At 61.4% G+C, this 101,051-nt stretch carries 103 protein-coding genes and 1 tRNA gene; 86 read left to right on the plus strand and 18 right to left on the minus strand.

The features are described 5' to 3' along the window. A partial coding sequence (locus AC1DUY_RS29375) for an EF-Tu C-terminal domain-related protein (RefSeq protein WP_478118894.1) occupies window positions 1-478 on the plus strand: 478 nt, incomplete at its 5' end. Between the two features lie 254 nt (window positions 479-732). Next, window positions 733-808, plus strand: a tRNA-Trp gene (locus tag AC1DUY_RS29380). Between the two features lie 69 nt (window positions 809-877). Here AC1DUY_RS29380 and AC1DUY_RS29385 read toward each other — a convergent pair. Next, complete coding sequence (locus AC1DUY_RS29385; protein ID WP_089268283.1) at window positions 878-2,029, minus strand: GGDEF domain-containing protein; 1,152 nt, start codon at window positions 2,027-2,029, stop codon at window positions 878-880. Window positions 2,030-2,352: 323 nt separating this feature from the next. Here AC1DUY_RS29385 and AC1DUY_RS29390 point away from each other — a divergent pair, with 323 nt between their 5' ends. The 6 genes from AC1DUY_RS29390 to AC1DUY_RS29415 all read left to right on the plus strand — a co-directional run bounded on the left by AC1DUY_RS29390 (window position 2,353) and on the right by AC1DUY_RS29415 (window position 7,795). Beyond that, complete coding sequence (locus AC1DUY_RS29390) at window positions 2,353-4,509, plus strand: hypothetical protein (RefSeq protein ID WP_478118895.1); 2,157 nt, start codon at window positions 2,353-2,355, stop codon at window positions 4,507-4,509. 247 nt (window positions 4,510-4,756) lie between these two features. Further along, on the plus strand, window positions 4,757-4,948 hold the full coding sequence (gene secE / locus AC1DUY_RS29395; protein ID WP_068731532.1) for a preprotein translocase subunit SecE: 192 nt from the start codon (window positions 4,757-4,759) through the stop codon (window positions 4,946-4,948). A 12-nt stretch (window positions 4,949-4,960) separates the two neighbouring features. Further along, window positions 4,961-5,491: a transcription termination/antitermination protein NusG gene (nusG, locus tag AC1DUY_RS29400; protein WP_068731530.1), complete on the plus strand. Its 531-nt coding sequence runs from the start codon at window positions 4,961-4,963 to the stop codon at window positions 5,489-5,491. A gap of 129 nt (window positions 5,492-5,620) precedes the next feature. Further along, window positions 5,621-6,049 carry a 50S ribosomal protein L11 gene (rplK, locus tag AC1DUY_RS29405; RefSeq protein ID WP_068731528.1) on the plus strand — a complete coding sequence of 143 codons (429 nt, stop codon included), beginning with the start codon at window positions 5,621-5,623 and terminating at the stop codon, window positions 6,047-6,049. 6 nt (window positions 6,050-6,055) lie between these two features. Beyond that, window positions 6,056-6,748 (plus strand): 50S ribosomal protein L1, encoded by a 693-nt coding sequence (gene rplA / locus AC1DUY_RS29410; RefSeq protein WP_089268281.1) that lies wholly within the window; start codon window positions 6,056-6,058, stop codon window positions 6,746-6,748. Between the two features lie 96 nt (window positions 6,749-6,844). Further along, on the plus strand, window positions 6,845-7,795 hold the full coding sequence (locus AC1DUY_RS29415) for a 2-hydroxyacid dehydrogenase (protein ID WP_478118899.1): 951 nt from the start codon (window positions 6,845-6,847) through the stop codon (window positions 7,793-7,795). A gap of 5 nt (window positions 7,796-7,800) precedes the next feature. Here the strand turns inward: AC1DUY_RS29415 and AC1DUY_RS29420 are convergent, their stop codons facing one another. Beyond that, window positions 7,801-8,937 carry an FAD-dependent oxidoreductase gene (locus AC1DUY_RS29420; protein WP_478118901.1) on the minus strand — a complete coding sequence of 379 codons (1,137 nt, stop codon included), beginning with the start codon at window positions 8,935-8,937 and terminating at the stop codon, window positions 7,801-7,803. Window positions 8,938-9,045: 108 nt separating this feature from the next. Here AC1DUY_RS29420 and AC1DUY_RS29425 point away from each other — a divergent pair, with 108 nt between their 5' ends. The 11 genes from AC1DUY_RS29425 to AC1DUY_RS29475 all read left to right on the plus strand — a co-directional run bounded on the left by AC1DUY_RS29425 (window position 9,046) and on the right by AC1DUY_RS29475 (window position 28,673). Beyond that, a complete protein-coding gene (locus tag AC1DUY_RS29425) occupies window positions 9,046-9,726 on the plus strand; it encodes a TetR/AcrR family transcriptional regulator (RefSeq protein WP_478118903.1) in 681 nt (226 codons plus the stop codon). Between the two features lie 161 nt (window positions 9,727-9,887). Continuing rightward, on the plus strand, window positions 9,888-10,352 hold the full coding sequence (locus tag AC1DUY_RS29430) for a (2Fe-2S)-binding protein (protein WP_184517891.1): 465 nt from the start codon (window positions 9,888-9,890) through the stop codon (window positions 10,350-10,352). Between the two features lie 3 nt (window positions 10,353-10,355). Continuing rightward, a complete protein-coding gene (locus AC1DUY_RS29435; RefSeq protein ID WP_439083233.1) occupies window positions 10,356-12,521 on the plus strand; it encodes a xanthine dehydrogenase family protein molybdopterin-binding subunit in 2,166 nt (721 codons plus the stop codon). Continuing rightward, a complete protein-coding gene (locus AC1DUY_RS29440) occupies window positions 12,518-13,159 on the plus strand; it encodes an Isoquinoline 1-oxidoreductase subunit (RefSeq protein ID WP_068731517.1) in 642 nt (213 codons plus the stop codon). Before AC1DUY_RS29435 ends, AC1DUY_RS29440 begins: the two co-directional genes overlap by 4 nt. Before the next feature lie 656 nt (window positions 13,160-13,815). Continuing rightward, on the plus strand, window positions 13,816-14,334 hold the full coding sequence (rplJ, locus tag AC1DUY_RS29445) for a 50S ribosomal protein L10 (protein ID WP_089268275.1): 519 nt from the start codon (window positions 13,816-13,818) through the stop codon (window positions 14,332-14,334). A 54-nt stretch (window positions 14,335-14,388) separates the two neighbouring features. Further along, window positions 14,389-14,766 (plus strand): 50S ribosomal protein L7/L12, encoded by a 378-nt coding sequence (gene rplL / locus AC1DUY_RS29450; protein ID WP_089268274.1) that lies wholly within the window; start codon window positions 14,389-14,391, stop codon window positions 14,764-14,766. A gap of 431 nt (window positions 14,767-15,197) precedes the next feature. Next, window positions 15,198-19,313 carry a DNA-directed RNA polymerase subunit beta gene (rpoB, locus tag AC1DUY_RS29455; protein ID WP_089268273.1) on the plus strand — a complete coding sequence of 1,372 codons (4,116 nt, stop codon included), beginning with the start codon at window positions 15,198-15,200 and terminating at the stop codon, window positions 19,311-19,313. Between the two features lie 125 nt (window positions 19,314-19,438). Continuing rightward, window positions 19,439-23,638: a DNA-directed RNA polymerase subunit beta' gene (gene rpoC, locus AC1DUY_RS29460; protein WP_089268272.1), complete on the plus strand. Its 4,200-nt coding sequence runs from the start codon at window positions 19,439-19,441 to the stop codon at window positions 23,636-23,638. Between the two features lie 95 nt (window positions 23,639-23,733). After that, window positions 23,734-24,195, plus strand: a complete 462-nt coding sequence (locus AC1DUY_RS29465) for a GNAT family N-acetyltransferase (RefSeq protein ID WP_184517882.1) — start codon at window positions 23,734-23,736, stop codon at window positions 24,193-24,195. A 267-nt stretch (window positions 24,196-24,462) separates the two neighbouring features. Continuing rightward, entirely contained in the window at window positions 24,463-26,517 is a 2,055-nt protein-coding gene (locus AC1DUY_RS29470) for an FAD-dependent oxidoreductase (protein ID WP_478118908.1), read from the plus strand. 125 nt (window positions 26,518-26,642) lie between these two features. Next, entirely contained in the window at window positions 26,643-28,673 is a 2,031-nt protein-coding gene (locus tag AC1DUY_RS29475) for an ABC transporter ATP-binding protein (protein WP_478118910.1), read from the plus strand. 25 nt (window positions 28,674-28,698) lie between these two features. On the opposite strand, the gene AC1DUY_RS29480 is transcribed toward AC1DUY_RS29475, so the two are convergent. Then, window positions 28,699-29,295 carry a TetR/AcrR family transcriptional regulator gene (locus AC1DUY_RS29480; RefSeq protein WP_478118912.1) on the minus strand — a complete coding sequence of 199 codons (597 nt, stop codon included), beginning with the start codon at window positions 29,293-29,295 and terminating at the stop codon, window positions 28,699-28,701. 111 nt (window positions 29,296-29,406) lie between these two features. On the opposite strand from AC1DUY_RS29480, the gene AC1DUY_RS29485 reads away from it, so the two are divergent. From AC1DUY_RS29485 to AC1DUY_RS29645, 33 genes are all read left to right on the plus strand, one after another. Then, a complete protein-coding gene (locus AC1DUY_RS29485; protein ID WP_478118914.1) occupies window positions 29,407-29,805 on the plus strand; it encodes a RidA family protein in 399 nt (132 codons plus the stop codon). A 735-nt stretch (window positions 29,806-30,540) separates the two neighbouring features. Further along, window positions 30,541-30,912: a 30S ribosomal protein S12 gene (rpsL, locus tag AC1DUY_RS29490; RefSeq protein WP_068731626.1), complete on the plus strand. Its 372-nt coding sequence runs from the start codon at window positions 30,541-30,543 to the stop codon at window positions 30,910-30,912. A 15-nt stretch (window positions 30,913-30,927) separates the two neighbouring features. Further along, entirely contained in the window at window positions 30,928-31,398 is a 471-nt protein-coding gene (gene rpsG, locus AC1DUY_RS29495; protein ID WP_068731502.1) for a 30S ribosomal protein S7, read from the plus strand. Between the two features lie 30 nt (window positions 31,399-31,428). Further along, entirely contained in the window at window positions 31,429-33,501 is a 2,073-nt protein-coding gene (fusA, locus tag AC1DUY_RS29500; protein WP_089268268.1) for an elongation factor G, read from the plus strand. Window positions 33,502-33,540: 39 nt separating this feature from the next. Beyond that, on the plus strand, window positions 33,541-34,731 hold the full coding sequence (gene tuf / locus AC1DUY_RS29505; protein ID WP_184517871.1) for an elongation factor Tu: 1,191 nt from the start codon (window positions 33,541-33,543) through the stop codon (window positions 34,729-34,731). Between the two features lie 83 nt (window positions 34,732-34,814). After that, complete coding sequence (rpsJ, locus tag AC1DUY_RS29510; RefSeq protein ID WP_013166261.1) at window positions 34,815-35,123, plus strand: 30S ribosomal protein S10; 309 nt, start codon at window positions 34,815-34,817, stop codon at window positions 35,121-35,123. A 51-nt stretch (window positions 35,124-35,174) separates the two neighbouring features. Further along, complete coding sequence (gene rplC / locus AC1DUY_RS29515; protein WP_478118919.1) at window positions 35,175-35,903, plus strand: 50S ribosomal protein L3; 729 nt, start codon at window positions 35,175-35,177, stop codon at window positions 35,901-35,903. 1 nt (window position 35,904) lies between these two features. Next, on the plus strand, window positions 35,905-36,525 hold the full coding sequence (gene rplD, locus AC1DUY_RS29520; protein ID WP_089268169.1) for a 50S ribosomal protein L4: 621 nt from the start codon (window positions 35,905-35,907) through the stop codon (window positions 36,523-36,525). After that, complete coding sequence (locus AC1DUY_RS29525) at window positions 36,522-36,821, plus strand: 50S ribosomal protein L23 (protein WP_068731492.1); 300 nt, start codon at window positions 36,522-36,524, stop codon at window positions 36,819-36,821. The genes rplD and AC1DUY_RS29525 overlap by 4 nt, the downstream gene beginning before the upstream one ends. 12 nt (window positions 36,822-36,833) lie before the next feature. Beyond that, a complete protein-coding gene (gene rplB, locus AC1DUY_RS29530) occupies window positions 36,834-37,667 on the plus strand; it encodes a 50S ribosomal protein L2 (RefSeq protein WP_068731490.1) in 834 nt (277 codons plus the stop codon). Window positions 37,668-37,679: 12 nt separating this feature from the next. After that, entirely contained in the window at window positions 37,680-37,958 is a 279-nt protein-coding gene (gene rpsS, locus AC1DUY_RS29535) for a 30S ribosomal protein S19 (protein WP_089268170.1), read from the plus strand. Between the two features lie 10 nt (window positions 37,959-37,968). Beyond that, a complete protein-coding gene (gene rplV, locus AC1DUY_RS29540) occupies window positions 37,969-38,355 on the plus strand; it encodes a 50S ribosomal protein L22 (protein WP_068731486.1) in 387 nt (128 codons plus the stop codon). 19 nt (window positions 38,356-38,374) lie between these two features. Then, window positions 38,375-39,073, plus strand: coding sequence for a 30S ribosomal protein S3 (gene rpsC / locus AC1DUY_RS29545; RefSeq protein ID WP_068731624.1), 699 nt, complete (start codon window positions 38,375-38,377; stop codon window positions 39,071-39,073). Window positions 39,074-39,105: 32 nt separating this feature from the next. Continuing rightward, window positions 39,106-39,519 carry a 50S ribosomal protein L16 gene (gene rplP / locus AC1DUY_RS29550; protein ID WP_089268171.1) on the plus strand — a complete coding sequence of 138 codons (414 nt, stop codon included), beginning with the start codon at window positions 39,106-39,108 and terminating at the stop codon, window positions 39,517-39,519. Window positions 39,520-39,523: 4 nt separating this feature from the next. After that, the gene (rpmC, locus tag AC1DUY_RS29555) at window positions 39,524-39,733 is read left to right on the plus strand and encodes a 50S ribosomal protein L29 (protein WP_089268172.1); all 210 of its coding nucleotides are present in this window, start codon (window positions 39,524-39,526) and stop codon (window positions 39,731-39,733) included. Window positions 39,734-39,743: 10 nt separating this feature from the next. Further along, a complete protein-coding gene (gene rpsQ / locus AC1DUY_RS29560) occupies window positions 39,744-39,992 on the plus strand; it encodes a 30S ribosomal protein S17 (protein WP_089268173.1) in 249 nt (82 codons plus the stop codon). Window positions 39,993-40,033: 41 nt separating this feature from the next. Next, window positions 40,034-40,402 (plus strand): 50S ribosomal protein L14, encoded by a 369-nt coding sequence (rplN, locus tag AC1DUY_RS29565; protein WP_068731479.1) that lies wholly within the window; start codon window positions 40,034-40,036, stop codon window positions 40,400-40,402. Continuing rightward, on the plus strand, window positions 40,402-40,716 hold the full coding sequence (rplX, locus tag AC1DUY_RS29570; protein ID WP_068731477.1) for a 50S ribosomal protein L24: 315 nt from the start codon (window positions 40,402-40,404) through the stop codon (window positions 40,714-40,716). The genes rplN and rplX overlap by 1 nt, the downstream gene beginning before the upstream one ends. Further along, window positions 40,709-41,269, plus strand: coding sequence for a 50S ribosomal protein L5 (gene rplE, locus AC1DUY_RS29575; RefSeq protein WP_120291946.1), 561 nt, complete (start codon window positions 40,709-40,711; stop codon window positions 41,267-41,269). Before rplX ends, rplE begins: the two co-directional genes overlap by 8 nt. A 43-nt stretch (window positions 41,270-41,312) precedes the next feature. Next, window positions 41,313-41,618 (plus strand): 30S ribosomal protein S14, encoded by a 306-nt coding sequence (gene rpsN, locus AC1DUY_RS29580; protein WP_089268175.1) that lies wholly within the window; start codon window positions 41,313-41,315, stop codon window positions 41,616-41,618. 12 nt (window positions 41,619-41,630) lie between these two features. Then, window positions 41,631-42,029, plus strand: coding sequence for a 30S ribosomal protein S8 (gene rpsH / locus AC1DUY_RS29585; RefSeq protein WP_089268176.1), 399 nt, complete (start codon window positions 41,631-41,633; stop codon window positions 42,027-42,029). Between the two features lie 13 nt (window positions 42,030-42,042). Beyond that, entirely contained in the window at window positions 42,043-42,576 is a 534-nt protein-coding gene (gene rplF, locus AC1DUY_RS29590) for a 50S ribosomal protein L6 (RefSeq protein WP_089268177.1), read from the plus strand. Between the two features lie 11 nt (window positions 42,577-42,587). Further along, the gene (gene rplR, locus AC1DUY_RS29595) at window positions 42,588-42,950 is read left to right on the plus strand and encodes a 50S ribosomal protein L18 (RefSeq protein WP_068731467.1); all 363 of its coding nucleotides are present in this window, start codon (window positions 42,588-42,590) and stop codon (window positions 42,948-42,950) included. 87 nt (window positions 42,951-43,037) lie between these two features. Next, on the plus strand, window positions 43,038-43,610 hold the full coding sequence (rpsE, locus tag AC1DUY_RS29600) for a 30S ribosomal protein S5 (protein WP_068731465.1): 573 nt from the start codon (window positions 43,038-43,040) through the stop codon (window positions 43,608-43,610). Between the two features lie 80 nt (window positions 43,611-43,690). Continuing rightward, window positions 43,691-43,885 (plus strand): 50S ribosomal protein L30, encoded by a 195-nt coding sequence (gene rpmD, locus AC1DUY_RS29605; protein WP_068731463.1) that lies wholly within the window; start codon window positions 43,691-43,693, stop codon window positions 43,883-43,885. Between the two features lie 115 nt (window positions 43,886-44,000). Further along, a complete protein-coding gene (gene rplO / locus AC1DUY_RS29610; RefSeq protein ID WP_068731461.1) occupies window positions 44,001-44,486 on the plus strand; it encodes a 50S ribosomal protein L15 in 486 nt (161 codons plus the stop codon). A 150-nt stretch (window positions 44,487-44,636) separates the two neighbouring features. Next, window positions 44,637-45,968 (plus strand): preprotein translocase subunit SecY, encoded by a 1,332-nt coding sequence (secY, locus tag AC1DUY_RS29615; protein ID WP_089268179.1) that lies wholly within the window; start codon window positions 44,637-44,639, stop codon window positions 45,966-45,968. Then, complete coding sequence (locus AC1DUY_RS29620) at window positions 45,965-46,894, plus strand: adenylate kinase (protein ID WP_478118928.1); 930 nt, start codon at window positions 45,965-45,967, stop codon at window positions 46,892-46,894. Before secY ends, AC1DUY_RS29620 begins: the two co-directional genes overlap by 4 nt. A gap of 179 nt (window positions 46,895-47,073) precedes the next feature. After that, on the plus strand, window positions 47,074-47,442 hold the full coding sequence (rpsM, locus tag AC1DUY_RS29625) for a 30S ribosomal protein S13 (RefSeq protein ID WP_068731455.1): 369 nt from the start codon (window positions 47,074-47,076) through the stop codon (window positions 47,440-47,442). 107 nt (window positions 47,443-47,549) lie between these two features. Continuing rightward, window positions 47,550-47,939 (plus strand): 30S ribosomal protein S11, encoded by a 390-nt coding sequence (rpsK, locus tag AC1DUY_RS29630; protein WP_068731453.1) that lies wholly within the window; start codon window positions 47,550-47,552, stop codon window positions 47,937-47,939. A gap of 99 nt (window positions 47,940-48,038) precedes the next feature. After that, complete coding sequence (locus AC1DUY_RS29635) at window positions 48,039-49,070, plus strand: DNA-directed RNA polymerase subunit alpha (protein WP_089268181.1); 1,032 nt, start codon at window positions 48,039-48,041, stop codon at window positions 49,068-49,070. A gap of 124 nt (window positions 49,071-49,194) precedes the next feature. After that, the gene (gene rplQ / locus AC1DUY_RS29640; protein ID WP_478118930.1) at window positions 49,195-49,608 is read left to right on the plus strand and encodes a 50S ribosomal protein L17; all 414 of its coding nucleotides are present in this window, start codon (window positions 49,195-49,197) and stop codon (window positions 49,606-49,608) included. 136 nt (window positions 49,609-49,744) lie between these two features. After that, a complete protein-coding gene (locus tag AC1DUY_RS29645) occupies window positions 49,745-50,539 on the plus strand; it encodes an SDR family NAD(P)-dependent oxidoreductase (RefSeq protein WP_441277678.1) in 795 nt (264 codons plus the stop codon). Window positions 50,540-50,634: 95 nt separating this feature from the next. Here the strand turns inward: AC1DUY_RS29645 and AC1DUY_RS29650 are convergent, their stop codons facing one another. Together AC1DUY_RS29650 and AC1DUY_RS29655 are read right to left on the minus strand one after the other, a co-directional pair. Then, window positions 50,635-52,080, minus strand: coding sequence for an OprO/OprP family phosphate-selective porin (locus tag AC1DUY_RS29650; RefSeq protein WP_478118932.1), 1,446 nt, complete (start codon window positions 52,078-52,080; stop codon window positions 50,635-50,637). 364 nt (window positions 52,081-52,444) lie between these two features. Continuing rightward, the gene (locus AC1DUY_RS29655; protein WP_478118934.1) at window positions 52,445-53,458 is read right to left on the minus strand and encodes a zinc-binding alcohol dehydrogenase family protein; all 1,014 of its coding nucleotides are present in this window, start codon (window positions 53,456-53,458) and stop codon (window positions 52,445-52,447) included. 120 nt (window positions 53,459-53,578) lie between these two features. On the opposite strand from AC1DUY_RS29655, the gene AC1DUY_RS29660 reads away from it, so the two are divergent. From AC1DUY_RS29660 to AC1DUY_RS29715, 12 genes are all read left to right on the plus strand, one after another. Next, entirely contained in the window at window positions 53,579-53,983 is a 405-nt protein-coding gene (locus AC1DUY_RS29660; RefSeq protein ID WP_478118936.1) for a winged helix-turn-helix transcriptional regulator, read from the plus strand. Window positions 53,984-54,048: 65 nt separating this feature from the next. Continuing rightward, on the plus strand, window positions 54,049-55,461 hold the full coding sequence (locus AC1DUY_RS29665; RefSeq protein WP_439058837.1) for a DegQ family serine endoprotease: 1,413 nt from the start codon (window positions 54,049-54,051) through the stop codon (window positions 55,459-55,461). Beyond that, the gene (locus tag AC1DUY_RS29670) at window positions 55,458-56,789 is read left to right on the plus strand and encodes a replication-associated recombination protein A (RefSeq protein WP_478118938.1); all 1,332 of its coding nucleotides are present in this window, start codon (window positions 55,458-55,460) and stop codon (window positions 56,787-56,789) included. The genes AC1DUY_RS29665 and AC1DUY_RS29670 overlap by 4 nt, the downstream gene beginning before the upstream one ends. Further along, window positions 56,786-58,243, plus strand: a complete 1,458-nt coding sequence (locus AC1DUY_RS29675; RefSeq protein ID WP_478118940.1) for an RluA family pseudouridine synthase — start codon at window positions 56,786-56,788, stop codon at window positions 58,241-58,243. Before AC1DUY_RS29670 ends, AC1DUY_RS29675 begins: the two co-directional genes overlap by 4 nt. Before the next feature lie 52 nt (window positions 58,244-58,295). Next, the gene (gene bluB / locus AC1DUY_RS29680; RefSeq protein ID WP_439079952.1) at window positions 58,296-58,928 is read left to right on the plus strand and encodes a 5,6-dimethylbenzimidazole synthase; all 633 of its coding nucleotides are present in this window, start codon (window positions 58,296-58,298) and stop codon (window positions 58,926-58,928) included. Window positions 58,929-58,957: 29 nt separating this feature from the next. Further along, the gene (locus AC1DUY_RS29685; protein WP_231080296.1) at window positions 58,958-59,281 is read left to right on the plus strand and encodes a hypothetical protein; all 324 of its coding nucleotides are present in this window, start codon (window positions 58,958-58,960) and stop codon (window positions 59,279-59,281) included. 76 nt (window positions 59,282-59,357) lie between these two features. Next, window positions 59,358-60,149 (plus strand): ATP12 family chaperone protein, encoded by a 792-nt coding sequence (locus tag AC1DUY_RS29690; protein ID WP_478118942.1) that lies wholly within the window; start codon window positions 59,358-59,360, stop codon window positions 60,147-60,149. A 57-nt stretch (window positions 60,150-60,206) separates the two neighbouring features. Beyond that, window positions 60,207-61,931 carry a flagellar hook-length control protein FliK gene (gene fliK, locus AC1DUY_RS29695; RefSeq protein WP_478118944.1) on the plus strand — a complete coding sequence of 575 codons (1,725 nt, stop codon included), beginning with the start codon at window positions 60,207-60,209 and terminating at the stop codon, window positions 61,929-61,931. Then, window positions 61,928-62,194: an EscU/YscU/HrcU family type III secretion system export apparatus switch protein gene (locus AC1DUY_RS29700; RefSeq protein WP_093761235.1), complete on the plus strand. Its 267-nt coding sequence runs from the start codon at window positions 61,928-61,930 to the stop codon at window positions 62,192-62,194. The genes fliK and AC1DUY_RS29700 overlap by 4 nt, the downstream gene beginning before the upstream one ends. Window positions 62,195-62,432: 238 nt before the next feature. After that, window positions 62,433-62,882: a hypothetical protein gene (locus tag AC1DUY_RS29705; RefSeq protein WP_478118946.1), complete on the plus strand. Its 450-nt coding sequence runs from the start codon at window positions 62,433-62,435 to the stop codon at window positions 62,880-62,882. Then, complete coding sequence (locus AC1DUY_RS29710; protein WP_478118948.1) at window positions 62,875-64,104, plus strand: HlyD family secretion protein; 1,230 nt, start codon at window positions 62,875-62,877, stop codon at window positions 64,102-64,104. Before AC1DUY_RS29705 ends, AC1DUY_RS29710 begins: the two co-directional genes overlap by 8 nt. A 112-nt stretch (window positions 64,105-64,216) precedes the next feature. After that, window positions 64,217-64,888, plus strand: a complete 672-nt coding sequence (locus AC1DUY_RS29715; RefSeq protein WP_478118950.1) for a carboxymuconolactone decarboxylase family protein — start codon at window positions 64,217-64,219, stop codon at window positions 64,886-64,888. Between the two features lie 9 nt (window positions 64,889-64,897). Here AC1DUY_RS29715 and AC1DUY_RS29720 read toward each other — a convergent pair whose 3' ends face one another. Continuing rightward, a complete protein-coding gene (locus AC1DUY_RS29720) occupies window positions 64,898-65,356 on the minus strand; it encodes a DUF4260 domain-containing protein (protein ID WP_120291964.1) in 459 nt (152 codons plus the stop codon). 179 nt (window positions 65,357-65,535) lie between these two features. Between AC1DUY_RS29720 and AC1DUY_RS29725 the strand changes: the two genes are divergently transcribed. The 4 genes from AC1DUY_RS29725 (at window position 65,536) to AC1DUY_RS29740 (ending at window position 69,390) form a co-directional block, all read left to right on the plus strand. Then, window positions 65,536-67,068 (plus strand): acyl-CoA carboxylase subunit beta, encoded by a 1,533-nt coding sequence (locus tag AC1DUY_RS29725; protein ID WP_309945196.1) that lies wholly within the window; start codon window positions 65,536-65,538, stop codon window positions 67,066-67,068. Window positions 67,069-67,162: 94 nt separating this feature from the next. Further along, window positions 67,163-68,203, plus strand: a complete 1,041-nt coding sequence (locus AC1DUY_RS29730) for an SIR2 family protein (RefSeq protein ID WP_309945197.1) — start codon at window positions 67,163-67,165, stop codon at window positions 68,201-68,203. Between the two features lie 68 nt (window positions 68,204-68,271). Further along, window positions 68,272-68,979, plus strand: a complete 708-nt coding sequence (locus AC1DUY_RS29735; protein ID WP_478118953.1) for an alpha/beta hydrolase — start codon at window positions 68,272-68,274, stop codon at window positions 68,977-68,979. Window positions 68,980-69,078: 99 nt separating this feature from the next. Further along, on the plus strand, window positions 69,079-69,390 hold the full coding sequence (locus tag AC1DUY_RS29740; RefSeq protein WP_175368434.1) for a hypothetical protein: 312 nt from the start codon (window positions 69,079-69,081) through the stop codon (window positions 69,388-69,390). Between the two features lie 23 nt (window positions 69,391-69,413). Here the strand turns inward: AC1DUY_RS29740 and AC1DUY_RS29745 are convergent, their stop codons facing one another. Next, window positions 69,414-69,683, minus strand: a complete 270-nt coding sequence (locus AC1DUY_RS29745) for a hypothetical protein (RefSeq protein WP_139212566.1) — start codon at window positions 69,681-69,683, stop codon at window positions 69,414-69,416. Between the two features lie 122 nt (window positions 69,684-69,805). On the opposite strand from AC1DUY_RS29745, the gene AC1DUY_RS29750 reads away from it, so the two are divergent. Further along, entirely contained in the window at window positions 69,806-70,438 is a 633-nt protein-coding gene (locus AC1DUY_RS29750) for a trimeric intracellular cation channel family protein (protein ID WP_093761249.1), read from the plus strand. A 9-nt stretch (window positions 70,439-70,447) separates the two neighbouring features. Here AC1DUY_RS29750 and AC1DUY_RS29755 read toward each other — a convergent pair whose 3' ends face one another. From AC1DUY_RS29755 to AC1DUY_RS29770, 4 genes are all read right to left on the minus strand, one after another. Next, a complete protein-coding gene (locus tag AC1DUY_RS29755; RefSeq protein ID WP_478118956.1) occupies window positions 70,448-71,692 on the minus strand; it encodes a glycerophosphodiester phosphodiesterase family protein in 1,245 nt (414 codons plus the stop codon). Between the two features lie 125 nt (window positions 71,693-71,817). After that, window positions 71,818-72,078, minus strand: a complete 261-nt coding sequence (locus AC1DUY_RS29760) for a GCG_CRPN prefix-to-repeats domain-containing protein (RefSeq protein WP_320444581.1) — start codon at window positions 72,076-72,078, stop codon at window positions 71,818-71,820. A 188-nt stretch (window positions 72,079-72,266) separates the two neighbouring features. Beyond that, window positions 72,267-73,274, minus strand: a complete 1,008-nt coding sequence (locus AC1DUY_RS29765) for an alpha/beta fold hydrolase (RefSeq protein ID WP_441229977.1) — start codon at window positions 73,272-73,274, stop codon at window positions 72,267-72,269. 72 nt (window positions 73,275-73,346) lie between these two features. Then, complete coding sequence (locus tag AC1DUY_RS29770; RefSeq protein WP_478118959.1) at window positions 73,347-74,060, minus strand: ArsR/SmtB family transcription factor; 714 nt, start codon at window positions 74,058-74,060, stop codon at window positions 73,347-73,349. Between the two features lie 70 nt (window positions 74,061-74,130). Here AC1DUY_RS29770 and AC1DUY_RS29775 point away from each other — a divergent pair, with 70 nt between their 5' ends. Beyond that, window positions 74,131-74,439 (plus strand): NIPSNAP family protein, encoded by a 309-nt coding sequence (locus AC1DUY_RS29775; protein WP_093761259.1) that lies wholly within the window; start codon window positions 74,131-74,133, stop codon window positions 74,437-74,439. Between the two features lie 59 nt (window positions 74,440-74,498). Here the strand turns inward: AC1DUY_RS29775 and AC1DUY_RS29780 are convergent, their stop codons facing one another. Continuing rightward, window positions 74,499-74,960, minus strand: coding sequence for a hypothetical protein (locus AC1DUY_RS29780; protein WP_478118961.1), 462 nt, complete (start codon window positions 74,958-74,960; stop codon window positions 74,499-74,501). A 179-nt stretch (window positions 74,961-75,139) separates the two neighbouring features. Here AC1DUY_RS29780 and AC1DUY_RS29785 point away from each other — a divergent pair, with 179 nt between their 5' ends. Next, complete coding sequence (locus AC1DUY_RS29785; RefSeq protein ID WP_478118963.1) at window positions 75,140-75,844, plus strand: formyltransferase family protein; 705 nt, start codon at window positions 75,140-75,142, stop codon at window positions 75,842-75,844. Here the strand turns inward: AC1DUY_RS29785 and AC1DUY_RS29790 are convergent. Next, window positions 75,841-76,092, minus strand: a complete 252-nt coding sequence (locus tag AC1DUY_RS29790) for a hypothetical protein (protein ID WP_184517809.1) — start codon at window positions 76,090-76,092, stop codon at window positions 75,841-75,843. The two genes, AC1DUY_RS29785 and AC1DUY_RS29790, sit on opposite strands and share 4 nt — an antisense overlap. A gap of 209 nt (window positions 76,093-76,301) precedes the next feature. On the opposite strand from AC1DUY_RS29790, the gene AC1DUY_RS29795 reads away from it, so the two are divergent. The 3 genes from AC1DUY_RS29795 (at window position 76,302) to AC1DUY_RS29805 (ending at window position 81,918) form a co-directional block, all read left to right on the plus strand. After that, window positions 76,302-77,789: an RAD55 family ATPase gene (locus AC1DUY_RS29795; RefSeq protein ID WP_120291987.1), complete on the plus strand. Its 1,488-nt coding sequence runs from the start codon at window positions 76,302-76,304 to the stop codon at window positions 77,787-77,789. Between the two features lie 2 nt (window positions 77,790-77,791). After that, a complete protein-coding gene (locus tag AC1DUY_RS29800; protein WP_068731403.1) occupies window positions 77,792-78,157 on the plus strand; it encodes a response regulator in 366 nt (121 codons plus the stop codon). A 272-nt stretch (window positions 78,158-78,429) separates the two neighbouring features. Further along, window positions 78,430-81,918 carry an indolepyruvate ferredoxin oxidoreductase family protein gene (locus AC1DUY_RS29805; protein ID WP_478118966.1) on the plus strand — a complete coding sequence of 1,163 codons (3,489 nt, stop codon included), beginning with the start codon at window positions 78,430-78,432 and terminating at the stop codon, window positions 81,916-81,918. A gap of 1,049 nt (window positions 81,919-82,967) precedes the next feature. Here AC1DUY_RS29805 and panC read toward each other — a convergent pair. Then, window positions 82,968-83,819: a pantoate--beta-alanine ligase gene (gene panC, locus AC1DUY_RS29810; protein ID WP_478118968.1), complete on the minus strand. Its 852-nt coding sequence runs from the start codon at window positions 83,817-83,819 to the stop codon at window positions 82,968-82,970. A 234-nt stretch (window positions 83,820-84,053) separates the two neighbouring features. On the opposite strand from panC, the gene AC1DUY_RS29815 reads away from it, so the two are divergent. The 4 genes from AC1DUY_RS29815 to AC1DUY_RS29830 all read left to right on the plus strand — a co-directional run bounded on the left by AC1DUY_RS29815 (window position 84,054) and on the right by AC1DUY_RS29830 (window position 87,819). After that, complete coding sequence (locus AC1DUY_RS29815; protein WP_184517799.1) at window positions 84,054-84,977, plus strand: division plane positioning ATPase MipZ; 924 nt, start codon at window positions 84,054-84,056, stop codon at window positions 84,975-84,977. 396 nt (window positions 84,978-85,373) lie between these two features. Continuing rightward, entirely contained in the window at window positions 85,374-86,249 is an 876-nt protein-coding gene (locus AC1DUY_RS29820) for an alpha/beta fold hydrolase (protein WP_089263722.1), read from the plus strand. Between the two features lie 70 nt (window positions 86,250-86,319). Beyond that, on the plus strand, window positions 86,320-87,042 hold the full coding sequence (locus AC1DUY_RS29825) for a vWA domain-containing protein (RefSeq protein ID WP_478118971.1): 723 nt from the start codon (window positions 86,320-86,322) through the stop codon (window positions 87,040-87,042). Window positions 87,043-87,093: 51 nt separating this feature from the next. Further along, window positions 87,094-87,819: a DnaJ domain-containing protein gene (locus AC1DUY_RS29830; RefSeq protein WP_478118973.1), complete on the plus strand. Its 726-nt coding sequence runs from the start codon at window positions 87,094-87,096 to the stop codon at window positions 87,817-87,819. Between the two features lie 217 nt (window positions 87,820-88,036). Here the strand turns inward: AC1DUY_RS29830 and AC1DUY_RS29835 are convergent, their stop codons facing one another. Continuing rightward, window positions 88,037-89,860 (minus strand): serine hydrolase, encoded by a 1,824-nt coding sequence (locus AC1DUY_RS29835; protein ID WP_478118975.1) that lies wholly within the window; start codon window positions 89,858-89,860, stop codon window positions 88,037-88,039. 398 nt (window positions 89,861-90,258) lie between these two features. Between AC1DUY_RS29835 and AC1DUY_RS29840 the strand changes: the two genes are divergently transcribed. Then, window positions 90,259-90,594: a phasin family protein gene (locus tag AC1DUY_RS29840; RefSeq protein WP_068734393.1), complete on the plus strand. Its 336-nt coding sequence runs from the start codon at window positions 90,259-90,261 to the stop codon at window positions 90,592-90,594. Window positions 90,595-90,666: 72 nt separating this feature from the next. Here AC1DUY_RS29840 and AC1DUY_RS29845 read toward each other — a convergent pair whose 3' ends face one another. After that, on the minus strand, window positions 90,667-92,034 hold the full coding sequence (locus AC1DUY_RS29845; RefSeq protein ID WP_439077529.1) for a TadE/TadG family type IV pilus assembly protein: 1,368 nt from the start codon (window positions 92,032-92,034) through the stop codon (window positions 90,667-90,669). Window positions 92,035-92,555: 521 nt separating this feature from the next. Here AC1DUY_RS29845 and clpS point away from each other — a divergent pair. Together clpS and clpA are read left to right on the plus strand one after the other, a co-directional pair. After that, window positions 92,556-92,888 (plus strand): ATP-dependent Clp protease adapter ClpS, encoded by a 333-nt coding sequence (clpS, locus tag AC1DUY_RS29850; protein WP_068734422.1) that lies wholly within the window; start codon window positions 92,556-92,558, stop codon window positions 92,886-92,888. A gap of 252 nt (window positions 92,889-93,140) precedes the next feature. Continuing rightward, the gene (clpA, locus tag AC1DUY_RS29855) at window positions 93,141-95,540 is read left to right on the plus strand and encodes an ATP-dependent Clp protease ATP-binding subunit ClpA (protein WP_089263729.1); all 2,400 of its coding nucleotides are present in this window, start codon (window positions 93,141-93,143) and stop codon (window positions 95,538-95,540) included. A 213-nt stretch (window positions 95,541-95,753) separates the two neighbouring features. Here the strand turns inward: clpA and AC1DUY_RS29860 are convergent, their stop codons facing one another. Beyond that, the gene (locus tag AC1DUY_RS29860) at window positions 95,754-96,104 is read right to left on the minus strand and encodes a PilZ domain-containing protein (protein WP_478118978.1); all 351 of its coding nucleotides are present in this window, start codon (window positions 96,102-96,104) and stop codon (window positions 95,754-95,756) included. 145 nt (window positions 96,105-96,249) lie between these two features. After that, the gene (locus AC1DUY_RS29865) at window positions 96,250-97,185 is read right to left on the minus strand and encodes a glycine/sarcosine/betaine reductase selenoprotein B family protein (RefSeq protein WP_478118980.1); all 936 of its coding nucleotides are present in this window, start codon (window positions 97,183-97,185) and stop codon (window positions 96,250-96,252) included. Window positions 97,186-97,275: 90 nt separating this feature from the next. Here AC1DUY_RS29865 and AC1DUY_RS29870 point away from each other — a divergent pair, with 90 nt between their 5' ends. From AC1DUY_RS29870 to tsaA, 5 genes are all read left to right on the plus strand, one after another. Next, complete coding sequence (locus tag AC1DUY_RS29870; RefSeq protein WP_478118982.1) at window positions 97,276-98,247, plus strand: transglycosylase SLT domain-containing protein; 972 nt, start codon at window positions 97,276-97,278, stop codon at window positions 98,245-98,247. Between the two features lie 91 nt (window positions 98,248-98,338). Beyond that, window positions 98,339-99,073, plus strand: a complete 735-nt coding sequence (locus AC1DUY_RS29875) for an AzlC family ABC transporter permease (RefSeq protein WP_478118984.1) — start codon at window positions 98,339-98,341, stop codon at window positions 99,071-99,073. Next, entirely contained in the window at window positions 99,070-99,414 is a 345-nt protein-coding gene (locus AC1DUY_RS29880; RefSeq protein ID WP_439064187.1) for an AzlD domain-containing protein, read from the plus strand. The genes AC1DUY_RS29875 and AC1DUY_RS29880 overlap by 4 nt, the downstream gene beginning before the upstream one ends. A 90-nt stretch (window positions 99,415-99,504) precedes the next feature. Next, complete coding sequence (locus AC1DUY_RS29885; RefSeq protein WP_478118987.1) at window positions 99,505-100,491, plus strand: Bug family tripartite tricarboxylate transporter substrate binding protein; 987 nt, start codon at window positions 99,505-99,507, stop codon at window positions 100,489-100,491. Between the two features lie 15 nt (window positions 100,492-100,506). Beyond that, window positions 100,507-100,998, plus strand: a complete 492-nt coding sequence (gene tsaA, locus AC1DUY_RS29890; RefSeq protein WP_478118989.1) for a tRNA (N6-threonylcarbamoyladenosine(37)-N6)-methyltransferase TrmO — start codon at window positions 100,507-100,509, stop codon at window positions 100,996-100,998. Window positions 100,999-101,051 lie beyond the last annotated feature (53 nt).

Consider the following 101,051-nt stretch of genomic DNA (forward strand, 5'->3'; position numbering starts at 1 on the left):
CGTCAAGGTCGGCGAGGAAATCGAAATCGTCGGTATCCGCGCCACGCAGAAGACGATCTGCACCGGCGTTGAAATGTTCCGCAAGCTGCTCGATCAGGGTCAGGCCGGCGACAACATCGGCGCGCTGCTGCGCGGCACCAAGCGTGAAGACGTCGAGCGCGGCCAGGTGCTGTGCAAGCCGGGTTCGGTGAAGCCGCACACCAAGTTCAAGGCCGAGGCTTACATTCTGACCAAGGAAGAGGGTGGCCGTCACACGCCGTTCTTCACCAACTACCGTCCGCAGTTCTACTTCCGCACCACCGACGTGACCGGTGTGGTGCATCTGCCGGAAGGCACCGAAATGGTGATGCCGGGCGACAACATCGCCATGGAAGTGCACCTGATCGTGCCGATCGCGATGGAAGAGAAGCTGCGCTTCGCCATCCGTGAAGGCGGCCGCACGGTTGGAGCCGGAGTGGTTGCATCGATCATTGAATGATCGACGCAACAACTCCGAAAGGTCCAACCTAAAGAAAATGAGCCCAAGTGCGGTATACCGCACTTGGCTGCGGTGCAGGCGTCGTCGCTAGCATCATCGAGTAATCGATACAGGCGGCGGGCAGGGGACAGTTCCCTTGCCCGCCGTTTTGATTCCGGCGGGATTTGATTTCGGAGGGGGCGCTTCGCCTCTTGCAAATCAGGCGTCGCATATGCTTCAAACGGCGCGGAAATGACGGTGCGCCGTTTTCCTGTAGGGGTGTAGCTCAGTTGGTAGAGTACCGGTCTCCAAAACCGGTTGTCGTAGGTTCGAGCCCTACCGCCCCTGCCATTTTAAGCCTTTGAAATATCGATATATTTTAGCCTAAGCGCGCCTTTCAGGCGGGTCTCCGACTGCCGCTTAGCTGAACTGCCGCTTTTGCGGCGCTGCCACCACGCGGTCGCGGCCGGTATCCTTGGCTCTGTAGAGCGCAAGGTCGGCGCGCGCCAAAATGTCTTCCGGCGTATCGTTGGGCCTGATGGCGCTGATCCCGGCGGATATCGTCAGAGTCAAATCCTGCGCAATCGCTGACCAGTTCAGTTCCGTGATCAGGCCGCGCAATCGATCGAGCGTCTGGATCGCAAGATCAATGTCGGTGTCCGGCAGGATCAGCAGAAACTCCTCGCCGCCCTGACGGCCGAACCTGTCGATGGTGCGGATATTGGCGAAGACAGAGATGGCGAAGGCGCGCAGCACTTCATCGCCCACCGGATGTCCGAAGTGATCATTGATCTTCTTGAAGTGATCGAGGTCGATGATCGCGATGCAGCAGGTTGTGGCGTTGCGCTGGGCCTTGGCGATCTCGTCGTTCAGGCACTTCATGATGTAGCGCCGGTTCAATGCGCCGGTGAGCTCGTCGAGTTGCGCCAGTTCCTCGATCCGCACATTGGCAGCCGCGAGGTCGTTGCTGCGACGATACAGCAGTTCGCGCATCGAGCTGCCGTAGAGGCCGGCGCTGGCACAGCGGCCGAGCGCACTGACGAAACAGGCCAGCGCCAGAGCGCGCTCGGTCGCGGTGGCCATGGGAATGCCGATCGGCTTGTCGGTCATCAGGAAAAGTAGTGCGAGGCCCAGCGTTGCGGTCGACCAGACGATGCCGGTCTGGCGCGCACTCATGCGGAGTGCGGCGAAGCCGAGCACGACGAAAATGATGGAGATGAAGTAGAAGCCGATCTGCGGCACGAGATAGATCGCGCCGATCTGGACGATGATGCTGACGATGGAGAGGGGGACCGTGAGGTAGGGGTCCTTGAAACGGTCGTTGACCTGGATTTCCGAGAGATAGGCAGCAATGCCGACCACAGCGAGCCTGATGGCCAGATACACGACCCCCGTCGCCACGGTGGTCACGCCGATCATGGCGTACAGCAGCAGGATCGCGGCATCGATCAGATAGCTCGACGCCTGCGCGATATAGGCGGTTCGCCGCCGCGCGATCCGCAATGCCGAATCCTTGCGGAGGTCCCTCGTGGAGGCGTCGGTTCCCTCGGACAGGGTGGTGATGCTGGTCATTCGCTGATGCCCGTCGCATTGCCGATCAAACAAGCAATCTGCCGATCAAAACATTTAGGTCTGCTAATACATCCACTTACTGGAGTACCTGGGTAGCTTCTCGCGTTTTAGTCTGGCCGCGGGGTTAATGGAATCTGACGATCCGCGGGGCAATTTGCTCAATAGGCTGATGGCCATGTCCGACATCGGCTTTGCCAATCATGCGCGATCGTGCTGCTCCCCGCGTTTGCGTTTCTGCGTCCCTGCGGCGTGCGGTCGCGGCGATGAACCTGGCTTGCCGCGGGCGCGACACACCCGTTGGGAATTTCAGCCGGAAGTCGAGAATGAAATTACTTGTGACGTTCGTCGTGGGGGCCACGACGTTACTGGTGTCGTCCTTTGGACATTTGTCATTGAGTCATGGCGCTCATGCCGCCGACCTGCTCTGGCAGGTGGAAAGTCCATTTCGCTTCTTCAAGAATGCAGCATCCTTCGCGATGTATGAGCGCGGCTATCCTGCTGCGCGCAACGAGATGGTGCTGCCGCCCGCCGATGTGGTGTGGCGCACCGAGCGGCGGCTGAACGATCCCGATTGCCGCGACATGAGCAGCCCGACCAGTTGCGCCGACACCGCGCGGGCGCGCTACGATCGCTCGCGTCTCGGCTGGGCGTCGCAGACCATCGACGCCGTCTGCTACGACAGCCGGCAAGGCCGCTATCTCGCGAGTTGCGACCGGCGTTATTCGTGGGGCACGGCCAAGGAAGATTACGTGCTGCCGGATGCGCATACGGTGCTGATCCGGCTGTCGCCCGAGCGCATTGCCGAAGCTGGCGCATATGATTGCGTCTGGAGCTGGACGCCGCGGCGGCCGGGCAGCAGGACCGAGTCCACAACGCAATCCTGCGCGACGCCGCTCAAGATCACGCGCCTGCCTTATGCCGTCGATCGCAACCTGTCCGGTGCATCGGTCCAGGTCAAATTGCCCGACGGTCGAATGTTGAACGACCCGCAGGTCGTCGTCGAGGATCTGTTCATCGTGGCGCTCGGCGATTCCTTTGCCTCGGGCGAAAGCAATCCGGACGTTCCGGTGACATTCAGCGCCGTCCGCGAGATGGTCTACGATCCCACCCTGATGCGCGAGGAGATGGCGACGCGCAGCACCGCCAAGTCGCTGCAGAAACTGACCCCCGCTGCACCGGTGGGAAGTTTCGACTACAAGAACCTGCCGCGGCGCAAGCTCGCCGACGAGGAGCAGGAGCTTTATTTCCCGCTCGCATCGGCGCAGTTCGACAAGGCGTTCAATGCCGCCAATCCGCGCTGGCTCAGCCCCGATTGCCACCGCTCGCAATACGGCTATCCGTTTCGCGTCGGGCTGCAACTCAGTTTGGAAAATCCGCACCGGTCGATCACGCTGGTCAGCCTGGCCTGTACCGGCTCCGAGGTGACCGAAGGTCTGTTCCTCGAGAAGAAGGCGCGTGAGGGCGCGGGCAACGCGATGGTGCGTTCGCAGCTCGATCAACTCGCCGATCTGATCTGCAAAAGCCCCGCGGGCCGCACGCAGCGTGCGACCTACAATCTGCCGACCTATGCCAGCGGCAGCGTGCAGGTCGCCAATATGCCGGTGACAAAATCCTGGTGTGCGCCGAATGAGCGCAAGCGTCCGATCGACACACTGCTGCTGTCGATCGGCGGCAACGATGTCGGCTTCTCGCCGCTGATGGTCTATGCGATGACCGAATCCGCCGGCGATCTCGCACCGATCGCGAACCTGCTCGGCAAGCAGATCCGGTTCTCGCCGCAAGTTTCGCGCGCTTACATGGAGCAGCTCGACGAGCGCATGGTGGCGCTCCGCGATGCCTTGCGCGACGGCTTTGGCGTGGCGCCCGCGAAGGTGTTGCAGACGGCTTACGAGCCGATCCAGTTCGACGAGACAGGAGCCTTGTGCGGCGCGCAGCMGACGCTCGGCCTCGACGTCCACAAGAAGCTGGTGCTGTCGCGCGAACGGCTGGCCGAGACGGTCAACTTTCTGAACGATTTCTTCGCCCGGACCGCCTGCATCACCAACGGGCGGGGCGGGGGCTGCCCGGCGCTGGCCACCGGCGCTGGAACCGGCTTCCAGCTCATCACCGATCACCAGAGCGAATTCGCCAAACGCGGGCTCTGCGCGCGCGATCCGAAGCGGCCGCAGGCAGACGGCGAGGCGATGGCGATGCCGCGGCGCTGGATCGGCAAGGAAGACTTCACGCCCTATTCGCCGGCGGCCTATCTGCCCTATGCGTCGCGCTGGCGCCTGTTCCGGACCCCGAATGACGCGTTTCTGACCGCAAACGTCCATTCGCCGGGCTTTACCCAGTTCGACATCCTGCAGCCGGTCTATGCGGCCATGTATAGCGGCGCGGTGCACCCGACCGCGGAGGGCCACGCCATCGTCGCCGATCATGTCGTCCGGCACGTCCGTGCGGCGGTCGGCAAACCGTCGCCGGGGGTGGGCGGACGCTGATCCAGGTGGTATCTGGTGGCGGGAAGGGTTCCCACCCGTCCGGCCCGGATACCTTGACCTTTGGTCCGGTCCGAAGTAGGAAGCTGCACTCGCTGTCGGCCCGGTGACCGGATATCCGACGCGGCAAATCCCCGAACGAACGAGCCCGCTTGGCGGCTCATCCTTGAATAAAGGGTTGGGCGCAAGAGGGCTGTTCGGATTCTGAAACCAATTCAATCGTCTCACGACGGATGCGGATCACATAACGATGGCGTTCAGCCCGTTCAAATTCCTGCAGGAAGTGCGCACCGAGACCAACAAGGTCACGTGGCCCTCGCGACGCGAGACGACCATCACGACCATCATGGTTTTCGTCATGGTGGCGCTGTCGTCGATCTTCTTTTTTGCGGCGGATCAGGTCATCCGCTACCTCGTCGCCTTTTTGCTCACGATGCACTGACGGAACAGAATTATGAGCATGCGCTGGTACATCGTTCACGCCTATTCGAATTTCGAAAAGAAGGTGATGGAGTCGATCAAGGAACAGGCCAAGCAGCGTGGCCTGGAAGACCTGTTCGAACAGATTCTGGTTCCGGTCGAGAAGGTCACCGAAATACGTCGCGGTCGCAAGATGGACGCCGAGCGCAAGTTCTTCCCGGGCTACGTGCTGGTGAAGATGCAGCTCACCGACGAAGCGTTTCATCTGATCAAGAATACCCCGAAGGTCACGGGCTTCCTCGGCGCGGAAAACAAGCCGATGCCGATTTCGGAAGCTGAAGCCATGCGCATTCTGCACCAGGTGCAGGAAGGCGTGGAGCGCCCGAAGGCGTCGGTGTCGTTCGAGATCGGCGAGAACGTGAAGGTGGCCGATGGTCCGTTCGCGTCGTTCTCCGGCGTCGTCGAGGAAATCGACGAGGCACGCTCGCGCGTGAAGGTCGCAGTGTCGATCTTCGGCCGCGCCACGCCGGTCGAACTGGAATTCGGTCAGGTCGAAAAGGTCTGATCGCAATAGCGCGAGGTTCGCCTCGCGTTTCTAAGGCCGTGGGAGGAAGAGGGCGGTTGCCAACCGCTTGTCGACCGAACCACGAAACCTGAAACAGCCGGTCGATGACCGGCACAACAGGAGTGACACATGGCAAAGAAAGTGACCGGATACCTGAAGCTTCAGGTGCCGGCCGGTGCGGCGAACCCTTCGCCCCCGATCGGTCCCGCGCTTGGTCAGCGCGGTTTGAACATCATGGAATTCTGCAAAGCGTTCAATGCGCAGACGCAGAAGGAAGAAAAGAACACCCCAATCCCGGTGGTGATCACGATCTACGCCGATCGTTCGTTCACCTTCGCCCTCAAGACCCCCCCGATGTCCTTCTTCATCAAGAAGGCCGCCAAGCTCACCTCCGGCTCCAAGCTGCCGGGTCGTGACAAGGCCGGCGCGGTGACCAAAGCGCAGGTGCGCGAGATCGCCGAAGCGAAGATGAAGGATCTGAATTGCGACACCATTGAATCGGCCATGAAGATGGTTGAGGGCTCTGCCCGTTCGATGGGTGTCGAGGTCGCGGGGTAAACGGTCATGGCAATTGGAAAACGTTTGAAGAAGGCCCGTGAGGGCATCGACCGCGAGAAGCTCTATCCGGTCGCCGAGGCCATCAAGATGGTCAAGGAACGCGCCAAGTCGAAGTTCGATGAGACCATCGAAATTTCGCTGAATCTCGGCGTCGATCCGCGTCACGCCGACCAGATGGTCCGTGGCGTCGTCACCCTGCCGAACGGCACCGGCCGTACGCTCCGCGTCGGCGTGTTCGCCCGTGGCCCGAAGGCTGAAGAAGCCAAGGCTGCCGGTGCAGACGTCGTCGGTGCAGAAGACCTGTTCGAGAAGGTCCAGGCCGGTCAGATCGATTTCGATCGCTGTATCGCAACCCCCGACATGATGCCGCTGGTCGGTCGCCTTGGTAAGGTGCTCGGTCCGCGCGGCATGATGCCGAACCCGAAGATCGGCACCGTGACCATGGACGTCACTGGCGCAGTCAAGGGTGCCAAAGGCGGTTCGGTCGAGTTCCGCGTCGAGAAGGCCGGCATCGTGCAGGCTGGTATCGGCAAGGCATCTTTCTCGGAAGAGAAGCTCGTCGAAAACATCAAGGCTCTGGTCGATGCCGTCTCCAAGGCGAAGCCGGCTGGCGCGAAGGGCACCTATCTGCAGCGCGTTGCCGTGTCCTCGACCATGGGCCCCGGCGTCAAGGTTGAGACGGGCACCGTGCTCGGCTAAGCCGGAACAAGGCTTGCAAGAAACCAGGGCGGAATCGGGCAACCGGTTCCGCCCTTTCTTTTGTCTTCAGCGTTTTGACCCAGCAGGAATGTCACGATGGCCGAGAAGGTTCTGATCTATTCGCGTTTCCCGAAGTCCCAGATGGTGCGCATCGGCGAGCACTTCGACCTACTAGACGCTGCAGGCAAGCCACCGCTGCAGACCTTTTCCGCTGACCAACTGAAAGACGTGCGCGCGCTGATCACCGCGGGCGGTCAGGTGCTCAAGGCAGACGTGATGGACATGATGCCGGCGCTCGGCGCCATCATCTGCTACGGCACCGGCTATGACGGCGTCGACTTCAAGGCCGCAGCCGAACGCAAGATCGTGGTCGGCAACAGCCCCGGCGCAAATGCGGCCTCGGTCGCGGATCTTGCACTGACGCTGATGCTCGCGGTGACGCGACGTCTGCTGCCCGCGGATCAGTATCTGCGCGAGGGTGGTTGGTCGTCGGCAAAGCCGTCGCCGCTGATGTCGCCGCAGCCCGGCAATCCCGGCCGCAGAGTGGGCGTCTATGGCATGGGCGAGATCGGCCGCAAGATCGCATCGCGCGTCGCGGCCTTCGAATGCGATGTCGCCTATCACAGCCGCAGCAAGCATGATGTGCCGTATCGCTATGAGCCAAGCCTCGAAGCGCTGGTCGAATGGTGCGACGTGCTGATGATCGCCGTGCGGGCAGGGGCCGATACCAACCGCATCATCGATGCCGCGATGCTGAAGAAGCTCGGCGCCAATGGCGTGGTCGTGAACATCTCGCGCGGCTCGGTGATCGATCAGGCTGCGCTGACAGCGGCGCTGACGGACAAGATCATCGCCGGCGCTGGCCTCGACGTGTTCGAGAAGGAGCCCCACGCGCCCGACGCACTCACGGCTTTGCCGAATGTTGTGCTGACGCCGCATATCGGTGGTCACACACTCGACTCGCACACGGCGATGCAGGACTGCGTCATTGCCAATCTCGACGCGTTTTACGCGGGCAAGGGGCTGCCCTACGCGGTGGCGGTCTAGGGCAGCTATTCGGTGATCTGGAAACTGGTGAACAGGTCAACCACGCTCTGAGGCGCGTTGTCGTTGAAGAACAGCTTCAGATTCCGGTCGGTCTCCGCGGCAACAGACGCGCTGCGGGGAAAGAGGTCGGTTTCATAAGCGATAAGCGCGGCTTCGACGTCTTCCGGATTGGCGGCAAGTGCCCGTCCGAGCTCGGCGCCGTCATACATTGCGAGATTGGCGCCTTCGCCGGCGAATGGTGACATCAGGTGCGCCGCATCGCCGAGCAGCGTCACGCCGGCTACGCGATCCCATCGGTGTTCGATCGGCAGCGCATAGATCGGGCGAAGCACAGGGGCGGCCTCGCTGTCGGCGATCAGGGCTGTCAGTTCCGGAGCCCAGTCGTCGAATTCTGCGGCGATGCGGGCGAGGGCATTCGTCCGGTCGGAGAAATCGATGCGGGCAACCCAGTCCTCCGGCTTGTTCAGGGCCACGTAGCCTTGCAGTGTTCCATCGGCGTGTCGGTGCGCAAAGATTCCCTGGCCCGGCGCAATCGCCATCAGTGTGCCGCCGCCAACCGCTTCCGCGCTGGCCCTGTGACGGGTGTCGGCGTCGAAAAGAAACGTCTCGATGAATGACGTGCCGACATAGGCCGGTTTCTCCCCGGAGAGGAGCGGGCGAACACGTGACCAGGCGCCGTCGGCACCGATGAGGAGATCGGTCGATACCGTTGAGCCATGGGAGAAAGTCAGTGCGTGCCGCCCGCCGCCGAGCGGAGACGCCGCTGCAAGTTTGTGTCCCCAGCGGATCGTGTCGGCAGGAAGGGAATCGAGCAGAATCTGGCGAAGCTCTCCTCGATCCACCTCAGGTCGACCGCCATTGCCCATGTCGGGCCTGTCAAACAGCAGCTTGCCGTCCTTATCGCGTATCCGCTTGGCATCTGCACCGACGATGATGATGTCGCGGAAAGCTTCGAACAATCCCGCCGCCTTGAGTGCGAGCTGCCCGTTATATTCGTGAATATCGAGCAGGCCTCCTTGTGCCCGCGAGTCGGCCGAAGCTTCAGCTTCATAGATCGTCGCAGCGATACCGTGAACATGGAGCACGCGGGCAAGCGTCAGCCCGCCGAGCCCCGCGCCGACAATCGCCACATGAGTATTCATCTCGCCACCCTCGCAGTCGCAGGCTGTCCCGGGACATTCCCCAAGACCTAGAATGGAACGTCATTCCATTCTATTGGAACGTCGTTCCATTTATGTCAAGGTGGGGACATGGCCAAGAAAACTCGCAGCAGCCCACGACGCGAAGACGCGCTCTCCCGGGATCGCATCATCGAAGCGTCGATCGCGATCCTGGACGGCAGCGGGGAAGATGGTCTGACATTCCGCGCCCTGTCAGAGCGGCTCGCCACTGGTCCCGGGGCTATTTATTGGCACGTGCCCAACAAGGGCGAGCTGCTGACCGCCGCCTGCGACGCCATCATCGCGCGCACGCTGAAAGGGCCTCCGGTAGGCGCGACGCCTCAGGCCGTCATTCGCACCCTCGCGCTGGACATGTTCGACGCGATCGACGCGCATCCATGGGTTGGGTCGGCGCTCACACGCGCTCCCGGGCAGTTGCCCATGGTGCGAATACTTGAATGCATCGGCCGGCAGGTGAGCGCCCTTGGCGTACCTGACGAGGAACAGTGGGCGACGGTGGGTGCATTGCTGAACTACATCCTTGGCGTCGGTGCGCAGAACGCGGCCAATGGGCAGCTCGGCCAAACGCGAGGAATCGACAGGTCTGACTTTCTAGACGCGGTCGCAACCACCTGGTCTCAACTCGATCCGGACGCGTATGCATTCACCCGCAGCATGGCGGCACATTTGCGGGGCCACGATGACCGCAACGACTTTCTCGCCGGAATCGATCTCATCCTGAGCGGCATCGAAGCGTCGCGGCGCCTCTGACAAGCTGGCGACTGGTCTGCAGGGCCGTTTCGCAAGAACCAATTTCGTTCCCGCGCGGTACAAAAATAATTGAATGGGTTATTCCGCAATGCGGATGTAGATGTCGGCTGTTTAGAACAACTCGAATGTAGGCGTACATTCGACGACATAGGACATCAGCGATGGCTGCGTTCACTCTCAAGATCAACGGTCAGGCCCGTCAGGTCGACGTCGATCCCAACACACCTCTGCTCTGGGCAATTCGAGATGGGGCCGGTCTCACCGGCACCAAATATGGCTGCGGGGTCGCGCAATGCGGTGCTTGCACGGTCTATGTGGACGGCCAGACCGTCCGCTCGTGTTCAATGCCCGTCTCGGCCATCGGCACCAGCGAAATCACCACCATTGAAGGGCTCGCCTCCAAGGAAGCCAAGGCGGTGCAGGCTGCCTGGGTCGCGCTGGACGTGCCGCAATGTGGCTACTGTCAATCCGGCCAGGTGATGAGCGCCACCGCGCTGCTTAGCGTCAATCCGACTCCCACCGACAACGATATCGATCTGGCGATGAACGGCAACATCTGCCGCTGCGCCACCTATGTTCGCATCCGCGCCGCCATTCATGGCGCCGCCAAATCTCTGGAGGGTTGAGCCATGACCGTTCATGACACCAAACTCTCCCGTCGTACGCTGCTCAAGGGCAGCGCTGGCCTCGTGCTCGGCGCTTACGTTGCCCGTGCCGACAAGTTGTTCGCGCAGGCGGCGGCAAAGCCGTCAGTCAATATCGCGCCGAACACCTTCCTGATCATCAAGCCCGACAGCACCGTCACGGTGCTGTGCAAGGGCATCGAATTCGGGCAAGGACCGTTCACCGGCATGGCGACTTTGGTCGCCGAAGAACTCGACGCGGACTGGGCGCAGATGCGTGCCGATCACGCGCCGTCAAATCCGCAGCTGTACAAGAATCTGGCGTTCGGCATGCAGGGCACCGGTGGCTCGACCGCCATCGCCAATTCCTACATTCAGATGCGACAGGTCGGCGCCGCCGCGCGCCAGATGCTGGTCGCGGCTGCTGCCGATGCGTGGCAGGTGCCGGCAGGCGAGATCACTGTCGATAATGGTGTGATCAAGCATGCGTCAGGCCATGAAGGTCGCTTCGGCGAGTTCGCCGACAAAGCGATGGCCATGCCGGTGCCGGCTGATCCGAAGCTGAAGGACCCGTCGCAGTTCAGGTTGATCGGCAAGGAAGGCGTCGTGAAACGCCTCGACAGCGCCGACAAGACCAATGGCAAGGCCTTCTACACGCTCGATATCAACGAACCGGACATGCTCACGGTGGTCGTGGCGCGTTCGCCAAAATTCGGCGGCAAGGTCGCATCCTTCGATGCGACGGCTGCGAAAGCCGTGGCTGGTGTCGTCGACGTCAAACAGGTGTCGAACGGCGTCGCTGTCTATGCCAAGGGTTTCTGGCCCGCGAAGATGGGCCGCGACGCGCTGAAGATCACCTGGGATGACAGCAAGGCGGAGAAGCGTGGCAGTGCCGAACTGCTGCAGCAATTCCGTGGGCTGTCGAAGACGGCCGGCAAACTCGTCAAGGCCGAGGGCAAGTTCGAAGAGTCTATGGCCAAAGGTGGCCGCGTGATCGAGGTTGAATACGTCTTCCCGTATCTGGCCCATGCCGCGATGGAACCGCTCAACGCCTATCTGAAATGGGACGGCGACACCGCCTATGCGCGCTATGGCTGCCAGTTTCCGACGCCGGACCATATGGCGATCTCCAAGGTGCTCGGGCTGCCGATCGAGAAGGTGAAGATCGACGTTCTTCTGGCCGGCGGCAGCTTCGGCCGCCGCGCACAGCAGAGCACGCATCAGGCCATCGAGCTCGCCGAAGTCGCGAAAGCGATCGGACCGGGCAAGCCGGTCAAGCTGGTGTGGACGCGCGAGGACGATATGCGCGGTGGCTATTATCGGCCGTATTGCATCCACCGCATGCGCGGTGCGGTGCGCGACGGCAAGATCGAAGCCTGGAGCGACACCATCGTCAGTCAGTCGATCATGAAGGGCTCCTTCTTCGAGTCCATGATGTTCAAGGACGGCCTCGACCCGACGTCCTATGAAGGCTCGAACGAAATCCCGTACGACGTCGAGAACTTCCGCTGCGACATGCATCAGGTCGATGTCGGCGTGCCCGTGTTGTGGTGGCGCTCGGTGGGCCACACCCACACCGGTTATGTCGTCGAAGCCTTTGTCGATGAACTGCTCGAGGCCGCCGGCAAGGATCCGATCGAAGGTCGGCTTGAACTCCTGAGCAAGAAGCCGCGCCACGCAGGGGCTCTCAAGGCCGTCGCTGAACTCGCCGACTGGAAGAACTACAAGGTGCCGGCAGGCCGCGCGCGCGGCGTTGCGGTGGTCGAGAGCTTCAACACCTTCGTCGCGCAGGTCGTCGAACTGTCCATGACCGACGACGGTCCGAAGGTGCACAAGGTGTGGTGCGCGGTGGATTGCGGCGTCGCCGTGAACCCCGACATCATCCGCGCGCAGATGGAAGGTGGCATCGGCTTCGGCCTCGGTCACATCCTCTATGCGGAACAGACGCTGGATGCCGGCGCGCCGGTGTCCGGCAATTTCGACACCTATCGTTCGCTGCGCATCAACGAGATGCCGGAGATCGAAGTGGTCATCGTGAAATCGACCGAGAAGCCATCAGGCGTCGGCGAACCCGGCGTGCCTCCGCTCGGGCCTGCCGTTGCCAACGCGCTGGCGAAACTCGGAGTGGGAAGACCGCGGCAGTTGCCGATCGTACCTGGAGCCTCAGCATGAGCTTGTTTAAGAACTCGATGTTGGCGCTGGTCGCCGGCGGCCTCGCGGCGGGTCTCCTCGCATTCGCGGAGCCGAGCTTCCAGGAGGCCGATGCAGCGGTCAGCAATCCGACCAAGCTGCAGTCGGTCTCGGCCTTCGCCAAGATCAAGAACAAGAACGAGCGTGCGGTGGCGCTGTTTACGGAGGCCGGCAAGGTCATCCAGTCGCCGCGCTGCATGAACTGCCATCCTGCGACCGAGCGTCCGACCCAGACCGACCGCATGCGGCCGCATATTCCGCTGGTCGTGCGCGGCGAGGGCGGTGTCGGCGCGGCCGGTGGTCTCGCTTGCGCCACCTGCCACCACGAGAACAACTTCGATGCCGCCAACGTCCCGGGCAATCCGAAGTGGGCGCTGGCGCCCATCGAGATGGCCTGGCAGGGCAAGACGCTTGGCCAGATCTGCACCCAGATCAAGGACAAGGAGCGCAATGGCGGCAAGGACATGGCCGCGCTTGTGAAGCACATGGCCGAAGACGAGTTGGTCGGCTGGGGCTGGCATCCCGGTGGCAACCGGACCCCGGCGCCGGGTACCCAGAAGCAGTTCGGTGAGCTGATCAAGGCCTGGGCCGATGCGGGAGCGGCCTGCCCGAAGGGGTAATGCAATCAAAAGTGGAGCCGGTTCAGCCGGTTCCACTTTTGCGCTCTGAGCGCCCTAACGGCTCCCCTGCAGAAAAGATGCCACATCGGCATTTCGCGCTTGGCAACACGAAAAAGACTCGTTAAACAACCGTTTCCGGGCGTGCTGGCTGGTAGCTGGCGCGTCTGTGTTCGCACTCCGACAACCCACATCGCAGGAGACTTTTCCTTTCAGGCTGTCCATACGGATCGCTCGACGGGGATGGGACGCGCGACGCGGATTTGAGGAAGGCGGGCAGGGGTCACCAATAGGCCGGATGATGGCTTATCGATGATCCTGAATCCTGTCCGAGACTGCTGGCGCCTTAGATAAACGCAAGTTTCATCAACGGCTTAATCGTAAAACTTGATGCAGCCAGCATAGACGGGTGAAGACTGGATTTCGCCGATGTCGTTTTGTGCGACATGACGCGTATTTGGTTCGAACCTCGACACCCCGCGCCAATACTGGTTCGCCAGGACGGTTCGGGAGGGCAGGCTATCATATCGTCTCGCCCGACGTGTCTTTAGGCCATGTGTTTTAACGAGCATGGGTCTCGAGGTCAGGTTCAGGTGGGACGGTGGGTGTAACCCGGCGGTCCTATCTCGATAGAGGCCGCCAACCGGAGAGAGCTTGCTGTGGAAAGAGCGGCTAAAAAGGACGCGGTCGACGCGCTGAACGGGGTCTTCAAGACCACCAGCGTTGCGGTCGTCGCCCATTATTCCGGCCTCACCGTTGCCCAGATGCAGAACCTGCGTTCGCAGATGAAGCTGGCTGGCGCCTCGGTGAAGGTCTCGAAGAACCGTCTCGCCAAAATTGCTCTTGAAGGCACGGATGTTGCTGCCATCGGTTCCCTGTTGAAGGGCCCGACTGTGATCGCCACTTCGGACGATCCGGTAGCTGCACCGAAGGTTGCCGTCGAATTTGCCAAGGCGAACGAGAAGTTCGTCATCCTTGGTGGCTCGATGGGTAAAACCGTCCTGAACGTCGACAGCGTTAAGGCCTTGGCCGCGCTGCCCTCGCTCGACGAACTGCGCGCGAAGATCCTCGGCCTCCTTGTGGCGCCGGCGACCAAGATCGCTCAGCTCTCGACAGCTCCCGCGGCGAAGCTCGCGCGTGTTGTTCAGGCTTATGCCTCAAAGAGCGAAGCGGCCTGACGCCCTTCGCATTCAAACCCTGGTTCGAACCAAATACGCTTAAGGAAATAGACAATGGCTGACCTACAGAAAATCGTTGACGATCTCTCGAGCCTGACCGTGCTCGAAGCTGCCGACCTCGCCAAGATGCTCGAAGAGAAGTGGGGCGTTTCGGCTGCTGCTGCTGTTGCAGTTGCTGGTCCGGCTGCTGGCGGCGGCGGTGCTGCTGCTGCTGAAGAAAAGACCGAGTTCACTGTCGTTCTGGCTTCGGCCGGCGACAAGAAGATCGAAGTCATCAAGGAAGTCCGTGCGATCACGGGTCTTGGCCTCAAGGAAGCCAAGGACCTGGTCGAAGGCGCTCCGAAGCCCGTCAAGGAAGGCGTTGCCAAGGACGAAGCCGAGAAGATCAAGGGTCAGCTCGAGAAGGCTGGCGCGAAGGTCGAACTCAAGTAAGACCCTTTATGGGTTCCATCTGGAGGGCGGCCATTTGGTCGCCCTCTGGGCCGGAACCCGATGGACTACACAGGAATGTGTGGGGATGCGCTGGGAACCACCCTCGAATCTCCATGATTGCCATCCCATATCGGGACGGCAGCACGAAAAACACGGTCTGACAGCGGAAACGGCGACGTTTCCGGTTAAGCCGTTGGGAGATGGGCAATTTTCGGGCTTTTCGGTCCGTAGCTAGACGGTTTGGACGGGCGAGATGCAGTCGGGCATCGCGCACGTCGTTTTGCGTTCTGCGATTCAAATGCTCGGGAGAGGGATTTTGTTCCTCACATTGGGCGTCGAATTCGGAACGTTCTTGGAAATTCAACCCGGAGGCGATGGCAGTCGCGCTCTGGAAGGTTCGCCCCTTTCGGGCGACGCAATGAGAGGCCACGATGGGTCAGCAGACGTTCACAGGTCGCAAGCGCGTTCGCAAGTTCTTCGGTCATATTAAAGAAGTCGCAGAGATGCCGAACCTCATCGAGGTTCAGAAGGCGTCCTACGACCAGTTCCTGATGGTCGATGAGCCGACCGGCGGTCGCCTCGACGAAGGTCTGCAGGCTGTTTTCCGTTCGGTGTTTCCAATCTCGGATTTTTCGGGCACCTCGATGCTGGAATTCGTGCGCTACGAATTCGAGCCACCGAAATATGACGTCGATGAGTGCCGCCAGCGCGGCATGACCTATGCTGCGCCGCTGAAGGTGACGCTGCGTCTGATCGTGTTCGATATCGACGAAGAAACCGGCGCCAAGTCCGTCAAGGACATCAAGGAGCAGGACGTCTACATGGGCGACATCCCGCTCATGACCATGAACGGCACCTTCGTCGTCAACGGCACCGAGCGCGTCATCGTCTCGCAGATGCATCGTTCGCCGGGCGTGTTCTTTGACCACGACAAGGGCAAGACCCATTCGTCGGGCAAGCTGCTGTTCGCTGCCCGCGTGATCCCGTATCGCGGTTCCTGGCTGGACATCGAGTTCGACGCCAAGGACATCGTGTTCGCGCGTATCGACCGTCGCCGCAAGATTCCGGTGACGTCGCTGATGTTTGCGCTGGGTCTGGACGGCGAGGAAATCCTCTCGACGTTCTACAAGAAGATCCAGTTCAAGAAGATCAAGGAAGGCTGGCGCGTTCCGTTCGACGCCACCCGTTTCCGTGGCTATTCCACCGTCAACGACCTGATCGATGCCGACACCGGCAAGGTCGTGCTCGAAGCCGGCAAGAAGCTCACCGTGCGCGCTGCCCGCCAGCTCGCCGAGAAGGGCCTCAAGGCGCTGCGTCTGACCGACGAAGAGTTGGTCGGCAACTATCTCGCCGAGGACCTCGTCAACGTGAAGACCGGTGAAATCTACGCCGAAGCCGGCGAAGAGATCACCGAGAAGTCGCTGAAGGCGCTGAACGAGGAGGGCTACAAGGAACTCCCGCTGCTCGACATCGACCACGTCAATATCGGTGCCTATATCCGCAACACGCTCTCGGCAGACAAGAACCTGACGCGTGAAGACGCGCTGTTCGACATCTATCGCGTGATGCGTCCGGGCGAGCCGCCGACGCTCGAATCCGCGCAGAACATGTTCCAGTCGCTGTTCTTCGACTCGGAGCGTTACGATCTCTCGGCCGTGGGCCGCGTGAAGATGAACATGCGCCTCGAACTCGACGCGCCGGACACTCATCGCACGCTGCGCAAGGAAGACATCCTGGCCGTCATCAAGACGCTGGTGGACCTGCGCGACGGCAAGGGCGAAATCGACGACATCGACCATCTCGGCAACCGCCGTGTGCGTTCGGTCGGCGAGCTGATGGAAAATCAGTATCGCGTCGGCCTGCTGCGCATGGAGCGCGCCATCAAGGAACGCATGTCGTCCGTCGACATCGACACCGTGATGCCGCAGGACCTGATCAACGCGAAGCCCGCGGCTGCCGCGGTGCGCGAGTTCTTCGGTTCGTCGCAGCTATCGCAGTTCATGGACCAGACCAACCCGCTCTCGGAAATCACCCACAAGCGCCGTCTCTCGGCGCTTGGACCGGGCGGTCTGACCCGCGAGCGTGCCGGCTTCGAAGTCCGCGACGTGCATCCGACCCACTACGGCCGTATCTGCCCGATTGAGACGCCGGAAGGCCCGAACATCGGTCTGATCAACTCGCTCGCCACCTTCGCGCGCGTCAACAAGTACGGCTTCGTCGAGACCCCTTACCGCAAGGTCAAGGACGGTCGCGTCACCGATGAGGTCGTGTACTTGTCGGCGATGGAAGAGGGCCGCTACTCGGTCGCGCAGGCGAACGTGTCGCTCGACGCCAAGGGCAAGTTCACCGAAGACATGATCATCTGCCGTCACGCCGGCGACGTGTTGCCGCTGCCGGCCGACAAGGTCGACTACATGGACGTGTCGCCGAAGCAGCTCGTTTCGGTCGCTGCGGCGCTGATCCCGTTCCTCGAGAACGACGACGCCAACCGCGCGCTGATGGGCTCGAACATGCAGCGTCAGGCCGTGCCTCTGGTGCGCGCCGAAGCGCCGTTCGTCGGTACCGGCATGGAAGCCGTCGTGGCCCGCGACTCCGGTGCTGCGATCGCTGCCCGCCGTTCGGGTGTCATCGACCAGATCGACGCAACCCGCGTGGTTATCCGCGCGACCGAAGATCTCGATCCGACCAAGTCGGGCGTCGATATCTATCGTCTGATGAAGTACCAGCGTTCGAACCAGTCGACCTGTATCAACCAGCGTCCGCTGGTGAAGGTTGGCGACATCATTCGCAAGGGCGACATCATTGCCGACGGTCCGTCGACCGATCTCGGTGAACTCGCACTCGGCCGTAACGTGCTCGTCGCGTTCATGCCGTGGAATGGCTACAACTTCGAAGACTCGATCCTCCTCTCGGAGCGGATCGTGAAGGAAGACGTCTTCACCTCGATCCACATCGAGGAATTCGAAGTGATGGCCCGCGACACCAAGCTCGGCCCTGAGGAAATCACCCGCGACATTCCGAACGTGTCGGAAGAAGCGCTGAAGAACCTCGACGAAGCCGGCATCGTCTATATCGGCGCTGAAGTCCGCGCCGGTGACATCCTGGTCGGCAAGATCACGCCGAAGGGCGAAAGCCCGATGACGCCGGAAGAAAAGCTTCTGCGCGCCATCTTCGGTGAGAAGGCGTCGGACGTTCGCGACACCTCGCTCCGCGTGCCTCCGGGCGTGCAGGGCACGATCGTCGAAGTCCGCGTGTTCAACCGGCACGGCGTCGACAAGGACGAACGTGCTCTGGCGATCGAGCGGGAAGAAATCGAACGTCTCGCCAAGGACCGTGACGACGAACAGGCCATCCTGGATCGTAACGTCTACGGCCGTCTGGCTGATCTTCTGGAGAACAAGGTCGGCATCGCCGGTCCGAAGGGCTTCAAGAAGGACGGCAAGATCACGCGCGCTGTGCTCGACGAAAATCCGCGGTCGCAGTGGTGGATGTTCGCCACCGCGAACGACAAGCTGATGACCGAAATCGAAGCGATGCGGAAGCAGTACGACGAATCGAAGAAGGGCCTTGAACAGCGCTTCCTCGACAAGGTCGAGAAGCTGCAGCGTGGCGACGAACTGCCGCCAGGCGTGATGAAGATGGTCAAGGTCTTCGTCGCGGTGAAGCGCAAGATCCAGCCCGGCGACAAGATGGCCGGACGTCACGGCAACAAGGGCGTGGTGTCGAAGATCGTTCCGATCGAAGACATGCCGTTCCTTGAAGACGGTACGCATGCGGACATCGTGCTGAACCCGCTCGGCGTGCCGTCGCGCATGAACGTCGGTCAGATCTTGGAGACGCATCTTGGCTGGGCCTGCGCAGGCATGGGCAAGAAGATCGGTCAGACCATCGACGCCTACTACCAGAAGCAGGATCTGAAGCCGCTGCGCGACACCCTGAAGAAGGTTTACGGCGAAGACGAAGTCATCAAGTCGCTGAACGACACCGAGCTGCTTGAACTGGCGCGTAACCTGAAGCCCGGCGTGCCGATTGCGACGCCGGTGTTCGACGGTGCGAAGGAAGCCGACATCGAAGAGATGTTGAAGATGGCTGGCTTCGACGCATCCGGTCAGTCCACCGTCTATGACGGCCGGACCGGCGACCAGTTCGATCGCAAGGTGACCGTGGGCTACATCTACATGCTCAAGCTTCACCATCTCGTGGACGACAAGATCCACGCGCGTTCGATCGGTCCGTACTCGCTCGTCACGCAGCAGCCGCTGGGTGGTAAGGCGCAGTTCGGCGGCCAGCGCTTCGGTGAAATGGAAGTGTGGGCGCTCGAGGCTTATGGCGCGGCGTACACGCTCCAGGAAATGCTGACGGTGAAGTCGGACGACGTCGCAGGCCGTACCAAGGTCTACGAGGCGATCGTGCGCGGCGACGACACGTTCGAGGCCGGTATCCCGGAATCGTTCAACGTGCTGGTCAAGGAAATGCGCTCGCTCGGCCTCAACGTCGACCTGCACAATTCCAAGCTGCCGGGGCCGACCTCCGAAGCTGCCGAGTAAGAACAAGCGTTACGCCCGGCCTGATGGCCGGGCGTCCGCACCCAGCCGGGACGTGGGGCAGGGTGTGTGGCTCTAAAGAATTTCGAATTTGCTGCTGATGGCGATCGGCACGCGAGGAGAAGACGATGAACCAAGAAATTATGAATCTCTTCAATCCGACGACTCCGGCTCAGGTCTTCGACCAGATCCGGATCTCGATTGCGTCCCCGGAGAAGATTCTGTCGTGGTCCTACGGCGAGATCAAGAAGCCGGAAACCATCAATTACCGTACCTTCAAGCCCGAGCGCGACGGCCTGTTCTGCGCCCGTATCTTCGGGCCGATCAAGGATTACGAGTGCTTATGCGGCAAGTACAAGCGCATGAAGTACAAGGGCATCATCTGCGAGAAGTGCTCGGTCGAAGTGACCTTGTCGCGCGTCAGACGCGAGCGCATGGGTCATATCGAACTGGCCGCTCCGGTTGCGCACATCTGGTTCCTGAAGTCGCTGCCGTCGCGCATCGGCCAGTTGCTGGACATGACGCTCAAGGATCTCGAGCGCATCCTGTATTTCGAATACTACGTCGTTCTCGAGCCGGGTCTCACCGCGCTCAAGGACCGTCAGCTGCTGTCTGAAGAAGAATATCTGAAGGCGCAGGACGAATACGGCCAGGACTCGTTCACCGCGATGATCGGTGCCGAGGCGATCCGTGAACTGTTGAAGGGTCTGGAGCTTGAGAAGCTCGACGAGCAGCTGCGCGTCGAGATGAAGGAGACCGAATCCGACATCAAGCACAAGAAGCTCGCCAAGCGCCTGAAGATCGTCGAGGCCTTCCGCTATTCCGGCAACAAGCCGGAATGGATGATCCTCACGGTGGTGCCGGTGATCCCGCCGGATCTGCGTCCGCTGGTGCCGCTCGATGGCGGCCGCTTCGCGACGTCGGATCTGAACGATCTGTATCGCCGCGTCATCAACCGTAACAACCGCTTGAAGCGTCTGATGGAGCTCCGCGCGCCGGACATCATCATCCGCAACGAAAAGCGCATGCTGCAGGAGGCCGTCGACGCACTGTTCGACAACGGCCGCCGTGGCCGTGTCATCACCGGCGCCAACAAGCGTCCGCTGAAGTCGCTGGCCGACATGCTGAAGGGCAAGCAGGGTCGTTTCCGTCAGAACCTGCTCGGCAAGCGCGTCGACTATTCGGGCCGTTCGGTCATCGTCGTCGGTCCGGAACTGCGTCTGCATCAGTGCGGCCTGCCGAAGAAGATGGCGCTCGAACTGTTCAAGCCGTTCATCTATTCGCGTCTCGACGCCAAGGGTCTGTCCACCACGGTGAAGCAGGCGAAGAAGCTCGTTGAAAAAGAACGTCCCGAGGTCTGGGACATTCTCGACGAGGTCATTCGCGAGCATCCCGTACTGCTGAACCGCGCGCCGACGCTGCATCGTCTGGGCATCCAGGCGTTCGAGCCGGTGTTGATCGAAGGCAAGGCGATCCAGCTGCATCCGCTGGTCTGTTCGGCCTTCAACGCCGACTTCGACGGTGACCAGATGGCCGTGCACGTTCCGCTGTCGCTCGAAGCGCAGCTGGAAGCGCGCGTCCTGATGATGTCGACCAACAACATCCTGCATCCCGCGAACGGTCAGCCAATCATCGTGCCGTCGCAGGACATCGTGCTGGGTCTGTACTACCTGTCGACCATGCGTGCGGGTCTCCCGGGCGAAAACAAGCTGTATCGTGAGATGGCGGAGATCGAGCATGCGCTGCATGCGAAGGTCATCCACCTCCACACCAAGATCAAATACAGCTGGTCCGGTCTCGACGCGGACGGCAAGCCGGTCACGCGCATGGTGGAAACCACTGCCGGTCGTGCGATGCTCGGTCAGGTTCTGCCGAAGTCGCCGAAGATGCCCTTCGACGTCATCAACAAGCTGATGACCAAGAAGGAAATCTCGGGCGTCATCGATCAGGTCTATCGTCACTGCGGTCAGAAAGAGACCGTGATCTTCTGCGATCGCATCATGGCGCTCGGCTTCTACAACGCGTTCAAGGCCGGCATCTCGTTCGGCAAGGACGACATGGTCGTGCCGGGTTCGAAGTGGAAGATCGTCGACGCCACCCGTGCGTTCGCGAAGGACTTCGAACAGCAGTACAATGACGGTCTGATCACCCACGGTGAGAAGTACAACAAGGTCGTCGACGCCTGGTCGAAGGCGGGTGAAGAAGTCGCCAAGGAGATGATGAAAGAAATCTCCTCGGTGAAGAGGAATGCGGCGGGTGAAGAAGCCCAGATCAACTCGATCTACATGATGGCGCATTCCGGTGCCCGTGGTTCGCCGGCCCAGATGCGTCAGCTCGGTGGTATGCGCGGCCTGATGGCCAAGCCGTCGGGCGAGATCATCGAAACGCCGATCATCTCGAACTTCAAGGAAGGTCTGTCGGTTCTCGAATACTTCAACTCGACCCACGGCGCTCGTAAGGGCCTCGCGGACACCGCGTTGAAGACCGCGAACTCGGGCTACCTGACCCGTCGTCTCGTCGACGTGGCGCAGGACTGCATCATCACGCAGACCGATTGCGGCACCAATCTCGGCATCAAGATGCGCGCCATCATCGACTCCGGTTCGGTGGTCGCATCGCTGGCGTCGCGTATCCTCGGTCGTTCGGCCTGCGAAGACATTCGCGATCCCGCGACCAACAAGGTGCTGATCAAGCGCAACACGCTGATGGAAGAGAAGGACGTCGATCTGCTCCAGCAGGCCGGCATCCAGGAAGTGAAGATCCGTTCGGCCCTCACTTGCGAACTGGTCAACGGCATCTGCGGCACCTGCTACGGCCGCGATCTGGCCCGCGGCACGCCCGTCAACCACGGTGAGGCCGTCGGCGTCATCGCGGCGCAGTCGATCGGCGAGCCCGGCACGCAGCTGACGATGCGTACGTTCCACATCGGCGGCGCGGCGCAGCTCAACGAGCAGTCGGTGATCGAGTCGAACTTCGACGGCAAGATCACGATCAAGAACGAGAACATCGCCAAGAACGGCGAAGGCCACATGGTTGCAATGGTGCGCAACATGGTCATCGCCATCTCTGACGCCGATGGCACCGAGCGTGCGACGTATCGTATCCAGTACGGTGCTCGCGTTCACGTGGCCAACGGCGACATGATCAAGCGTGGCCAGCGTATCGCGGAATGGGATCCGTATTCCCGTCCGCTGCTGACCGAAGTCGACGGCACGATCGGGTTTGAAGACCTGATCGACGGCCAGTCGATTACGGAAACGCTCGACGAGTCGACCGGTATCGCCAAGCGCGTCGTTACCGACTGGCGTTCGTCGCGTGGCGGTGCGGATCTGCGTCCGGCCATCGTCATCAAGGGCAAGGACGGCAAGGTCCTCAAGCTCGCACGTGGCGGCGACGCCCGTTACATGCTGTCGCCCGACGCCATTCTGTCGGTCGACGTCGATGCCAAGGTGACCTCGGGCGACATTCTTGCCCGTGTCTCGATGGAAAGCGCGAAGACGCGTGACATCACCGGCGGTCTGCCGCGGGTGGCCGAACTGTTCGAGGCGCGCAAGCCGAAGGACGCGGCGATCATCGCGGAAATCGGCGGCACCATCCGCTTTGGACGCGACTACAAGAACAAGCGTCGCATCTCGATCGAGCCGCTCGACAAGAACGAGGAGACCCGCGAGTACCTCATTCCGAAGGGCAAGCAGATCCATCTGCAGGACGGCGACATCGTCGAAAAGGGCGATTACATCGTCGAAGGCAATCCGGCGCCGCACGACATTCTGGCGATCAAGGGCATCGAGGAACTCGCTGCCTATCTGGTCAACGAAATCCAGGAAGTTTACCGGTTGCAGGGCGTGCTCATCAACGACAAGCACATCGAAGTGATTGTCCGTCAGATGCTGCAGAAGGTCGAGATCACCGATCAGGGCGAGACCGACATGATCTCGGGCGAGCAGATCGACAAGATCGAGTTCGACGCGCTGAATCTGAAGGCGAAGGAAGAAGGCAAGAAGATCGCGACCGGAAACCCTGTGCTGCTGGGCATCACCAAGGCCAGCTTGCAGACCCGTTCGTTCTTCTCGGCAGCGTCGTTCCAGGAGACCACGCGCGTGCTCACCGAAGCTGCCGTCAACGGCAAGGTGGACCCGCTCGAAGGCCTCAAGGAAAACGTCATTGTCGGCCGCCTGATCCCAGCCGGTACCGGCGCCTCGATGGCGAAGATCCGCGAAGTCGCAATGAAGCGCGACAAGATGATCCTCGACGAGCGCGAGAAGCAGGCGGCGATCGTGCCGTCGGCTCCGGAGCCCGAGCCGCTGATGCTGCCGTCGGCCGAGTAATCGGGCCGGGCAGACTTAAGAAACGAAAGGGCCGGCGCAAGCTGGCTCTTTCTCGTTTGGATCTGTTCATTCGGTTGGCAACGGAGAGCGGTCAGATGACATGCGATATTCGGCCGGCTCAAGTCGGCGATGCAGCAGGTATCAGCCGCGTCATCATCCGCGCGCTGCGCGAAACCAATGCGAAGGATTACACGCCCGATATCATCGCGCGGGTTGAACTCAGTTTTAGCCCCGCGGCTGTCGAACGATTGATCGACCAGCGCGAGGTGTTCGTTGCCGAGATGGACAATCGTGTTGTCGGCACGGCGAGCCTGGATGGGCAGGCCCTGCGGACCATGTTCGTCTTGCCGGACGTGCAAGGGCGCGGCATCGGCCGTTTGCTGGTGCAACGGATCGAGAGGGTCGCCCGCGAACGACAGCTTGCGATTTTGACGGTTCCGGCGACGGTCACCGCAGAGGCTTTTTACGCGAGACTGGGCTTCACGGCCGTTCGCGAGGCCTATCACGGTGAGGAGCGGACCATCGTCATGGAGCGTGTCTTGTCGCCGACCAACTGACCTGCCACTGCAGATCACATCAATGCCATGGAAAAGGCCGGCGAAAGCCGGCCTTTTTCGCGTGTGACGTGTATTGCAGCGCACTACATGCTTTTGTTCATCTTTCCTTCAGCTGAAAAATGTTTTCACTTGGAGGGGGTTAGCGCGAGTCGACGGGGTCGACGGGCCAGCCTTGCAGCGTCAGCGGATTCCGCTTTGGCTGGGAATACGTTACATCGACCGTTGCCGGATATTGCCGCCGGCAAACACGACGCGTGAAAGAAACCTATGCTTGATCTTGCAATTGTTGGTGGTGGTCCAGGCGGCCTGATGAGCGCCTGGTATCTCAAGAAGAAGCTCGGCGATCTCTGTCGTGTCACCATCTACGAGGCGTCCGACCGCGTCGGCGGCAAGATTCTCACGCGCAAATTCGATACAGCGCCAGCCATGTACGAAGCTGGCGTTGCGGAAATCTACGATTACTCGATGACAGGGCCGGATCCGCTGCGCGAGCTGATCCAGCATTTCGGCCTGCAAACCATTCCGATGGATGCCGAGCAGGTGCAGCTGGACGGCGAGCTGCTCAACGACGTGCCGGGCATGCGCAAGAAATACGGCGCCAAGACCGCAGCCGCCATCGAGGCTTTCCGCAAGAAGTGCGCGAGCATGGTGTCGCCGATCGAATATTACGAAGGCGTCGGTTCGCACGACAACGAACACCCTTGGGCATGGATAAATGCCGAGGAGCTGCTCGACAAGGAAGTCAGCGATCCCATTGCCAAGCGCTTCCTGAAGGTGATGGCGCGCTCCGACATCGCGACCGAGACGCACAACACCAACGGCCTCAATGCGCTGAAGAACTTCGTGATGGATGTCGATGGCTATATCGGCCTCTATTCGATCCAGAACGGCAACGAGCAGCTGATCTCCTGCCTGCAGTCGGAAGTCGATGCCGACATCCGGCTGAATCACCGTGTGCTCAAGGTCGGCAAGACCGAGCAGGGCCGCTATCAGCTCGACATGATGAATGGCAAGGGGCCGGACACCCGCGATTTCGATCTCGTGGTGATGTGCCTGCCGCATTCGTGGCTGGCGACCATGCGCTGGGACGGCGAGCAGCTGCGCAAGTCGATGGTCAAGCATGTCGCTTACTTCGACCGCCCGGCGCATTATCTGCGCATTTCGCTGCTGTTCGATACGCCGTTCTGGGGCGAGCAGATTCCCGGTGCCTGGTTCATGTCGGAAGCCTTCGGCGGCTGCTGTGTCTATAACGAGGGCGCGCGCCACGATGTCGGCAAGCATGGCGTACTGAACTGGCTGGTGCCAGGCTCCGACGCGCTGGCCTTTGCCAACCTCACAGATGATGAGTTGATCGATGCCGCGCTGAAGTCGTTGCCGGCCTCGTTTGGCGATGCGCGTGCGCATCTGCTGGAAGGCAAGATCCATCGCTGGCTGTCGTCGGTCAACGCGATCCCCGGCGGCATGCCGGTGCGCGACGTCATGACCAATCACCGGCCGGAGCCGAAGGATCATCCGGGGCTCGTCGTGGTCGGCGATTATCTGTTCGACTCCACGCTGAACGGTCTGCTCGACTCCTCCGATGCCGCCACCGACATCATCCTCACCGAGATGATGCGCCTGCGCCGTGCGCAGGGTCAGAATGGCACGACGATCTCCGACAAGATCGATCGCGACTATTTCCAGAACTATCGCGGTGTCGGTCCTTATAGCGAGGTCTGGAGCCAGTTCACCGATCCGGCGTATCTGACAAATCTCATCAAAATCGTCTGGGGCCGCGCCAAGGGCTACAAGCTGCTGGTCGCGGGCTCGGCATCAGGCGAACTGGTCGGCGCGCTGCGTGCCAGGGGGATCGACGCCTGGGGTGTCGAGAACAACAAGGCGATCCACGCCAGGACGCCAAAGGCGCTGCAGAAGTTCAACAAACTCGGATCGATCACCGATCTGCCCTTCAAGGCCGGGCAGTTCGATTTCGTATTCGAGACCAGCCTGTGTCACGTGAGCGACAAGCAGGTGGTGACGGCCGTGCAGGAGCTCAACCGCGTCGTGAAGACCGGCCTCGTGTTCGGCTCGGTCACGTCCGACATGGCGCCGGCGGTGATCGATCGCTATGACCTGCTGCGCGGCGTCAAGAAGCTCGGCACCTGGTGGGAATGGTCGGAACTGTTCTTCGGCAACGGCTTCGACCTGTCGATGCATCGCCGCGACTGCACCGAGGCGGTGTGGGAAGCGACACTGGCCGCCGGCAAGGGGCCGGGCCACTGGTATGCCGACGCGGACAGCCTGCGTTACTCGTTCTTCGACAAGGTCGATGCCGAGGATTGATCTTTGGCGTCGGCCTTCGGTTGCTTTGCCGAGGACATTCTGATCGCATAGGATCATTGCCGTGGCTGTCCGGGCCGCTTCATTGATTCTTGCGGTCGAAGGACCGTGCAGCAACGGTTCGTTCCATGGCGTCGAAGCCACCTCCCAAGCCTCCATCTGACGACAAGAACGCGGCCGAGCCGGCCACGCCGCTCGATGACAAGTTTGCGCTCCCGGTTGGCGCCGCCGCTGCTTCGGTTCCCAGCACGAAACCGCCGGCTGTCGAGAAGACGGCAAAAGCCAAGCCTGCCGTCGATGATGACGACGAGGATGAAGACGACGAGCTCGATGACGATGATGACGAGGAACTCGTCGTCTTCACCGCGCGCGAGGCCGCCGGCGCATTCGGAACGGTCTATCGTTTCACGCGGCCATTGCTCGGCAAGTACCGCAAGCTGCTTGGCTTCGTTGGCTTCGGCGTTCTGGTCGAGACGCTGTTCAACGTCATCATGCCGCTCAGCCTCAAATATCTGATCGACGACGCGCTCGGCGAGGAAGATTTCGACGCGCTGTTCAAGATCCTGTCGGTGCTGGCCGTCGCCGGCATTGTCACGTCGATCGTTGCGATCTGGTATGAGCGTTGGGACGCCAAACTGGCAGCCTCGATCATCGCGGACGTCCGCTCGCGCCTGTTCGATCACGTGCAGGATCTGCCGTCGGCCTATTTCGCCCGCACCAAGCGCGGTGAGATACTGTCCCGCTTCTCGATCGATCTGTCGTCTTTCGAGACGGCCATCAAGAGTTTCGCCAACAGCGCATTGCTGCCGTTCCTCGAACTGATCGCCGGCATCGGGCTGATGCTGTATCTGAACTGGCAGCTGGCCGCGGTCGCGCTATTGATTTTCCCGATCACACTGATCGGCCCGCGCATTCTGACGCCGAAGGCCGTGCAGGCCAATTACGACCAGAAGCTCAGCGAAGCTTCAGTGCTCGGCATGGTGCAGGAAAACATCGCGGCACAGGCGGTGATCAAGGCCTTCAGCCTGCAGCGGCGTACCATGGGCTGGTTCCGGCTGCGCAATAACGAAACGCGGGACAGGATCGCGGCGGCGACCTTCCTGTCGACCATGGTCGAGCGCTCGGTCACCGTCTCGGTATTGCTGTTGCATTTGGTGGTGCTGGCGATCGGCGCCTATCTCGCCACCAAGGGGCAGATCACGGTTGGTACGTTCGTTACGTTTGAAAGCGCGTTCTGGGAGGTGTCCTACAACATCGCCCATGTGATGCACTTTATCCCGGTGTCGATCCAGGCAGCGGCCGCCGTGCGGCACATGGAGGAGATGCTCGACGAGCCCACCCGCGGTGCCGACAAGCCCGGCTCACCGGAGCTGCCGCGCATTGTCAACGACATCACGTTCGATCGCGTCTCGTTCAAGTATGAGAACAGCCAGCAGCTGGTGCTGGACAATCTCAGCCTCAAGATCAATGTCGGTAAGACCGTCGCCATTGTCGGTCCGTCCGGTTCCGGCAAGAGCACGTTGCTGAACCTGATCCTGCGGCTCTATATGCCGGACGAGGGCAGGGTGACCATTGACGGCGTCGATATCCGCAAGATCACGCGCGAGTCCCTGCGCGGACACATGGCCGTGGTGTTCCAGGAGAACATGCTGTTCAACATGTCGATCCGCGAGAACATCCGGCTCGGCAAGGAAGGCGCCACCGACGAGGAAGTCGAGCAGGCGGCGCGCAAGGCCGAGATCCATCGCTACATCATGAGCCTGCCGGACAAATACGATACCCAGGTCGGCGAGCGCGGCGATACGCTCTCCGGCGGCCAACGCCAGCGCATTGCGATCGCGCGGGCCGTGGTCCGCAATCCGTCGGTGCTTCTGCTGGATGAGGCGACATCCGCCCTCGACCAGACAACCGAGGCGGCGCTCAACAAGACGCTGTTCAAACTCGCCAAGGGCCGCACCCTGATTTCGTCGACGCACCGGCTGGCCGCCGTGGTGGATATGGACGAAATCATCGTCATCAACGGCGGCAAGGCGATCGAGCGCGGCTCGCACAAGGAGCTGCTGGCGCTGAACGGTACCTACCGCCAGCTCTGGGACGACCAGCGGCACAGGTCGTCTGCCAACGACGATGATGATGACGAGGATGACGACGACGAGTGAGCGCATCTGAAGATGTGTGAGTCGATCATCCCGCCGTTCGCAGCAAGCCCGCAGCGAGCTGGCGGAAAGCCTCGACAGCTTTCGTAAGGACCGCGTGGGGATCGTCGGCGGCAGCGATCCAGAGGGCGGCGTTGAGCGCCGCGCCATTGATCAGACGGGCCGCCGCTTCGGCATCGACAGGCTTGACCGTTCCATCGTCGATCAGTCGCTGGATCGCTTGTGTTGTCGTGCGTAGGCACGCGGTCTGGTTGGGCCATTGCGAGGGATCGCCGAGTACGGCGGGACCGTCCAGCAACATGATGCGCTGGATCTCCGGCTCGAGGGACATTTCGATATAGGCGACGCCCTCGTTGAGAAACCCGTCCCATGCGGTGTCCGCCTGGCCGCGGGCAGCGCGCATGCGCGCCAACATCTCCGCATCGATCTGATCGATGACGGCCTGCAGCAAACCCTTCTTGTCGCCGAAGTTGTGATAGAGCGCGCCGCGCGTCAGGCCGGCTTCGGCGGTCAGATCGTCCATCGACGCGGCCGCATAGCCTTTGGCGGCGAAAGCCGTCCGGGCCGCCCGGATGAGCTTGGCCCGGGTTTCCTCCACCATTTCTGCACGCCGTTTCGCGACCACTGTCATCTCCGCAAAGTAACATACGCGCTGTATGCGTATTGACATACGAAGCGTATGTCCGATTATGCTGACATACGGGGCGTATATAATCTCTGAACAAGGACTGACACCATGACCAAACGCGACGCGATTTTCCCGGCCGGCCGGCAGGCGCTTTACGAGATCAACCGGTATTCGGCGGCGATACGATCGGGCGACCTCCTGTTTGTCTCCGGCCAGGTTGGCAGCCGGGAAGACGGGTCGCCGGAACCGGCTTTCGAAAAGCAGGTCCAGCTGGCATTCGATAACCTTGCGGCCGTGCTGAAGGCTGCAGGTTGCACATTCGACGACGTGGTCGACGTCACCACCTTCCACACCGACCCGGCCACCCAGTTCGCGGCGGTCAATGCCGTCCGATTGGCCGTGATCGGTGAACCGCCTTACCCGAACTGGACCGCGGTCGGGGTCAACTGGCTCGCGGGCTTCGATTTCGAGATCAAGGTCATCGCACGCCTCCCTGCATCCGCCTGATTGGCTGACCGTGGGCGTCGAATGAGCGGCGGCGTACCGCTCCACTCGACGCTCCGGTAACATTTGCTCCTGATCGGCGCTGCCCGGTGTGCCGATTCGGGACGCGATACGGCTTGCGTCGGATGCGAGTCGGCGGGGCAGGGCGCAAAAATTCCGCAACCCAGGCGATTCTCTTTCATCAAACTGCAACGAATCCGAGTCGCGGATTCTTTCGTGGATGACATGGCGGGCGTCGAAATCGCGTATGTTCTGTCATGATCCACATGCTAGAAGATGCAGTGCGAGAAGCGTTTCTTTCATCGCGCTTTGTTGTTGACTTGGGTATCCCCTGCGGATACAACCCGGCCATTCAACGACAGGCGGTGAGCTTCGCCAGTGTCGGAACGGATCACCCGGTCGGCTTTTCGGAGCTAATCGGGCACCAACCTCGACCAAGAAGCTCAAACGCTGTCGCTATATCAAGGCAATGCCAAAACGACGTTTGTCTCCTGAGAGACTTCTCTCTTGAGATTAAATTCGAATGCATGACCTCGGTGCAGACCTAAAGACGCAAGTCTGGCGGTCATGATCGCGGTCCTCTGTGGCGTTAAGCGCTTTCCGTTCAGCAATGAATGGTTGGCGTGATTTCGTTTTGCGTGAAGCTTTTCACGTGATGCGAACCGTGGGGCAGGTTGCTCCGATGTGATTTTGAGGAAGCCGTTACGGCTTCGAGCGAACTAAAGGGTGAAGGCTGACATGCCGACGATCAACCAGCTGATCGCTACTCCGCGCGCAATTCAGAAGTCGCGCAAGAAGGTTCCTGCGCTGCAGCAGTCGCCGCAGAAGCGCGGCGTTTGCACGCGCGTCTACACGACGACTCCGAAGAAGCCGAACTCGGCGCTTCGTAAGGTTGCCAAGGTGCGTCTGACCAATGGCTTCGAAGTCATCGGTTACATTCCGGGTGAAGGTCATAACCTTCAGGAGCACTCCGTGGTCATGATCCGCGGCGGTCGCGTCAAGGATTTGCCCGGCGTGCGTTACCACATTCTCCGCGGCGTGCTGGATACCCAGGGCGTCAAGAACCGTAAGCAGCGTCGTTCGAAGTACGGCGCGAAGCGTCCGAAGTAAGCCGGGGTCTGATCGATGTCTCGTCGCCATTCTGCTGAAAAGCGTGAAGTTAACCCGGATCCGAAGTTCGGGAACGTCATCGTCACCAAGTTCATGAATTCGATCATGTATGACGGCAAGAAGTCTGCCGCCGAAACCATCGTTTACGGTGCTTTCGAAATGATCGAAGCGAAGACCAAGCAGGGTCCGCTCGGCGTGTTCGAGCAGGCTCTGGAAAATGTGATGCCGACGATCGAAGTTCGTTCGCGTCGCGTCGGTGGCGCCACCTATCAGGTGCCGGTTGAAGTCCGCAGCATTCGGCGCCAGGCGCTGGGCATTCGCTGGCTGATCACCGCTGCGCGCGCTCGCAACGAGAAGACCATGACCGAGCGTCTCTCGGCTGAGCTGCTCGATGCGTCGAACAACCGTGGTAACGCCGTGAAGAAGCGGGAAGACGTGCACAAGATGGCGGAAGCCAATCGCGCATTCTCGCATTATCGCTGGTAACGGCGAAACTCGGAATTTAAGGAACATCCCATGCCTCGCGTACATGCCATTGAGGACTACCGTAACTTCGGTATCATGGCGCATATCGATGCCGGTAAGACGACAACGACCGAGCGCATCCTCTATTACACCGGCAAGAGCCACAAAATCGGCGAAGTGCACGAAGGTGCCGCGACGATGGATTGGATGGAGCAGGAGCAGGAGCGTGGCATCACCATCACGTCCGCCGCTACCACTGCATTCTGGAACGGCCATCGCCTGAACATCATCGATACCCCCGGCCACGTCGACTTCACGATTGAAGTCGAGCGTTCGCTGCGCGTGCTCGATGGCGCTGTATGCGTTCTCGACTCCAACCAGGGCGTCGAGCCGCAGACCGAAACCGTCTGGCGTCAGGGCGACAAGTACAAGGTTCCGCGGATCGTTTTCGCGAACAAGATGGATAAGACCGGCGCTGACTTCTACAAGTGCCTGCAGGACATCATCGACCGTCTCGGCGCAAAGCCCGTTGCGATCCAGCTGCCGATCGGCGCTGAGAACGATTTCGTCGGCATGGTCGATCTGGTGATCATGAAGGCCTATATCTGGAACAATGAGGCCCTCGGCGCGAAGTACGAGACCGTCGACATTCCGGCTGACCTGGTCGAGAAGGCCAAGGAATATCGCGAGAAGCTGCTCGAAGCCGCCGTCGAACTCGACGATGAGGCGATGACTGCTTACCTCGACGGCACCGAGCCGGACGAAGCGACCCTCAAGCGTCTGATCCGTAAGGCCGTGCTGACTGGCGCGTTCTACCCGGTTCTCTGCGGCTCGGCCTTCAAGAACAAGGGCGTGCAGCCTTTGCTCGACGCGGTTGTCGATTATCTGCCGTCGCCGGTTGACGTTCCTGCCATCAAGGGCACGGACGAAGACGGCAACGAGATCCTCCGCAAGGCGGACGACAAGGAGCCGCTGGCTCTGCTCGCATTCAAGATCATGGACGATCCGTTCGTCGGCACCATCACGTTCTGCCGCATCTATTCGGGTGTTCTGCAGAGCGGCACCGGTGTCGTGAACTCGACCCGTGAGAAGAAAGAACGTATCGGCCGCATGCTGCTGATGCATGCGAACAACCGCGAAGACATCAAGGAAGCCTTTGCCGGCGACATCGTCGCTCTGGCTGGCCTCAAGGAAGCCCGCACCGGTGACACGCTTTGCGATCCGGACAAGCAGGTCATTCTCGAGCGTATGGAATTCCCGGAGCCGGTGATCGAAATCGCGATCGAGCCGAAGTCCAAGGCCGACCAGGAAAAGCTGGGCGTCGCTCTGGCGAAGCTCGCTGCGGAAGATCCGTCATTCCGCGTGTCGACCGACCACGAGTCCGGCCAGACCATCCTGAAGGGCATGGGCGAACTCCATCTCGACATCAAGGTCGACATTCTGCGCCGTACCTACAAGGTCGACGCGAATATCGGCGCACCGCAGGTGGCGTTCCGTGAGAAGATCACGAAGCGCGCTGAAGTCGACTACACCCACAAGAAGCAGACCGGTGGTACCGGCCAGTTCGCCCGCGTCAAGTTCGTGGTCGAGCCGGGCGAGCCGGGTTCGGGCTTCGTGTTCGAATCCAAGGTCGTCGGTGGTTCGGTTCCGAAGGAATACATCCCCGGCGTCGAAAAGGGTCTCAACAGCGTCATGACCTCGGGCGTGGTCGCGGGCTTCCCCGTGGTCGACGTTCATGTCCAGCTGGTTGACGGCGCCTATCACGACGTCGACTCGTCGGCACTGGCCTTCGAAATTGCTTCGCGCGCGGCACTCCGCGACGCGCTGCAGAAGGGCAAGTCCGTTTTGCTCGAGCCGATCATGAAGGTCGAATGCGTGACCCCGGAAGACTACACCGGTTCGGTCATCGGCGACTTGAACTCGCGGCGCGGTCAGATCCAGGGTCAGGACATGCGCGGCAACGCCAACGTCATCAACGCGATGGTGCCGCTCATGAACATGTTCGGTTACGTGAACACGCTGCGCTCGATGAGCCAGGGTCGTGCAACGTTCTCGATGTCATTCGATCACTACGCGGAAGCGCCGGCCAATGTGTCGGCAGAAGTCCAGAAGAAGTTTGCCTGATTGTCGTTAGCGACAGTTGACGACTAAACGGAGAGAGTCATGGCCAAAGCAAAATTTGAACGTAACAAGCCGCACTGCAATATTGGTACGATCGGTCACGTTGACCACGGCAAGACGTCGCTGACGGCGGCGATCACGAAGGTGCTGGCAGAGACGGGCGGTGCCACGTTCACCGCTTACGACCAGATCGACAAGGCGCCCGAGGAAAAGGCCCGCGGCATCACCATTTCGACGGCTCACGTCGAATACGAGACCGCCAACCGCCACTATGCGCACGTCGATTGCCCCGGCCACGCCGACTATGTGAAGAACATGATCACCGGCGCCGCGCAGATGGACGGTGGCATCCTGGTCGTGTCGGCYGCYGACGGCCCGATGCCGCAGACCCGCGAGCACATCCTGCTCGCCCGCCAGGTCGGCGTKCCCGCGTTGGTCGTGTTCCTGAACAAGTGCGACATGGTCGACGATCCGGARCTGCTCGARCTSGTSGARATGGAAGTSCGYGAAYTGCTCTCGAAGTACGACTTCCCGGGCGAYGACATTCCGATCATCAAGGGTTCGGCGCTSGCCGCTCTCGAAAACTCGGACCAGAARCTCGGTCACGACGCGATCCTCGAATTGATGAAGAACGTCGACAGCTACATCCCGCAGCCGGAGCGTCCGGTTGACCAGCCGTTCCTGATGCCGGTGGAAGACGTGTTCTCGATCTCGGGCCGTGGTACGGTCGTGACCGGCCGCGTCGAGCGCGGCATCGTCAAGGTCGGCGAGGAAATCGAAATCGTCGGTATCCGCGCCACGCAGAAGACGATCTGCACCGGCGTTGAAATGTTCCGCAAGCTGCTCGATCAGGGTCAGGCCGGCGACAACATCGGCGCGCTGCTGCGCGGCACCAAGCGTGAAGACGTCGAGCGCGGCCAGGTGCTGTGCAAGCCGGGTTCGGTGAAGCCGCACACCAAGTTCAAGGCCGAGGCTTACATCCTCACCAAGGAAGAGGGTGGCCGTCACACGCCGTTCTTCACCAACTACCGTCCGCAGTTCTACTTCCGCACCACCGACGTGACCGGTGTTGTGCATCTGCCGGAAGGCACCGAAATGGTGATGCCGGGCGACAACATCGCGATGGAAGTGCACCTGATCGTGCCGATCGCGATGGAAGAGAAGCTGCGCTTCGCCATCCGTGAAGGCGGCCGCACCGTCGGTGCAGGCGTCGTCGCTAGCATCATCGAGTAAGGACGCGAACAGGAAGTCGTGAGTAGCGGGTCTCGCTACTCGCTACTCGCAACAACCATTCGCTTTCAAAGAAAGACACGGCAATGAACGGCCAGAATATCCGCATTCGTCTCAAGGCGTTCGATCATCGCATCCTCGATGCATCGACCCGTGAGATCGTAAGCACCGCGAAGCGCACGGGTGCACAGGTCCGTGGACCCATCCCGCTGCCGACGCGCATCGAGAAGTTCACGGTCAACCGTTCGCCGCACGTCGACAAGAAGAGCCGCGAGCAGTTCGAGATGCGCACTCATAAGCGTCTTCTCGATATCGTCGATCCGACCCCGCAGACAGTCGATGCTTTGATGAAGCTCGACCTGGCCGCCGGTGTCGACGTCGAGATCAAGCTCTAAGTATTTAGGTCCCGTCCGGTCAAACGGACAGAAAGAACAGGAAGCACGCCGATGCGCTCCGGAGTGATCGCACAAAAGGTCGGGATGACCCGGGTCTTCACAGACGCCGGTGAACATATCCCTGTGACCGTGCTCAAGCTGGGTAACTGCCAGGTGGTTGGCCACCTCACCAGCGAGAAGAACGGTTACGTCGCGCTGCAGCTCGGATCGGGCTCGCGCAAGACCGTGTATTTGCCCAAGGCTGAACGCGGCCAGTTCGCGGTCGCCAAGGTTGAACCCAAGCGGAAGGTCGCGGAATTCCGCGTGTCGGAAGACGCGCTGATCCCGGTCGGCGCCGAGATTCAGGCAGACCACTTCGTGGTTGGCCAGTTCGTCGACGTCACCGGCACCTCGGTCGGTAAGGGCTTCGCCGGTGGTATGAAGCGCTGGAATTTCGGCGGTCTTCGCGCCACGCACGGTGTGTCGGTTTCGCATCGTTCGATCGGTTCGACCGGTGGTCGTCAGGATCCCGGCAAGACCTTCAAGAACAAGAAGATGCCCGGTCATATGGGTGTCGATCGTATCACCACGCTCAACCTGCGCGTCGTGCAGCTTGATGTCGAGCGCGGCCTGATCCTCGTCGAAGGTGCCGTTCCCGGCTCCAAGGGCGGCTGGATTTCGGTTCGCGATGCGGTGAAGAAGGCTCTGCCGAAGGACGCGCCGAAGCCCGGCAAGTTCAAGCTGGCAGGAGAGGGTGCTGCAACCGTTGAAGCACCTGCGGCCGAGCAGGAAGGAGCGTGAGATGAAACTGAACGTCACCACGCTTGAGGGCAAGGACGCCGGCTCGATCGAGCTGTCGGATGCCATCTTCGGTCTCGATCCGCGCGCCGACATCATCCAGCGTTGCGTCAACTGGCAGCTCGCAAAGCGCCAGTCGGGCAACCACAAGGCTAAGGGCCGCGCCGAAATCTGGCGCACCGGCAAGAAGATGTACAAGCAGAAGGGCACCGGCGGTGCTCGTCACGGTTCGGCTCGCGTTCCGCAGTTCCGCGGCGGTGGTCGTGCCTTCGGTCCGGTCGTTCGCTCCCACGCGTTCGATCTGCCGAAGAAGGTCCGTGCACTCGCGCTGAAGCATGCTCTGTCGGCGAAGGCCAAGGACGGCGGCTTGATCGTGATCGAGAACGCCAACCTGGAAGCCGCCAAGACCAAGGCTCTGCTCGGTCACTTCACGGGTCTCGGCCTGACCAACGCGCTGATCATCGATGGCGCCGAGGTTCATGTCGGTTTCGCTCAGGCGGCCCGTAACATTCCGAACATTGACGTGCTGCCGATCCAGGGCATCAACGTCTATGACATTCTGCGTCGTCAGAAGCTGGTTCTGACCAAGGCGGCGCTTGATGCGTTGGAGGCGCGCTTCAAATGAAGAATATCGACCCGCGCCATTACGACGTGATCGTCGCCCCTGTGGTGACGGAAAAGGCCACTGTCGCTTCTGAATTCAACAAGGTTGTTTTCAAGGTCGACGGCAAGGCCACCAAGCCGCAGATCAAGGAAGCCGTCGAAAAGCTGTTCGACGTCAAGGTAAAGAGCGTGAACACGCTGGTTCGCAAGGGCAAGACGAAGATCTTCCGTGGCAACCTCGGTTCACAGTCGAACGTCAAGCGTGCGATCGTGACCCTCGAAGAGGGCCACCGCATCGACGTTACGACCGGACTGTAAGGGCGATCAACGATGGCACTTAAGACATTCAACCCAACGACACCCGGCCAGCGTCAGCTGGTCATGGTGGATCGTTCCGCGCTGTACAAGGGCAAGCCTGTCAAGGCTCTGACCGAAGGCAAGCACTCGGCTGGCGGTCGTAACAACACCGGTCGCATCACGGTGCGCTTCCGTGGCGGTGGCCACAAGAAGTCCTATCGTATCGTCGACTTCAAGCGTTCCAAGGTCGACGTTCCGGCCGTGGTCGAGCGTCTGGAATACGATCCGAACCGCACCGCGTTTATCGCGCTGATCAAGTACACCGATGGCGAGCAGGCTTATATCCTGGCGCCGCAGCGTCTGGCCGTTGGCGATACCGTCATCGCCGGCAGCTATGTCGACGTGAAGCCGGGCAATGTCATGCCGCTCGGCAACATGCCGATCGGCACGATCATCCACAACGTCGAGATGAAGATAGGGAAGGGCGGCCAGATCGCTCGTTCCGCTGGCACCTATGCCCAGCTCGTCGGTCGTGACCATGATTACGTGATCATCCGTCTGAATTCGGGCGAACAGCGCCTGGTTCATGGTCGTTGCACCGCCACCATCGGCGCTGTGTCGAACCCGGATCACATGAACATCTCGATCGGCAAGGCCGGTCGTACCCGCTGGCTCGGCTGGCGTCCGCATAACCGCGGCGTCGTCATGAACCCGATCGACCATCCGCACGGTGGTGGTGAAGGTCGTACCTCGGGTGGTCGTCACCCGGTTACGCCCTGGGGCAAGCCGACCAAGGGCAAGAAGACCCGGTCGAACAAGTCGACCAACAAGTTCATTCTCATCAGCCGCCACAAGCGGAAGAAGTAAGGATCGCCGGACATGGTTCGTTCAGTCTGGAAAGGCCCGTTCGTCGAGGGTTCGCTGCTCAAGAAGGCAGATGCCGCTCGTTCGTCTGGTCGTCATGATGTGATCAAGATCTGGAGCCGTCGCTCGACGATCTTGCCGCAGTTCGTGGGTCTCACCTTCGGCGTTTACAACGGCCAGAAGCATGTACCTGTCGCTGTGAACGAGGAAATGGTTGGTCACAAGTTCGGCGAGTTCTCGCCGACCCGTACCTTCCATGGCCACGCCGGCGACAAGAAAGCCAAGAAGGGCTGAGGACTAAGTCATGAGCAAGCCAAAGCGCGAACGGAGCCTCCCGGATAACGAGGCCAAGGCGATCGCCCGCATGTTGCGCGTGAGCCCGCAGAAGCTGAACCTGGTTGCGCAGATGATCCGCGGCCGCAAGGCTTCGGCTGCACTCGCCGACCTGCAGTTCTCGCGCAAGCGGATCGCGGTCGACGTGAAGAAGTGCCTGGAATCGGCGATCGCTAACGCCGAGAACAACCATGACCTCGACGTTGACGCACTGATCGTCTCCGAGGCGCATGTCGGCAAGGGCATCGTGATGAAGCGTTTCAGTCCGCGCGGCCGTGGCCGTTCGGGCCGTATCTTTAAACCGTTTGCGCAGCTGACGATTGTCGTTCGTCAGGTCGAAGCAGAAGCAGCAGCGTAAGCAGGCGCAGGAGAATAAGATGGGTCAGAAGATCAATCCAATCGGTCTGCGTCTTGGCATCAACCGTACGTGGGATTCACGTTGGTATGCCGGCAAGAACGAATACGGCAAGTTGTTGCACGAAGACGTCAAGATCCGCGAGATCCTGCATAAGGAGCTCAAGCAGGCTGCCGTCGCCAAGATCATCATCGAGCGCCCGCACAAGAAGTGCCGCGTGACCATTCAGTCGGCTCGTCCGGGTGTTGTCATCGGCAAGAAGGGCGCTGACATCGACAAGCTTCGCAAGAAGGTTGCCGACATCACATCGTCGGACGTGGTGATCAACATCGTCGAAATCCGCAAGCCGGAGCTCGATGCGACCCTGGTCGCCGAGTCGATCGCGCAGCAGCTCGAGCGCCGCGTTGCGTTCCGCCGTGCGATGAAGCGGGCAGTGCAGTCGGCCATGCGTCTGGGCGCCGAAGGCATTCGTATCAACTGCTCGGGTCGCCTGGGCGGTGCGGAAATCGCGCGTATGGAATGGTATCGCGAAGGTCGCGTGCCGCTTCACACGCTGCGTGCGGATATCGATTACGGCGTAGCCACCGCGTTCACGACGTTCGGCACCTGCGGCGTCAAGGTCTGGATCTTCAAGGGCGAAATCCTCGAGCACGATCCGATGGCTCAGGACAAGCGCATGGCCGAGGGTGACAATTCCCGGCCGCGTCGCGACGCTGCTTGAGCGTTTAATTAGAAGGTTTGAGGGCGTAAGCCATGATGCAACCAAAGAAGACCAAGTTCCGGAAGGCGCATAAGGGCCGGATCCACGGCGTTGCGACTTCGGGCGCCACGCTGGCTTTCGGTCAGTTCGGCCTGAAGGCAATGGCGCCGGAACGTCTGACCGCGCGTCAGATCGAAGCTGCCCGTCGCGCGCTGACCCGTCACATGAAGCGTGCCGGCCGCGTCTGGATCCGGGTGTTCCCGGATCTCCCGGTTTCTAAGAAGCCCGCTGAAGTCCGAATGGGCTCCGGCAAGGGTACCCCGGAACTGTGGGTTGCGCGCGTCAAGCCAGGCCGAGTGATCTTCGAGATCGACGGTGTCACCACGCAGATTGCCAAGGAAGCGATGACCCTCGCTGCCGCCAAGCTGCCGATCAAGACGCGTTTCGTTACGCGCATTGCGGAGTAGAGCCATGGCCGAAATGAAAACCAGCGATATCCGCGCAATGAGCCCCGATCAGATGGACGACGCCGTCCTCAATCTGAAGAAGGAGCGTTTCAACCTGCGCTTCCAGCGCGCCACCGGGCAGCTGGAAAACACCTCTCGCCTTCGTGAGGCGCGTCGTGATATTGCACGAATCAAGACCATCGCCGCGCAGAAGCGCGACGGTAAGTCGAAGTAAGGGGCCGAACATGCCGAAACGTACTCTGCAGGGCGTGGTCGTCAGCGACAAGCAAGCCAAGACGGTTGTTGTTCGCGTTGACCGTCGCTTTACGCACCCGATCTACAAGAAGACCATTCGCCGTTCGAAAAACTACCATGCCCACGACGAGAACAACGAGTTCAAGCCGGGCGACATGGTGTGGATCGAAGAGAGCAAGCCGATGTCGAAGCTGAAGCACTGGACGGTTGTCCGGGGCGAACAGAAGAAGACTGCCTAAAAATCGCGCATTAGCGCATAAACAGAGGACGAGGTGCATCAATGATTCAGATGCAGACCAACCTCGACGTGGCCGATAATTCAGGCGCACGCCGTGTCATGTGCATTAAGGTGATTGGTGGATCCAAGCGCCGTTATGCATCCGTTGGCGACGTAATTGTCGTATCGATCAAGGAAGCCATCCCACGCGGGAAGGTGAAGAAGGGCGACGTCATGAAGGCGGTCGTCGTGCGCGTCCGCAAGGACATTCGCCGCCCGGATGGCTCTGTCATCCGCTTCGATCGCAACGCTGCCGTGCTGATCAACAATCAGTCCGAGCCGATCGGTACCCGTATCTTCGGGCCCGTGCCGCGTGAGCTGCGCGCCAAGAACCACATGAAGATCATCTCGCTTGCGCCGGAGGTGCTGTAATGGCTGCCAAAATTCGCAAGGGTGACAAGGTCATCGTGCTGAACGGTCGCGACAAGGGCCGTACCGGCGAAGTGTTTGAAGTGCGCCCGACCGAGGGCAAGGCGCTGGTTCGCGGCGTCAACCTGGTCAAGCGTCACCAGAAGCAGACCCAGGCACAGGAAGGCGGCATCATCTCGAAAGAGGCGCCGATCCAACTGTCCAACATCGCGATCGTCGGCAAGGACGGCAAGCCGACTCGCGTTGGTTTCAAGATCCAGGCTGATGGCACCAAGGTGCGCATCGCCAAGCGTTCGGGAGCAGAGATCGATGTCTGAGACCGTCTACATTCCGCGCCTGCGCGTCGAATATGATAAGTCCATTCGTGCCAAGCTGACTGAACAGTTCGGCTACGAAAATGTCATGCAGGTTCCGCGCCTCGACAAGATCGTCCTGAACATGGGCGTTGGCGAAGCTGTGAACGACCGCAAGAAGGCCGAAACCGCTGCCAGCGACCTGTCGCTGATCGCCGGTCAGAAGGCCATCGTGACCTATTCGCGCGTTGCTATCGCGACCTTCAAGCTGCGTGAAAACCAGCCGATCGGCGCCAAGGTGACTCTCCGCAAGACGAAGATGTACGAGTTCATTGATCGTCTGGTGAACGTCGCTCTGCCGCGCGTGCGAGATTTCCGTGGCCTGAACGCCAAGAGCTTCGACGGCCGTGGCAACTACTCGCTCGGTCTCAAAGAGCACATCATTTTCCCGGAAATCGATTTCGACAAGGCCGGGGATACGCCGCTGGGCATGGACATCACGGTGTGCACCACTGCGCGCACCGACGACGAGGCCCGCGCTTTGTTGACCGCTTTCAATTTCCCGTTCCGGCAGTGAGTAGCTGAAAAGCTTCTCAAACGCGGTAACCCAGGAGCCAAGCATGGCAAAGAAGAGTTCGATCGAGAAGAACAACCGTCGGAAGAAGATGTCCGCGAACGCTGCGCCGAAGCGCGCGCGTCTCAAGGCCATCATCGCCGACAAGACCAAGCCGATGGAAGAGCGGTTCGCCGCAACGCTGAAGCTCGCCGAGCTTCCGCGCAATTCATCGCCCGTTCGGATCATGAACCGTTGCGAAATCACCGGTCGTCCGCATTCGGTCTATCGTATCAACAAGCTCAGCCGTATCGCGCTGCGTGAACTCGGCTCGAAGGGCCTGGTTCCCGGGCTCGTGAAGTCCAGCTGGTAAGGGGGGCGGAACATGTCGACCCACGATCCAATCAGCGATCTCATCACCCGTATCCGCAATGCGCAGATGCGTACCAAGTCCAAGGTTTCGACCCCGGGCTCCAAGATGCGCGCCAACGTGCTCGAAGTGCTGAAGAACGAAGGCTACATCCGTGGCTTCGCCAGCGTCGAGCATTCGTCGGGCCGTTCGGAACTCGAGATTGAACTCAAGTATTTCGATGGCGAACCGGTCATCCGCGAAATCGAGCGTGTTTCGAAGCCAGGACGTCGCGTTTACGTCTCGGTGAAGAACCTGCCGCGCGTGAAGAACGGCCTCGGTATCTCCGTTTTGTCGACGCCCAAGGGAATTATGGCCGACCACGACGCGCGCGACGCGAATGTGGGCGGTGAAGTTCTCTTCACGGTGTTCTGAGGAAGGATCAGTCATGTCACGAGTTGGCAAGAAGCCAGTGGCGGTGACCGCGGGAGTTACCGCGTCCGTCGAAGGCCAGACCGTCAAGATGAAGGGCCCCAAGGGCGCTCTTCAGTTCGTCGTGCACGACGACGTGGTGGTGAAGATGGAAGAGGGCGCAATCAAGGTTGCTCCTCGCGTCGAAACCAATCGCGCCCGTGCACTGTACGGTACCGCTCGCGCGCAGATCGCGAATCTGCTCGAAGGCGTTACCAAGGGTTTCGAGAAGAAGCTCGAGATCACCGGCGTCGGTTATCGTGCGGCCCTGCAGGGCAAGAACCTGCAGCTGGCGCTCGGTTACAGCCACGATGTCGTCTACGCGATCCCGGAAGGCATCACCATCACGGTGCCGAAGCCGACCGAGATCAACGTCGCCGGCAACGACTCGCAGCGCGTCGGTCAGGTAGCCGCGGAGATCCGCAGCTATCGTCCGCCGGAGCCCTATAAGGGCAAGGGCGTACGTTATTCCGACGAGTTTATCTTCCGCAAGGAAGGCAAGAAGAAGTAACGGAGCCGGTCATGTCGAAACTCAAGATTACGAATGCCCGGCGCAAGCAACGCGTGCGGCTCTCGCTCCGCCGGACTGCCAATGGCCGTCCGCGCCTGTCGATCTTCCGTTCGTCGAAGCACATCTACGCGCAGGTCATCGACGACCTGAAGGGCGAGACGCTCGCTTCCGCGTCGTCGCTGGAGAAGGCGATGCGCGAAACCGGCAAGACCGGTGCGGACGTCGATGCGGCGCAGGCTGTCGGCAAGCTGCTGGCAGAGCGCGCGGTCAAGAATGGCGTCAAGGAAGTGGTGTTCGACCGTGGTCAGTATCTGTACCACGGCCGCGTCAAGGCGCTGGCAGATGCGGCTCGCGAAGGCGGGCTCAGCTTCTAAGCGATTTCACTTTCGTTGATTTGCAAGTTGCAGATTTGAACGGACACAGGGTTAGAAGCGAAAGCTTCGCAAGGATTGGAAAACACCATGGCAGGTGAACGCGAACGCGGCGGACGCGACCGGGGCCCCCGGGAAGAGCGTGATAGTGAGTTCGTCGACAAGCTCGTCCACATCAATCGTGTGGCGAAGGTCGTCAAGGGCGGTAAGCGCTTCGGCTTTGCGGCTCTGGTCGTCATTGGCGATCAGAAAGGCAGGGTCGGGTTCGGTCACGGTAAGGCCCGTGAAGTTCCGGAAGCAATCCGCAAGGCAACCGAGTCGGCCAAGCGCAACCTGACGCGCGTCGCTCTGCGCGAAGGTCGCACGCTGCATCACGACATCGCTGGCCGTCATGGCGCGGGTCGCGTGTATCTGCGTGCTGCTCCGGCTGGTACCGGCATCATCGCCGGCGGTCCGATGCGCGCTGTGTTCGAAACGCTGGGTATCCAGGACGTGGTGGCCAAGTCGATCGGTTCGTCGAATCCCTACAACATGGTTCGCGCCACTTTCGACGCGCTGAAGCATCAGGATTCGCCGCGTTCGGTTGCTGCTCGCCGCAACATCAAGGTGTCCACCCTGCAGTCGCGCCGCGTTGGCGGTGACGCCGAGCTGGTTGCCGAATAACAGGCATGATTCGGAAAAGTGGATCTCCGCTTTTCTGATGAGGATCATGCCCTCTAAAAAGACTTTTTGGAGTTATCACGATGGCCAAGGCCGCAAAGATGATCAAGGTCGAGCAGGTCGCCAGCGCAATTCGCCGGCACCACTCGCAGCGTTCTACGCTGATCGGCCTCAAGCTCAACAAGATCGGTCGCGTCAGCGAATTGCAGGACACTCCTGAAGTTCGCGGCATGATCACCAAAGTGCAGCACCTCGTCCGCGTGGTCGAGGATAAGTAAGTTCACGTCGTCTCACTGCGGCCGCCAGGTTGCCGCAGGGATGACACTGTTGACCTTCGAGGTCCGGATCTGCCGGTAAGCCTCGGGAAGACAGGGCGAAACAGGGAAAAGAACGATGAAGCTCAGCGATATCGCCGATAACGCCGGCTCCCGTAAGAAGCGTATGCGCGTCGGCCGTGGCATCGGCTCCGGCAAGGGCAAGACCGCGGGTCGCGGCGGCAAGGGCCAGACCGCGCGTTCAGGCGTCCGCATCAAGGGCTTCGAGGGCGGCCAGATGCCGTTGCATCGTCGTCTGCCGAAGCGCGGCTTCAACAACATCTTCCGTCTCGATTACGCCGAGATCAACCTGGACCGTCTCCAGGACGCGATCGATGCGAAGACCATCGACATCAAGGCCGTGATCAACGCTGAATCGCTGGTGAAGGCTGGCGTTCTGCGCCGCTCGAAGGCCGGTGTGCGTGTTCTCGGCCGTGGCGAGATCAAGGCCAAGATCAACATCGAAGTGCACGGCGCCACCAAGACGGCGATCGAAGCCATCGAGAAGGCCGGCGGTTCGGTGAAGATCATCGCGCCGAAGAAGGCCGACGGCGAAGCTGCGTAACATCTGCGGCATCGCCTGCGTCTGTGGGCGGCCTTGCGTGATGTGGCAGTAGATTTTATCAATGCCGAGCACCAAATAATGTCCGGCCTCCGCTGCATGCCCCGCTCTTTCGGGGCATGATGGCGAAAGGGGCGCGGGAGAAAGCCAAACATGGTCTCTGCAGCAGAGCAATTAGCAGCAAACCTCAACTTTTCGGCCCTCGGCAAGGCCGATGAACTGAAGAAGCGCATCTGGTTCACACTGGGTGCGCTGCTTGTTTATCGGCTCGGCACCTATATTCCGCTACCCGGCATCGATCCGGCCGCGTGGGAACAGGTGTTCAAGCAGCAGGCCGGCGGCATCCTCGGCATGTTCAACATGTTCGCGGGCGGCGGCATCAACCGCATGGCGATTTTTGCGCTGAACATCATGCCGTATATTTCGGCATCGATTATCATTCAGCTGCTGACCACCGTGTCGCCCCAGCTCGAAGCTCTCAAGAAAGAGGGCGAGGCGGGCCGCAAGACGCTGAACCAGTATACCCGTTACCTGACTGTCATCCTCGCTGCATTCCAGTCCTATGCCATTGCGGCGGGTCTGCAGGGCGCCGGCAATGTCGTCAGCGAGCCCGGCATGTTCTTCCTGATCTCGACCTCGGTCACGCTGACCGGCGGCACGATGTTCCTGATGTGGCTGGGTGAGCAGATCACCTCGCGCGGCATTGGTAACGGCATCTCGCTGATCATTCTGGCCGGCATCGTGGCGGAGCTCCCGTCGGCGATCGCCAATATGCTCGAACTGGGTCGTCAGGGCGCACTGTCGACCGGTCTGATCCTGGTCGTCATCGTGATGGCCGTGGTCGTGATCGCCTTCATCGTGTTCATGGAGCGCGCCCAGCGCCGCCTGCTGATCCAGTATCCGAAGCGCCAGGTCGGCAACAAGATGTTCGAGGGCCAGTCCTCGCATCTGCCGCTGAAGCTCAACACTTCGGGCGTGATCCCGCCGATCTTCGCGTCATCGCTGCTGTTGCTGCCAGCGACCATCGCGAGCTTCAACGCGGGGAAGGGGCCGGAATGGTTCCAGTGGCTGACCACGCAGCTCAGCCATGGTCGTCCGCTGTTCCTGATCATGTATGTATCGTTGATCGTGTTCTTCGCGTTCTTCTACACGGCGATCGTGTTCAACCCGACCGAGACTGCCGACAATCTGAAGAAGCATGGCGGCTTCATCCCAGGCATTCGCCCGGGTGAGCGGACCGCGGAATACATCGACTATGTGCTCTCGCGCATCACTGTGCTCGGCGCTGCCTATCTCGCCGTGGTCTGCTTGATCCCCGAGATCCTGATTTCCTACGCCTCGGTGCCGTTCTACTTCGGCGGCACGTCGCTGCTGATCGTGGTCAGTGTCACCATGGATACTGTGGCGCAGGTGCAAGGCTATCTGCTGGCGCACCAGTATGAAGGTTTGATCCGCAAGTCGAAGCTGAGGGGCCGGCGCAAATGAGGTTGATTCTTCTCGGGCCGCCGGGGGCGGGCAAGGGAACTCAGGCACATCGTCTTGTCGAACGTCACAACATCGTTCAGCTGTCCACCGGTGACATGCTGCGTGCTGCCGTGGCTGCCGAGACCGAAGTTGGCCTCAAGGCCAAGGACATCATGGCCGCTGGCGGCCTGGTGCCCGATGATATTGTGATCGGGATCATCTCGGATCGCATCGAGCTGCCGGATGCCGCCAATGGCTTCATCCTCGACGGCTTCCCGCGCACCGTGCCGCAGGCTGAAGCGCTGGATGCACTGCTGAAGTCCAAGGGGCTTCATCTCGATGCTGCCGTTGAACTCCGCGTCAACGAGAGTGCGCTGTTGCAGCGTGTCGAAGCCCGTGTCGCGCAGATGATGGAGCGCGGCGAGACCGTGCGCATCGATGATACGCCGGAAGTGCTGTCGAAGCGTTTGGCGAGCTACCGCACCTCGACCGAGCCGCTGGTGCATTATTATTCGGAGAAGCGGAAGCTGGTGACCATCGATGGCATGATGACCATCGAAGAGGTGACGGCTGAGATCAACCGCGTGCTGGCAGCGATTCTCGCGGCCGATGAGTCGGCGAAGAAGCCGGCCCGCAAGCCCGCCAAGAAGGCTGCTGCCGCCAAGCGTGGATCTGCTCCGGCCAAGAAAGCGGCCAAATCGGCCAAAAAAGCTGCGAAGGCAGTCAAGAAGGCTAAGAAGGCACCGGTAAAGGCCGCCAAGAAGGCAAAGGCGGCCAAGAAAGCCGTGAAGAAGACTGTCAAGAAAACGGTCAAAAAGGCGGTAAAAGCAGCCAAAAAGGCTGTAAATTCGGCTTCGAAGGCCAAAACCAGCAAGTCGGCCAAAAAGCCAGCCAAGAAGGCCGGTAAATTGGCCAAGAAAGCCGGCAAAAAGCGCGTCAAACGCTAGAGCAGGTTGACGAAACGAAGTCGAATACTTTAATAAGGCCCTCATCCAGTCGGAAGATTCCAACGATGCCGGGCCCCACTGAAATCCAGGGGACGGGCGTCGTGTTCGCGTTTGTGAATACCCGCCCGACAAATGATGATAATGCCGGTTCGTGATGGACTGGTGACAGGAGAGAAGTTGTGGCCCGTATCGCCGGTGTAAACATCCCGACCAACAAGCGCGTGCTGATCGCGCTGCAGTACATTCATGGCATCGGCCAGAAGAACGCCGCCGATATCATCGAGAAGGTGAAGATCACTCCGGAACGCCGCGTCAATCAGCTCAGCGACGCGGAAGTTCTGCAGATCCGCGAAGTCATCGACCGCGACTATCTGGTCGAGGGCGATCTTCGTCGCGAGACGGGCATGAACATCAAGCGTCTGATGGACCTCGGCTGCTATCGCGGTCTGCGTCATCGTCGCGGTCTGCCGGTTCGTGGCCAGCGCACGCATACCAATGCGCGCACCCGCAAGGGTCCGGCCAAGTCGATCGCCGGCAAGAAGAAGTAAGCTTTCGAATACGAGTTTGCGGAAGCGGATGATCATCCGCTTCTGCAATTATTTTTGGTGTAGCCGCTGGCATTACGGCGGCGTTGAGATCCTCAGAAAGGTTAGAGATGGCAAAGGAAGCCGGACGTATTCGTCGCCGCGAGCGCAAGAACATTGCATCGGGCATCGCGCACGTGAATTCGTCGTTCAACAACACGACCATCACCATCACCGACGCGCAGGGCAACACGATTGCCTGGTCGTCGGCTGGCACGATGGGCTTCAAGGGTTCGCGCAAGTCGACCCCGTATGCAGCGCAGGTTGCTGCTGAAGACGTGTCGAAGAAGGCGCAGGAACACGGTATGCGCACGCTGGAAGTCGAAGTAGGCGGTCCGGGTTCGGGTCGTGAATCGGCTCTCCGCGCTCTGCAGGCCGCGGGCTTCACGGTTACCTCGATCCGCGACGTGACCTCGATCCCGCACAACGGTTGCCGCCCGCGCAAGCGTCGGCGCGTTTGATACTTTTTGATCGCGGGTGGCTCGGCTGCCCGCGATCGCTTTTGCGATGCGACTTACGCGGACTGATCCGCGATCTCCAACGCCAGTGAGTTTGATGGCATGGGTGACACAGTGACGATCCAGAAAAATTGGCAAGAACTTATCCGGCCGAACAAGCTGCAGGTAACCCCTGGCAGCGATCCAACCCGTTTTGCGACCCTGGTCGCCGAACCGCTCGAGCGCGGTTTCGGCCAGACCCTCGGTAACGCACTCCGCCGCATCCTGCTGTCCTCGCTGCAGGGCGCTGCCGTGCAGTCGGTGCACATTGACGGCGTGCTGCATGAATTCTCCTCGATTGCCGGCGTGCGTGAAGACGTCACCGACATCGTGCTGAACGTGAAGGACATCTCGATCAAGATGCTGGGCGAAGGCCCGAAGCGCATGGTCGTGAAGAAGCAGGGCCCGGGCGTCGTGACCGCCGGCGACATTCAGACTGTCGGCGACGTGACCGTTCTCAATCCCGACCTGCAGATCTGCACCCTCGACGAGGGCGCCGAGATCCGTATGGAATTCACCGTTGCCGGCGGCAAGGGCTACGTCGCTGCCGAACATAACCGTCCGGAAGACGCGCCAATCGGCCTGATCCCGATCGACAGCCTGTACTCGCCGGTTCGCAAGGTGTCGTACAAGGTCGAGAACACCCGTGAGGGCCAGATCCTCGATTACGACAAGCTGACGATGACCATCGAGACCAACGGCGCGCTGACGCCGGATGACGCGGTCGCTTACGCTGCGCGCATTCTGCAGGACCAGCTCAACGTGTTCGTGAACTTCGAAGAGCCCCGCAAGGAAGTTGCTCAGGAAGTCATTCCGGATCTCGCTTTCAATCCGGCTTTCCTCAAGAAGGTCGACGAACTCGAGCTCTCGGTGCGTTCGGCAAACTGCCTGAAGAACGACAACATCGTTTACATCGGCGACCTCGTTCAGAAGTCGGAAGCAGAAATGCTCCGCACTCCGAACTTCGGCCGCAAGTCGCTGAACGAAATCAAGGAAGTGCTCGCCCAGATGGGTCTGCACCTCGGCATGGAAGTGCCCGGTTGGCCGCCGGAAAATATCGACGAGTTGGCCAAGCGCTTCGAAGATCACTACTGAGCATCACGAGCGGCGTGGCCGGGGTCTAACCCGGCCATGGCGTTATGGGCGAACGCAGGCAGCCCACCTGCAACATGATGTCCGACGAACCGTCGCGGCAAACTGAGATATAAGGAATATTCCAATGCGTCACGGCAAGGTTCATCGCAAGCTCAACCGCACCGCAGAACATCGCAGGGCGATGTTCGCCAACATGTGCGCGTCGCTGATCAAGCACGAGCAGATCATCACCACGCTTCCGAAGGCCAAGGAGCTCCGCCCGATCGTGGAGAAGCTCGTCACCCTCGGCAAGAAGGGCGGCCTCCACATGCGTCGCCAGGCCATCAGCGAGATGAAGGACCAGGATCAGGTCCGCAAGCTGTTCGACGTGCTGGCCAAGCGCTACGCTGATCGTCAGGGCGGTTACACCCGCATCATCAAGGCCGGCTTCCGCTACGGCGACAACGCTCCGATGGCTCTGATCGAATTCGTCGATCGCGACGAAGACGCCAAGGGCAAGGATTCGGGTCCGGTGCAGGGCTCGGCCGAAGCGGCGTAAGCCACGTCACATCAGAATTTCGGAAAAGCGGCGCCTTGTGCGCCGCTTTTTTGTTGTGCTTTCGTCTTTTGGATGCAGTTGCATCTTTCAATCCGCGTTCCGATATCAGCTCCGTCATTCAAACGGGAGTACGCATATGAAGATCGATCTGACGGGCAAGACAGCACTCGTGACGGGCTCAACCTCGGGCATTGGTCACGCCATTGCCAAGGGCCTGGCCGCCACTGGCGCTCAGGTTGTTGTGAATGGCCGCAGTCAGGGCAAGGTGGACGCGGCAATCGCCGCGATCACCAAGGCCGTGCCCGGGGCCAGGGTGACAGGCGTTGCTGCCGACGTGTCGACAGCGGAGGGCTGCAACGCGCTTGCGTCGGCACTTCCCGAGGTCGATATCCTCATCAACAATGCCGGCATCTTCGAGCCCAAGGGTTTCTTCGACATTCCCGACGAGGACTGGACGCGCTTCTTCGAGGTCAACGTGATGTCGGGCATCCGGCTGTCGCGCGCCTACATGCAGGGCATGCTGAAGCGCAACTGGGGCCGTATCGTTTTCATCTCGTCGGAGTCCGGACTGAACATTCCGGGCGAGATGATCCACTACGGGATGACGAAGACAGCGCAGCTCGCGATCTCGCGTGGCCTCGCGGAGCTCACCAAGGGCACGGCTGTGACGGTCAATTCCGTGCTGCCCGGACCGACCATGTCGGAAGGCGTGGAGACCTTCGTCAAGGATCTCGCCAAACAGAATGGACAATCGGTCGAAGAGGCTGCTTCCAACTTCGTCAAGCAGCATCGTTCGACGTCGCTGATCCAGCGTTTTGCGACCGTCGAGGAGATCGCGAACATGGTCGTCTATGTCTCGTCGAAGGAGGCATCGGTGACCAACGGTGCAGCGTTGCGTGCCGAGGGCGGGATCGTCCAGACCATCGCATAAGCGTACGCCCCGCAAAGATAAAAAGGCGGCGCCGAAGCGCCGCCTTTATTCGTTGAGGACGTCATGCCGCGAGACCGCGGAGACGATGCGTGCGCTTAGAAGGCCACCTGAGTGCGCATCGCGAAGGCGTCATAGTCGGCACCGGTGTTCACGTTGCTGTTGACGGCGAACTTGTCGACGGTGCCGTGGATCCAGTTGAACATGAAGCGCATGTTCTGGTTCACGTACCAATTCACGCCGACCGTGGTGTTCTTCAGTTCACCGCCGCGAATGACGCCGTCATTCAGGCTGGCATAGCTGTAGCGCACCGCCAGTTCCCACGCACCCAGATCGCCGGTTGCGAAGTTGACCGGGCGAGCCGGGTTGATGCCGCCGAAGGCACCGGCCGATGTGTTGTACTTGTGCTGTTCGCCGGTGATGACGTAGCTGGCCTGGCCGTAACCGCCATTGAAGCTCAGGTCGGACAGACCGTTGCTGCGCTGGATGTTGTAGTCGAAGTATTCGCCCGATGCCATGAAGCTGCCGAACTTGACGGCGGCTTCACCGCTCAGCACACGGGCATTGTTCACGAAGTTCATGGTGCCGGTGTTAAGCAATGCGTTGGTCGCCGGATCGACGCGAACTTCGATGCGATCGGACATGCCGAGTGTGTTGTTGGTCACTCCACCGGTCTGGGCGAGATACAGCGCGTCGAAACCGACGAGGACTGTGCCGACTTCGTTGTTGATCGGCAGACCGACGGCGCGGAAGGTGGCGCCGAGCGGCTGCGGCTGGCTGTGATTGACGTTGAGGCCGGTCGTCGGACCGGTCACGTAAGCGCCGACCCAGTATTGATCGCCGAATACCTGACCACCGAACGCGGCGCGGTTGTCGCCTGCCGCGAGGCTGGTCGCGAGAACCTGCGAAGCTGCGCGTTCCATGAACATGATGTTGTTCGAGCTGGTCGCTTCGTCCAGCGTATAAGGGACGTCGATGTAACCGCCCTGGATCAACAGGCCCTTGACGCCCTTATAGGCGACATAGGCGTTGTTGAGCGTGACATCGCCATCGGTGGTACCGCCGGCATCGACAATCACGCCGTATTCCCAATCCTTGTTGAAGGTGCCGATCAGGCCGAGGCGGGCACGACGGGCGTTGATGCCGTCATTCACGCTCTGCGGGCTGGTGCCGGCGGACTTTGGCGAGAACGAATAGGCGGCAGTGTCGAGGTGCAGACGGCCGGTGATGGCGATGCAGTTCAGACCGTCGTCGGTGCAGAAGGTCGGACGGTTGCCGGGCATCGTCAGGTTCGCGTTGATGAAGGGCACAGCCTTCTTGTGCATGGCAGCGTTGGCATTCGCAAAGTTCTGCTTGACCGTTTCCGTCTGCTTTTGCGTGGTGTTGGCCTGCTTCTGAACGTTATCGAGCTTCTTTTCCAGCGCGCGGAGCTGCGCTTTCAATACGGCGATCTCGTCATTCGATGACTGCGCATGTGCCGGGCCTGCGGCCAGCGCGCCGATCACGCCGAGCGTGCCCAGGATTTTGTGTGTCGTGAAAGACATGGAGTACCCCTGTAGAAGACAAAATCCGACACGCCCCGCGAATTGCTCCGCAGGTGATGGACGCGTATGGATCTGTGTTTGTGATCTTGCGAAAGAGAACGTCCGGAGGCTCTCGCCAGGGGCGTTCTCATTTTACAAGCGAGCTACCGTTGAGCTCGCGGGCAAACTAGGCAAGCTTTGCGACAGTTCTGTAAAACCCGCATCGCATTGTGGTGAACGACACCACGGTGTCGCTTTTCGATCACAAGCGATTTAGATAATTAGCTATCTAAATTAGCTATTATGCGATAAGAGCGCATCCATGGATGCGCTCTGTTGTCGTAGGTGTCTCCAAACGGGAATTTCGCGGGTAGCAGTTTCGTGATCACCAGCCTTCAAGCACGATCTTGCCGTGCGACTTGCCGGATTCGAGCAGCGCATGCGCGCGCTTGAGATTCGCGGCGTTGATGGTGCCGAAGGTTTTGTCGAGCGTCGTGCGTAGCACGCCCTTGTCGATGAGATCCGCGACATCGTTGAGGACGTAATGCTGCGCGATCATGTCGGGCGTCTGGAATGACGATCGCGTGAACATGGATTCCCAGTGCACCGAGACGGCCTTGCCTTTGAACGCGGACATGTTGAATTCAACGGGATCGTCGATCAGTCCGAGCTTGCCCTGCGGTGCGATCAGATCGGCAAGTGCTTTGTAGTGTTGTTCCGTCCCCGTGAGGCTGGCGATGAGGGCGACGGGCGGCAGTTTCAATGCGTCGATCTGCTCCTTCAGCGGCTTGCTGTGATCGATCACCGCATGTGCGCCGAGATCCTGGCACCACTTGATCGTTTCCGGCCGCGACGCCGTTGCCACAACCGTGAGCCCGGTGAGGCGGCGTGCAAGCTGGATGAGAATGGAACCGACACCCCCGGCGCCACCCATGATGAGCAGCGTGCGTGGATCGTGGCTCTTGCCAGACGCGACGCCGAGCCGATCAAAAAGCAGTTCCCAGGCGGTGATCGCGGTGAGCGGCAACGCCGCAGACTGTGCGAAGGAAAGCGAAGAGGGCTTGCGGCCGACAATGCGCTCATCGACCAGATGGAACTCTGCATTGGTGCCCTGGCGCTGGATCGAGCCGGCATAGAACACCTCGTCGCCCGGCTTGAACATCGTCACATCGGGGCCGACAGCATCGACGACGCCGGCAGCGTCATAACCGAGGATCTTGGTTTCGCCGGTCGGCGGCGCCGCGCGCTTGCGCACCTTGAAATCGACGGGATTGGCCGAGATCGCCTTCACCGATACGCGGATGTCGCGACCGGTCGGTTCTGGCTTCGGAGCCTCGAAATCGACCAGCGCGTCAGCGGCGTCGATCGGGAGGGATTTGGTGTAGCCGACTGCCTTCATTGGGTGCGCTCCATAGCTCCTAGCGGGAATGTCCCGAAGAGGTGTCCCGAGGCGACAATAATTGCAAGTACTGTCATTTCAGGGATATAGTCACCGAATGGATACTATTGGATATTTGCGATGAAACGGCGTGATTTCGGCAACGGGCCGGGCTGTCCGGTCGAGGTGACGCTCGATCTGATCGACGGTAAATGGAAGGGCGTGATCCTGTATCATCTGCAGCAGAGGCGGCTGCGTTTCGGCGAGCTGCGCAAGCTGATGCCGCGGATCACCCAGCGCATGCTGACCAAACAGCTGCGCGCGCTCGAGGAGGATGGGCTGATCGTCCGGACGGTCTATGCCGAGGTCCCGCCGCGGGTCGAATATGCACTGTCGGAAACCGGGCTCGGATTGCGCCCGGTCATCGATGCCCTCAAGGCGTGGGGTGATGCGCACAAGATGCGTCAGAAGTCGGTCGCGGCCGTAGTGCCCCAGCCGCGCAAAAAAGCGCCGTTGGAGAAGGATGCGCCGGCGGACGCAAGCTAGTTCCCGCCCTTCTATTGCCCCGCTCAGCAGCCTATATTCGCCGCGATTTCCTCAAAGAGGCCCCGATGATCCCATTTTTCCGCAACGCTGCGACCGCTTCCGCTCTGTGCGCCATTGTCCTGTCGTCCGCACTCGCGCCGGCTGTTGCACAAGATCGCCGGGTCCCGACATCGCCGACGGAAATGAAGCTGTCCTATGCGCCGATCGTGCAGCGGGTGCAGCCGGCCGTGGTCAATGTCTATGCGGCCAAGACGGTGCAGAACCGCAATCCGCTGCTGGACGATCCGGTGTTCCGCCGCTTCTTCGGCGGCCAGGGCATGCAGCCGGAACAGATGCAGCGCTCACTCGGTTCGGGCGTGATGGTCGACGCATCGGGCCTCGTCGTTACGAACAACCACGTCATCGAAGGCGCCGACCAAGTGAAGGTGTCGCTGGCGGACAAGCGCGAGTTCGAGGCCGAGATCGTGCTCAAGGACAGCCGCACTGATCTGGCGGTGCTGCGCATCAAGGACAGCAAGGAGAAATTCCCGACGCTGGATTTCTCGAACTCGGATGACTTGCTGGTCGGTGACGTTGTCCTCGCCATCGGCAATCCGTTCGGCGTTGGCCAGACCGTGACCCACGGTATCGTGTCGGCGCTTGCGCGCACCCAGGTCGGCATCACCGACTATCAGTTCTTCATCCAGACCGATGCTGCGATCAATCCCGGCAATTCCGGTGGCGCGCTGGTGGACATGACCGGCAAGCTGGTTGGTGTGAACACCGCGATCTTCTCGCGCTCCGGCGGCTCGCAGGGTATCGGTTTTGCGATCCCGGCCAACATGGTCCGCGTCGTCGTGGCCTCCGCCAAGAGCGGCGGCAAGGCCGTGAAGCGTCCGTGGCTCGGCGCGCGGCTGCAGAACATCACGCCTGAGATCGCCGAGACGCTCGGCCTGAAGACGCCTTCGGGTGCGCTGGTCGTCAATGTCACCGCGAACAGCCCGGCTGCAAAGGCCGGTCTCAAGGTCTCCGATCTCGTGACTGCCATCGATGGCCAGGCCATCGAGGATCCGAACGCGTTCGAATATCGCTTCGCGACGCGTCCGCTCGGCGGCACTGCGCAGCTCGATGCACAACGCAGCGGCAAGCCGGTGAAGCTGACCGTTGCGCTCGAAGCTGCGCCCGACACCGGCCGCGATGAGATCACGCTGACGGCGCGTTCGCCATTCCAGGGCGCCAAGGTCGCCAATATCTCGCCGGCCGTTGCCGACGAGTTGCGGCTGGATTCCAGCACCGAAGGCGTCGTCATTACGGAGCTGACCGACTCGGCCACTGCGGCTGGCGTCGGCTTCCAGAAGGGCGATCTCATCATCGCGGTCAACGGCACCAAGATCGGCAAGACCAGCGATCTCGACAAGGTGACGCGCGACGGCGCACGGCTGTGGCGCATCGTGGTGGTGCGCGGCGGTCAGCAGATCAACGTTACACTCGGCGGATGAGCCCGAAACAACCCACGCCTTCTGCAAACCTGTTTGCCGCAGCCGGGCTGGAGCAGGACGCGCCGCGTCCGCTCCCGGAGCGGCTGCGGCCGCGCGTGCTGTCCGACGTGGTCGGGCAGGATCACATCCTCGGGCCCGATGGTGCGCTGACGCGCATGCTGGAAACCCGCACGCTGGGTTCGCTGGTGTTCTGGGGGCCGCCCGGCACCGGCAAGACCACCGTTGCGCGCCTGCTGGCCGATGCCACTGAGTTGCAGTTCGAGCAGATTTCGGCGGTGTTCTCCGGTGTTGCCGATCTGAAGAAAGTGTTCGAAGCCGCGCGTGCTCGCCGCGAGATGGGCAAGGGCACGCTGCTGTTCGTCGACGAGGTGCATCGCTTTAACAAGGCGCAGCAGGATTCATTCTTGCCGGTGATGGAAGATGGTACCGTGGTGCTCGTCGGCGCCACTACCGAGAACCCGTCCTTCGAACTCAACGCCGCTCTGTTGTCGCGCGCGCGCGTACTGGTATTTCAGTCGCTGGATGCTGCGGCGATCGGGAAACTGTTTGCACATGCGGAGAAGGTCGAAGGCCGTGCATTGCCGCTCGATGCCGAGGCGCGCGCCGTGCTGGTGCGCATGGCCGATGGCGATGGCCGCGCCGCGCTGACTTTGGTGGAAGAAGTATGGCGCGCTGCGCGGACCAATGAAGTGTTCAACGCCGCGCAACTGCAGGACATCCTGCAGCGCCGAGCGCCGATCTACGACAAGTCGGCCGATGGCCATTACAATCTGATCTCTGCATTGCATAAATCGGTGCGCGGCAGCGATCCGGATGCGGCGCTGTACTATCTGTGCCGCATGCTCGATGCCGGGGAGGACCCGCTGTTTCTGGCGCGCCGCGTGGTGCGGATGGCCGTGGAGGACATCGGTCTTGCCGATCCGCAGGCGCTGGTGATCTGCAACGCAGCCAAGGACGCCTATGATTTTCTTGGCCATCCCGAAGGCGAACTCGCCATCGCGCAGGCCGTGATCTACATCGCCACCGCGCCGAAATCGAATGCCGCCTATATGGCCTACAAGGCCGCGATGCGGACCGCGAAAGAGGGCGGCTCGCTGCTGCCTCCGAAACACATCCTGAACTCGCCGACCAAGCTGATGAAGTCCGAAGGCTATGGCGACGGGTACCAATACGACCACGACACGCCCGAAGCTTTCTCCGGCCAAGACTATTTCCCGGAAGCCTTGGGGCGGCAGACCTTCTATGATCCGCCAGAGCGCGGGTTCGAACGTGAGATTCGCAAGCGGCTGGATTACTGGACCAGACTGAGGAACGAGAGACAATCATGAGCCGTCGCGACAAGAAGCCTCTCGCCAAGCGTGGTCCCGGTGGTGAGCGCAGCAAGGCGCCGCGGAAGGGTGCGGCCCCGAAGGGCGCTACCTCCAAAGCCGCCCCGTCGAAGGGCGAGCGGCCGTCATTCGGCAAGGCTGGCCGCGTGAGCAGCGATCGCCCGATGAGTGCGCGTCCGCCACGTGCGCGTGCCAGTGAACGCTCGGAGTGGGCCGAGCGGCCGGAACGTGCCGAGCGATCCGAACGCCCTCAGCGTGCCGAACGAAGCGAGCGCTTCGATGCGCCGCAGCGGTCCGAGCGTCCGGCCGGCAAGCGTCCGCCAAGCGCGCGTCCTTCCGGTTCGCGTCCGGGCGGTAAGGCCGCGCCGCGTTATGGCAACGCGCCGCTGCGTGAGCCGCGGAAGCCCGCGCCTTATCTCGATGAAGAACCGGTGAAGCCGGAAGTTGCGCTAGCGCCGCTGCCCACCGCTGTGCAGAACGTCATCGTCACGCCTGACGAGAACGGCATGCGCGTCGATCGCTTTCTCGAAGCGCATTTCCCTGGTCTGTCGTTCTCCCATATCCAGCGCATTGTCCGTAAAGGCGAGCTACGCGTGAACGGCAAGCGCGCCGACAGCAAGGATCGGCTGGAAGAGGGACAGACCGTCCGTATTCCGCCGCTGAAGCTCGATGCGCCGAAGGTCGTCGGTGAACTCTCCGAGGCTGCCAACAAGACTCTACAGGCGCTCAAGGAGATGACGATCTACGAGGACGCCGACGTCATGGTGCTGAACAAGCCGGCTGGTCTTGCGGTGCAGGGCGGCTCGGGCATGACGCGGCACGTCGACATGATGCTGGAGGTGATGCGCGACGCCAAGGGACAGAAGCCGCGCCTGGTGCACCGTCTCGACCGTGAAACGTCGGGCTGCCTGCTGATCGCCAAAACGCGGTTTGCTGCGACCAAGCTCACCGGCGCGTTCCGCGAACGCTCTGCGCGAAAAATCTACTGGGCGCTGGTTGCCGGCGTGCCGAAGCCGAAGCAGGGCCGCATCTCGACCTACCTGGCGAAGGAAGAAAACGAAGAAGACACCATCATGCGCGTCGCCAAGCATGGCGACGAAGGCGCGAGCCACGCGGTGACATATTATGCAGTGGTGGAAACCTCGGCGCAGAAACTCGCATGGGTGTCGCTGAAGCCTGTGACCGGGCGTACGCATCAGTTGCGCGCGCATATGGCGCATATCGGCCACGCGATCGTCGGCGACCCGAAATATTTCAACATCGAGAACTGGCAATTGCCGGGCGGCATTCAGAAGCGTTTGCATCTGCTGGCGCGCCGCATTGTGATCCCGCATCCGCGTGGCGGCGTGATCGACGCGACGGCGCCGCTGCCGCCGCATATGCTGCAATCGTGGAATCTGCTCGGTCTCGAACACGACCGGTTCGATCCGATCGAGAACGCACCGGAAGAGTAGGGCGTTGTCGGGCTCCGACAACATCACAGGCGCGACGTCGGCAAGCGTCGATGTGCCCGATTTCGACGCCGCGTTTCGCGCGCGTCTGCATGATCTGTTCGTGTGGCGCCGCGATATCAGGCGCTTCAAGTCCGATCCACTGCCTGCGGGCTTTCTCGATCGCCTGCTCGATACCGCGTGCCTCGCGCCTTCGGTGGGCCTGAGCCAGCCATGGCGCTTTGTCATCGTCGACGATGCGTCACGTCGTCAGGCGGTGCTGGAGAATTTCAGCGCCTGCAATGCCGAGGCGTTGAGCGCCTATACCGGCGAACTCGCGCAGAGCTATGCGACGCTCAAGCTCGCCGGTCTGCGCGAAGCGCCATGCCACCTCGCGGTATTTGCAGACCACGCGACGGATGTCGGCCACGGCCTTGGCCGTCGCACCATGCCGGAGATGGCGGACTATTCGGTGGTGACGGCGATCGCAACCATGTGGCTCGCCGCGCGCGCCGAAGGCATCGGCATGGGCTGGGTCTCGATCCTCGATCCTGCTGCAATTGCCGCGACACTCGATATACCCCGTGACTGGCGGTTGATCGGCTATTTCTGCATCGGTTATCCGGAGATCGACGACGATCGGCCGGAACTCGAGCGCGCCGGATGGGAACGCCGTCATTCGGCAGCGGATCACATTGTCCGGCGCTGACACTTGATGTGATGCGGGATCGTGACAACATGAGACGAATGAGACATCGCTCCATCCCATTCGCTCTGTTGGTCGCCGTTGCGGCGGCGCTCTCTGCTGCGCCTGCGGTCGCGCAGGTGATCGGTGTGCCCGGCAACCCGGCGCTGATTACGCCGCTGCCACCCGCGCCACCACCGCCGCGGATCGAGGTGCCCGTCGTGCCGCAACTCGGCGATCTGCCACGACAACAGAATGTGCCGCAGGCGCGGCGCTCCTTCAGTGATCGCATCACCGACTGCCTTCAGGACGGGGCCGCTGCGGGTCTCGGCCCGAATGATCGTGCGACCTATTCGCGGGCCTGCGCCAATCGTTGATACGAGCGATTTGGTCTCGCGTGGCGCCCGTCTGTCGCGTAAATTGACGGCTGGCGAACAGGAATTGAGACCCTCGATGCGTGAATTGTTTGACGAAGTGTACGGCCAGTCGCAGCTCGATCCGCAAGAGGCGGTGCGACGGTCGACGCGAGGTCCACAGCGCAAGCGTTTCTACAAGACCGTTGGGATGAGCGAGACGCCGGATGGCTTTGCCATCATGCTCGACGACAAGACCGTACGCACGCCATCGCGCTATCCGCTGGTGGTGCCGACATCAGCCATTGCCGAGGTCATGGTTGCGGAATGGGATGCGCAGCAGGATGTCATCGACCCCACGAGCATGCCGGTGACGCGCCTGGCCAATAGCGTGATCGATGCGATCCGCGACGAGGCGCAGACCGAGGCAGTGGCTGACGATATCGCAAAATACTTCAGCACCGATCTGCTGTTCTATCGCGCCGGCTATCCCGAGGCGCTTATCGCGCGCGAGGCTGCGGCATGGGACCCTGTCTTGTTCTGGGCTGCCGATGATCTCGGCGCGCATTTCATCCTGGCTGAGGGCATCGTGCATGTCAGCCAGCCCGAACAGGCCGTTGCATCTGCCCGCGCGGCGCTGCCGAGCGATCCATGGGCGATCGCCGCGCTGCATCTGGTGACGACGATCACCGGCTCGGCATTGCTCGCGCTGGCACTGCTCCATGGCCATCTGAATGCCGATCAGGTCTGGACCGCCGCCTTTGTCGACGAGGACTGGAATATCGAGAAGTGGGGCCTCGACGAGGAGGTCGCAGCGCGACGGGCGGCGCGGCAGGTGGATTTCAAGGCTGCCGTGCTGGTACTGAAGGCGGTCGCACCGTCAGCGGGTTAATTGGAAGTTAACGACCGTTAACTAGCGTAGCTGCACCATTGTCCGGTGCCGCTCACCATGCCGACTCCCGTCAACTCGATCTTACCGGTTGTCTCCGCGCAGGGCGTGGCGAGCGAAGTCGCGTTTCAGCCCGGCAGCGTGATTGCCGGCCGCGTGCTCTCGGTCTCGCCAGACAATCAGGTCCGTATCGCCATCGGGCACAGCACGATCGACGTGCAATCGCAGGTGCCGTTGCAGGCCGGGCAGGTGCTGCAATTCGCAGTGTCGAAGACCGACAACGGCAATGTCCAGCTTGCCATCGTCACCCCGCAGAATACAGGTGCGGGGCAGGCGGGCGGTACGTCCTCCGGCGACGTGACCCTCGCGCCAGACCTGCCAATCGATCTCGCCAATGCCATCGCGACCTCCAAGATCCAGCTGACATCGCTGGAAGCGCAGGCCGTCTCCACTGCTACGCAAAGCGCCGTGACGCAGCAAGCGAGCCTGGCCACGCTGTTTGCCAATCTCGGTGCCGCCACCTCGCTGAAGGGGCTGCCGCAGCAGTTGCAGCAGGCGGTCGCGCAGGTACTGGCGCAACGTCCGCCGCTCGACGCCCAGCTCACCGGCGAGGAAGTCAAATCGGCGTTCCAGAATTCCGGCCTGTTTCTGGAATCATCGCTGGCCAAGGGATCGCTGCCGCAAGGCGGGCTGCCCGATATGAAGGCGGCATTGATCGTGTTGCGCCAGGCGTTGGCGACGACGCTCGCCACCGCGAGTCCGCCCCAGAGCACAACGCCAGCGACGGCGAATGCAGCGACGCCGGAGCAGCCAGCATCGACATTGGCAAACGCGCTCCCCAATGTCGCGGCGCAGGTTACCGCACAGCAGGCGCAAGCCGCTGCGGCGACAGCAGCCATGTTGCCCAAGGCCAGCATCAAGAACGATCCGCTGCAGCAGGCTGGACTTCTCGCTGCAGATGAGCCCGGACTCGATGTTGTGGCTCAAAGCGCGCCGGCCGTGGCAAAGGCCCTCGAAGCGGCTGCACAACTGACGGCGAACCGGGCCGCGTTCAACTTGCTTCGCGACGCGCTGCAGACGGCTCCCAAGGGCATGGGTAGTGCGGCATCGCTGGTGTTCGACGACAGCATGATGATGGATCTGCTGCCCGCTACGAAGGCGCCAGCGGGCCAGCCGGGTGTCGAAACGAACATCGCGCGCAACACCCTGCCGCCGCCGCCGTTGCGCGGCGGGTTGCCGACGGCACAGCCGATGGCTTTGCCGACACTCCCGGCAAATGCGCCGCTGGGCACCACCGTGCATCATCTGCTCGCGGATACCGATGCGGCGCTGGCGCGCCAGACCCTGCTGCAGGTGGCATCCTTGCCGGATCGTGCGGACGGTCTTGCAGCGCCGCGGCTCGATCAGGCATCGCCGCGCTGGAGTTTTGAAATTCCGTTTGCTGTACCGAACGGCACCGCCATGGCGCAGTTCGAGATTTCGCGTGATGGCGGCAATGGCAGCGAGGCTGAAGCGGCCAAGCAAGTCTGGCGTGCGCGCTTTTCACTCGATGTCGAGCCCGCCGGCCCGGTTCATGCGCTGGTCTCGCTGACCGGCGACAAGACGTCGGTGCGGATGTGGGCCGAGCGTCCGGCGACAGCGCTGCAATTGCAGGCCGGTACGGCGCAGCTCAATCAGGCGCTGATCCGCGCCAATCTGCAGCCGGGCGACATCGTGGTCCGCGAGGGTGCACCGATGCAGCCCGCGCCGGCATCGGCGGGGCATTTTCTGGATCGCGCGCTATGATCGTGCAGCCCAAAAGATCGCTCGCCGTCGCGCTGCATTACGACAAGACCGGCGCGCCTGTTGTCACCGCGAAAGGCAAGGGCGCGATCGGTGAGAAGATCATCGAGGTCGCCAAGGCCCACGATATTCCCATCGAGGAAAATGAAGTACTCGCCGGCGCACTCTCGAATGTCGAAATCGGTGATGAGATTCCAGCCGAGCTCTACAAGGCTGTCGCGGAAGTGCTGGTCTTCGTGCTCAGGCTGTCGGGCCGCGCACACTAGCCTCGTCATTCGGCCGCGATACATGTCAGATCGTTGAACTGTTCTGCGCTGACCTTTCGAGGCTGGTGATCTCGCATCCGCGAGCTATCAACCCTCAGTCCGCCCGGCATGAATGTAGATTTGTTGCAGCGCATTTCCTATCGCGCACAAGCTGATGCTTGCCAAGTTCCAGCTTTGTGCAACTATGAAACTCGGGAGAGGCTAGTGCTCGCCTGACGCTGTTGGAATGGGGGATCACGTGAGTGAGACGCTGCATCCGAACGCTCCGCATCATCTGCCTGGCTTCATTACCGCTCCCGGCGAGACTGACACGCTCATGGTTGTGGTCGGAATCGTTCTGATCGGCTCCATCATGATGGTCGGCAATCTGTATCTGCGCCTGCACAGCATGCCGGAGCGCATGGCGCACAAGTCGCAGAAGCTGCAGTTTGAAATCGTGGCCGTGTTGGGCCTGATCGCGTTGTTCACCCACAACCATCTGTTCTGGATAATCGGGCTGTTGCTGGCGATGATCGATTTGCCGGATTTCAGCACGCCATTGCGCAGTATCGCAGGATCGGTGCGGAAGATTGCCGACGGCGATGCTACCAGCGACACCGTTGAGCCGACCGGTGAAGCGCCGTCGCTCCCAATCACGGCGGAAACATCGAGTCGTCCCGGGGAAGCCGGAGGGCACGGTCATGCTTGAGCTTCTCCTCTGCTCGCTGCTGACGGTTTTTCCGGACTATCTCTATCGTCGCTATGGACAAGGCAAGCGCCTGGGGCGGGAGATCACGTTCTATTCGGTGTGGTTCGAACTCAGGTGGGGAATCACGGCCTGCGTGATGCTGACCGTCGCTCTGATCACGGTGATCTTCTATTTTCATCCATCGACGACAAGTGCGACCTTGTTCTATCGGACCGTGCCGATCCTGCCCGAGGTCAATGGACGGGTGGCGGAGGTGCACGTTCAGTTCAGCGCGCCGGTCAGGAAGGGCGATGTGATATTTCGTCTCGATAACGCCAAGCAGGAAGCGTCGATGGAGACCGCGCGGCGCAAGATTGCCGAGGTCGATGCGGCCATGCTGGCGGCGCAGGCCGATATTCTGAAGGCCGAAGGACAAGCGCAGGAGGCCAAGGGTTCCTATCAGCAGACCTCGGACGAACTCGATACCAAGCGCGAGCTGCAGAAGCGCAATCCCGGCATGGTGCCGCAACGCGACATCGAAAAACTCGAGGTGCTGCTGACCGGCCGCCAGGGGGCGCTTGATGCGGCCATGGCCGCGCGACAATCCGCGATGACGCGTATCTCCGCGCTGCTGCCGGCGGAGAAGGCCAGCGCGCAGGCTGCACTCGCGGAGGCGCAAGTCGATCTCGACAAGACGTTCATTCGCGCAGGCGTGGACGGGCGCGTCGAGCAGTTCACGCTACGTGTTGGCGATGTCGTCAATCCCGTCATGCGATCGGCAGGCATTCTCATTCCCGAGAATGCGGGCCGCGTGCTCTCGGCAGGATTCGGGCAGATTGAAGCGCAGGTGATGAAGGTGGGCATGGTTGCCGAGGCGGCCTGTATTTCGAAGCCGTGGACCGTCATCCCGATGGTGGTGACCGGCGTCCAGAATTATATCGCGGCTGGCCAGTTTCGCGGCGGCGAGCAGTTGGTGGAAGCGCAGCAAGTCCGCGCGCCGGGCACCATCCTCACATTCCTGGAGCCAATCTATCAGGGCGGTCTCGACGGCGTGACGCCCGGCAGTAGCTGTATCGTCAATGCCTATACCAGCAATCATGACGCCATCGCCGCGAAGGGGATCGGTTCTTTCAAGTGGCTGGCGCTTCATGCCGTCGATGCCGTTGGGGTCGTCCACGCGATGTTGCTGCGGATCCAGGCGTTGTTGCTTCCTGTCAAGACGCTGGTGATGAGCGGTCACTGAGCTCCGCGCGGTCTGCGGGGCGAGGCGATCGTTCTGGGACGCTCCGGAACTGGCGCTGTCATGCCCGTTGAACTAGCCTTCGTGAACAAGAAAAAAGCTCACGGAGGAAATCATGAAGTCCCCATCGCTCTGGATGTTGTCCATCGGACTGTCGTCGCTCGCGCTTGCAGCGGCCAGCGGCTGGTTCGCCGCCACGATGTTTGCCCAGCCTGCCACCAGCAAGGAGCCGCGTTTTCCGCAGCTCACCATGGATCAGCTCGACGCCAGGCAGAAGCCGCTCGGCGAGCAGGTGATGAAGGTCTCAAGCGTGGGGCTCGCCGGTCCCTATAATCCGATGATGCGCAGCCCGGTGCTCGGGCAAAAGCTGTTCGATCTGTTCGCGTATCTGCGCTGGGACACGTCCGTTCCCGTCAAGCTCAACGAATTCGCGATCATCATCATCGGGCGGCAATGGCGCTCGCAGGTCGAGTGGTTCGCGCATGCGCCGCTGGCGCAGAAGGCGGGGCTGTCGCCCGATATCATCGCCGATCTCAAGGCCAACAAGCGGCCCGCGAACATGGCCGAGGATGAGGCGACGGTCTACGACTTCGTCACCGAGCTCACGACCACGCACAAGGTCTCCGACGAGACCTTCACCCGCGCCAAGAAGATCTTTAACGATCAGCAGATCGTCGATCTCACGGCCGTGGCCGGCAATTATGTGATGGTGGCGATGTTACTGGCGATGGCCGAGGAGAGCACACCGCCCGGCAAGGAGGCGCCGTTCAAGCCCGGCGAGCCGTGAGGCCGCGCGTCAGGCAGCCTTGATCGGGTTGCCGGTTGTCGGGTTTTCCGCCGTGGCCGGTGCGGTCGCATCCTTGCCGATGCGGCCGAGATGGGTGAAGCGGAAACCGGCGTCGTATTTGAGGCCGTAGCCGAGCGCGCGGTCGAAGCCGATATGGGCGAACCAGACCAATGCGATTGAACCGGCGATAGGCTCGGCGGTGGCGATACCGGCGAGCGCGAGCAGCAGCGGCGCGATGGTCGCGTGCACCAGATTATAGACCCCTGCGCCGATCCGCGGGCCGGCCAGATAGGCCAGCATGCTGAGGTCCGGGACGAAGAAAAACAGGGCATAGATCTGCCAGGGCGCGCCCGAGATCCAGTAGAACAGCGTCATTCCGACAAACAGCGCCGCGCCTTCCCAGCGCAGCAGGTCACGCACGCCACCCGTGGCTGCGCCACTGTTTTCATTGATCACGATATTGGTCATCCGGCGCTCTCCCTTGTCTGATCCGGATATAGGCAGGATCGCCGCCGGCGCCATGCGATTTTGGGGGATTCAACCCTTCCTGATGGGCGTTTCCACCGCTCAAAACCCCATGCTAGAACCTCGCCCAAACCCCGCGGCCGCCGCGGGCGATAACACGTGACATTGACGGGCTGGAGCACATGAAAGACATCCTGGACACCCTCGAAGCGCGTCGTGCAGGCGCCAAACTGGGCGGCGGCGAGACGCGCATCGAGTCGCAGCACAGCAAGGGCAAGCTGACCGCCCGCGAGCGCATTGAGCTTTTGCTCGACAAGGGGTCGTTCGAGGAATTCGACATGTTCGTCGAACACCGCTCCGTGGAATTTGGCATGGAGAAGTCCAAGATTCCCGGCGACGGCGTCGTCACCGGCTGGGGCACCGTGAACGGCCGCAAGACCTTCGTCTTCGCCAAGGATTTCACCGTGTTCGGTGGCTCGCTCTCCGAGACCCACGCGCTCAAGATCACCAAGCTGCAGGACATGGCGATGAAGGCGCGGGCGCCGATCATCGGCCTCTATGACGCCGGTGGCGCGCGCATCCAGGAAGGCGTCGCGGCGCTCGCGGGTTACTCCTACGTGTTCCGCCGCAACGTCCAGGCCTCCGGCGTGATCCCGCAGATCTCCGTCATCATGGGACCCTGCGCCGGCGGCGACGTCTATTCGCCGGCGATGACCGACTTCATCTTCATGGTGAAGAACACCAGCTACATGTTTGTCACCGGCCCCGACGTTGTGAAGACCGTCACCAACGAGGTCGTCACCGCCGAAGAACTCGGCGGCGCCAGCGTGCATGCCACGAAATCCTCGATCGCCGACGGTGCCTTCGAGAACGACGTCGAGACGCTACTGCAGATGCGCCGGCTGATCGACTTCCTGCCGGCTAACAACACCGAAGGCGTGCCGGAATGGCCGAGCTTCGACGACATCGAGCGCACCGATCTGTCGCTCGACACGCTGATCCCCGACAATCCGAACAAGCCCTATGACATGAAGGAGCTGATCCTGAAGGTCGTGGACGAGGGCGACTTCTTCGAGATCGCGGAAACCTTCGCCAAGAACATCGTCACAGGTTTTGGCCGCATCGCCGGCAAGACGGTGGGCTTCGTCGCCAACCAGCCGATGGTGCTGGCCGGCGTGCTCGACAGTGACGCCTCGCGCAAGGCCGCGCGCTTCGTGCGCTTCTGCGACGCCTTCAACATTCCGATCGTCACTTTCGTCGACGTGCCGGGCTTCCTGCCGGGCACCGCGCAGGAATATGGCGGCCTCATCAAGCACGGCGCCAAGCTGTTGTTCGCCTACAGCCAGTGCACCGTGCCTTTGGTCACCGTGATCACCCGCAAGGCCTATGGCGGTGCCTTCGACGTGATGGCCTCGAAGGAAATCGGTGCCGACATGAACTATGCCTGGCCGACGGCACAGATCGCCGTCATGGGCGCCAAGGGCGCCGTGGAAATCATCTTCCGTCAGGATATCGGCGACGCCGACAAGATCGCCGCGCGCACCAAGGAATATGAAGACCGCTTCCTGTCACCCTTCGTCGCCGCCGAGCGCGGTTATATCGACGACGTGATCATGCCGCACTCCACCCGCAAGCGCATCGCCCGCGCGCTGGCGATGCTGAAGGACAAGCATTTGGAAGTGCCGATGAAGAAGCACGACAATATGCCGTTGTGACGTTTTTTTGATTAGCGAATCTATTTCGCTATTTTAAATTGATTCTGTTCTGTCACACTCCTCCTGCGCGTTTGGCAACGGGGGAGTGCAGAGGGTGGCAGGCAAGCAACAGCGGCGAATAGTTTTCTTTCTAGGTGCTGGCGCATCGCTTGGAGCTGGAGCTAGTGCTCCAGTTCAAGGCGGCGGTTTTGTTAGCATTCCAACCCAGGCAACGTTCTGGGAGACGTTTTTACGTTTCTGCAAAAGTTCGAGTAATCGAAAGAAGATCGAAGCGTTTTTGTTTCGATATTTTCTGGGATACCATAAGGTTCCAAGCCGTGCGGCACCTGCCCAACGTCGGAGGCTATTGCAGCCGATCGATGTGGAAGAGGTGTTTACGTTTCTATCTGAACGAAACAATGCGCCAGCGGTCTCTTCGCAATTTCAGGCCTATACACAAGAAGTATGGGAAGCCTTGCTCGAAGAAGTCGGAGCCGTTTTTGCTCGGTTCGAACCTAACTCTCGCACCCGCGCGGTCTATAGAAGTCTTCGGTCGAGTCACGTAAGGACGCGCGATACTATCGTTTCATTCAACTACGATACTATATTCGAGAGGTCTCAACCTAGTAGTAAAGATTGGTACTACGGTGGTGTCGATGACGATCATAGGCCGCTCTCGTTGAGAATATTGAAGCCGCATGGTTCGATAAACTGGGAGGAGATAGATGGACGTGTGTATGCCGAAAACAAGCAGCCCGTTAGTCGGCCAATTATTGTTGCTCCCACGCATCTTAAGTTTGTTGGCACGAGTGCGATTGGCGATGGCCTAAAACCGCTGCCCGGTTATTTGAACCAATCCAAGCAGATTGCCGCAGTCTGGACTCTGATGGAGAAGGAGATGAAAGAAGCGAAGGCGTGGGTGTTTATTGGCTATTCATTCCCGCCATCAGATTTATACTTTTCATCGGTTCTCCGCTCTACGCTGGCAACTCGAGCGGATCAGCCTCTTGTCGCAGTTGTAAACCCAGATTCGATGGCAATCAGCCAAAGGCTTCAGGCTCGTTTTTCGATCCCGCGAGCTAGAATAAAGACATACTCAGACCTACAGACATTCAATCAGATCAATAGACAACAGTTGCTTATATTGAACACGTAAAAGGACGAGCAATAACGACGCGGTCGGCGGGCGCTACTAGCTGTGCTGGGTCTAATAGATGGTGTCTCATGATTGTAACGCGCATTCGCATTGCCAGTCTCGTCGCAACGCTAGCCATCTTCGGCGGTAACTGTCGGATTGCTCTTGCCGACGAAACCGTCACCATCGGTGGCTCCCGCGCCGTGCTCATCAAGCCCGCACCGCCGCGCGCGAGCGTGATCCTGATGCCGGGCGGCAGTGGGGCGATCAGTCCGGGCGAGCACGGTGAGATCAACGGGCTGAAAGGCAACCAACTGGTGCGCACGCGCAGCGCCTATGCCGCGCGTGGGCTTGCGGTGCTGGTGATGGATGCCGGCACCGATCTCTCCAGTGCCGTGCAATACATGGCCGCGATCAAGCGTCCGGTGACGGTGGTGGCCACCAGCCGTGGGACGCAACGTGCCGCCGAGGGGATCGCGCGTGGTGCGCGACCGGATGCGCTGGTGCTGACCTCGGGCTTTCTCAGTGCGGAATCGGGTAGTGGCAGCAATGTGATGTCGATTATCGGCTCGCCCTCGGCATTGCCGCGCACGCTGGTCATCCATCATCGCAATGACGGCTGCAAGTTTACCGCGCCGGCCGGCGTCGATCCGTTCGTGAAATGGTCGGCCGGGCGCGCCCGCGTGGCGTGGCTGAGCGGCGGACGCAACGAAGGCGATCCGTGCGAGGCGCGGGGATATCATGGTTTCAACGGTCTCGATGGTCAGGTCGTCGGACTGGCCGCGGGCTTTCGATAACGGAGAGATGCCGAATGTGTGAGTTCCCGCGCACATTCAGTTTCCATTCATGCCACTGGTCCGATCCTGATGCCCTCACGGATATCAGGAGGGATCGCGATGGAACGCCGTCATTTTCTGAAGATCGCCTTCGGCTTTGCCGCGGGTGTCGGCTTGGCCGCTCAGGCCATCACGCAGGCTCAGGCCGCGCCGCTGCTGCCGGCCAATCCGCTCGATAACCACAAACCGGACACAGAACCTCAAGCCGCGGTGGCGTCGCAGGACGACGTCGATCGTCTCCAGCCTGAGCAAGTCCAGTGGCGTCGCCGCGGCTGGCGGCGTCGCCGGTTCTGGGGTTATCGCCGCCGGCATTGGGGTTGGCGTCGCCGTTATCGGGTCCGTCGTCGTTACTGGCGCCGCCGGTACTGGTAGGGCAAGCCCGTTTGTGCTGACGCTCAGTCTCTCCAGGGCGTCAGCGGTTTGGTCTGGCCGGGTTCAATGCCGCTCAGGTGGCGACGCACGTTGTCATAGCTGCGATCGCCGGGGGCAAAGGTCTGCGAGCCGTCAGCCGGCTTGCCGTCCACCGTGCGGGTGAAATGCAGCACCAGGCTGTCATCGGCATTCATGGTGGCGCTGCCGTAATAGGGCATCGACAGCCGCGCGTCCTCCGCCATGGCCGCGCCAGCCATGAGCAGAATGGGGAGGGTGAGAAACAGACGGGTCATGACACCTCCTGCTGTGAGGTTGTGATGGAGGCTCAGGAAGATGGCGGGGATTTGTCCGCCGCCGGTCACCGCATGCACGGATTTGTGTTACAGGTCGCCGTCATCCGCTACCGACGAGTCCCATGCCCCATACCGAAGCCCTGCTATTTCCGCTCGCCATGATCGCGCTCGTCGCCGAGGCGATGACGGCTGCGCTGGCGGCCGGGCGGCGCAAGATGGACTGGCTTGGCGTTGCCATGCTCGGCTGCATCACGGCGCTCGGCGGCGGCTCGGTGCGCGACATGCTGCTCGGGCACTATCCGCTGTGGTGGGTGAAAAGCCCTTATCTGCTGTTGCTGACCGGCGGCGCGGCGCTGCTGACCATCGGGCTCGCACGGGTCGTTCATCGCTTTCACGCGCTATTTCTGGTGCTCGATGCCATCGGCCTCGTGGTCTTCACCATCATGGGCTGCAACATCGCGCTCGCCATGGATCAGCCGCTGCTGATCGTGGTCGTGGCTGGAATGATCACCGGCTGCGTCGGCGGCGTGCTCCGCGACGTGCTGTGCAACGACGTGCCGCTGCTGTTTCGCGCCGAACTCTATGCGAGCGTCTCGATCGTCACGGGGCTTCTCTATATCGGCGGCATCAAATACGGCTTCAGCCCCGATCTCGTCACGCTGGTTGCCGCCGTGACCGGTTTGGTATTCCGCCTGCTCGCAATCCGGCTGAAGCTGGAAATGCCGAAATTTATCTATGACAGCGACGCCAAATAGCGTGCTGCGTCAGCGCAGCCCCATGCAACTCGCATAGAACGTCGTCGTGGCCGGCCAATCGGAAAAGACACCGCGCACGCCGACATCCTTCGCCAGCACGTCCAGCACCGTCAGCGTGTCGCCCTCGCGGTCGATGGCGGGTTTGACCGAGCGATGGAAGAAACCGCCGCCATTGGCCAGCGGTCCGTCGCGCTCGAGCGACCAGGTGATCAGGTCGAGCCCGGCGTCGCGCGCTGCCTTAGCATAAGGGGAGGGCACGATCTGACCGCTGCCATCAAGCGTCAGCAGCATGTAGATCGGAGGCGCGAGGATCTTTACGCCGGTGGCTTTCAGCTCCGGCATCGACGGTTTCCACGTGTCCGGTCGCATGTGATCGAAACCCGGTGTTTCATAGCGGCCGTCGAGATAAACTGCCTGCGCGCTGAAGTCCGGTGCGGTGCGGATCCAGAACTTGATGTCGTTGAGATCGAAGCTCTGGGCAAATACGTCGCCAGGCGGAATGCCGGCGGCGCGATATTCGTCGAGCATCTGGGTCGCGTATTTCTCCTGACTATAATCGCCGTCGAACGGCATCGGCACTTCCGGCGCCTTCAGCTCCGGCGTGAATTTGGCGCCGAGGCTCTTGATCAGCGCGATGCTCTCCGCGTGGGTCATCAGCGTGCCCGAGCTGGCATAAAGGTCGGTGCGCCAGCGCAGTGTGCCGTTCTGATAATCCGCAACGGTGGTCGCTGACGTGTTGGCGGCATCCATCTTCGCCGTCAGCGTCCTGAACTCCGCCAAGGTGATGTCGCTGGTGCAGCATTTCGCCGATGCCTTCTTGCCGGTTGCGGGATCGGCAGGGCTGAAAGATTGTGTGCATTTATTGGCCAGCGCCGGCACCGAGAGAATATTGGTTGTCGTGTGCAGGTCGCATTGCGAATGCCGGCAGACGAGCTGGCGGTCCTTGGTGAAGGTCACGTCGCATTCGATTACGCCGGCACCCATGCGTGCGGCGGCCAGATAGGACTCGCGGCTGTGCTCGGGGAATTGCAGCGGCGCGCCGCGATGGGCGATGGAAAAATCGCTCTTGCGAAATGGTCCGGCGCAGGTGCTCAGCTCTGCCTTTAGCGGGCCGTCTTTCATCTTGTCGACGAGATAGAATGGCCGCGGGCCGAGCTGCGGCTCGGGCAGTGCGATGGTGTCGGCCTGTGCGAGAGCGGGCTGTGCGAGGCCAAGCAGCGCGGCCAGAATGAGATGACGCAAAGCGCTCGGCATGACGATCTCCAGTGTAATCAGACTCCATTCTGTCATCTCTATGTGACGGCTTCTGCAACCAATCCAGTTTGCAATAAAAAACCCCGCCATTGGGCGGGGTTTTCTTCGTCAGGATTGTGCAGCGATCACCAGCGGCGGATGCAGCGGCCGTAGGGATTGCGGAAGAAGCCGGGGGGGCAGTAACCCGGGCCGCGCGGCGGCGGACCACGGAACATCGGGCGGCAACCGCCATAGGGACCGCGGGCATAGCCGGGGCCGCAGCCCTGAGCGACCTGGATTACGCCAGCCGTCTCGACTGCGCTGAGCGGCGCCAGTGGCATTGCATTGGCGGCACCAAGGCCTCCGACGCTGACGGCGAACAGAGCCGCAGCAAAGATCGTCTTCATTCGTGTTCTCCCTCGATGGTGCCGCGATGCGGCGCAGAGAATAATGATGGCATCGCATCACCCGCTGCAGGACTCTTACGGGGCAAGAAAATTGCTGGGGATCAACGCTGCACAGCACGATTAAGCCGATTCGATCTGAATACAGCATGAATGTTTCGGGATATGCGCGTAGCAGGGCGCGGCAGTTGCTACTTCGCCGCGAGGAAGCCCAGCATCAATTCGTTGAATTTGGCCGGTGCATCGAGAAACACGATATGGCCCGCGTCCGGCAGCACCTCGGCCTTCGCGTTCGGCATCTTCGCCGCCAGCGCCTTGGCCAGATCGGCGTTCTGACCCATCTTCGGCCGCAACGCCTCCGGCGCATTCGGCTTGCCCGGTGCGTTATGATCGTCGGCGCCCATGATGAACAGGGTCGGCAGCGCGATCAGCGGAATTTCGTGGACCACGGGTTCGCGATAGATCATCTGCGCCGAACTGACGAAGGCGCGCAGCCAGCGCGGATATTCCGGCGACCCCTTGATGTTGAAACGCGCGTCGATAAAGGGCGTTACCTGGTCGGGCTGCATTTTCAGTGAATAGTTCACCTCGAGCTGTTTGCGGTAACCTTCCGCCGTCAGCTTGTCTTCGTTCTCCAAGATCTTCTCGGTTGGTGTCGGTGGCACATAGAGCCGATAGTCCTCAAGCCCGATCGGTGCCGCGAGCAGCAGGTGATCGATACGATCGGGATAAGCGCGGGCAATGCGCACGCTCAACATGCCGCCCAGCGAATGCGCGACGATGTCGAATTTCGCGATCCCGAGGTGATCCATCAGCGCAACAGTGTTGCGGGCAAGGTTGTCGAAATGCAGATCGCCTGATGGCTTCGATGATTTGCCGAAGCCGATCTGGTCGGGGACCACGACGCGGTAACCTGCATCGTTCAACGTGCCGATCACCGGCGCCCAGTAGCTCGATGGAAAATTGCGGCCGTGCAGTAGCACCACGGTTCGGCCGTTCGGCTTGGTCGATGGCACGTCCATATAGGCCATGCGCAGCTGCTCGCCGTCATTGACCAGCGGCAGCATGTTGACGGGGTAGGGGTAAGGGAAGCCTTCGAGGCCTATGCCGTAAGGCTCGCGCGCCGCAGGAGGCTCGGCCGCCTGCGATGAGGTGAACGGCAGGGTTGCAATCAGCGCAGCGAGCAGCAGGCGGTTCATCGAGAAAGCTCCGGCAGAATGAAGGTCCGGCGCGGTTTCGGGCTGCATTGCGGCGAAGGTAAGCCGGCGTCTTCACGTTTTCCGGATGGCGTCGCCGGTGGTGCCGAACAATGCCTCGAAGCGCTTCTCGCCGCTCCGGGTGAAATGCACCACACGGCTGCCGGGCGACGGGTCTCTTGCCGCCCATTTCATCGTTGTGAACGACGTCATGATGGCGGCGCCAAGTGTCCCGGCCAGATGATGGCGCCGCTCGCTCCAGTCGAGGCAGGCCTTGCAGACCGGCCGGCGCGGATGCGTCAGCGTCGCCGGATCGATCCTCAATTCTTTAGCGACGAACCGGCTGCCCTGGGTCGTGAGTTCGATGACCCGCTCGGTCTGTCGGATCAATCTCTGTGCCCGCATACTGTCGAGCATCTGCACGCCAAGATCGCCGGCGAGATGATCGTAGCAAATCCGTGCGCGGCGCAATGCGGGTTCTTTCGGCCCGGTTCGAACGCGGAGATGACCCGCGCGGGCTGCCAGGCCAGCTAGACCTTCCAGCACACCGGCGACATCGGGGCCGGTGAGGCGATAATAGCGATGGCGCCCTTGTTTTTCCGGCTCGATCAGGCCACCGGCTTCGAGCTTGGAGAGGTGTGAGCTCGCGGTCGGCGCCGTAATCCCGGCTTCCTGGGCGAGCTCACTCGCGGTCAGCGCACGGCCTGTCATCAGCGCCGTCAGCATATTGGCGCGTGCAGGGTCGCCAACAAGTGCGGCGACCATGGCGATGTCCGGACCTGCTTTCATACTTCAACGCTAATCAAAGTATTGCGGTCGAGCAAGCGGCTATATCCAGGCATCTGCAGAGGGAGCCGCCATGACGATCACTGTCTTCATTCGCTATCAGATCGATCCGTTCAAACGCACATTGTTCGAGGCCTATGCCAAGCGCTGGCTGACGATTATTCCCAAATGCGGTGGCGATCTGCAGGGCTATTGGATGCCGCATGAAGGAACGAACAACATCGCATTCGGCCTGATCTCGTTTCCAAGTCTCGCGGCCTATGAGGCCTACCGCGCCAGACTGCGCACTGACGCTGACGGCGTCGCGAATTTCGCGTCGGCCGAGGAGCACCAGTTCATCCTGGCGGAAGAGCGCACATTCCTGCGCCAGGTGACCGCATAGTCCATGCGCGACAAGGCCGCGGGCATTGCTGTCCGCAGCTTTGTCTGCCCGTCGCGCCGTTACTTCGGCGCGCCGCCCTTCGAGCTGTCGATCTCGGTGCCGGTCGGAGCCGATTGAGGGGCCTGCGGTCGCGCAGATGCCGCACCGGTGGTGACACCGGGCTGATTGTTGGTCGGCGTCACGTCACGTACGCCGGGTGCCACTGGCGGCTTCGAATAGGAATCCGCGACGTTGTTGGTTGGCGCCGGCGCCTTTGGCGTGCTGTCCTGCGTCGCCGGGGCGGATTGGGATGCGGTCTTCGTCGCGTCGCCCGGATTCATCGATGTATTGTTCAGGCCGTAGAATACGGCGCCGAGCAAGACAACAATACCAAGTGCATAAATGGCCATGCGGCTACCGCTGGCTGGCCCTTCCGCGAGTTCGGGATCGGCCTGCAGCTCATTGTCGAGCCGCGCAGGATTGCGGATGTCATCGGCGGGATTTGGACGATACGGATCATTGGGATTGGGAATGTTCGCCATGTCGTGTCCTCCTGTGCGGCCAGACAACCGTCAGATGAGGTGCATGTTCCAGAGATTGTGCCATTCCAGAGCCTCATCCTATGTGGCAATGCAGCGTGATCGGGGCTGCTCATCAGATGTTAAGGCCTGGCTGCGACGCTGAGGCGATTATTGATTCGCAGAAGCGCGTGGCAGCCCGAATGTTCGATACGATTATCCTCCTGACGGGTCCTGCTGAGCACTCGGTCTTTACAACTTTGCTCCGTGGTCACAATCCGGCCCTCACGGTGCTTCCTGTTTTCACAGCTGAAGATCTGGCGGCGATCGAGCCCGACTGGCTGCGCCGGGCGCGGATGATTTCGTTCACCACTGGTGTGATCGTCCCCGGCGCGGTGCTCGATCAGCTTGGCTTTGGCGCCTACAATTTCCATCCCGGCCCGCCGCAATATCCCGGCTGGGCCCCGGCGCATTTTGCGCTCTACGATCACGCGACCGACTTCGGCTGCACGGTCCATCGCATGATTGCACGTGTCGATGCCGGACCGATCGTGGATGTCGAGGCGTTTCCAATTCCGGCGGATATCAGTGTCGCGGGTCTGGAAGAGATTGCCTATACGAAGCTGGTGCAGACTTTCTGGCGGATGGCACGCGTCCTGGCCACACAGCCGGACCCGCTGATCGAGCGGGCGCTGCGCTGGGGCACCACGCGTCACACGCGTAAGGCCTATGAGCAGATCTGCGATATCCCGGTAAGCATCGAGAAAGACGAACTGCAGCATCGGGTCAAAGTCTTCGGCACCGACCATTTCGGCATCGTGCCGACCATCGGTCTGCACGGCTTCCAGTTTCGGGTCGTCGTGCCCGAGACTGAAAGCGCTATTGCGGACGAAGCTGCCGAAGCCTAGCGGTTAGCCGCGAAGCTCTGGTGCTGCGCGGGCGGCGTCGCTGACGTGTGCGTCTTGGACACCTTGCCGTTGAATTCATAGAGCAGGAAGCTCAGCACCACGAGTAGCCCCACGCCGATGATGGCCTTGGTCGGCTTGTGATCATGCTCTTCGCCGCAATCCGGATGATAAGAACCGTCATTCGTCGACGCCATATCGCTGCCGGCGAGTTCAGGCTGCGACGTCCAGGTATTCAGCTTCTGATCCATTCCGTCCTCCATGCCTGATGTTGTCAGGGTGACCGGACAGCAATGGCCCGTAAAGGCCGATGTTCCGTTTCGGGGGCGCTATTAGCGGGATGCTGCCTTGCTGAGAGGCAGCGTTTCGAAATATTTCTGAAAAAGCTTTGGAACCCATCGCTCCCCGACACGTTTCAACATCTCACCGGTATAGGTGACACGTTAGGGGCAGTTTCGGAATGAGTGGCGATAACGGCCGGTTTGCAACCGGCGTACCGGGTCTCGATGCGATCCTGGGCGGGGGCGTTTTCGACGGCGGCATCTACATCATTCAGGGCGCCCCGGGCGCCGGAAAGACGATTCTGGGCAACCAGATCTGTTTCGCGCAGGCCGCGCAGGGGCGGAACGCGCTTTACATCACACTGCTTGCCGAGAGCCACGCCCGTATGATCGGACACATGCGGCGGATGACCTTCTTCGATGAAGCAGCGATTCCCGACCGCATGTCGTATGTTGGCGCCTTCAAGACGCTGGAAGACGACGGGCTGCGCGGACTGCTGGACGTGGTCCGCCGCGAGGTTCGCACGCGCAAGGCCAGCATCCTCGTGCTCGATGGTCTCATCACCGTGCACGAAAAGGCGCGCTCCGAGCTTGAGCTGAAGAAGTTCATCCACGAATTGCAGACCCAGGCCGCCTTCAGCAACTGCACCATGTTCCTTCTGACCAGCGCCTTCGATGCCGATGCGCATCCGCCTGAGCATACGATGGTGGACGGTCTCATCGAGCTGCAGTCGGCACTGCATGGCCGCCGCGCCGAGCGGTCACTTCAGGTCCACAAGCTGCGTGGCACCTGGTTCATGGGCGGCAAGCACTCCTATCGCATCACCGAGAATGGACACGCCATCTATCCGCGTATCGAGGCGCTGCTGGAGACACCCAGCGTCTGGGACAGCGCCGACGGTCCCATGGTGTCCGTCGGCATTGGCGGCGTGGACAAGATGCTCGGCGGCGGCGTCGATACGCATTCGGTGACAGTGGTGCTCGGGCCTTCCGGGTCGGGCAAAACCACGGCCGGTCTTCAGTTCCTGACCGGCGGTCCCGCCAATGAACCGGCGATGCTGTTCGGGTTTCACGAGAATCCGATGGCGCTGCGGATCAAGGCCGACAGCCTCAAGCTGCCGCTGAAATCGCGGGCCGACAAGGTCACGCTGATGTGGCGCCCGCAGACAGAAGCGGTGCTCGACGAGGTCGCAACCGAGCTGCTCTCGACCATCAGGCAGAACGGCGTGCGCCGTCTGGTGATCGATGGCATCGAAGGCTTCTCGAAGCTCACCGACGAAAAGGAGCGCATCGGTTCTTTTTTGTCGGCGCTGTGCAACGAGTTGCGCGCACTCGGTGTTACCACGCTGGCAACCGCAGAAACGGACCACGCTGGCATGACACCCGGGCAGCCGCTCAAGGGCGTCAACCAGACGGGTCTCTCCGCGGTTGCCGAGAACATCATCGCGCTGCATCTCGCAGCCCTGCGCTCGGAAAACCATCGTCTGATGACCATTCTGAAATCGCGTGACCGCCGGACCGATATGCGCATGCGCCGCTTTGAAATTCTCGACGGCGGCATCGTTCTCGATGCCGATTTCCAGAGCGCGGAGCGCATCCTCAGGGACATTTCTAGTCAGGGACCTGCACCAACTCCATCGACGGATCTTAAGTTGACTGGAGAATAGTGGTGCGAACTGTCCTGATTGTCGAGGACGAATGGGCGATCGCCGACTGGCTCGAAGTCCTGTTGAGCGAATATGCCTTCAATGTCCTCGTAGCTGGCAACGGCCGTGAGGCGCTCGACATTCTGCATCGGGACACGCCCGATCTCGTGCTAACCGATTTCATGATGCCGTTCCTCGACGGCGCCGGCCTGATCGCAGCGATGGGGCAGGACGAGCGGCTGAGCGGAATTCCGGTGGTCGTCATGACCTCGTTGCTGGAGCATGTCGTGCGCGACCGGGCAGGGCGTTTTCGCGCCTATCTGCGCAAGCCGTTTCGCGAGGCCGATCTGATGAAGATCATCAGTGAGATATTCCCGGGCGAGGCCTGAGCCTCCTTGGGCAGTTTGTGCTGCATCGCACTGCAGCGTGAAGCCGTTACGTCCTTGCGCCAAAGGCCTTTGCGGCGACACAACGTGACAAGCCTACCGGCCGCATTCATCACGAAATTGCGTTCTTTGGACGCGGGGCTCCATTGCCCAGAATTGTGGTGCGTCCCGTTCAAAATCCAACATAGACTGTTTCTAAGGGAGTCGAACGACCCCAGATAATAGGCGCGAGCAGGCCGGGCGACAGCTCAGAGGCCGCAGTGACGAGGGTGGGAATGGGAATTAATCAAGGCGCGATCAGTCTCGATCAGAAATACACCCAGGGCTCCGGCCACATCTTCCTGACCGGCATTCAGGCGCTGGTGCGACTGCCGATGGCGCAGGTCCGCAGGGACCGCGCGGCGGGTCTGAACACCGCAGCCTTTGTGACCGGCTATCGCGGCTCGCCGCTCGGCGGCTACGACCAGCAGCTCGTGGCCGCGCGGAAACATCTCGATCAATACGGCGTCAAATTCCAGCCCGGCGTCAATGAGGACCTCGCAGCCACCGCGATCTGGGGCACCCAGCAGCTCAATCTCTCGCCCGGCGCCGAATATGATGGCGTGGTCGGCATCTGGTACGGCAAGGGCCCTGGCGTCGATCGCTGCGGCGACGTCTTCCGCCACGGCAATGCCGCCGGCTCCGCGAAATTCGGTGGCGTCCTCTGTCTCGCCGGCGACGACCACGGCGCCAAGTCCTCGACCGTTCCGCATCAGTCCGACCATGCCTTCATCTCGGCGCTGATGCCCTATCTCTACCCGTCGTCGATCCACGAGATGATCGAGATGGGTCTGCTCGGTATCGCGATGTCGCGCTATTCCGGCTGCTGGGTTGGCATGAAGGTGATCACCGAAACCGTGGAGACCACGGCGGAGATCAACCTCAATGACGAGATGACGCCGTTCAATATTCCCACCGATTTCGAACTACCGCCGGATGGTCTGAACCTGCGCTGGCCGGACGACCGCTATGTGCAGGATCGCCGCTTGCAGGACTACAAGGGCTTCGCGGCGATTGCCTTTGCCCGCGCCAACAACATCAACCGTGTCACCATGGACTCGCCAAATGCGCGCTTCGGCATCATGGCCTCCGGCAAGAGCTATGAGGACGTGCGCCAGGCACTGCGCGAGCTCGGCATTACCGAAGAGGTGGCCGCGAAGATTGGTCTGCGGCTGTACAAGATCGGCATGCCGTGGCCGCTGGAGCCGGAAGGCGTGCGCAAGTTCGCGGTGGGTCTCGATGAGATCTTTATCGTCGAAGAGCGCCGCGAGATCGTCGAGAACCAGGTCAAGCAGGAGCTGTTCAACTGGCGCGACGATGTGCGGCCACGCATCGTCGGCAAGATGGATTCCCACGATCATCGCTTCCTGCCATTCGCCGAAGAACTGAGCGTCGCCAAGGTTGCGACCTCGCTGGTGGATCGCCTGCTGGCGATGGAGATCGATCCGGAGATCGCGGCACTGCTGCGCGCCAAGGCCGACTGGTTTCATGGACGCGAAGCCTCGCAGGTGCAGAACGTCGTGCCGATCACGCGCACGCCGTATTTCTGTTCGGGCTGTCCGCACAATACTTCCACCAAGGTCCCGGAGGGCTCGCGCGCGCTGGCCGGCATCGGCTGTCATTTCATGACGCTGTGGATGGATCGCTCCACCGAGACCTTCACCCATATGGGCGGCGAGGGCGTGCCATGGACCGGCATTGCGCCGTTCACCAAGGAGAAGCATATCTTCGCCAATCTCGGCGATGGCACATACTTCCATTCCGGTTCGCTGGCGATCCGCCAGTCGATCGCCTCCAAGGCCAACATCACCTACAAGATCCTCTACAACGATGCCGTGGCGATGACCGGTGGTCAGCACCATGACGGTGACCTGTCGCCGCAGAAGATCACGTTCCAGCTCCACAGCGAGGGCATCCGCGAGATCTATCTCGTGTCGGAGAATCCCGATGCCTATCCCGCCAGCACCATCGCGCCGGGCGTGAAGCTGGCGCATCGCGACGAACTCGACAAGGTCATGAAGGCCTGCCGCGAAGTGCCGGGCTGCTCGGCCATCGTGTTCGTGCAGACCTGCGCGGCCGAGAAGCGTCGCCGCCGCAAGAAGGGCATTCTGGAAGACCCGCAGCGCCGCGTGCTCATCAACCCGGCAGTCTGCGAAGGCTGCGGCGATTGCTCGGTGCAGTCGAACTGCATTTCGGTGGAGCCGCTGGAGACCGCACTAGGTCGCAAGCGCACCATCAATCAGTCGTCCTGCAACAAGGACTATTCGTGCCTCAAGGGCTTTTGCCCGTCCTTCGTCACCGTCGATGGCGGCAAGCTGAAGCGCAAGGCGCCCGTCGAACTCGGCGCCATCGGTGCATTGCCGGAGCCCGCCACGCGACCGACGCTCGACAAGCCCTATAATGTCGCCGTCGGCGGCGTCGGTGGCACCGGCGTGCTGACCATTGGTGCACTACTTGGCATGGCCGCGCATATCGAGGGCAAAGCCTCGATGATCCTCGACATGTCTGGGCTTGCGCAGAAGGGCGGTGCGGTGCTCAGCCATGTGCGTCTCGCCAACGACACCGGCGACGTCACCTGCTCGCGCATCGTTACCGGCACGGCGGATGTCCTGATCGCGGCCGATGAAGTGGTGGCCATCGCCAAGGACACGATCTCGCTCTGCGAGAGCTCGCGCACCTATGGCATCGTCAACACCCATCTCATTCCGATCGCGGATTTCGTGCGCAACCGCGATTTCAATTTCCAGTCCCGCAAGGTCAACAACGTGCTGGAAATGTCGCTGCGCAAGGAATCGACATTCCTCGATTTCACCAAGGCGGCCGAAGCGCTGCTTGGCGATTCCATCGCCACCAACATGATGATGATGGGCTTTGCCTATCAGCAGGGGCTGCTGCCGCTGCAGGCAGCGTCCATCGAGCAGGCCATCGAGCTCAATGGCGTCTCGATCAAGATGAACATGCTGGCGTTCCAGCTTGGCCGTCTTGCCGCCGCCGATCCGGCACGGCTCGCCAGTATGCTCAAGGGCGCCGATGAGACCATCGCGCCAAAGACGCTGGATGAGATGAGCCTCGACGAGATCGTCGCTCATCGCAGCGGATTGCTGACGGACTATCAGAACAGCAAGCTCGCTGAGCGCTATCAGGCGATGGTCGATCTGGTCCGTGAGGCCGCCATGCGTGGTGGCTATGACGATGAACTGCCGCGTGCGGTGGCGATCAACTATGCCAAGCTGCTCGCCTACAAGGACGAATACGAGGTCGCGCGGCTCTATACCGACGGCAAGTTTGAGAAGCAGCTGCGCGATCAGTTCGAGGGTGACATCAAGATCAGCTTCAATCTCGCGCCGCCGATGCTGCCGGGTACGGATGCGTCGGGGCGCCCGAAGAAGCGCGCCTTCGGCGCCTGGATGCTGCCGCTGTTTCGCATTCTGGCGAAGCTGCGCACCTTGCGCGGCACGCCGCTGGATGTGTTCGGCTACAGCGCCGACCGCAGACTGGAGCGCGATCTGATTGCGGGGTACGAGAAGGACGTCGCGACGGTGTTGAACCTGCTGTCGCCGCTCACGGTGGATACGGCCGTGCAGCTCCTCTCGTTGCCGGACAGCATTCGTGGCTACGGCCCGGTGAAGGAAGCCTCGGTGCAGGCCGCGAAGGTGCGTTACGCCGAACTCGCCAAGGACCTCGTCAATCCGCCGCCGGCGCCGCGCCAGATCGCAGCGGAGTAGGGCTTTCTTTTCTCTCCCCCAAGCGTGGCGCAGCGGCGCGCGGTGGGGAGGGCGCCCCACGTGAGGGCGTCGCTCGTGGCACCCCCACCCCGGCCTCCACTTCGTCGATGCTGCGCATCGCCTCGTTCGGCCGACCCTCCCCGCAAGGGGGAGGGGTTCCACAAACGCCTGCGCGCCGTTGCAGATGTGAATGTCAAACAGCCACTGCTCTTCAGACATGCGTCATCACCCCCATTATTTGCGGCGCGGGGGCGCCGTCGTCGCTTGCATTCCCACCCTCTTGTGAGAGGGCGTGCGGAACGCCAGGTGCCCGATGCACCCTTGGGCCTGATGCGAATGCGGTCTTCCGCAATTGAGAGTGCATCAGGACTTTCGGAGGCGCCGAGCAAGTGCCCGACGTTCCGCCTGCGGTGTTTTTTCGGTTGCTTGCACTTTGCCTCGACGAACGCTCCGATCGCGAATTAAAGTCTCAAGGCGATGGGAAGGGAGCCTCAAGCGAATAGGCCGAACGCGTTTCGATTTGGTCGTCCGTCACACTGTCCAGGGGTCTTTCCATCCGAAGGCCGGCCGTCTCCTTGCCAGTGGCAGTGCTGGCGCAGATCCGTCCTGCCCGAAGACAGACGTTCCCCCATGAACCACGTGACGCCGCATCTCCGGCGTCCACCGCATCCTGCCCCGCGAACGTGACGATCGCGATCGCCCCTCTCGGTGGGGCAGGACGGAGGGGAATATAATCAAGTTAGGGATGTTGTCAATGAGAGATAGGAAAAAATGTTTAGACACTGTCTTGCCGCCCCAAAACTGTCATTCCGGGGCGCGGCCGGCACTTGCCGGACGCGAACCCGGAATCTCAGCATGGGAGTCTCCAATCGTGCCAAACACATCGAGATTCCGGGTTCGCATTGCAGCGGCTTCGCCGCTTTCATGCGCCCCGGAATGACGAGCGTGGATCGAGCTTCCCCACCACTCCAAGTGGAGTGGCTGAGGTTCGCGCTCTGCCGGCTTCGCCGGCGACATGCGCCCCGGAATGACGAGTCAGGACGAAAGCCTCACACCCCGATATTGTCGATCAGCCGCGTCTTGCCGATTCTCGCGGCCACCAGCAGGCGCACCGGGCCATCCTTCATCGAACTGACCGGCGCCAGTGACTCCGCATGGCGCGCTTCGAAGTAGTCGAGTGCGAAGCCTGCCGCGGTGATCATCGCGGCGCCACCGGCCATGGCGGCTTCAAGGTCATCGCCCGCCTTCAGGCGCTTGGCGGTTTCTTTCATCGCGCGATACAGCACCGGCGCCGTGGCGCGGTCTTCCGGCGAGAGATAGACGTTGCGCGACGACATCGCGAGACCGTCGCGCTCGCGCACCGTGGTTGCGCCGGTCACCTTGACGCCGAGATCGAGATCCCGCGCCATGCGCGTCACGACCTTGAGTTGCTGGTAGTCCTTCTCGCCGAAGAACGCCATGTCCGGTCGCACCTGCGTGAACAGCTTGCCGACGACAGTGGCGACGCCGCCGAAGAAATGCGGGCGGAAGCGATCTTCGAGGTCGGCGGTGGCCGGGCCTCCGGTCGTGATCTTCGTTGCGAAGCCTTCCGGATACATCACCTTGGCGTCGGGATTCCAGATCAGGTCGACGCCGGCTTCGGTGAGTTTGGCGACGTCGCTTTTCCAGGTGCGCGGATAGGAGCCGAAGTCCTCGGTCGGCGCGAATTGCGTTGGATTGACGAAAATCGACACCACGACCTTGCTGGTGCGGCGCTGAGCGAGGCGCACCAGGGAGACGTGGCCGTCATGCAGCGCTCCCATGGTCGGCACCAGGCCGATGGTCGCCTTGCGTGCCCGGAGACCTTCGAGCGCCTTGCGGAGGGCGGGCAGGGTGCGGACGACGATCGGGGTGCGGGGCATTGCGGCTCGTTCTTGTTGTTGGCTGCGGCGGGTGAGGGCGTGCGCGCCCTGCTTATCAAAGCTCGCGGGATCACCCAAGCCTCACGATACCAGGCTGCCGGGTGTCCTGATGCCGCAACCGGCCGCCGGGATTCATGATTAAGCGCGGCTGATCGCCCGCAGGGCGGGGTGCCCCTGTATTTAGCTTGACCCTTGCCACGCCTCGCGATTTGAAGATGATCGAAGGATCGCGCGATGTTGATGCAAACCACCCAGGGACAGTCCGGCACGGCGCATGTGATCGTGCTCGGCAATGAGAAGGGCGGGTCGGGCAAATCGACCACTGCGCTTCATATTGCCGTGGCGCTGCTGAAGGCCGGTCAGCGCGTCGCCACCATCGATCTCGACAGTCGCCAGCAGAGCTTCACGCGCTATATTGCCAACCGCGCAGCCTGGGCACAGAGCGCCGGACTTGCGCTGGAAGTGCCGACCCATAGCTGCGTCAAGCTCGGCGAGACGATGCAGATCGCCGACAACGAAGCCTTCGAACTCGATCAGTTCATGACCGCGGTGAGCGCGGTGGAACGTACCCACCATTTCATCGTCATCGACACGCCTGGCAGCGATACCTATCTGATGCGTCTGGCGCATTCGATGGCCGATACGCTGGTGACGCCGATCAATGACAGCTTCCTCGATTTCGACGTGCTCGGCGCCGTCGATGCTACAAGCTACAAGGTGACCGGCGAGAGCCACTATTCGAAGATGGCACGCGAAGCCCGGCGCAAGCGCCGCCAGCACGATGGCTCGACCACCGACTGGATCGTGGTGCGCAACCGGCTCTCGATGCTCGGCTCACACAACAAGATGCTGGTCGCCGGCGTCCTCGATCAACTTTCGCTGCAGCTCGGTTTCCGCGCCATCGACGGTCTCGCCGAGCGCGTGATGTATCGTGAGTTCTTCCCGCGTGGCCTGACGGCGCTCGACGATCTCAACGAAGCTACGCTCGGGCGACGCCCGAGCATGGGCCATGTCACGGCGCGCGAGGAAGTCATCGAACTGCTGCGCAAGTTGAAGCTGCCGCTCGATGAGCGTGGCCGCCGCCGCGCCGCCAACCGCGCCGAGTGGTTTGCCCAGGTCGACAAGCCGCTGGACGTTCACGACATCCTTGGCAACTGAGTCGCGTCCACTGTGCAAAGCCAGCGCTGCGCGTTCGGCAGGCTATGAACGATCCCGCACTCAACTTCACGCTGATACCACAGGTATCATTTTCTTTTACCGGGGAACGAGTCACCCGTTCGACAGTTGATTTGTCGTTGAAAACAGGACGTTTTTGAAATTCCGATCCCTTGCGAAACTTGTTCAAAATCGCTCAATTCGACCGTGGCTTTCTTTAGCAACTGCACAAGAAACGGGTGCGGCGCACAAGAACATGGCTCGGAATTCACAATATTTAGCCTTTCTGTCACCGGGCTGTGACATATATGCTGTTGAAGCAGCCGCTTGAGGCCATTCCGGCCCATAAGTGCTGTAGCCGGCTGAGACCTATCTCTAGCTGGCCGATCAGGGACGAACATGAAACGCGGACTTCTCATTCTGCTTTCGGTTTGCGTGCTGACCACCGCCGCGTACTTCACCGCGTCGAAGTGGGCTATTCGGCATGAGACGCTGACGTTCTTTGACGCGTCGCGTAATCGTCCTGTGCAGGTCGACATCGCCGTTCGCCGCGACAAGGAAATGCAGGCCAATGCCGGCATGATCACTCTGCCGGTCGCGGTCCTCAATCACGGTAACACCGTCAAGTTCACCGAATACTCGTTTCTCGCGAACGTGTTTGCGGCGCGCGGTTATATGGCCGTCAGCATCCAACACGATCTCGATACCGACGCTCCGCTCGTGACCAAGGTCGGCGAGCTCTATGTCGGCCGTCTGCCGGTCTATGAGCGCGGCGTTCAGAACATCAAATATGCGGTGAAGGAGCTGAAGAAGATTCAGCCGAACTCCGACTACGATCATCTGACGCTGGTCGGTCATTCCAACGGCGGCGACATCTCGATGTTCTACGCCAAGGAATTCCCGGATGACGTCAAGAAGGTCGTGACGCTGGATAACCTGCGCGTGCCGTTCATGACCGATGGCAAATTCAAGATCCTGTCGTTCCGTTCGCACGATACGGTGTTCAAGCCGGATCCCGGTGTCGTGCCGGATGACGAGATCTGCGAGAAGGCCGGTATCACGGTCGTCAACACCGGCGCGCAGCACACCGACATGAGCGATCGCGGTCCGGAAACCCTGAAGACCAAGATTCAGGGGCTGCTCGACAAGTTCCTCGACGACGACAGCAAGCTGTCGCCGGTCACCGGCAAGCCAAAGATCATCGAGCAGCCTGCGCAGCAGAGCAGTGCGACTGATCCGAACAAGATCGCGCAGTATACGCCGAGCGTGAATTGAGTTCTGCGCTGCGCGGTTGACCGCGCGGCCTATGCTCGCCACATGAAGCTTGCAGCAAGCGCGAGTTCAAATGGCCAGCGATCCCACGATCCCCAAATTGAAAACCGATGCGCTGGCGCAGCCATCGGCGTCGGCTGACATTGCCGCCTTCGTCGCTAAGGCGAAAGCAATGGCGCCGCATGCAGCGGGCGGGCGCGGGCGGCTGGTGTTTGCACTCGATGCCACCATGAGCCGGCAGCCGACCTGGGATATGGCCTGCACGCTGCAGGCCGACATGTTTCGCGAGGCCGCATCGATCGGCAGTCTCGATATCCGTCTTGTCTATTTCCGTGGTCTCAGCGAGTGCCGCGCGACCGGCTGGATTTCGGACACCGCACAACTGGCGCGGCTGATGGGCAAGATCGCTTGCCAGGGCGGTCAGACCCAGATCGGTAAAGTGTTATCGGAGACGCGGCGCGAGGCGGTGGCCTCCGGCGTGCGTGCGTTGGTGTTCGTGGGCGACGCCATGGAGGAGTCCGTTGACGAGCTCTGTGCACGAGCGGGCGAGCTCGGCCTGCTGAAAGTACCGGTCTTCATGTTCCAGGAAGGGCAAGACCCCGCGGCCGAACAGGCGTTTCGCGAGATTGCCCGGCTGACCGGTGGCGCTTGGTGCCGGTTCGATCCGGGAGCTGCTGCGCAGCTCCGCGAATTGCTACGCGCGGTAGCCGCCTATGCCGCGGGCGGACGTGAGGCGCTGACACGGCTGGCGGCGTCGGCACCGGGTGCGGCAAAGCTGCTCGGCCAGATGCGATAAACGGTCTGCAAAACCGTTTCGCGGATCGCGGCAACCGACTATCTATCCCTCATGCCTACTTTGATCGCCGGCGCGCTCGCCGTCTTCGTGCTTTACATGCTGCTGCAGATGTTCCGCTCGGCCAACCCGGCACTGCTGGCGCGCGGCATCAAGCTGGCCGGCGGTGTGCTGGCGCTGGCGGCGGCGGCGTTCACGGGGATCAAGGGCGAGCTGGCGGTGGCGATCCCGCTTGGAATCTTCGGGGCGGGTCTCTTGGGCTGGGTGCCGTTCGGCACCGCGGGCTTCAGCAATATCGGCGGCATATTCGGGGGCGGGACCAAATCGTCCGGCCAGACCTCGCAGGTCCGCTCGGCGTTTCTCGACATGACCCTCGATCATGACAGTGGCCAGCTCAGCGGACGGATCGTCGCCGGCCCCTATGCCGGTCAGTCGCTCGATGCATTCGACCTGCCGCAACTGGCGGCGATGATGGCCGGCTTCGATGCGGAGAGCGTGGCGCTACTTGAAAGTTATCTTGACCGCCGGTTTCCCGCATGGCGTCAGAACGCGCAGGGCGATACGGCAGGGCGGCACGACCGCGCGGCGTCGAGCAGTAAAATGACGGAAGAGGAGGCTTATCAGATCCTTGGCGTGAAGCCGGGTGCGACCCGCGACGAGATCAGCCGCGCGCACCGATCCCTCATGAAGAAACTGCATCCCGACCAGGGGGGCTCGACGTACCTGGCGGCCCGTGTCAACGAGGCCAAGGACACTCTGCTTCGCACGCATCGCAGCTAACTCCAGCACGCTTTTACGCTACAACTGCGAGCAGCTTCCGTTTCTCTGAGAACGCCCCATCGCCCGCCGTTGCCCGGCGTGGTCGATCAATCCCCGTCTGTATTTTGTAGCGGCTAAGTCTTGACGAGAAGTTGTCGCCACGGGGATTTATGGTGACCAAAAGCAAAATGGCCGGGACAATGTCCCGGCCATCTGCGTATCCGACGGTATCAGTCGATCAGTTCTTGATGGTGATGCAGGAAATCTCGGAACGCTTCAGCGTCTTGCAGACGGCTTCGGCTTTTTCGCGGTCGAGGCCGGCGAAGCGGGCGCGGTAGAGTTTCCTGTCGCCCTTGCCGACGACGGCTTCAGTGAACGGGTCGGCCTTGCCGAGCAGGCCGCGGGCCTGTTCGCGCGCGGCGTCGAGGCGGATCCGTGCTTCGCTCTCGCTCTCGAGTGCGCCGACCTGGATGATCCAGCCGGTGTGGATCGCGGCGGGTTTGATGGCGCCGCCCTGTTGTACCGTCTGCGGAGCGGGAGCCTGAGGGGCTGGCACGCTACGCGGGGCAGGGTCGGCATAGGCCATCTGGGTGCCGCCCTGAGCGCTTCCCTGGGCCGGCAAGACGCCGAGAAGTCCATTGCCGGTCCCGAAGCCTGCCGGCTGGCGCGGCATCTCCGAGCGGGCATAGAGCGAATTGGTGGTCTCGGGGGAGCGGGCGGTGGTTTCCGGGCGCGCCGTGATGGCATTGGTGGCGGCCGGAGGGGCGGGTTGCTCGCCGCCCGCGGAGGCCAACTTGTACTGGCCGGACTTGACCTGGACGGTACGGACCCGAACCGGCTTCATCGGCTCTGACGAGCCTGGAATGGTCGAGATGGGCTCGGACTGGATGACGCCGCTGTTGAGCGGGCCGGGCTCGGGCTTGCGGGCCTGCGGCATCGGCGCTGCCGGGGGCAGCGCTGCGGTGGCGGCGGCGAAGACCGACGGGCGCGCCGCTGGCGCGGCGGGACGAGCCGGGAGCTCGGAGATCGGTTCAGCGGCGACCGGCGTTGCAGCAGCCACCTGGATGGCGCCGTTGACCTGTTTGGTGTCGGTGGGACGCGCCTGGGCCTCGGCTTCGGCGACCTCGGTTGCGGATTCGGATGGATTGCGCTCGGTGATCGCGGCCACGGTACGGCGGGTGGCACCCTTGTCCAGGTTCTCGGCAAGCAGGTTGCGCATGGCCGCGTCACGGGCGCCGCCGCTGCGGCCGCCGAGTACGACGCCGACCAGATGGCGGTTGCCGCGCTTCATCGACGAGACGAGGTTGAAGCCGGAGGCGCGGGTGTAGCCGGTCTTGATGCCGTCGACGCCTTCGACTGACCCGATCAGGCGGTTGTGGTTGCGGATGTTGCGGCCGCGATAATTGAAGGAGGCGGTGGCAAAGTAGCGGTAGTAGCGCGGGAAGCGATCCTGGATGGCGCGGCCGAGTACCGACTGGTCGCGCGCGGTGGTCACCTGCGCATCGTCAGGGAGGCCGGAGGCATTGCGATATACCGTGCGGCTCATGCCGAGCGCGCGGGCCTTCTTGGTCATCAGCTTGGCGAAATCGTCTTCGTCGCCGGCAATGGCTTCGGCGATCACAACGGCGGCGTCGTTGGCGGAGCGGGTCACCAGGGCCTTGATGGCATCTTCGACGCGCAGCGTCTGACCAGGGCGCAGGCCCAGCTTGGTCGGAGCCTGCACGGAAGCGTGCTGCGAGACGTCCATTTCGCTGTCCAGCGTGAGCTTGCCGGATTCCAGCTTCTCGAACAGCATGTACAGCGTCATGATCTTGGTCAGCGACGCCGGATGGCGCGAACCGTCGGGATTGTTGGACGAGAGAACCGCACCGGAATTGCCATCGACGATGATCGAGGAGAACGCGGGATTGTAGCTCGAGACGCGCGCGACGTGGCTTCGCGATTTATGTCGCCGGCGGGCATCCGCACTGTCAGTCGTAAAGATGACCGCGATGCTGAGAGTTGCCAGCCCAAGAGCACACACCCGCAAGGTGCGCGACGAAGCAAACGTTGTGCGAAGCATGGACTTCCCCGTCAGATCAGTCTCATTCCCCGGATCGTGAGGCTAAATTATGCCCAACAACCGGGGATGTGTCTCAGTTTTAAGCGTCAGCCTGAGCGGTTCTCTCGGCGGGATGGCAGAAGCATACGCGGCCATTCTGGCTAAGAGTATGTACTCATGCAGTTTTTGGGCTTTTTGGCCCCAACGCACCAATGCAAGAAATCAGGGTAGGTCCGGCGAGTTTCCAAAAGGTTAAGCAACCCTTGCCAGTTACCCGTGCATTTATTGCCAATGGTAAAAATTGTGCATCGCACAGGATTCTTGACGTCATTGTGCACCGCACGATAGATGGGCGGGTCAGATCAGACCGGGGTCCACCCGGCCGCGGCTGACCCGTTCAATCCGGGAAAGGATTTGCAGTGATCAAGGTCGAAGACATCCAGCAGTACGGCAAGGAGCAGTTCGAGAGTGCAGTCGCATCGGCGGCCACGCTTCAGAACGGTGCACAGGCTATCGCTGTCGCGGTTGGCGACTACACCAAGAAGTCGTTCGAGGACGGCAATGCCTTCGTGACCAAACTGTCCGGCGTGCAGTCGCTCGACAAGGTGCTCGAAGTGCAGACCGAATACGCCAAGTCGGCCTATGAATCCTTCGTCGCTGAATCGCACAAGATCAGCGAACTCTATGTCGATCTCGCCAAGCAGGCCTACAAGCCGTTCGAAGGCTTCGTCGCCAAGATGACCCCGGCGCGCTAAGCGATACGGTTTTGAAACCAAAACGCCCGGCCTGATGGCCGGGCGTTTTTGTTTGAAGGTGTCGCCGCCGCTTTACTTTGACACGCGCAATGCGTTGAGCGAGTTGCCGATTGCCTTGAAGGCGTCGGCGATGCCGGCGTTGGTGCTTGTAGGAAAGAAATTGCCGGGATCAGCGCAGGATTTCAGAACTGCGGACTCCGGATCGCCGCCCGTGTTGACCTGGATCGTATAGATCACGGTGTCCTGCTTGTTGGTCACCGGGTTCAGCTTTTTGATATTGGCACACAGTAACTTCTGTCGATCGTCAACCAGTGTCGACCAATTGGCGCCGTCACCGTACCATCGGTCCTTGGTATTCATGCCGTCCGACAAGATGATCAGTGCATCTGTGTATTTGTAGTTCGAATCCTTGGCCGGTGCCGGGAATGGATCGCTACCGATCTGCAAGGTGCGCCAGGCCCAGGCCATGCCGATCGGCTGGTTGGTGCCGCCATTCGCCGACAGGGCATCGATCTTGTCTGTCAGCGTCTTAACGTTGGCAGGACCATAAGCCGATGTCATCCCAAGAATGGCTGAGGGGCATGCATTGTACTGGTAGGCCGGATAACGTGCTGTGCCCGACGGGGCTTCGTTGGTGGTGTCGTAAGGCTGATCACGGTCAGTGACGCAGCCATTCCAGGCGTTCTTGTTGGAGCTCGCGTTCCAGGTTTGGCCAGCCGCTTGGCACTCGGCTTTGGTGTCGTAGTACGGATAGCTGCAGGATCCATATTCGTCCCATTTGAGCCAGGTCGCGTTCTTGTTCGACGCGCCGACATTGACCATCTGCGCAAACGGAATGATCGAGATATAGGTGTCCTCGGTCATGCGCGAGTTGGCGCTCAGCGTCTTGATGAGACCCGTTGCTGCGTCCTGCATCGCCTTCAATTTGCCGGTCCCCATACCCATCGAGCCGGTGACGTCGAGCGCCATGGCGACGCGCATGCGCGTCGAGCCCCAGGTCGTGGTCGAGCCGCTGCCGATCCCTAGTTGCGGGAGGCCGACCATCTTCATGAAATCGGTTGCGACGGCACCGGAGCCGTTGACCGTGACCGTGGAGCCGTCCTTGGTGTTGGTCGTGTAGCTCGCCGTCACCGTGATCTGGCCGGCATTCGTGTTGGTGTACAGCGCGTTGAAATAGGCCTTCGCCTTGTCGGTGACATCGGTCGCCGACATGGTCGGATTGGCGGACAGGTCCTTCGAAACCATCAAGGCTGCAGAGTCGAGCGCCGCTTGCATCGCCGAGCGGGCAGCGTTGGCCCGGGAGTAGTCGACGGCGGCGCCCACGAAGCCGAGCAGGGGCACCAGAGCGACGGCGAAGGTCATCGCGATATTGCCGCCGTCGTGGCGTGTAAATCGGGATGCGATGCGCTTCGCCTGGCTTGAAATCGATTGAATAAACATCGTGACCGCCAATGGTGAGTTTCTGGAGGTCATTTCGGGGGCGGCGGCTGAACAGGTGGTAAAGGCGTCCTCAGAAAATCGGTAAAAGGCCAACTATTGGCGTGCCGCTGCGTCAGCGCCCGGTATTATCGTGAACGACGGTTAAATGGCTCGTTTGCTTATCCGGTCAAATCGAGCACGATCGGTTAACCCTGACCGGACCGGGGGCCATCAGGCGGGGCGCGGCGAGCCATTCCAGGTGCTTGCAGTGTGCTTGCGAGAACGGCCACAGGAACCCATATTGGCTCCATCGGTCCTGTAACGGACAGCGTCGCACCCATGCGGCGACCCGGGGCGCCTCTGTGCCCGAGGCGTCCGGCAGCACGTCGTGGCTGGGGACGCTGTCAATTCGGGGCTGGCCAATATCGGCTAGGGACTTTTATACAGGCGCTATGTTCCAGAAACCTTCGAAATTCATGCCTGACGGCATCCTGATGCCTGTGGCCGGCGCCCTCGACGATCGCCGCCGGCGGCCGCGTGGCATGGCAGAGGACGACAACCGGTCCAATGCGCCCGGTGGGCCGGCCACCTCGGTCATCACCAAGGTCAAACCCAAGACCAAGCGTCCCAACCTGTATCGCGTGCTGATCCTCAACGACGATTACACGCCGATGGAATTCGTCGTCCACGTGCTAGAAAAGTTCTTCCAGAAGGACGCCGAGGCGGCGACGCAGATCATGCTCCACGTTCATCATCACGGGATCGGGGAATGCGGCGTTTTCACCTATGAGATCGCCGAAACCAAAGTGACGCAGGTGATGGATTTTGCGCGCAAGCACCAGCACCCTTTGCAATGCGTGATGGAAAAGAAGTAGCCTCGCGTGAATTCCCGGAAACTGGGAACGGGTCTTGCATTGAACTGATGTGAGTCGAACGCGGTCGTTCGGCTGCGTCAACAGCGCATGTGACAATGCGCTGGAATGAACAGACGTGCTCTGCGGAGACGTCACAACAAGCAGCGGGAACCAGCCTTTCACCACGATCAGACATCACTATATGTGAGAAAGGTTCTTGTTGCCTGACCCGGCAACGACGATCATGATGGTGGGGGCCAACGAGGACGCGGAATGCCAACTTTTTCTCAAAGCCTTGAACAATCGCTGCATCGGGCGCTCTCGATTGCGAACGAGCGGCACCACCAATATGCGACGCTGGAGCATCTCCTGCTGTCGCTGGTGGATGACAGCGACGCAGCGGCAGTGATGCGGGCGTGCAGCGTCGATCTCGACAAGCTGCGCGGCAGTCTGGTCAATTATCTCGAAACCGAATTCGAAAACCTGGTGACGGATGGCGCAGATGACGCCAAGCCGACTGCCGGTTTCCAGCGCGTGATCCAGCGCGCCGTCATTCATGTGCAGTCGTCGGGTCGCGAAGAAGTGACCGGCGCCAATGTGTTGATCGCGATCTTCGCCGAGCGCGAAAGCCATGCCGCGTATTTCCTGCAGGAGCAGGACATGACGCGTTACGACGCGGTGAATTACATCAGCCACGGCATTGCCAAGCGGCCGGGCGTTTCCGAGGCGCGGCCGGTGCGCGGCGTTGACGAAGAGACCGAGACCAAAAACGGCGACGACGCCAAGAAGAAGGGTGAGGCGCTCGATACCTATTGCGTCAATCTCAACAAGAAGGCGCGTGACGGCAAGATCGATCCGGTGATCGGGCGCACGGCCGAGATCAACCGCGCGATCCAGGTCCTGTGCCGCCGTCAGAAGAACAATCCGCTGTTCGTCGGCGAAGCCGGCGTCGGCAAGACGGCGATTGCTGAAGGTCTGGCCAAGCGCATCGTGGACAGCGACGTGCCGGAAGTGTTGTCAGCGGCCACCGTGTTCTCGCTGGACATGGGCACGTTGCTGGCCGGCACGCGCTATCGCGGTGACTTCGAGGAGCGCCTGAAGCAGGTGCTCAAGGAACTTGAGGCGCATCCGAATGCGATCCTGTTCATCGACGAAATCCACACGGTGATCGGCGCCGGCGCCACCTCGGGCGGCGCGATGGATGCCTCGAATCTGCTCAAGCCTGCGCTGGCTTCGGGTGCGATCCGCTGCATGGGCTCGACCACCTACAAGGAATATCGCCAGCACTTCGAGAAGGACCGCGCATTGGTGCGCCGGTTCCAGAAGATCGACGTCAACGAACCGACCGTTGAAGATGCGATCTCGATCCTGAAGGGCCTCAAGCCGTATTTCGAGGATTACCACAAGCTCAAATACACCAATGAGGCCATCGAGGCGGCGGTGCAGCTGTCGTCGCGCTACATCCACGACCGCAAGCTGCCGGACAAGGCGATCGACGTGATCGACGAATCCGGTGCGGCGCAGATGCTGGTGGCCGAGAGCAAGCGCAAGAAGACAATCGGCATCAAGGAAATCGAGACCACGATCGCGACCATGGCGCGGATCCCGCCCAAGAGCGTGTCGAAGGACGATGCCGAGGTGCTGCGGCATCTTGAGTCGACTTTGAAGCGCGTGGTGTTCGGGCAGGACAAGGCGATTGAAGCCTTGGCGGCATCGATCAAGCTGGCGCGTGCCGGCTTGCGCGAGCCGGAGAAGCCGATTGGCAGCTACCTGTTCTCGGGCCCCACCGGCGTCGGCAAGACCGAAGTGGCGAAGCAGCTGGCGTCGTCGCTGGGTGTCGAGCTCATTCGGTTCGACATGTCCGAATATATGGAGCGGCACACCGTGTCGCGTCTGATCGGCGCGCCTCCCGGCTATGTCGGCTTCGATCAGGGTGGTCTGCTCACCGATGGCGTGGACCAGCATCCGCATTGCGTGGTGCTGCTCGACGAAATCGAGAAGGCGCATCCGGATCTGTACAATGTGCTGCTGCAGGTGATGGATCACGGCCGGCTGACCGACCATAACGGCAAGCAGGTCTCGTTCCGCAACGTGATCCTGATCATGACAACCAATGCCGGCGCCGCCGACATGGCACGTGCGGCCTTCGGCTTCACCCGCGGCAAGCGGGAAGGCGAGGATCAGGAGGCGATCAACCGGCAGTTCGCGCCGGAATTCCGCAACCGTCTCGATGCGGTCGTGTCCTTCGCACATCTGAATTCGGATGTGATCGGCATGGTGGTGGAGAAGTTCGTGCTGCAGCTGGAAGCCCAGCTCGCAGATCGCGACGTCACCATCGAACTGTCCGACCCCGCCAAGGCCTGGCTGATCCAGCACGGCTATGACGAGCAGATGGGTGCGCGCCCGATGGGTCGAGTGATCCAGGAGCACATCAAGAAGCCGCTGGCCGACGAACTGCTGTTCGGCAAGCTCAAGAATGGCGGCCATGTCCGCGTCATCCTGAAGAAGGACGAGGCGGTGCTCGGTGTCGAGCAGGAAAGCATCGGCTTCGAATTCGTCGATGGTCCGGTGACTCCGAAGCCGGAGAAGCTGCCGGCGAAGCGCGGCGCTGCCAAGAAGCCGAAGTCGGGCAAGGGCTCGGGTTCGGCCAAGGGTCCGCTGGAGAAGGCGTAAGCTCTCGCCCGATTGAACACATGAAAACGGCCGGTGAGAGATCACCGGCCGTTTTTGTTTTGGGGGATACGCTCTCTGTCCTCATGGTGAGGAGGCGCCTCTTCGGCGCCGTCTCGAACCATGAATGCATATGCACCCATCCTTCGAGACGCGCGCAAGCGCGCTCCTCAGGATGAGGGCTGAGTTTGCGGTTTTGTTATTTGGCCAAACGCCTTACTGCCCCAGCAGTTTCTGAATCTGCTTTTGCAATTCGCGCTTTTTCTTCTCGCTCTTGCGCAGGCGCTCTTCGATGTCGGAGCTTTCCTTGCTCTCCACCGGCGGATCGGTGAAGGCGACGCCGACGATGTTGTCGCGCCACCAGACGATCCTGGCGAGGAACGAACGGCCCTTGCGGGCAATGGCCAGCGTCATCTCATCCTTTGGCAGCCGTGCGCCGCTGCCAAATTCGATGCGGGCGCCATCCTCGGAAATGTCGCGCACGACACATTCCTTGGCCTTCTGGTCCTTGGACGCGACGGCACCGTAGATCACCTTGTCCCTGACGTTCTTGCGCCGCTCGTCCATGTCCTGAGGCCCCCTGAGGTTACAGGCGGGGACTGTACGCAGTTCCATCCGGCGGGGAAGGCTCTCGCGCGGATTGAGCGGATTTAACGTAAACCAAAGTTAAGGGCGATCGCCGAAAGACGGGGTGATCGGCCTCAGGACGGGCTCAGGCCGCCGTCTCGCGCAATCCCCGGGCAATGTCCTTCTGCTTGTCGAATTCGGCCCGGCGGCGCGCCAGTTCCTCGGCGCTGAGCAGGGCAACATTGTTGTAGTCGCGCTTCCAGACCGCGTCCCTGGCCCAGCGCTGCGGCGACTGCAGGGTGGTCTGCGGACCCACGGCGGATTCCAGCAGGCGCAGCGCCAATTCCAGGGTTTGCGCCTGCGAGGCCTTGTCATGCGGCTTGCCGGCGGAATTGCCGAGCGGGAAGTCGCTGAACAGGAAACGGGGCACGGCAGCGTGTTCGACGATGTCCTTGGCGCAGCCCGTTACCACAGTGGAGATGCCGTTGGCCTCCAGTTCGCGGGCGACGAGACTGATGGTCTGGTGGCAGACTGGGCAATTCGGCACCAGGACGGCGACATCAACACCATCGGCTTTGGCGCGCTTGACGATCTCCGGCGCGTCGGTCTCAAGGGTCACGCGGTGGCTGCGATTGGTCGGCGCGCCATAGAAGCGCGGCGCGACACTGCCGATGCGGCCCGACGCCGGGAGTGCGCGTAGCGCCGGCAGGGGAAACCAGGTGCCGCTGTCGTCCGCCGTCGTGTGCACGCGATCATAGGCAATGTGCGAGATGCGCAGGTCATGATCGACCGACGTATCGCCGTCATAGACCTGATAGAACTTGGCGCCGCCGTTATAGAGCGCGCCCGGACCCTGATCGCCCTTGGCGGGATCGAAGGGGGCTGCGGTGGTGACGATGGCGACGCGCGACTGCGCCAGCGGCTTCTTCAGCGGCTGGAACGGCGCGTCGATGTGATGGGCCCAGCGATAGGGAACATCATAGCCGATCGCCTGATAATAGGCGCGGGTGCGGGCCATATACTGGATCGGAACATCGTCGTCGCTGGCAAAGCCGGATGTGTCGTCGCGCGCGTCGGCCATTGTTTGCACTCCCGCTTTTGCCGTCTTTCATTCATAGCTAGCTGCTGGGGTCCCGCTGTCAAGGCGCGGGGAATCCGCGTGGGATCAGGCATGGCGTTCGGAAGCATCATCGGCCGGATAATTTGCCTCGCGGCGCTGTTGCTTGCGCCGGTCGCGGGCGTGCGCGCCGAAGAGCTGCCGGTCAGCGAATTGGCGAAGCCCGGCGCGGACCGGATGATGCCGATGGCGGCGCCGTCGAAGCCAAATCTGGCACGTGACAGTGACGCACGCGAGTCGATGTGTCTGATGATCGAGTCCGCAGCGCGGGCCAACGACCTGCCGCTGGAATTCTTTGCCCGTGTGATCTGGCAGGAGAGCCGGTTTCAGCCCGATGCCGTGGGTCCCGTGACGCGCAATGGCCAGCGCGCGCAGGGCATTGCGCAATTCATGCCGGGCACGGCCAATGAGCGGCGTCTGCTCGATCCGTTCGATCCGGTGCAGGCGCTGCCGAAATCGGCGGAGTTTCTCAGCGAGCTGCGCAACCAGTTCGGCAATCTCGGCCTCGCGGCTGCGGCCTATAATGCAGGACCGCGCCGTGTGCAGGACTGGCTCGACGGCAAGGGATACATGCCCGGTGAGACGCGCAACTATGTCTCCGCCATTACGGGAGCGACGGTCGAGGACTGGCAGGCTGCGGGCCGCAACGGCAAGACGCCGCCGCGTGCCGCGACGTCGAGCTGCCGCGAACTGATGGCGCTGCTGCAGCGCGCGCCCAATCCCTTCGTCACGCAACTGGAAGCGCGCGTGAAGCTTGGCGAAGCACGGCCATGGGGCGTGCAACTGGCGGCAGGCTTCAATCGTGACCGTGCTCTGATGTCCTACGCGCGTGTGATGTTGCGCTTGCGCACGGTGGTCGGCGAACGCGATCCCAACCTGCTGAGTTCGCTGTTCCGAAGCCGCGGCACGCGAACCTTCTATCAGGTGAGGATCGGGACCGACACGCGTGACGAGGCCAACGATCTCTGCGGCAAGATCCGCCGGGCCGGGCAGGGCTGTCTGGTGCTGCGCAATGGCAGAGCGTGACTGCTGGCACCCCATGCATTGGCGCCTCTTGACGCCGGCGGCTTTCGGCAGCCTATGACAGGCCGGATCAACCAAGAAGAAACAAACCCACGTGTCGCTTCCTGCACTGGATTCACCGAGATGGCAGGGCAGTGCGGCGGCCTTCCTTTACGGCATACGGTCGATCACTACGACCATCCTGACGTTGGTACTGTTCGCGACCTATATCGGCATCGGCGCGCTGGCCCATGACACGCATTTCAGCCTGTTCTGGGCGCTGGCGAGTACGTTGTTCGTCTGGGCCGGCCCCGCACAGATTATTCTTCTCGTCGCGCTCGGCTCCGGCGCCACAGTGATCCAGGCGGCGCTCGCGGTGACTGTGAGCGCGATCCGTCTGTTTCCCATGGTGGTGTCGGTGCTGCCGATGTTGCGCATGCCGGAGACCAAAAAGCGGCAACTGATCTTGCCGTCGCATTTCATCGCAGTGACGCTGTGGGTGGAATGCTTTCGGTTGATGCCGCTGGTCCCGCGCGAGCGACGCATCGCCTTCGTCAACGGGCTCGGCCTCGGACTCGTCTTGTCGTCGCTGACCGCGACCTTCATCGGCTATCATCTCGCAGCCAATCTGCCGCCGCTGTTCGGCGCGGCGATCCTGCTGCTAACGCCGTTGGCATTTCTGCTGTCGACGGCGCGCAACTGCAAGCAGCTCCCCGATATCGTGGCGCTCGTGCTCGGTCTCGCGCTGTTTCCTGTCGTGTCGCTCTTCAACACCGGCGTTGATATTCTGATCTCCGGCGTCTCGGCCGGGACGATCGCCTATGGCGTGCATCGCTGGAGGCGGCGATGAGCGACTTCATCGGCGACTGGCATGCGCTCCTTGTACTGCTGCTGGCGGGTTTCCTGCCCAATGAAGTCTGGCGCATGCTCGGCCTGTGGCTCGGCGGCGGTGTCGATGAAGAGTCCGAGATACTGATCTGGGTGAGGGCGGTGGCCACTGCAATCCTCGCCGGCGTCATCGCGCAAATCCTGGTCGTGCCGCCCGGTGCGCTCGCGAGCGTTCCGCCACCGCTGCGCTATGGTGCGGTGGCTGTCGGCCTCGTCGTCTTCGTCGCCTTTCGGCGCTCGATCTTTCTCGGCGTCGCATGCGGGGAGCTGGTGATGGTCACCGGCAAATACATCCTCGGTTGATAGACGACAGCGTCAGGCTGTATCGGCCTTGTATGACTGCGTGAACGCGATAGTCTCCGCTCAACTTAAAAATAGGGGTTGGGAGCCGATATGAGATTGCGCGCAAGTTCTGCCTTGATAACCGGCATCGTTATCGCTGCGCTGGGTTTTGCCGCGCCGCTCGCCCGTGCGGCGGAATATCCGACGCGCACGATCAAGCTCGTGGTGCCTTATGCAGCCGGCGGGCCGACCGATGTGCTCGCGCGTCTCGTGGCGGATTATCTCGGCCGCGACCTCAAGCAAACGACGATCGTCGAGAACAAGCCGGGCGCGCAGGGCGCCATTGCCGCCGAAGCTGTCGCGCGTGCAGAACCGGATGGCTATACGCTGTTTGTCACGGCTGCGTCCATCATGGTGCTCAACCCGCTGCTCTACAAAAAGCTGTCCTACGATCCGCAGAAGGATCTGCGGATGCTGACGGTGGTCACCGATCTGCCTGTGGTGATGGAAGTGCATCCGTCCGTACCGGCCAAGACGGTGAAGGAATTCGTGGCTTACGCGAAGGCCAATCCGGGCAAGCTCAATTTCGGCTCGGCCGGCACCGGCGGCACGATTCACCTGGCGGGCGAGATGTTCAAGCAGATCGCCGGCGTCGAGATGACCCATGTGCCCTACAAGGGCGCGGGACCAGCGCTGACCGATCTGCTCTCCGGCAATATCCAGGTGATGTTCGATACGCTCTCCACGGCGCTGCCGCCCGTGAAGGCCGGGTTGCTGCGGCCGCTCGGTGTCAGCTCCAAGGAGCGCAGTCCCGATCTGCCTGACGTGCCCACCGTCATCGAGAGCGGATATCCGGACTATCAGGTCGGCGTCTGGTTCGGTCTGGCGGGATCATCGAAACTGCCGGACGATGTCGTGAAGACGGTCATGGCCAGCATGGACCGCGCCCTGAACGACAATACATTCCGCGCATCGCTGGAAAAGATCGGCTTCCCGGTGCTGCGACCGAAGACGGTCAAGGAGATCAACGAATTCGTTGACGAGGACCGGGCGCGGTGGTCGAAGGTGATCAAGGCGCTGAACATCTCGCTGGATTGATCAGAATGGTGGGCAATGGTTCGTGAAAGTGAAATCCGCACCGGCGAACTCGCCGTCGATGCACCGAAGCCGAACCATGCGGGCCTCGTCTATATCGGGCGCATCCGCACACCCTGGACGTCGCGGCTGGAAACGCCGCGGCAGGGTCGCCATGACGGTCCGGTGTGCCGGCTCGAGATCTTCGAGCCGTGGGTGCCGGGTCTGAAAGACCTCGACCTCTACAAGCATCTCGAAGTGATCTACTGGCTGCACCTGTCGCGCCGCGACCTGGTGCTGCAGAGCCCCAAGAACGACGGCAATGCGCGCGGCATCTTCTCGCTGCGCACACCGGTGCGGCCCAATCCGCTGGGCACATCCATGGTGAAGCTGGTGGGGATTGAGGGGGCGACCGTGCTGGTGCGCGGGCTCGATTGCCTCGATGAGACGCCGCTGCTGGACGTGAAACCCGACCGCTGCGAGTTCACACCGCTGGCGCCGCCGCAGCCGGGGGACTTTCAGACGGAGTAGTTTCCCTCGCCCCGCTTGCGGGGAGAGGGTGGATCGAACGCACGGAGTGCGTT

The sequence above is a fragment of the Tardiphaga sp. P4_G1 genome, assembly GCF_056401215.1.

Excerpts from the sequence above, each read along its gene's own strand:
- rpmC (WP_089268172.1), top strand. The coding sequence starts at position 39,524 with ATGGCCGAAATGAAAACCAGCGATATCCGCGCAATGAGCCCCGATCAG.
- rplE (WP_120291946.1), top strand. The coding sequence starts at position 40,709 with ATGTCTGAGACCGTCTACATTCCGCGCCTGCGCGTCGAATATGATAAG.
- rpsG (WP_068731502.1), top strand. The coding sequence starts at position 30,928 with ATGTCTCGTCGCCATTCTGCTGAAAAGCGTGAAGTTAACCCGGATCCG.
- AC1DUY_RS29475 (WP_478118910.1), top strand. The coding sequence starts at position 26,643 with ATGGCGTCGAAGCCACCTCCCAAGCCTCCATCTGACGACAAGAACGCG.
- AC1DUY_RS29665 (WP_439058837.1), top strand. The coding sequence starts at position 54,049 with ATGATCCCATTTTTCCGCAACGCTGCGACCGCTTCCGCTCTGTGCGCC.
- AC1DUY_RS29415 (WP_478118899.1), top strand. The coding sequence starts at position 6,845 with ATGGCCGAGAAGGTTCTGATCTATTCGCGTTTCCCGAAGTCCCAGATG.
- AC1DUY_RS29465 (WP_184517882.1), top strand. The coding sequence starts at position 23,734 with ATGACATGCGATATTCGGCCGGCTCAAGTCGGCGATGCAGCAGGTATC.
- AC1DUY_RS29745 (WP_139212566.1), bottom strand. The coding sequence starts at position 69,683 with ATGACCCGTCTGTTTCTCACCCTCCCCATTCTGCTCATGGCTGGCGCG.
- AC1DUY_RS29760 (WP_320444581.1), bottom strand. The coding sequence starts at position 72,078 with ATGAAGACGATCTTTGCTGCGGCTCTGTTCGCCGTCAGCGTCGGAGGC.
- tsaA (WP_478118989.1), top strand. The coding sequence starts at position 100,507 with ATGGTTCGTGAAAGTGAAATCCGCACCGGCGAACTCGCCGTCGATGCA.
- AC1DUY_RS29635 (WP_089268181.1), top strand. The coding sequence starts at position 48,039 with ATGGGTGACACAGTGACGATCCAGAAAAATTGGCAAGAACTTATCCGG.
- AC1DUY_RS29675 (WP_478118940.1), top strand. The coding sequence starts at position 56,786 with ATGAGCCGTCGCGACAAGAAGCCTCTCGCCAAGCGTGGTCCCGGTGGT.
- panC (WP_478118968.1), bottom strand. The coding sequence starts at position 83,819 with ATGCCCCGCACCCCGATCGTCGTCCGCACCCTGCCCGCCCTCCGCAAG.
- rplL (WP_089268274.1), top strand. The coding sequence starts at position 14,389 with ATGGCTGACCTACAGAAAATCGTTGACGATCTCTCGAGCCTGACCGTG.
- rplO (WP_068731461.1), top strand. The coding sequence starts at position 44,001 with ATGAAGCTCAGCGATATCGCCGATAACGCCGGCTCCCGTAAGAAGCGT.
- AC1DUY_RS29385 (WP_089268283.1), bottom strand. The coding sequence starts at position 2,029 with ATGACCAGCATCACCACCCTGTCCGAGGGAACCGACGCCTCCACGAGG.
- rpsS (WP_089268170.1), top strand. The coding sequence starts at position 37,680 with ATGGTTCGTTCAGTCTGGAAAGGCCCGTTCGTCGAGGGTTCGCTGCTC.
- rpsL (WP_068731626.1), top strand. The coding sequence starts at position 30,541 with ATGCCGACGATCAACCAGCTGATCGCTACTCCGCGCGCAATTCAGAAG.
- rplD (WP_089268169.1), top strand. The coding sequence starts at position 35,905 with ATGAAACTGAACGTCACCACGCTTGAGGGCAAGGACGCCGGCTCGATC.
- AC1DUY_RS29785 (WP_478118963.1), top strand. The coding sequence starts at position 75,140 with ATGTTCGATACGATTATCCTCCTGACGGGTCCTGCTGAGCACTCGGTC.
- AC1DUY_RS29700 (WP_093761235.1), top strand. The coding sequence starts at position 61,928 with ATGATCGTGCAGCCCAAAAGATCGCTCGCCGTCGCGCTGCATTACGAC.
- rplV (WP_068731486.1), top strand. The coding sequence starts at position 37,969 with ATGAGCAAGCCAAAGCGCGAACGGAGCCTCCCGGATAACGAGGCCAAG.
- AC1DUY_RS29420 (WP_478118901.1), bottom strand. The coding sequence starts at position 8,937 with ATGAATACTCATGTGGCGATTGTCGGCGCGGGGCTCGGCGGGCTGACG.
- AC1DUY_RS29660 (WP_478118936.1), top strand. The coding sequence starts at position 53,579 with ATGAAACGGCGTGATTTCGGCAACGGGCCGGGCTGTCCGGTCGAGGTG.
- AC1DUY_RS29650 (WP_478118932.1), bottom strand. The coding sequence starts at position 52,080 with ATGTCTTTCACGACACACAAAATCCTGGGCACGCTCGGCGTGATCGGC.
- nusG (WP_068731530.1), top strand. The coding sequence starts at position 4,961 with ATGAGCATGCGCTGGTACATCGTTCACGCCTATTCGAATTTCGAAAAG.
- AC1DUY_RS29710 (WP_478118948.1), top strand. The coding sequence starts at position 62,875 with ATGCTTGAGCTTCTCCTCTGCTCGCTGCTGACGGTTTTTCCGGACTAT.
- AC1DUY_RS29720 (WP_120291964.1), bottom strand. The coding sequence starts at position 65,356 with ATGACCAATATCGTGATCAATGAAAACAGTGGCGCAGCCACGGGTGGC.
- rpmD (WP_068731463.1), top strand. The coding sequence starts at position 43,691 with ATGGCCAAGGCCGCAAAGATGATCAAGGTCGAGCAGGTCGCCAGCGCA.
- AC1DUY_RS29775 (WP_093761259.1), top strand. The coding sequence starts at position 74,131 with ATGACGATCACTGTCTTCATTCGCTATCAGATCGATCCGTTCAAACGC.
- AC1DUY_RS29470 (WP_478118908.1), top strand. The coding sequence starts at position 24,463 with ATGCTTGATCTTGCAATTGTTGGTGGTGGTCCAGGCGGCCTGATGAGC.
- AC1DUY_RS29780 (WP_478118961.1), bottom strand. The coding sequence starts at position 74,960 with ATGGCGAACATTCCCAATCCCAATGATCCGTATCGTCCAAATCCCGCC.
- AC1DUY_RS29740 (WP_175368434.1), top strand. The coding sequence starts at position 69,079 with ATGGAACGCCGTCATTTTCTGAAGATCGCCTTCGGCTTTGCCGCGGGT.
- AC1DUY_RS29435 (WP_439083233.1), top strand. The coding sequence starts at position 10,356 with ATGACCGTTCATGACACCAAACTCTCCCGTCGTACGCTGCTCAAGGGC.
- rpoB (WP_089268273.1), top strand. The coding sequence starts at position 15,198 with ATGGGTCAGCAGACGTTCACAGGTCGCAAGCGCGTTCGCAAGTTCTTC.
- rplQ (WP_478118930.1), top strand. The coding sequence starts at position 49,195 with ATGCGTCACGGCAAGGTTCATCGCAAGCTCAACCGCACCGCAGAACAT.
- rpsK (WP_068731453.1), top strand. The coding sequence starts at position 47,550 with ATGGCAAAGGAAGCCGGACGTATTCGTCGCCGCGAGCGCAAGAACATT.
- AC1DUY_RS29685 (WP_231080296.1), top strand. The coding sequence starts at position 58,958 with ATGAGACGAATGAGACATCGCTCCATCCCATTCGCTCTGTTGGTCGCC.
- AC1DUY_RS29790 (WP_184517809.1), bottom strand. The coding sequence starts at position 76,092 with ATGGATCAGAAGCTGAATACCTGGACGTCGCAGCCTGAACTCGCCGGC.
- AC1DUY_RS29815 (WP_184517799.1), top strand. The coding sequence starts at position 84,054 with ATGTTGATGCAAACCACCCAGGGACAGTCCGGCACGGCGCATGTGATC.
- AC1DUY_RS29690 (WP_478118942.1), top strand. The coding sequence starts at position 59,358 with ATGCGTGAATTGTTTGACGAAGTGTACGGCCAGTCGCAGCTCGATCCG.
- AC1DUY_RS29670 (WP_478118938.1), top strand. The coding sequence starts at position 55,458 with ATGAGCCCGAAACAACCCACGCCTTCTGCAAACCTGTTTGCCGCAGCC.
- rplF (WP_089268177.1), top strand. The coding sequence starts at position 42,043 with ATGTCACGAGTTGGCAAGAAGCCAGTGGCGGTGACCGCGGGAGTTACC.
- fliK (WP_478118944.1), top strand. The coding sequence starts at position 60,207 with ATGCCGACTCCCGTCAACTCGATCTTACCGGTTGTCTCCGCGCAGGGC.
- AC1DUY_RS29725 (WP_309945196.1), top strand. The coding sequence starts at position 65,536 with ATGAAAGACATCCTGGACACCCTCGAAGCGCGTCGTGCAGGCGCCAAA.
- AC1DUY_RS29715 (WP_478118950.1), top strand. The coding sequence starts at position 64,217 with ATGAAGTCCCCATCGCTCTGGATGTTGTCCATCGGACTGTCGTCGCTC.
- rpoC (WP_089268272.1), top strand. The coding sequence starts at position 19,439 with ATGAACCAAGAAATTATGAATCTCTTCAATCCGACGACTCCGGCTCAG.
- rplN (WP_068731479.1), top strand. The coding sequence starts at position 40,034 with ATGATTCAGATGCAGACCAACCTCGACGTGGCCGATAATTCAGGCGCA.
- rpsC (WP_068731624.1), top strand. The coding sequence starts at position 38,375 with ATGGGTCAGAAGATCAATCCAATCGGTCTGCGTCTTGGCATCAACCGT.
- AC1DUY_RS29440 (WP_068731517.1), top strand. The coding sequence starts at position 12,518 with ATGAGCTTGTTTAAGAACTCGATGTTGGCGCTGGTCGCCGGCGGCCTC.
- AC1DUY_RS29655 (WP_478118934.1), bottom strand. The coding sequence starts at position 53,458 with ATGAAGGCAGTCGGCTACACCAAATCCCTCCCGATCGACGCCGCTGAC.
- AC1DUY_RS29750 (WP_093761249.1), top strand. The coding sequence starts at position 69,806 with ATGCCCCATACCGAAGCCCTGCTATTTCCGCTCGCCATGATCGCGCTC.
- rpsQ (WP_089268173.1), top strand. The coding sequence starts at position 39,744 with ATGCCGAAACGTACTCTGCAGGGCGTGGTCGTCAGCGACAAGCAAGCC.
- AC1DUY_RS29820 (WP_089263722.1), top strand. The coding sequence starts at position 85,374 with ATGAAACGCGGACTTCTCATTCTGCTTTCGGTTTGCGTGCTGACCACC.
- AC1DUY_RS29525 (WP_068731492.1), top strand. The coding sequence starts at position 36,522 with ATGAAGAATATCGACCCGCGCCATTACGACGTGATCGTCGCCCCTGTG.
- AC1DUY_RS29485 (WP_478118914.1), top strand. The coding sequence starts at position 29,407 with ATGACCAAACGCGACGCGATTTTCCCGGCCGGCCGGCAGGCGCTTTAC.
- fusA (WP_089268268.1), top strand. The coding sequence starts at position 31,429 with ATGCCTCGCGTACATGCCATTGAGGACTACCGTAACTTCGGTATCATG.
- rplR (WP_068731467.1), top strand. The coding sequence starts at position 42,588 with ATGTCGAAACTCAAGATTACGAATGCCCGGCGCAAGCAACGCGTGCGG.
- clpS (WP_068734422.1), top strand. The coding sequence starts at position 92,556 with ATGGCAGAGGACGACAACCGGTCCAATGCGCCCGGTGGGCCGGCCACC.
- rplB (WP_068731490.1), top strand. The coding sequence starts at position 36,834 with ATGGCACTTAAGACATTCAACCCAACGACACCCGGCCAGCGTCAGCTG.
- AC1DUY_RS29795 (WP_120291987.1), top strand. The coding sequence starts at position 76,302 with ATGAGTGGCGATAACGGCCGGTTTGCAACCGGCGTACCGGGTCTCGAT.
- AC1DUY_RS29755 (WP_478118956.1), bottom strand. The coding sequence starts at position 71,692 with ATGCCGAGCGCTTTGCGTCATCTCATTCTGGCCGCGCTGCTTGGCCTC.
- AC1DUY_RS29885 (WP_478118987.1), top strand. The coding sequence starts at position 99,505 with ATGAGATTGCGCGCAAGTTCTGCCTTGATAACCGGCATCGTTATCGCT.
- rpsE (WP_068731465.1), top strand. The coding sequence starts at position 43,038 with ATGGCAGGTGAACGCGAACGCGGCGGACGCGACCGGGGCCCCCGGGAA.
- AC1DUY_RS29880 (WP_439064187.1), top strand. The coding sequence starts at position 99,070 with ATGAGCGACTTCATCGGCGACTGGCATGCGCTCCTTGTACTGCTGCTG.
- rplA (WP_089268281.1), top strand. The coding sequence starts at position 6,056 with ATGGCAATTGGAAAACGTTTGAAGAAGGCCCGTGAGGGCATCGACCGC.
- rplX (WP_068731477.1), top strand. The coding sequence starts at position 40,402 with ATGGCTGCCAAAATTCGCAAGGGTGACAAGGTCATCGTGCTGAACGGT.
- clpA (WP_089263729.1), top strand. The coding sequence starts at position 93,141 with ATGCCAACTTTTTCTCAAAGCCTTGAACAATCGCTGCATCGGGCGCTC.
- AC1DUY_RS29645 (WP_441277678.1), top strand. The coding sequence starts at position 49,745 with ATGAAGATCGATCTGACGGGCAAGACAGCACTCGTGACGGGCTCAACC.
- rpsH (WP_089268176.1), top strand. The coding sequence starts at position 41,631 with ATGTCGACCCACGATCCAATCAGCGATCTCATCACCCGTATCCGCAAT.
- AC1DUY_RS29825 (WP_478118971.1), top strand. The coding sequence starts at position 86,320 with ATGGCCAGCGATCCCACGATCCCCAAATTGAAAACCGATGCGCTGGCG.
- AC1DUY_RS29425 (WP_478118903.1), top strand. The coding sequence starts at position 9,046 with ATGGCCAAGAAAACTCGCAGCAGCCCACGACGCGAAGACGCGCTCTCC.
- AC1DUY_RS29805 (WP_478118966.1), top strand. The coding sequence starts at position 78,430 with ATGGGAATTAATCAAGGCGCGATCAGTCTCGATCAGAAATACACCCAG.
- secE (WP_068731532.1), top strand. The coding sequence starts at position 4,757 with ATGGCGTTCAGCCCGTTCAAATTCCTGCAGGAAGTGCGCACCGAGACC.
- rplC (WP_478118919.1), top strand. The coding sequence starts at position 35,175 with ATGCGCTCCGGAGTGATCGCACAAAAGGTCGGGATGACCCGGGTCTTC.
- rpsN (WP_089268175.1), top strand. The coding sequence starts at position 41,313 with ATGGCAAAGAAGAGTTCGATCGAGAAGAACAACCGTCGGAAGAAGATG.
- AC1DUY_RS29830 (WP_478118973.1), top strand. The coding sequence starts at position 87,094 with ATGCCTACTTTGATCGCCGGCGCGCTCGCCGTCTTCGTGCTTTACATG.
- AC1DUY_RS29430 (WP_184517891.1), top strand. The coding sequence starts at position 9,888 with ATGGCTGCGTTCACTCTCAAGATCAACGGTCAGGCCCGTCAGGTCGAC.
- AC1DUY_RS29860 (WP_478118978.1), bottom strand. The coding sequence starts at position 96,104 with ATGGACGAGCGGCGCAAGAACGTCAGGGACAAGGTGATCTACGGTGCC.
- AC1DUY_RS29735 (WP_478118953.1), top strand. The coding sequence starts at position 68,272 with ATGATTGTAACGCGCATTCGCATTGCCAGTCTCGTCGCAACGCTAGCC.
- AC1DUY_RS29865 (WP_478118980.1), bottom strand. The coding sequence starts at position 97,185 with ATGGCCGACGCGCGCGACGACACATCCGGCTTTGCCAGCGACGACGAT.
- AC1DUY_RS29845 (WP_439077529.1), bottom strand. The coding sequence starts at position 92,034 with ATGTTTATTCAATCGATTTCAAGCCAGGCGAAGCGCATCGCATCCCGA.
- AC1DUY_RS29765 (WP_441229977.1), bottom strand. The coding sequence starts at position 73,274 with ATGAACCGCCTGCTGCTCGCTGCGCTGATTGCAACCCTGCCGTTCACC.
- secY (WP_089268179.1), top strand. The coding sequence starts at position 44,637 with ATGGTCTCTGCAGCAGAGCAATTAGCAGCAAACCTCAACTTTTCGGCC.
- AC1DUY_RS29870 (WP_478118982.1), top strand. The coding sequence starts at position 97,276 with ATGGCGTTCGGAAGCATCATCGGCCGGATAATTTGCCTCGCGGCGCTG.
- AC1DUY_RS29770 (WP_478118959.1), bottom strand. The coding sequence starts at position 74,060 with ATGAAAGCAGGTCCGGACATCGCCATGGTCGCCGCACTTGTTGGCGAC.
- rplP (WP_089268171.1), top strand. The coding sequence starts at position 39,106 with ATGATGCAACCAAAGAAGACCAAGTTCCGGAAGGCGCATAAGGGCCGG.
- AC1DUY_RS29835 (WP_478118975.1), bottom strand. The coding sequence starts at position 89,860 with ATGCTTCGCACAACGTTTGCTTCGTCGCGCACCTTGCGGGTGTGTGCT.
- rplK (WP_068731528.1), top strand. The coding sequence starts at position 5,621 with ATGGCAAAGAAAGTGACCGGATACCTGAAGCTTCAGGTGCCGGCCGGT.
- rpsJ (WP_013166261.1), top strand. The coding sequence starts at position 34,815 with ATGAACGGCCAGAATATCCGCATTCGTCTCAAGGCGTTCGATCATCGC.
- AC1DUY_RS29620 (WP_478118928.1), top strand. The coding sequence starts at position 45,965 with ATGAGGTTGATTCTTCTCGGGCCGCCGGGGGCGGGCAAGGGAACTCAG.